We start from the raw sequence: 114394 nt of genomic DNA, 5'->3' as shown, positions 1-114394 counted from the left end.
GATGAATCCGTCGGACATCACCACCGGTTCGGTGCGGATGACCCGGTCGCGCTTCGGGGTGATGCTGGTCAGGCCCTGGCCGGTCTGCATCGACTCGCCTATCGCGGTGCGGACAGCGGCGAGATGGGGACTGCGGCGGAGGAAGGTCGTGATCGGGACAAGGTTCTTGAGTTGCCGCCCTTGCGCTACCACGGCGGGCTCGTCCCCCAGTGTCTCCACGAGCAACCAGTCGTGGGCCATGCGATCGATTTTAGTGCGCCGAGAGCCCGGCGTGGTTCTCCGGGCGCGCCGTCGTCGCGCCAGCAAAGCTGCGCGCAACACCTTGCCGATGATCCCGCGAATCGACTTCGCCGCCGCTGGGTTACTGATAAGTTTGCAAACCAGAACACAGCCTTGGTAGTTTTCTGCACCGGCCGATGGTCGCGCTTTGAGACAACACGCTGGCGTATCTTCAGTAGCGAGGAAACGCATTCGGCGGTTGTTGTACGCGAATCCGTGGAGGTCGACCGTCGAGGGGTCGGTCGCCGTCCGCAGGGTTGCTCAGCGCGATCTCTACGGCAACTCGGCAAGGACGAGTCGCAGCACCAGCACAGCTCCCGCCTTGTCCAACGGGTCGTTGCCGTTGCCGCATTTGGGGGACTGCACGCAGGACGGACAACCCATCGGGCATTCGCACGCTTCGATGGCTGCCGCCGTCGCACTCAACCAGGTCCGTGCCTGCCGAAAACCGCGTTCGGCGAACCCCGCCCCGCCCGGGTACCCGTCGTAGACGAAAACGCTGGGCTTGCCCAGCGGACCGAGCGCGGTGGACATGCCGCCGATGTCACCGCGGTCGCAGCTGGCCACCAACGGCAGCAGCCCAATGGCGGCATGTTCGGCCGCGTGCAACGAGCCGGGAATCCGCGGCGCGTCGATCCCGTTGCGTGCCAACGCCTCCGGCGTGATCGTGTACATGACCGCGGTAGTGTCGAGGACTTGTTCGGGCATGTCCAGCTCGATGAAATCGATGACCTCCCCGGAAAGGCGCCGGCGCAGGTAGCCCACGACCTGGTGGGTGACCCTGACCGGCACCACCCCCAGGGTCACCGGACCGAAAGTCGATCGCTCGCCGCTGCCGGTGACCTGGATGTCGGTGATTTCGCGCGCGAACGTCGCGTAGCCGGGATCCTCGGCGTGTACGAAGGCGATTCCGCCCTCCATATCCAGCGAATCGACGACGTAACTGTCGCCTTGATGCAGGTAAACCGCCCCCGGGTGCACCGACGCGGGGGCCTGACCGACCCCGGTACCGCCCAGCAATCGGCCCGTGTCGGTCTCGACGATGACGATCTGCCCGCCCGCCGAGCCCCGGATGTCCACCGCGCCATGCGGTTCTAAGCCGGGCGCGGGGAAATACTTGCCGTTGCGCCGGCGCAGCAGCCCGTCGTCTACCAGGCCCTCGGCCACTTGCCCGGCGCCGAACTCCCGCACTTCCGCTTCCTCGAGTGGCAATTCGGTTGCGGCACAGAGTAGTTGGGGTCCGAGAAGGTACGGGTTGGCGGGGTCGATCACCACGCGTTCGACCGGTTTACCCAGGAGTGCCGCGGGATTGTGCACCAGATACGTGTCCAGCGGATCGTCACGCGCGATCAACACCACCAGCGCGCCCTGTCCGCGGCGCCCGGAACGGCCGGCTTGCTGCCAGAACGACGCCACCGTCCCGGGAAACCCGGCGAGCACCACCGCATCCAGCCCGGCGATGTCGACACCCAACTCCAACGCGTTGGTGGTGGCCAAACCGCGCAATCGGCCCTCTGCCAGCGCGCGCTCCAGGGCGTTGCGGTCCTCGGCGAGATAACCGGCCCGGTAGGACGCCACCGTCTGGGATAGGTCCGCGGCGACGTCATCGAGGCGCGCCCGGGCGCCCAGCGCCGTCAATTCGGCCGCCCGCCGGGAGCGTACGAATGTCAGTGTCTGGGCTCCCTCGGCGATCAGGTCCGCCATCACCCGCGCCGCCTCGACGCCGGCGGAACGGCGTACCGGGGCGCCGTGCTCGCCGGTCACGTCGGTGCGCAGCGCGGGCTCCCACAACGCCACGGTGCGCGCACCCTGCGGTGAGCCGTCTTCGGTGACCTCCGCGACGGGCAGTCCGATGAGTTCGGAAGCCGTCGTGCCCGGCGAATCCGTCGTCGCGCTGGCGAAAATCACCGTGGGCGCTGCCGAGTAACGTGCGCACAGCCGCAGCAGGCGGCGCAGCACCATCGCGACGTTCGAGCCGAAAACGCCACGGTAGTAATGGCATTCGTCGACGATCACGAATCGGAGGCCGCGCAGCAAGACCGCCCAGCGCGGATGGTTTCGCAAAATGGACAAGTGGATCATGTCGGGGTTGGAAAACAGCCAGCGGGAGCGCTCACGGGCGAAGCGGCGCACCTCGCCGGGGCTGTCGCCGTCGTAGGCGGTGGGCGCGACCGCGAAATCTGGAGAGGCCAGTCTCGGCACGGCGGAGGTCAGTGCGTACGCGGTGCGCAGCTGGTCGTGACCAAGGGCCTTCGTCGGCGACAGGTATAGCACCCGGGCCAACGGGTCCGTCGCCAGCGCATTGAGCACGGGCAGTTGATAGGCCAGTGACTTGCCCGAGGCGGTGCCGGTGCTGATCACGACATGACGGCCGGCGTGGGCCAATTCGGCGGCCTGTGCCTGGTGTGACCACGGCGTGCTGATGCCGCGGTCGGCAAAGGCCGCAACGACGTCGGGTTCGGCCCATTCCGGCCAAACATGGGGCCGGCCGCTGCGGGCCGGCAGCTCCGCGACGTGGCGCAGCGGATGCTCGTCCGCAGCGGTACCGGCGAGCGCGACAGCGAGCAGGTCGCCGCCGAAACTCGCCATGTCACACCCTCCAAGAATCAGTCAGGGACACAAGTCTGTCGCCGAGGCGATGAACATGGTTGACTGTTTGCGGTCGTAGCTTCTGTGTTCGTGTCAAAACTTCGCAGGATCGACGTTGCGACCCGCGGTTCCTGCGAGGTTAACGGTCGGGTGAAGTTCCGACGACTCCGTGAGGTATGGCGGTGACAACGGGCCCGGGGCACCGAAACGCGGTGCTCCGCACCTTGAAGAAAAGGAAAGATCGAGAAATGCCACAGGGAACTGTGAAGTGGTTCAACGCGGAGAAGGGGTTCGGTTTCATCGCCCCTGAAGATGGTTCCGCGGATGTTTTTGTCCACTACACGGAGATCCAGGGTTCGGGCTTCCGCACCCTCGAAGAAAATCAGAAGGTCGAGTTTGAGATCGGCCACAGCCCTAAGGGCCCCCAGGCCACCGGAGTCCGCTCCGTCTAAATCGAGCAGATTCTGACGAAAACCCCCCGTGCAATCCGCTTAACGGGTTCCGCCGGGGGGTTTTCACTATCTATTCACGCCTCCGCAACCTCCGGCCGGAAGCGGCGGCCGCGCAACGCCGGCCGCCGCGCCGAATGCCTTAAGGCGGGGATCGAAGACCTGGCTTACTGTCGGTGTGGTGAGCCAGCTTTCCTTCTTCACAGCGGAGGCGGTGCCCCCCGCGGTCGCCGATCTGTGCGGAGTGCTGGCGGCCTCTGGCCAAATCGTGACGGTGGGCGCCTCCGACGTCTCTGGGGCCCGTGGGGCCCGGCTGTCGGTGGTCGTGGATCAGCTCTGGCGTGCCTCGGCACTGGCGGAGATGATCGCCGAGGCCGGCTTGGTCCCCGAGATCGGCCGCACCGACGAAGACACGCCGCTGGTGCGCACCGCGGTCGACCCGTCGTTGACCGCGATCGCCGCCGAGTGGACCCGCGGCGCGGTCAAGACGGTGCCACCGCGCTGGCTGCCCGGCCCGCGCGAGTTGCGAGCCTGGACCATTGCGGCCGGGACTCCCGAGGGCGACCACTATCAGCTGGGCCTGGATCCCCACGCGCCCGACACCCATTCGCCGCTGGCGTCGGCCCTGATGCGGGTCGGGATCGCGCCCACCCTGATCGGCACCCGCGGCGGGCGCCCCGCGCTACGGATCAGCGGCCGCCGCAGGCTATCGCGGCTGGTAGAGAACGTGGGGGAACATCCTGACGGCGACGAGGCGTTGGAGCTGTGGCCCCGCGTTTAGCCGGGCGGCCCGGGCGCCGGGGACAGCACCCGCCACACGGGTCTGGTCGTCGTTAGGATCTGCGTTTTTGGGGAGTCGGTTTGCGTCGGCCTACCTCCGGGTGCGAAATTGTCAGGTGCCCGAAGGGAAGGAACGCCGGCGTATCTGAATTTCAGCGGAATTTCAGACGTCTGCCTGTCATTCTTCCTGCAGGGCGGTCTCGAACCGGGACCGAGAGAAGAGATGGAGCGTAAGCGCAGGTGGCTGACCCGACAGTAGGCCGCGACAGCAGCGGCAATGGCAGCCCGAGGCGACTTGTCATCGTCGAGTCGCCGACGAAAGCGCGCAAACTCGCGGGCTACCTGGGCTCCGCCTACATCGTTGAGTCGTCGCGAGGGCACATCCGTGACCTGCCCAGAGCCGCCGCCGACGTGCCCGCCAAGTTCAAGTCGGAGCCCTGGGCCCGGCTCGGGGTCAACGTGGACGCGGACTTCGAACCGCTCTACATCATCAGCCCGGAGAAGAAGAGTACGGTCACCGAGCTCAAGGGCCTGCTCAAGGACGTCGACGAGCTCTATCTGGCCACGGATGGTGACCGCGAGGGCGAGGCCATCGCCTGGCACCTGATGGAAACGCTGAAGCCGCGCATCCCGGTCAAGCGGATGGTGTTCCACGAGATCACCGAGCCGGCCATCCTCGAGGCCGCGCAAAACCCCCGCGACCTCGACATCGACCTGGTCGACGCGCAGGAAACCCGTCGCATCCTGGACCGGCTGTACGGCTACGAGGTCAGTCCGGTGCTGTGGAAGAAGGTCGCGCCCAGGCTGTCGGCGGGCCGGGTGCAGTCCGTGGCCACCCGCATCATCGTGCAGCGCGAACGCGACCGCATGGCGTTCCGCAGCGCCTCGTACTGGGACATCGTTGCCCAGCTGGACGCCAGCGTGTCCGACCCGAACGCCCAGCCGCCCACCTTCATCGCTCGCCTGACCTCGGTAGGCGGATTGCGGGTCGCCACCGGCCGTGATTTCGACTCGCTGGGCAAGCTGCGCAAGGCCGATGAAGTGACCGTGCTCGACGAAGCGGTAGCGACGGAGCTGGCCAGCGGTTTGCGTGGCGCGCAGCTGTCCGTGGCCTCGGTCGAGGAGAAGCCCTACACCCGGCGTCCCTACGCGCCGTTCATGACGTCGACGCTGCAGCAGGAGGCCGGCCGCAAGCTGCGCTTCTCGTCGGAGCGGACGATGAGCATCGCCCAGCGGCTCTACGAAAACGGCTACATCACCTATATGCGTACCGACTCGACGACGCTGTCGCAGTCGGCGATCAACGCGGCGCGCAATCAGGCGCGTCAGCTTTACGGCGACGAGTACGTGTCCCCGTCGCCGCGGCAGTACACCCGGAAGGTGAAGAACGCTCAGGAGGCGCACGAGGCGATCCGGCCGGCGGGTGAAACGTTCGCGACACCGGACGCGGTGCGCCGTGAACTCGACGGCGACGAGTTCCGCCTCTACGAGTTGATCTGGCAGCGCACCGTGGCCTCGCAGATGGCGGACGCGCGCGGTACGACGCTGAGCCTGCGGATCAACGGCCTGTCAACGGGGTCGCAGACCCCAACAGAGGTGGTGTTCTCGGCCAGCGGTCGCACCATCACCTTCGCCGGCTTCCTGAAGGCCTACGTGGAAACCGTGGACGAATTGGCCGGCGGCGAGGCCGACGACGCCGAGCGCCGGCTGCCCCAACTCACCGAGGGACAGCGGCTGGCCGCCCTCGAGCTCACTCCCGACGGCCACGCCACCAACCCGCCGGCCCGCTTCACCGAGGCGTCGTTGATAAAAACCCTCGAGGAGCTGGGCATCGGCCGCCCGTCGACGTACACGTCGATCATCAAGACCATCCAGGACCGCGGCTACGTGCACAAGAAGGGCAGCGCGCTGGTGCCCTCGTGGGTTGCGTTCGCCGTCACCGGGCTGCTGGAGCAGCATTTCGGCCGGCTCGTCGACTACGACTTCACCGCGGCGATGGAAGACGAGCTCGACGCGATCGCATCCGGCAACGAGCAACGCACCAACTGGCTCAACAACTTCTACTTCGGCGGCGACCACGGCGTGCAGGATTCGGTGGCACGCTCCGGTGGGCTCAAGAAGCTCGTCGGCGTCAACCTCGAGGGCATTGATGCCCGAGAAGTCAACTCCATCAAGCTGTTTGACGATGAGCAGGGCCGTCCCGTCTACGTCCGGGTGGGCAAGAACGGACCGTATCTCGAGCGCCCCGTTGTCGGCGACGACGGGGAGACAAAGCCGCAACGTGCCAACCTCAACGACTCGCTGACTCCCGACGAGCTGACCCTCGAGGTCGCCGAAGAGCTTTTCGCCACCCCGCAAGAGGGTCGCTCGCTGGGTGTGGATCCCGAGTCTGGCCACGAAATCGTGGCCAAGGACGGCCGTTACGGGCCGTATGTGACCGAGGTCCTGCCCGAGCCGCCCCCGGAGGACGGTGACGCGGCCCCGGCGAAGAAGGGTAAGAAGCCCACCGGCCCCAAGCCTCGCACCGGCTCACTGCTGCGCACCATGGATCTGCAGACCGTCACGCTCGAAGACGCGTTGAGGCTGCTGTCGCTGCCCCGGGTGGTGGGTGCCGACCCTGCGTCCGGCGAGGAAATCACCGCGCAGAACGGGCGCTACGGCCCATACTTGAAGCGCGGCACGGATTCTCGTTCGCTGGCGACCGAGGAGCAGATGTTTACGATCACGCTCGACGAGGCGCTGAAGATCTACGCCGAGCCGAAACGCCGTGGCCGGCAAGCTGCTTCGGCGCCTCCATTGCGCGAGCTGGGCAATGATCCAGTGTCAGGCAAGCCAATGGTGGTGAAGGACGGCCGATTTGGGCCGTATGTCACCGACGGCGAGACCAACGCCAGCCTGCGCAAGGGCGACGACGTGCTGTCGATCACCGACGAGCGCGCCGCCGAGTTGCTGGCCGATCGGCGGGCCCGGGGTCCGGTGAAACGGCCCGCGAAGAAGGCCACGCGCAAAGCCCCGGCGAAAAAGGCCGCCAAGCGCAGTTAGCGCCGGCGGCGATCACATAATTTCGCTGGATACTTCTTGGGCAATGGGTCGCGGATTCGAAACCTCCGCGGGCGCAGCCAGATTCAACGGCCGGGCCAGCTGAGTGGGCGCGGCCCGACCGCGTAGCTCGACGACCTCGCCGACGTCCCAGCACAGGGCTTCGGCGTCCAGGGCGCCGCTGACCGCGATCGCCGACGCCAGCACGTGGCCGGCCTCGAGTTTGGCGAGCTCGGTCAGCCGCGCGGCCTCGTTGACCGGGTCGCCGATCACGGTGTACTCGAAGCGGGCCTGCGCGCCGATATGGCCGGCGATGGCCCGGCCGGACGACACCCCGATGCCGAACTCGGCCACGCCGATCACCGGGAGGAGTTCGTCGTGCAGCTCCCGGGCGGCCGCCAGCGCGCCACCGGAGGCGTCCGGATGTTCGATGGGTGCGCCGAAGATGGCCAGCGCGGCATCGCCCTGGAACTTGTTGACGAAGCCGCCGTGGCGGGCGACGGTGTCGACCACCACGCGGAAGAACTCGTTGAGCAGGTGGACCACCTCGGCGGGCGGCCGTGTGGCGGCCAGCTGGGTCGAGCCGACCAGGTCGACGAATAGCACCGCGACGTCGCGCTCCTGGCCGCCCAGCTCGGTGCCACGCTCCAGGGCCCGGCGGGCCACATCTTCGCCGACGTAGCGTCCGAACAGGTCGCGCAGCCGCTGCCGCTCGGACAGATCGCGGACCATGTCATTGAATCCCGCTTGCAACAGGCCCAGCTCGCTGGCGTCGTAGATCTGCATGTGCGCGTTGTAATTGCCGCGCTGCACCTCCGAGAGCGCCCAGCGCAGCTGGCGCAGCGGATCGGCGATCGACATGGCCACCAGCAGGGTGCTGATCAGCCCCACGCCCAGCGCCGTCAGGGCCAACAACAGGATGGGATTGAACAAACTCTCCGGCTCGGTGTGCAGCAGCGAAATCTTGTCGGCCACGACCGCGAGCACGATCGCCAACAGTGGCACCGCGGTGGACAGCATCCAGGTCAGGATCTGGCGCAGGATGACGCCCGGCGCCTTGACGTTCTCCGGCACCCCGCTGCGCAGGGCGGCGACCGCCACCGGCCGCAATACGCGCTCGGATTGCAGGTAGCCGATGATCGCGGTGGCCGCCGCCCCCAACGCGGTGGCGACCGTGACGACGGGCGCCGCGAACCTGGCCACCGACCAGCTGGCGACGACGAAGACCACCCCGCCGATGCACCAGTACACGACGGTGCTGACCGTGCGGTAGTACGGCATGCGCAGGGCCCGGCTGCGGGCCAGCTCGGTGGCGGCCGGATCGGCCTCGGCGAGCATGTTGTCGCGGCGCTGCCAGCGGAAAACCGGCAGCAGCAGTCGGAGATTGACCACGACACCGACCAGGAACAAGACGACCAACGAGCTGGCGAAGATCGCCAAGTTGAGCGTGGGCAGATCCTGCAGTTGAATACGATCCTGGGGCGGAAGGCCGTAACGCAGGAAGCCGAGCACGAACAGGGCGCCGATGATGTCGGCCTGCAGCATGCTCAGCGAGAACAGTGGCCATGGAGTGCGCACCACCCAGCGGACGAACCCGCTGATTCGCCCCGGCAGAGCACCCGGAGTTGCCACCAACCCACCGTATCGGTCAGCAGGGACTAGCCGGTAACCCTGATTTGCTTCGGCAAGTCGCCGGTTCCTGGCGAAATGGCGCAAAGATCACGGAATTGTCGCGATTCGGTTGCGGGTGGGTGGACGTCGGTTGGTCTCACTAGTGTTGCCGGTGATGTCCGGAGTGTTTACGCGGCTGGTAGGCCAAGACGCGGTGGAAGCCGAGCTGCTCGCCGCCGCCCGGGCCGCCCGTAGTGATCCCCGTCACAGCAATGTGGACCACGGGACTATGACACACGCCTGGCTTATAACGGGTCCGCCGGGTTCGGGCCGCTCGGTCGCCGCGCTGTGCTTCGCGGCGGCGCTGCAGTGCACATCTTCTCCCGAAGACGGGGGCCCCGGCTGCGGACAGTGCCGGGCCTGCACGACGACGATGGCCGGCACCCACGCCGATGTTCGGCGGGTGATTCCGGAAGGCTTGTCCATCGGCGTGGACGAGATGCGCGCCATCGTGCAGACCGCGTCGCGGCGCCCGACCACCGGGCACCGGCAGATCGTGGTGATCGAGGACGCCGATCGGTTGACCGAAGGTGCCGCCAACGCGCTGCTTAAGGTGGTCGAGGAACCGCCGCCGTCGACGGTGTTCCTGCTGTGTGCGCCGTCGGTGGATCCCGAGGACATCGCGGTCACGCTGCGCTCGCGGTGCCGGCACGTCGCGCTGGTGACCCCGTCGACCGAGTCCATCGCGCAGGTGCTGATCGACAGTGACGGCCTGACCGCCGACACCGCGAGCTGGGCGGCGTCGGTCAGCGGCGGTCATGTGGGGCGGGCGCGCCGGCTGGCGATCGATCCGGAGGCGCGGGAGCGCCGTGAGCGGGCGCTGGGACTGGTGCGCGACGCCGCGACCCCGGCGCGCGCCTACGCCGCCGCCGAAGAGTTGGTCGCCGCGGCCGAAACCGAGGCCGTCGTGCTGACCGCTGACCGGGCCGAGGCCGAGACCGAGGAGCTGCGGACCGCGCTGGGGGCCGGCGGCACCGGTAAGGGCACCGCCGGGGCCATGCGGGGCGCCACGGGCGCGATCAAGGACCTCGAGCGGCGGCAGAAGTCCCGCCAGACCAGGGCCTCGCGCGATGCGCTGGACCGGGCGCTGATCGACCTGGCGACCTACTTCCGCGACGCGCTGGTGGTCTCCGCGCAGGCGGACGGGGTGCGGGCCAACCACCCGGATATGGCCGAGCGGGTGGCGGCACTGGCCGCCCATGCCACGCCCGAGCGGCTGCTGCGCTGCATCGAAGCGGTGCTGGAGTGCCGCGAAGCGCTGGCGATCAACGTCAAGCCCAAGTTCGCCGTCGACGCGATGGTGGCGACCATCGGGCAGCAGCTGAGGGATTGAAGTTGGGCGCGCGCGGCCGCCTGCCGTAGACTCGTGCCGCCCGTCGTGCGGGTACGCCGCCTTAGCTCAGTCGGTAGAGCGATTCACTCGTAATGAATAGGTCGGGGGTTCGATTCCCCCAGGCGGCTCCATCGATTTCCCCAGTGAGTTGGGTCACCGTCCCCCCGGATTGGGCAGCCTTTTTATCGCTCGCTTGTTGTGGAGTGCATGAGCGAGGTCACTGCCAACGGGTACGCCAATTCCCACTTTCCAATCGGCGAGGCGGTCTGGATCGCGGCCGGAATCATCATCGTCCTGGCTTTCGGCGATGTGTTGCTGCTGTTGGCGCTCGTCGTGGCAATCGCGGCCACGGCCACGGCTTGGTGGACCTACCGCAGCGCGGGGCGTCGCACGCGAACACACGAAGCTGAGCTGGCGTCGGTGACTCAACTACGTCCGGCTTCGACGGTTCACCGCGACCTGAGGAAGACCTCGGCATCAGCGCGCTGGCACGGGCCCAACGCCGCTTAAAAACCAGGCAGCTATAAATTCCTCGCCAGCCAACTCCCGGCGATGGCATCGTCGATCCCATGACCGCGTCCATGTTTCGCGTGTTGGTGGCCATGTTTGCCGTTCTCGTTGGAAGTGCTTCTGCGCCAGGCAATATCGCGTGGGCCGACGCGGCGCCCGCCAAGATCGACAGCAGCTACTCTTTCCTGACGTATGAATGTGGGAATCAATCGCCCATCAGGATCGTGGGGCAGGACTCGACCATCACCCTTAATGGGTCGTGCGGCGAGGTCGACGTGAGCGGTGCGGCGAACACCGTGAACCTGCAAACCGTGGCCGTCATCAATGCCACCGGCGCCGGCAACCACATCACCTGGGAGAAAGGGCCCGCGGGCGGCGTCCCGCGGATCAACAATCCGGGGCACAACAACGACATCCATGGGCCGGGCGGCCTACAGCTCGGCTAAGACGGACGTGCTCAGGCCGGCGCCAGAAAACCCACCGGCCCCGAGGCGATGCACAGCGCCAGCGCGGTGGTGTTGGCGCGCACGGTGATCGTGTCGCCGGTCCCCGGCAGCCGGGCGTACACCCGGTTGAGGCCGGGGTGCACCGGGACCTTGACGCCGGGCCCCTCCGACAGCGATACGGTCATCGAGCCGTCGCTGTTGGCCAGATAGTTGAATTCGACGGTCCAGTCGGCGGGCAGCAGTGGCCCGTCGAGGACCATGCGTGCCGGGGTGTCCGGCTGGGCGAAATAGCCACACTGCGGCATCGGCCCGGGTTTGATGGTCCGAATCCAGGTGACCCTCGCCGGGATCAATCGCCCCGAACTGTCCAGCATGCGTAATAGCGTTGTCGCCGTGTCGAATTCCGGTCTGTCGCGCAGCAGGGCGAACATGTGGCTGGCCAGGTTCTCCGGGTAGGCCACCCGTTGCAGAATCAGCGGATCGACCTCCTGATCGAGCAGTGGCGCGGTCGAATTCGCCTGTGCCGCGGCCAAGCTGGATTGGACGTTGCGAAGGTAGGTCCGGGTGGGGTTATTGCGCCAGCTGGTCAAAAACGTCGCAGTCGAGTACAGACTGCTGGCCAGGAACAGCGCGGCCAAACCCGTTGTCACCATCGCGCGTTGCGGCGACGCGTCCAGCAGGCGAGCGCCAAACGGCCGATTCGGTGCACACAGCCCGACGGCGGCGAGCAGCGCCAGCACAACGACGAGATCCGGTAGGTAGCGCAGGGTTTGGGCGAGTTCCAGCGCGGTCAGCTTCGACGAGCGCATCAGATAGATCGGCACCTGACAGGCCACCGCGTAGCCGGCCGCGGTCAGCCACACCGGTCCGATGCGTTGTTTGCGGATCAACGACAGCGCCAGCACCGCGATCAGCGCCAGCCAGCCCAGCACCATCGCCGCCAGCGGGGGAGTGGCCCACGGGGACGCCGGCGCCCAACGGTCCCAATGCCACGGCCCGCCCGCCAGCCCCGGCACGATGCCGTGGGTGATGGACCGAGCCAGCAGCTCCCCGGTCATCGCGAGGTCGGAGCTCCAGCGCTGCTGGTTGACCACCGCCAGGTAGAGCGCCACCCACCCGACCGTCAGGATCAGCGACGCGACCCATAGCCGCAAGCCCCCACGCCAAGCCGTCAGCGGCGCGGACGGCTCACCGCGCACGTGGCAGAGCAGGGCCGCCACCGCGAACGCGACGAACGGGATCACCGCGGCTTTCTCGAAGAACAGCAACCCGCCCAGATAGACCAGCACGCCGGTCAGCGCGTAACGCCGGTTGCCGGTGCGCACCAGCAGCACCGCGTCAGCGCACACCCAGGCCAGCGCCGCCAGCATCGGCAGCGAGTTCAGCGCCGCAGCCCACCACGCGAACGCCGGCACCCCCAGCGGTGTGAAGAGCGCGAACGTCAACGGGATCAGCAGCACGCGCCGCCAGCCGAGGATCACATGCAGCGCGCGCAGCAGCGCCAGCGAGGCCAGCAGCTGCAGCACCAGCAGGCTGATCGCCGGCCCGGTCCAATCCAGCGGAGCCAGCCGGATCAGCGCGCCCGCGACCAGGAAGGCCGCCGGCATCACATGGCCGTCGTGGTCGTCGAACAGATACGACGGCGACAGCAGACCCTCGGTCCCGGCCTTCCCGATCAGAATCAGGTCGTCCCAGTAGAAGTAACCGCCGAACGCCAGCACCGCCCGTATCACCAGCGCGACCATGACCAGCGCGGTCGCCGCGAGGGCGACCCGCGGCATCCGGGTCATGACGGCGGGCATGGTTATTTCTTACCGGTCGGTATGGTGGGCCGGTGCGCGCACTGGTAACCGGGGCAGCCGGATTCATCGGGTCTACGCTGGTCGACCGCCTGCTGAGGGACGGCCATTCGGTCGTGAGCCTGGACAATTTCGCGACGGGCAAGGCAACCAACCTCGAGCACCTGGCCGAGAATTCCGCTCACGTCTTCGTCGAGGCCGACATCGTGACCGCGGACCTCGCCGCGGTTCTCGACGAGCATCGGCCTGAGGTGGTGTTCCACCTCGCGGCGCAGATCGACGTGCGCCGCTCGGTGACCGACCCGCAGTTCGACGCCTCGGTCAACGTCGTCGGCACGGTGCGACTGGCCGAGGCCGCCCGCCGCGCCGGGGTCCGCAAAGTCGTGCACACCTCGTCGGGCGGATCCATCTACGGCACACCGTCGCAAATCCCGACGCCCGAGACCGTGCCCACCGACCCCTGGTCGCCGTACGCCGCAGGCAAGGTGGCGGGCGAGATCTACCTGAACACGTTTCGGCACCTGTACGGCGTGGACTGCTCGCATATCGCGCCGGCCAACGTCTACGGCCCACGTCAGGACCCGCACGGCGAGGCGGGCGTGGTGGCGATCTTCGCCCAGGCACTGCTGTCGGGCAAACCCACCAAGGTGTTCGGGGACGGCGGCAAGACGCGCGATTACGTGTTTGTCGACGATGTGGTGGACGCCTTCGTCAAGGCCGCCGGGGAAGCCGGCAGTGCGCAGCGCTTCAACATCGGTACCGGAATAGAGACCTCAGACCGCCAACTGCACACGGCAGTGGCCAAAGCCGTTGGCGGACCTGATGATCCGGAGTTCCATCCGGATCGCCTCGGCGATCTCCAGCGGTCTTGCCTCGACACCAGTTCCGCGGCAGAGGTTTTGGGGTGGCGGCCGCAAGTCGAACTCGAAGAAGGCGTGCGTCGCACGGTCGAGTATTTCCGGACCGCCCACACCGGCTAGCTCGGTTCCGGCGCCTGCGCACCTGCCAGCGCGACGGCCCGGGCCAGGCGCGCGTAGCGCAACTCCAAGTCCTTGAACCGCATATACGTACTCAGCGTGGTGAAGCTGAACGCCATGATCAGCGCATAGAGCATCAGGTCGGTGCCGCGGCGCACCCCGAACCAGTTCGCAACCACGGTGGTGTCGTCGGGCCGCAACACGGCATAGATGCCGCCCAGCACGAACAAGACATAGCCGACCTTGACCCATGCCTTGGACCGTGAGCTCCTGCGAGACCGCAACAGATACACAAGCAGCCCCATGATCGATCCGATCAGCAGCACCTGGATCCAGTTCATCATTGAGTCCTTCTCATCTCGGAATCCGCCCGCGCAGGAACCCGTCGAAAATGATGTTGACACCGTTGAGCAGCGGCTGCCCTTTCGACTTCGAGTAGTCGGTGTAGAGCACCTCAACCGGCTGTTCGACCACCCGCCAATGGTTTTCGGCGACCAGCATGATGAATTCGTTGGCGTGGCTCATGCCGCTCATCGTGATGTTGAGCCCGTCGGCCACGGTTTTGTTGAACACTCGCAACCCGTTGTTGGTGTCAGTCAGGCCGAGCCGGCGACCGCGCGGGCTCAACCGCGCGGCGGTCTGCAGCACGATTCGTTTCAGTAATGGCGGGCGGCTGCTCTCCTGCCCGCCGAACCGCGTCCCGATGACGATGTCGACGTCTTCGGCGGCGAGCCGGTCGATCATCGCGGATACGTCTTTGACGCGATGCTGCCCGTCGGCGTCGAACGTCGCGAAGATCCGCGCCCCGGGCTGCTTGCGCGCGTACTCGACGCCGGTCTGAATGGCCGCACCCTGTCCCAGATTCACCGGGTGGCGCACCAGATGAGCCCCGGCCCGCCGCGCGATTTCACCCGTGTCGTCGGTGCTGCCGTCGTCGACACACACGATGTGGTCGAAGACCGAGCGCACATCGGCGATCACCTCACCGATGACCGTGGCTTCGTTGAAGGCGGGAATGATGATCCAGGCGCCTTGGTATTGCGTTTCAATGTCAACAAGGTTAGCCAGGATCAGCGGGTTAGGCGTCCGGCGCGCGCCAGCGCCACCAGGTGCACGCCGATTCCGACCAGCGGACCGCACAGCAGGGCGACCACGGTGCGGGTCTCCAGGGGCAGCGGCAGCCGCAGCAATAGGCCCGATGCCGCGGTGGCTCCGACCCACCCCAGCGAATACGCCCGGTGCAGGGCGGCCGCCACCACGGCGGCACCGGTCAGCGTCAGCATCCCGATCGCCACGGCGCCGGCCGTGAGCCATGCCAACAGGGCGGCGCTGGCGTCGTACTCGGTTCCGAAGGCGACCCGCAGCAGCCACGGACCGACCACGCCCGCCGTGAGCACCCCGACCGCTCCGATCCCGCCGATGACCCACGACGGCCCGATCAGCGCCCTGAGGCGGTTGGTGCGCTCGTCGACGAAATGGGCGATCAGATTGCCTTGCATGGCCATCAGGGGTACCAGCACGGGTGCGCGGGTCAACGTCACGGCGAGGATGACCACGCCACCTTGTGCCCCGAGCTCGGTCGAGGTCAGCCTGAGCAGCACCGGGAATCCCATCACCAGGATCGCGTTGGCGCCCGCCGCGGTGATCGAATGGGCGGTGCCGCGCAAGAACGTCACGGTGCTGCCGGGCGTGAGCAGACGGGCCGTCGCGCGGGCGGTGGGCGAGACCGCCAGCATGATCAGCCAGGCCACCGCTCCGGCCACACTCGCCCACAAGAACCCGGCCAGGCCCCAGCCGAGCGCGAACGTGGCCACGGCGACCGCCGCCCGGATGGCCGCGTCGGTCACCATCAGCGCGCCATATCGGGTCCACTGATCGGTACCGGCCAACATGCCCAACAGGGTGCAGTGGAGGCCGAAGCCGACAAGTCCGACACAGAGCAGCACCACCGATAACCAGCGCTCCTCCACGAACACCCAACCGCTCCATAACGGCGAGCTGGCCGCGACCACGATGGCTGCTGCTACCCCGACCATCGCGGCGACGCGGAGCGGGTGGGTGTGAGATTCGCCCGGTCCCGGCGGCACGTCGCGGTGGCGCGCTGCGCGGATCTCGCGGGTGGTCTCTTGCAGCAGCCCGTTGGCGGCTCCGGCGACCATGCCGGTCGCCCCCCAGAACACCCCGAGCACGGCGAAGCCGCTCGGAGCCAAGTCACGTGCGGCCAGGTACATCACCGCGTAGACGCACACCGCGCTGAGTGCGGTCGCCGCGCCTATCCGGGCCACACTGCCGCGCGTGATCGGCCCCGGCGCCGCCCCCGTGGCTCCGGCAGCTCCCACGGGAGATGCCGCGCCGCCGACTTCGGTCACCGGGGCGGCGCTTTCGACCCGCGGACCCGATGTTTCGCCACAATTTGAAAATAGTAAGCGCATCGGTATTGATCGCTGGCAACGGCGAGCGGCTTCGCTAATGTGGGCGGCTGTCAGGAAGGACCCATGGCCGCCGCTCGCATCTTCGGGATTTCGCTGTTAGTCACCGTGGCGGCCCTCGCCCTCGGATTCGCCCACGGTGGGCTCAACGCCTTGTTTCTTCTGGTGGCCCTCGGCGTCCTCGAGGTGTCGCTGTCCTTCGACAACGCGATCATCAACGCCGCCGTGCTGAAGCGGATGAGCAAGTTCTGGCGGCAGATGTTCCTGACGGTCGGGATCCTGATCGCCGTGTTCGGGATGCGACTTTTGTTCCCGTTGCTCATTGTGTGGGCGACCGCGGGCGTCGATCCGGTTCGCGCGCTCGAGCTGGCTCTCAACCCGCCGCCGCACGGCGCGCTGGAATTCCCGGACGGCTCGCCCAGCTACGAAAAGCTGGTCGCGTCGGCCCATCCGCAGATCGCGGCGTTCGGCGGGATATTTCTGCTGATGCTGTTCCTGGATTTCGTCGTCTATGACCGAGATATCAAGTGGCTCAAGTGGATTGAGGCCCCCTTCGCCCGCATCGGCCGCCTTGCCGAGGTTTCGGTGGTCGCCACCGCCCTGACGTTGGTCGGAGTCGGCCAATTGACCCACTCCAGCGATGAGCGTGCGACGGTGCTGACGGCCGGGCTGCTGGGCCTGGTGACGTATCTGATCGTCAACGGTTTGAGCCAGGCGTTCCGGCCGTCGGCCGTCGACGGTGCCGCATCGGCCTCCGCGCCGGTCCTGGCGACGGGCAAGGCCGGCTTGACGCTGTTCCTGTACCTCGAGGTGCTGGACGCGGCCTTCTCGTTCGACGGGGTCACCGGCGCCTTTGCGATCACGTCGGACCCGATCGTCATCGCCCTCGGCCTGGGGTTGATCGGCTCGATGTTCGTCCGGTCGATCACGATCTACCTGGTCCAGCAGCAGACGCTGGACCGCTACGTGTACCTGGAACACGGCGCGCACTGGGCGATCGGCGCGCTGTCGGTGATCATGCTGCTGTCCATCGAGCGCCGCTACCAGATCCCCGAGGTCGTCACCGCCTCGGTCGGCGTGGTCTTCATCGGAGCGGCGTTCGGGTGGAGCGTGCTGCGTAACAAGCGTGAGGCCGCGTCCACCGCCTGAAGCCGTCGGCTACGCCTCGATTTGTCCGGCGATGCGCCGTTCGATGGCGGCGCGGGCGGGAGCGGGCAGCACGATGAGGCCGTCGAGTTCCTTACCGGCCCGTGCGTAGGCATTCTGCCGCTCCTCACGGGTGGCTCCCTCGTCCTGCGCCAGGTGTAACAGGCTCTGGGCGCGGGCCAGCCGCTGCTGGTCGTGTTCGGAGAAGTCGCTGCGGCGCCGGCGAATTGCCTCAGTCTCGGCGATCTCGAACGCGCTGATGTATTCGTGGACGGCATCGCGGTAGTCCAGTCGGGCCACTCGATCGCCCACCAGCGCCGCCACGTCGTGGGGCCGTTCCGGCCGCAGCAGATCCGCGTGCCGTTTCGCCTTGTGGAAGGCGATGGTCAGCGGATCTCGCATGTTGGTCATCAGCGGGAAATCCAGCAATTTGGCGATGTCGACCTCGTACTCAAGCCATCGCGCATCCGTGCGATCGTGTGCCGCAATGAGTTTCGTGAGATCTCGCCGAGAGCTTTCCTCGTCGTCTTGCACCCGGCCGGACGCTTGAGCCACGGCGATCTTGGCCTGCTGTTTGAGCCGGTACCGTTCCAGCCGTCGCTCTGCCCGGCGCTCGTTGGCAGCGGTTACCGCCCTGATGCCAGTTCCGATCGCACCCGCGAACGGGAAGATCAGCCACCAGAAATTCGCGGCGAAATGCAGCACTGGGGTCACATCGCCAGGATGCCACCGAGAAACGGTGTGCGGGGTGGGCGCGGTTACGCCGCGAGCGTTAGTGCCCGCCCTCTTTGAACCGCGCGAAGGAGCGCTCCACCTCTGCCTCGGCTTCGGCGCGACCGACCCAGTCCGCCGCCTTGACGTACTTGCCCGGCTCCAAGGCCTTGTACTGGGAGAAGAAGTGTTTGATGACGTCCAATTCGTAGGCCGGCACGTCGCCGATGTCCTGGATGTGGTCCCAGCGGTGGTCGCCGGCCGGAACACACAACACCTTGGCGTCGCCGCCGGCCTCGTCGGTCATCTCGAACATTCCCACCGGCCGCGCCTCCACCAGCACTCCGGGGAACAGTGGCTGCGGCAGCAGCACCAGTGCGTCCAGCGGGTCGCCGTCCTCGCCGAGGGTGTCCTCGATAAACCCGTAATCGGTCGGGTAGACCATCGACGTGTACAGGTAGCGGTCCAGCTTCACCCGCCCCGTCTCGTGATCGACCTCGTACTTGTTCCGCTGGCCTTTCGGGATCTCAATGACCACGTCGAATTGCACTGTCTGAGCTCCTTTGAAGAGAAGTAAATCTGGGTGGACCGGGTAGGTCGGTTGCGTCGCGGATCACCCTAGTCGAGCGAGTTACGGCAGCTTCGGCAGAATGGGACCAAACAGTCAGGAGAGTGATGGGTCGTACTCGCTGGCGGAAATCCACCCAGGTGTTCATCGGATTGGCCGTGCTGGCGTTCGTCGGCGCCGTGGTGGCCGCGGCCACCTTCTTCACCACGGGTGGGCACGGTAGCGGCAACGCGCACGCTCCCGTACCGCCTCCGCGGGCACCGATCGTGAAGCCGGGAATGGTGCCCGTCGCCGACACCGCCGAGATGCCGTCGGCCGGTTCGCTGGCGGCCGTGCTGGGGCCGGTGGCCGCCGACCCCAATCTGGGCCGGCTCGGGGGCCGGATCACCGACGCCATCACCGGCAAAGAGCTCTGGCAGGTGGCCGACGACCTGCCGTTGGTGCCGGCGTCCACCAACAAGGTCCTGACCGCGGCCGCGGCGTTGCTGACGCTGGATCGTCAGGCCCGGATCAGCACCCGCGTCGTGGCCGGCAGTCAGAACGCGCAGGGACCGATCGTGCTGGTGGGTGCCGGTGATCCCACCCTGTCGGCGGCGCCGCCCGACGTCCCGACCTGGTACCGGGGTGCGCCACGGATCAGCGACCTGGTCGAGCAGATTCATCGCAGCGGCATGACGCCGACCACCGTGCAGGTGGATACGTCGGCGTTCAGCGGCCCGACGATGGCGCAGGGCTGGGATCCTTCCGACGTCGACAATGGCGACATCGCGCCGATCGAGTCGTTGATGATCGACGCCGGGCGCATCCAGCCCAGCACCGTGAACTCGCGGCGTTCCAAAACCCCGGCGCTGGACGCCGGGCGCGAGCTGGCCAAGGCCCTCGGCCTGGATCCGGCCGCCGTCACCATCGCGTCGGCCTCGTCCGGGGCGCGGCAGCTGGCGGTGGTGCAATCGGCGCCGTTGGTCCAGCGGCTCGGCGAGATGATGGATCACTCCGACAACGTCCTGGCCGAATGCATCGCCCGGGAGGTGGCGGCGGCGATCAACCGGCCACGCAGCTTCATGGGCGCGGTCGACGCGGTGACCAACCGACTGGGTACCGCCCATATCGATACCACCGGCGCCGCGCTGCTGGACTCCAGCGGGCTATCGGTCGACGATCGCCTGACGGCCAAGACCCTCGACGGCACGGTGCAGGCCGCCGCGGGGCCCGACCAGCCGTCGTTGCGGGCGCTGCTGGATCTGCTTCCGATCGCCGGCGGCAGCGGGACGCTGGCTGACCGCTTTATCGACCAGGCCACCAATCTGGGACCGGCCGGCTGGTTGCGCGCCAAGACCGGCTCGTTGACCGCCACCAACTCGCTGGTCGGAGTCGTCACCGACCGCAGCGGCCGCGTGCTCACGTTCGCGTTCCTCTCCAACGCCGCCGGCCCCAACGGGCGCAACGTGATGGACGCCCTGGCCACCCGGCTGTGGACCTGCGGGTGCACATGACCGGCTCACCCGACCTCACCCTGGGTACCGCCGTCGACTGGCGATTCGCGGCGACTGTCGGCACTCGGCTGGCCCGGCCCGGACCGCCGGCCAGCGACTACACCCGCCGTCAGGCGATCGACGAGCTGGCGAGTTCGTCGATGAAAGCCGAACCGCTGGTGCGTGACGTCACGGGCCTGGCCACCGACGGCGAGGTGCCGGCGGCGCGCATCATCGACCGCGCCGAGTGGGTTCGCGCGGCGGCGGACTCGATGCGGGTGATGACGAACGGCACCGAAAAGCCCCGGGGCTTTCTCACCGGCCGGCTCACCGGTGCGCAGACCGGCGCCGTGCTGGCGTTTGTGGCGTCCGGGATCCTCGGCCAGTACGACCCGTTCTTCGCCGACAAAGAGGGCTGCCTGCTGCTGGTCTACCCGAACATCATCGGGGTCGAGCGCCAGCTGCGAGTCGAGCCGGCCGATTTCCGGCTGTGGGTGTGCCTGCACGAGGTGACGCACCGGGTGCAGTTTTCAGCCAACCGCTGGTTGCCCGGTTACATGTCGGACGCGCTGGCGTTGTTGACCCGCGACGCGGGCGACGACATCGGGGAAGTGGCCGGCAGGCTCGCCCAATACGTCCGCAACCGCGGCGCGTCCGACGACGGCTCGGTGTCGGGGGTCGTCGGCCTGGTGCGCGCCGTCCAGTCCGAGCCGCAGCGCAAGGCGCTGGATCAGCTGCTGGTGCTCGGCACCTTGCTGGAGGGGCATGCCGACCACGTGATGGATGCCGTTGGACCCAAGGCGGTACCGTCGGTGGCCACCATCCGTGGTCGATTCGACGACCGCCGTCATCGCAAGCCGCCGCCGCTGCAGCGCTTGATGCGGGCCCTGCTGGGCCTGGACGCCAAGCTGAACCAGTACACCCGTGGCAAGGCGTTCGTCGACCACGTGGTGGACCGGGTCGGAATGGAGCGCTTCAACACCGTCTGGTCGGGCCCCGAAACGCTGCCGCTGCCCGCCGAGATCGAAGACCCCCAGCGATGGATCGACAGGGTCCTGTAGCGCGGCTGAGCGCGGCGCTCGAGGAGTTCGCGCGGACCCACCTCGAGGCCTGTTCGGGGGCCGGGGGCCAGTGGGCCGTGGCGCTCTCGGGCGGTCCGGACTCGCTGGCGCTCACCGCTGTTGCGGCCCGGCTGCGCCCCACCACCGCGGTGATCGTCGACCACGGCCTGCAGCCCGAATCCGCTGCCGTCGCCGAAACCGCGCGCGCCCAAGCCATCGAGTTGGGATGTGTTGAGGCACAAGTCATTTCCGTACAGGTTGGCGATGACGGCGGGCCGGAGGCAGCGGCCCGCGCGGCGCGCTACGGCGCGTTGAGCGCCTACCGCCACGAGCCGGTGCTGCTGGGCCACACCCTCGACGACCAAGCCGAGACGGTGCTGCTCGGTCTGGGCCGCGGCTCCGGGGCGCGCTCGATCGCCGGGATGCGCCCGCACGATCCGCCGTGGTGCCGGCCGTTGCTGGGTGTCCGGCGTGCCACCACCCATGCCGCGTGCCGCGAGCTGGGCCTGACGCCGTGGCAGGACCCGCACAACAGCGACCGCCGCTTCACCCGGACCCGGCTGCGCCACGAGGTGCTGCCGTTGCTCGAAGACGTGCTGGGCGGTGGCGTGGCCGAGGCGCTGGCGCGGACCGCGACGGCGCTGCGGGAGGACACCGAATTCATCGACACGCTCGCGGCCCAAGCGCTGCCCGGCGCGCAGGCCGACTCCGGGCTGCGCGCCCCAGCCCTGGCCGCCTTGCCCGACCCGCTACGACGCCGGGTGATCCGCGGCTGGTTGCTGGCCGGCGGGGCGAGGGGGCTGACCGACAAGCAGATCCGCGGGGTGGACCTGCTGGTCACCGCGTGGCGCGGACAGGGTGGGGTGGCGGTCGGATCCGACTTGCGCGGCGAGCGGCTGATCGCGGGGCGGCGCGGCGGCGTGCTCACCCTGCGCCGCGAACCGGTGTGAAAATTCGCAAAATTGTCGCCGCCGTTGGTTGTTCGGCCGCTGGCATGGCACGCTGTGGGCGTGGCCCAGACCTCCTCGGCGATAACACCCGAGCAGCCAGTGGACCTCTACCCGGGGGACATCAAGTCTGTGCTGCTCACCACCGAGCAGATCCAGGCCCGAATCAGCGAGCTTGGCGAGCAAATCGGCAATGACTACCGCGAGTCCGTGAGCGAGATCGGACAAGACCTGCTGCTGATCACCGTGCTCAAGGGTGCGGTGATGTTCGTCACCGACCTGGCTCGCGCGATTCCGGTGCCGACGCAGTTCGAATTCATGGCCGTCAGCTCCTACGGGACGTCGACGTCGTCCTCGGGGGTGGTCCGCATCCTCAAGGACCTGGACCGCGATATCAACGCCCGCGATGTGTTGATCGTCGAGGATGTCGTCGACTCCGGCCTGACCCTGTCGTGGCTGCTGCGGAACTTGAAATCCCGCCATCCCCGCTCGCTGCGGGTGTGCACGCTGCTGCGCAAACCCGATGCGGTGCGGGCCAACGCCGAGATCTCCTATGTGGGCTTCGACATTCCCAACGACTTCGTCGTCGGCTACGGCCTGGACTACGACGAGCGTTACCGCGACCTCTCGTACATCGGCATGCTGGACCCCAGGGTCTACGAGCAGTAGCCGCGCGACTCAATCCGTGGTGGCGACCCGCTGCGCCCGGCTACGCCGCGCTTGCGATCGCCACTGATCCGTGGGTGGCGACCCGCTGCGCCCGGCTACGCCGCGCTTGCGATCGCCACTGATCCGTGGGTGGCGACCCGCTGCGCCCGGCTACGCCGCGCTTGCGATCGCCACTGATCCGTGGGTGGCGACCCGCTGCGCCCGGCTACGCCGCGCTGGCGATCGCCACTGATCCGTGGGTGGCGACCCGCTGCGCCCGGCTACGCCGCGCTGGCGATCGCCACTGATCCGTGGGTGGCGACCCGCTGCGCCCGGCTACGCCGCGCTTGCGATCGCCACTAATCCAGCTCCCAGACCGCGGTCACGGAGAAGCTCACCGTCTGCTGGCCCGGCTCCAGCGGTACCGCGGTGGCCATGGCTTTCGGCGGCGCCGGCGGCGACCCGGCCGTGGGTGAGCTGCCGGTTGCCTCGGAGATGGACAGCACCTTGCCCAACCGCAGCCCGGACAGCTGGGCGTATTGGTCGGCGCGGTTCTTGGCGTCGTTGAACGCCCGCGCCCGAGCGTCCTTGACCAGCTGCGAGTCATCGGCGATGGAGTAGCTGACCGAACTGATCCGGGTGGCGTCGCCGCCGGTGCTCACGATCAGCGCGAGCATGCGCGACGCAGCATCGGTCGGATGGATCTTGACCTGGATGGCATTGGTGGCGCGGTAGCCCGTGATGGTGGCGGTGCCGCTGGGCTCGGGATTGCTGTATTGCGGCTGCAGCGTCACCTGGGTGGTGCTGATGTCCTTGCGGTCGATGCCGGCGCCGACGAGCGCAGTGATGACTGCTTGCTGGCGGTCATTGGTCTGGTTCATGGCCGCGGTGACGTCGGCGGCGCTGAATTCGATACCGACGTCGGCTGTCAATGTGTCCGGGACGCCTTGCACCTGCCCTGATCCCAGCACGGTGACCTGACGCGGATTCACCCCCGGCGCGGGAGTCGCACTGTGGGAATCACACGCCGATACCGTGGTCACGGCCAAACTGGCCGCAACCACGGCAATCGAGGCGCGCAGCAATCCCGGAGCACGTTGTTCGATCGCCATGCCTGGCACCATAGCCGTTCGGCGCGCCGCGGCTCCAGAGGTTGCTCATCGCCTGGTCATCGCGATCGTCTTCGATCAGCTCGTGAGGTCGAATCGTTTTGCGCGAAAGCCAGTTTGAGATCACTGCCATCACGAATAGCTGCACGATCACCAGTGCCAGAGGTAGATTCGCCGCGATCGTCGCCCATATCAGCGCGGGCGTTGCGATCGGTGCCAGCATCAATCCCGCGATCATGCCCAGCAATTGGATCGCGCCGCCTTGGCTTCTGTTTTCGTTCATCGGCGTTCGCACAGGCGAACGGGAAGCGCGGTCAGCCCGCGCATCAATGTGCTGTTCCGATAGTGCAGAACGACGCTGTCATCCAATGCGATCCGGTCAAAACGCGCAAGAAGCCGGCCGATCGCGATTTCGCCTTCGAGACGTGCCAGCGGTGCTCCGAGGCAGTGGTGGATGCCGTGGCCGAACGCCAGGTGCGGGTTCGGCGCGCGCGTGACATCGAGGCGATCCGGGTCGTCGAATTGCCGGCCGTCGTGATTGGCGCCGAGCAAGGCGATCAAGACCAGTTGGCCCTCCGGTATCTCGACATCACCGACCCGCACCGCCTCGGTGGTGAACCGCATGGTGGCCGTGTTGAGCGGACTTTCGAACCGCAAGAACTCCTCGACCGCCGTCGGCATCAACGACGGGTCGGCACGCACTGCGGCGAGTTGAGATGGGTTGTGCAGCAATGCAAGAACACCGTTGCCGATCAGGTTTACCGTGGTTTCGTAGCCGGCCAGGATCAGCAGGTAAGCCGTCGACAGCAGCTCGTCGTGGGACAGTGCGTCGTCGACGTCGGACGCGTGCACCAATGCGCTGAGCAGGTCGTCAGCCGGCAGTACGCGCTTCTGCGCGATCAACGCGGTCAACAGGTCGATCAACGCATTCTCGGCCACCACCAGTTCGTCGGAGTCGGTGCTGGTGAGCATTGGTTCGACGTGCAGGCGAAAGCGGTCGCGATCGTCGGGCGGCACGCCCAGCAGCCTGCCGATGACGCCCAGCGGCAGCGCCAGCGCATACGAGGGCATCAGATCCACCACGGCATCGCCTTGCGCGGCGACCGCAATCCGATCAAGCAACTCGTCGGCGATCGCGACGATGTCGCGTCGCATCTTTCGCACGCTGCCGGCGGTGAACTCCTTGGTGAGCAGTTTGCGCAGCCGGGTGTGATCGGGCGGATCCCGCAGCAACATATGGCTGTTGAGCAGCGACCTATGCTGAGCATGGTCGTCCGGTGGGAAGAACCCGGTGAGGCCGTGCCAGTTCTTACTCAGCCTTGGGTCGGCCAATAACGCCCGCGCCTCGGCGTAGCGGGTGACGATCCAGGCATCTGCCTCACCCCAGATCTCGACGTGATGCACCGCGCTCTGCGCGCTCAGCCGGCGATACAAGGGATGGGGATCCTGGATGAATGCCCGGCCAAGCCGCGGCGAGTTCTCAGTCGGCGCAGGAGCTGCGTCGATCTCAGATTCGTTCCGGCTCACCCCACGAATACTGCTGTCGCCAATGCTTTGTATCCAGGACGCATGATTCCTGGTTGCGCGACACCTAGGCTTAGGTAGCGCCCAGGCGACGCATCCCGGCCTCCGACGGCGAACCGGGTTCGGCCCAATAGGTCACCAGCACCCGGCCGGTCGCCGGCAACACCATCTGCTGATAGTTGAGATTGAGTTTCCCCACCAGCGGGTGATTGACCAGCATCACTCCGGCGGGTTCGTATTTGACTTCATGGCGCTCCCACAGGTGACGGAACCGGGGACTTTGCTCTATCAGTTCGTCGACCAGCCTGATCAGGGCGGGATCTGGGCGTTGGCCGTACAAGACGCGAATCAAGGCAACCGCCCATACGGTCAACTTCTTCCAGTTGCGGTAGAAGTTCGGCAGGTCTTGGTCGAGAAATAATTCGCGCATGGTGTTGGCCCCGACCGCGAAGCTTGGTGACAGCGCGCTGGCAAGCTCGTTCGCGACGACGACCGTCAGACCGGGGTCGACAACGTGGGCGGCCGCCAGCGGCCAGCCGTTAATCAGACCCCGAATGCCGGGATGCGGCTCCTGTAGTCGTTCGACAACGTCGGCCGACTGGTGGCGCATCAGGTTTCGCATGTATGCCACTGCATCGTCGTCCAGCCGCAGGGCGCGGCTGATGGCGTTGAGGACCTGGTCCGACGGATGCTCTTCGCGGCCCTGCTCGAGCCGGAGGTAGTAGTCGGTGCTGATGTTGGCGAGTATCGCTACTTCCTCGCGCCGCAGCCCGGCGACTCTGCGACGCCCGCCGGCTGGCAAACCCACGTCGGCGGGCTGGACGATGCTTCGGCGAGCCCGCAGAAATTGCGCGAGGGCAGATTCCTCGGTCACGGTTGTTGACCCGCGGAGGTTTCAGGCGTCGGCATCGATACCGTCCCGTCGCATTGCGAATTAGCTGCTTTGACCAGCATAGCCAGCAGTTAGCCGGCATTCAGCGGGCAGGCAAGGCCAGTAGTCGAGGTGCCTTCGCGCGCGAAAGCATAAATCTTGCCGGAGGAGTCCCGTGCAAGTTCATACAGTCCTCCAATCATATTTGTTTGCAGACTTTTTCATTCAAAAGACAAAAGTCGCAGCCTCTCAGACCAGGAATGTGAACAGTTTTCGACTCGATAATGAATTGGCCAGTCTGGGTCTGTCATTTCTCGGTGCGGCGCATCTAACGTTCCCAGGCATCTGATTCGGGAGACCGCAATCGGGTACTGAAGAGTCATCGGGTGCTGAAAGTCTTAAGACACCGAAAGTTGTTGAATCAAAACTGTTTTGAGGAGGAAACATGTCCTTCGTAAGGGCACGGCCAGAAGTGCTGGATGCGGTCGCGGGTGAACTGCACAGCGTCAATGCGGCAGTGCGGCAGGGAAGTTCGGCTGCCGCAACACCGACGACGGGTGTGGTTCCCGCCGCTGCCGATGTGGTGTCGATATTGACTGCGGCACAGTTCGCTTCGCATGCGCAACTCTTTCAGGCGATCAGTGCCGAGGCGGCGACGGTCCGAGAGCAGTTGGCGGCAACGCTCGGCCTCAGTGCCGGTTCGTATGCCGCCACGGAGATCGCCAATGCCACCGCGGCCGGTTAGGCGAGGACACCGATGCTGGATTTCGCGCAGTTACCACCGGAGATCAACTCCACGCTGATGTATTCGGGACCGGGCTCAGGCCCGCTGCTGGCCGCCGCGGCGGCCTGGGATGGGCTCGCCGCCGAGCTGTATTGCGCGGCAGCCATCTACGGGTCGCTGATCGCCGCCCTTACCGACGGCCCTTGGGAGGGGCCGTCCGCCTCGTCGATGCTGTCCGCAGCCATGCCCCAAGTGGCGTGGCTGCACAGCACGGCCGGGCAGGCGGAACAGGCCGGCAGTCAAGCCGCGGCGGCCGCGGGTGCCTTTGAGGTGGCGTTCGCCGAAACGGTGCCCCCGCCGGTGGTCGCGGCCAACCGGGCGTTGTTGATGGAGTTGCTGGCCACGAACTTCCTTGGGCAGAACACCGCGGCGATCGCGGCCACCGAAACGCAGTACGGCGAGATGTGGGCTCAAGACGCGACCGCGATGTACGGCTATGCGGGTGCGTCCTGCGCGGCGTCGACATTGTCGCCGCCCCAACCTGCAGTCCCCACGACCAACCCGGCCGGGGCGGCCGGCCAGGCCGCAGCGACGGCCCAGGCAGCCGGCAACAGCGCGGGTACCAACGCGCCGGCGCTCAACGCGGTGCCCCAGACGTTGTCATCGCTGGCCGGGTCGCTGAATGCCCAGGCGGCTCCGGGGTTTTCGCTGGGCGGGATCGGCATGAACGCCGAAGGTGATGGGCTGCAGCTGAGCGGTCCGCTGGGTGACCTTTTCGAGGGTCTGACGGGGTCTCAAGTCCTGGATGCGAGCTCGCCGTTCGACGCCTTCATCCGATTGATTTCGCCGACAAGGCTTTTCACCACCGCGTTCAAAGACGTCCAAGGTCTGGCCCAGGGTTTCGCGCCCCAGGCCGCAAAGGCCGCCACCGACGGCGCCGCCCATGCGGCCGAGGGTGCGGCGAAGGCGGTCGAGGCTGTGCCGCGTGCGCTTTCCGGCGCTCTGGGCAATGCCGCGGGCGCGGTGGGCAGGGCGGGATCCGTTGGCGGCCTGTCGGTTCCGGCCTCTTGGGCGGCTGTCACCCCGGTGGCGACCCCCAGCGTCGTGACGGTCGACGGCCTCGGTGCCGCCGCGGCGGCACAACCCGCGACCAACGCGGTCGGGGGGATGCCGCTGATGGGAACCGGGACGGGACGCGCCGCGGCGGCCCACTTTGCTCCTCCCCGATACGGTTTCAAGCCCATGGTGATCGCCCACCCGCCGGCCGGAGGGTGATTCGAAGGCTCTCCACCGGGGTGGGGCCGCCAGCGCGGTCGGATCCAGGCGGGCCTGCGTCCCGCGGCAAACCAATTTGCGGTCGGCGATTTCGAGTTTCGCGCTAGCTTGAGCCGGTGCTGGGCCTCGATGACTGTCGTTGCCCGCGGTTGTGCTTGCGGTGTGCCGATGCTGGGCGGTGGACCGGGCCCCCCTCGCGGCCCGTTCGAGAGCTTGATCACAACCGCCGATGACATGGTGCCGGGCGGGCGGATGATCGGAAACGTGCAGATTCACGAGTACTCAGGCGAGACGCTGGAACCGATAGCACGTGAGAGCTTCGTACCGGTGAACTTCCGAACAGGACCCGACTTCAGCGGGCGCATCGCGCTGCAGGAGATGGGCGGAGCCGTCACGCTCTCCCAGGCCTACTCGGGAGGCCCGCATCGGATGCTGCGCACCGAGCGGATGACCGCCAAGACGTCGGCAGATGACGTGCTGCTCTTCATCATTCATGTCGCCGGTGCAACAAGCGTCCACCAGCGTGATCGCCTCGCCGAGCTGGCGGTCGGTACAGGAGTGTTGACCGAGGCGCGCAGTCCGTGGGAGATCGTCTCTCCGACGGAGAGCAAGTGCCTGATTTTGACTTTCTCACGCGAGCTGCTGGCGCTCCGCAACGCGGAGATCTCCGAAAGCTGTGCGCGCGGCATCGATCCCGTAGCGCCCGGCATGCAGATGCTGTCGAGCTATCTGAGACAGCTGTTCGTCGCAGCCGACCGCCTTACCGCCGAGCAGCGGCTGGATGCCGGGCAAGCCGCAATTGATTTGCTCGCGATGGCGCTGCGGAATGTCGCACCTTCTTGTGTGCCGGGCGAGGACGGCTCCGCGGGTGTGTTACTCGACATGATGCTGATGCACGTGCGAGACCATCTGGCCGATCCGAAGCTTCGGGTCGAGGAGCTGGCCCGGCGGCACTACGTGTCGGTCCGGCGTGCGTACACCCTGTTCGAACGGATCGGGACGACGCCCGGCGCTTACCTGCGCCACGAGCGGTTGGTCGCAGCACGGGCGATGTTGTCCGACCCGCGGTACGCCCGACGTGGCATATCGGACGTCGCAGCTGCCGTTGGCTTCCTCGAACGCAGGACCTTCGAACTGGCGTTCCGGCGCGAGTCCGGGATGACCCCGGGCGCCTGGCGACGCGAGCACTTGCGGTCCTAACCCCCTGTCGCGACCGAGCCGCAGAAAATTTCGCCAGGTAGTGCAGGAAACGCCATGCCCAGCTGGGGGTCTGGGTTGGTCGACTGATCCGACACGGCGACTTCTCAGGCCGGGTGCCTGGTTAGTGCCGACTGGATCGGAGGATCACGTGGCGCGGACGTACCCGTTCAATGAGTCCAATCGGCTCGAGCTAGACCCGACTTATCGGGAATTGCGGAGCGGCTGTCCGGTCTCTCGGGTAGTGCTGCCCCACGGTGGGGAGGCTTGGCTCGCCGTCCGGCACGCCGATGTCCGCTCGGTGTTGCACGACCCACGTTTCAGTCGCGCTGCGGTCGTCGGGCGGGACGTCCCGCGGGTCCGGCCCGAGGTCGAGCAGAACCCCAACTCGATCATGAACATGGATCCTCCTGACCACACGCGGCTGCGCAAGTACCTGGCCAGAGCATTCACCACTCGGCGGGTAGAAGCGCTGCGCCCCCGCGCGGCGGAGCTGACCGCGGAGCTGCTCGCCGGACTACGCGCGGCCGGACCGGGTTCGGATCTCGTCGAGCACATGTCGGTGCCGTTTCCGCTCACGATCATCTGTGAGCTGCTGGGTGTGCCCATCGCGGACCGGCACATCTTCCGGTCGGCGTCGGACGCGATCATGTCGATGTCCGCGATGAGCTCCCGGGAGCGGCTCGAAGCCACAGATCAGCTCATGGCCTATATGGCCGGCATGATGAGGCAGCGCCGGATCACGCCGACCGAAGACCTGATCGGCGCGCTTGTCCGTGCCTACGACGAGGGTGATCGTCTGTCCGAGGGCGACCTGCTTGAGCTCGGAATCGCCATCCTCGTCGCCGGCCACGAGACGACGATGAGCCAGATCAGCAACATGACGTACACCCTGCTGACCCGCCGCGGGCGGTGGGCGGCGCTGGCGGCTGACCCCGAGGCGGTACCGGGGGCTGTTGAAGAGCTGCTGCGCTACACCCCGCTCCTTGCGTCCGCGGGGTTCCCGCGCATCGCGATAGAGGACGTCGAGCTCTCGGGTGTGATGGTGCGGGCGGGGGAGACGGTCGTGCTGTCGCTCAATGCCGCCAACCGTGATCCCGAACTTTTTGCCGACGCAGAGGAGCTGCTGCTGGATCGGGCTGCGAACCGCCACATCGCATTCGGGCATGGAGCCCACCATTGCCCCGGTGCGGGGCTGGCCCGAATGGAGCTGCAGGAAGTCCTCAGAGGCCTGCTGCGCGAGTTCCCGGACCTTCGTCTCGCCGTGGCGCCCGAGGATGTGCAGTGGCGCACGGGTGCTCGCATCCGGGGTCCACGGGCGCTGCCGCTGGCCTGGGGTTCTCGAGGGCGTAGTGGCCGCGATTCTTAAGAGCGACGCGAGTCGACGGCCCGGTGACGGTTCGGTCGCTCTGCTGCACACTTGCCCTGCTGGCCGCCCTGACTCTGGCATTGGTGTCGGCATGTGGTTCCGTCTGGAAGTTGACGATGGGCGGGCCTAGGGCGTAACCAGAATCTTGCAGTGCCGCTCGGGATCGGCGAGGTCGTCGAAGGCCGCGCCGACCCCGTCCAGGCCCACCTCGCCGGTGATCAACGGGCTGACGTCGATGTCGCCCTCGGCCATCGAACGCAGGGCCTCCGCGAACTCTTCGGGACCATAGGCCAAGCAGAACTGCACATTGATTTCTTTGGCAATCGCGAAGAACGGATGGAAGGTGTCGGCCTCCATGCAAACTCCGGCGATGACCAGCCGCGTGCCCGCCCGCGCTCGCAAGAGCACGTCGTCGATGATTCCGGGCACTCCGATCGCCTCGAACACCACCGCGGCTTTGACCGTGTCGAACGGCGAACCCTGCGCGGCATCCAGCGTCTGGTGGGCGCCCATCGCGGTGGCGAGTTCTCTTCGCTTCGGCGAAAAATCGGATGCCACAATGCTTTCCACGCCGCGCGCCCGAAGCGACGCGATGATCGCGATGCCGATCGGACCGCAACCCAACACCAGGGCGGTCTCACCCGGCGCGATGTCCGACTTGTTGACGGCGTGCAGCCCCACCGCCATCGGCTCGGTCAGGGCGGCGTGTTTGAAATCCAGGCCGTTCGGGACGGGCAGCAGCAGCGGTGCGGAGAGCAGCATCCGTTCGGCATAACCGCCGATGGTGCTGTTGCTGTAGACGATCGGTTCCGCCCCCTTGGCAGACAACAGCACCGGAATCGACGTGACGATGGTGCCGGCGGGGTGGGTATCGGTGTCGGGCCCGGCTTCGAGCACCTCGGCGGTGAATTCGTGGCCCATGAAGACGTCGCGCCTCAGATCGACGTCCATCCCGGTGAAGGCACCGGCACCCAATTGACCGCTGAGCGAGAGCACCTGTTCGCCATGCGCGGCGAAATGCAAGTCGGAGCCGCAGATTCCGCAGGCGCGGATTGCGACCAGCACCTGTCCGGATTCGGGTACCGGGTCAGCAACGTCGTCCCGGTAGACCATCCGGCCGCCGCGCAGCACCGCCGCGCGCATCAGTTCACGGCACCTTCCTGCTCGCCGACATGCTCGGTGATGGCTTTCACGACGGCCTCTCCGGCGCGGCCGATCAGTTGGTCGCGATGGTCCTTGGCCCAGTCGTGCGAGGATCGCGATGCCGCCAACTGTCCCTTGAAGTGGGGAATCACCTTGCGGGCCATCAGGTCATAGGAGTGATACGTCGCTTCCGGGGAGGCCCAGTCATGACCGAGCATCAGCAGCGTTCCGAAGCCGCCCGATCGTTCCAGCAGATCCTCGATGTGTGCGATCGCCTCGTCGGGTGTGCCGATGCAGCAATTCCCTTTGGCTGCATAGTCTTCGACGAACTCATAGGGCGTCTGCGTGCCCTCGACGGTGTTGGCCAGCGGGACGAATCCCGCCGCTCCGAAGTAGTTGGCGAAATCCTGGAGCCCGTAGGTACAGTCGTTGATCGCTTGGTCGCGGCTGTCGGCGACGTGCATGATGGACAGCACCCGCCAGTCGGCCCGACAGGGTTCGTCGCGTCCGACCCTGGCGGCTTGCTCGCGCACGATGTCCCAGGTGGTTTCCAGCGCGGCATAACCGCCGGGGACCGACATCGACAGCGACAGCAAGGACGTACCCAGGGTGCCCGCCAGCCGCGGCCCGGACGGCGAAATCATTGCCGCCGTGGAGATTTCCGGATAGGGCCAGGTGTACGGGCGGATGTGCAGCTGCGCGTCACGCAACGTGAACCAGTCGGTGTGGCGGTCGATTCGCTCGGTGGGCCCGGCGCGGAACAGGGCGAGAATCGCTTCGAGGGATTCCTGCATCATGGGCCGCTGATCGACTGGGTCGATGCCCATCATGTAGGCGTCCGAGGGCAGCGCTCCGGGACCGGTGCCGAACATCACCCGGCCGCGGGTCAGGTGGTCCAGCAGCACCCAGCGGTCGGCCACCATCAGCGGATGATGGTAGGGCAGCGACACCACGCCGGTGCCCAGCCGGATGTGTTTGGTGCGTTCCGCGGCGGCCGCGATGAAGACCTCCGGGCAGGCGATCAACTCGTAGCCACCGGAGTGGTGTTCGCCGAACCAGGCTTCGTCGAACCCCAGGCGGTCCAGGGCAACGACGCGTTCCATGTCGTATTCCAGTGCCACCGTTGGGGATTGGCCGATAGGGTGAAATGGTGTGATAAAGACGCCGAAACGAAGCGGTGCGTTCACCGCAGCTCCAATCCGTTGAGAAATTCCAGCAATATGGTGTTGACTTCGTCGGGTCGTTCCTGTTGCAGCCAGTGCCCGGCACCCTCGAGCATCACCTGGCGGTACGGCCCGGAGATGATCTCGGCGGCGCGGTCGGCGCGGGTGAAGGCGAGAACGGGATCGGCTGTGCCGCCGATGAACAAGCACGGCACCGAGATCTTCATGTCGGCGAGTTCGGCGGTGATCTCCCAATTGCGGTCGAAATTGCGATACCAGTTCAGGCCGCCGGTAAATCCAGTGCGGGAAAATTCGCTGATGTAGTGGTCGAGTTCGTCCTGGCTTATCCACTCCGGCAGCGCATCGGGTTCGGGGAGACGATCGATGAAGCCTTCCGGGCCCGGTGCCGCCATCCGCATCCCCGCGGCTTTGTCGGCGGATGTCCGTAGGCCGCCCAGCAACCGGCGGAGCGCCCGGGCGGGATCACCGTTGAGTTCGGCGTCGGCGATACCCGGCTCCTGGAAATACAGGATGTAGAAGAAGTTCTCACCGAAGGTCCTGCGCCAGGCCTGCGTCGGTGCCACCTGCGATCTGGGCGTGGCCGGCACGCTGAGGGCGGCGACGGCCGCGACCCGGTCGGGGTGCAGCAACGGCGCATGCCATACCACCGGGGCACCCCAGTCATGGCCGACCCAGACGGCTTTCTCGGCGCCGACGTCGTCGAGCAAGCCGACGATGTCGGTCGTCAGTTCTCGGATGTCGTAGGCGTCGATCGCGTCAGGGCGAGAAGATCCGCCATACCCGCGCTGGTCGGGCGCCAGCACGTGATAGCCGGCCTCGGCGAGCGCCGGAATCTGGTGTCGCCAGGAGTAGGCCAATTCGGGAAAGCCGTGAGCCAAGACCACCACCGGTGCACCGCGGTCGCCGTCCTCGACGACCCGTAGCCGCACCCCGTTGGTATCGACTAACCGTTCGGTTGATCTGGGCACCAACACACCAAATCACAACGCCTCTGGCCTGAGAAGTATTCACCGAGGTTGAAAATGGCCGTTCACTGCCAGGTCTGGTAGATATCGCGGATACATGGCTAGGCGAAAGCGGGTGGAGTCGGCGTGAGGCGCCTGGACCACATTGTGTTGTGGACGAAGAATCTGCCGGCATCGATGGACTTCTATACGAAGGTGATCGGGCTTGCGCCGGTGCGGTTCGACGAATACCGGGCCGGAGAAGCTCCGTTTCCGAGTGTGCGGGTGTGCGAGGACTCGATCATCGACCTGATGCCGATAGCCGGCATCGGCGCCACCGATTTGCTGACCAAAGTCACGGGCAGTGCCGGACACCCGGTCAACCACGTTTGCCTGGCGCTGTCGAAGCCGGAGTATGAGGCCTTGGATGGGCGTCTGCAGGCCGCAGGAGTGGACACCAGCGCCCGTCTCGACCGCAGTTACGGAGCCCGGGGATGGGCGCCGCACATTTTCTACTTCTCCGATCCGGACGGCAATGTGGTCGAAGCCCGCTATTACGACTAGTCGCGTAACCGTGAGCACGATCATGTCTGTGCGGTGTCATGGGGGTGGGTCCTCGCCCAATCCGAGGCGTCCCCGAACTCAATTCGCGGTGCGCTAGGTCCTATCGGGAACCGCCTGCCGTTGACTGGGTAGGACGGTGCCGATCCGCTGCGCTCCGGCATTGCCGGAGCTGGCGATCGCCACTGGAGATGACGGTGGCGACCTGTTGCGCTCCGGTTACCCGGAGCTGGCAATCGCCACAGAGGTAACCTGAACTTTTCCAGCTGCGTGTATCGGGGAAGGACCTGGCCGAAACGGCCGATGATTAATGAACCGGAAAAACGTGATTCGCACGGTCACGGCGATCGCTGTAGTAGTGCTGCTCGGCTGGTCGTTCTTCTACTTCAGCGATGACACCCGCGGTTACAAGCCCGTTGACACCTCGGTGGCGATGTCGCAGGTCAAGGACGACAACGTCAAGAGCGCGCAGATCGATGACCGGGAGCAGCAACTGCGGTTGACCCTGAAGAAGGGCAACAACGACACCGACAACTCCGACAAGGTCATCACCAAGTTCCCCAACGGTTATGCCGTTGACCTGTTCAACGCGCTCAACGCGAAGAACGCCAAGGTCGCCACCGTTGTCAACGAGGGCAGCATCCTGGGCGAGCTGCTGGTCTACGTGCTGCCGCTGCTGCTGCTGGTGGGGCTGTTCGTGATGTTCTCGCGCATGCAGGGCGGGGCCCGGATGGGCTTCGGCTTCGGCAAATCGCGCGCCAAGCAGCTCTCCAAGGACATGCCCAAAACCACGTTCGCCGACGTCGCCGGTGTCGACGAGGCGGTCGAGGAGCTCTACGAGATCAAGGACTTCCTGCAGAACCCGTCGCGGTATCAGGCGCTGGGCGCCAAGATCCCCAAGGGTGTGCTGCTCTACGGGCCGCCGGGAACCGGTAAGACATTGCTGGCCCGCGCGGTGGCCGGCGAGGCCGGGGTGCCGTTCTTCACCATCTCGGGTTCCGATTTCGTCGAGATGTTCGTCGGTGTCGGAGCCTCGCGGGTGCGCGACCTGTTCGAGCAGGCCAAGCAGAACAGCCCGTGCATCATCTTCGTCGACGAGATCGACGCGGTGGGCCGGCAGCGCGGCGCGGGGCTCGGCGGTGGCCACGACGAGCGTGAGCAGACGCTCAACCAGTTGCTGGTCGAGATGGACGGGTTCGGCGATCGCGCCGGCGTGATCCTCATCGCGGCCACCAACCGGCCCGACATCCTGGACCCGGCACTGCTGCGCCCGGGCCGCTTCGACCGGCAGATCCCGGTGTCCAACCCCGACCTGGCAGGCCGGCGTGCGGTGCTGGCCGTGCACTCGAAGGGCAAGCCGATCGCCCCGGACGCCGACCTGGAGGGGCTGGCCAAGCGGACCGTCGGCATGACCGGCGCCGACCTGGCCAACGTCATCAACGAGGCGGCGCTGCTGACCGCGCGCGAAAACGGCACCGTGATCACCGGGCCGGCGCTGGAGGAGGCCGTGGACCGGGTAATCGGCGGGCCGCGGCGCAAGAGCCGGATCATCAGCGAGCAGGAGAAGAAGATCACCGCCTACCACGAAGGTGGGCACACCCTGGCCGCCTGGGCGATGCCCGACATCGACCCGGTCTACAAGGTGACGATCCTGGCCCGGGGACGGACCGGAGGGCACGCGGTAGCGGTGCCCGAGGACGATAAGGGCCTTCGCACCCGGTCGGAGATGATTGCCCAGCTGGTGTTCGCCATGGGCGGGCGGGCCGCCGAGGAACTCGTGTTCCGCGAGCCGACCACTGGGGCGGTGTCCGACATCGAGCAGGCCACCAAGATCGCGCGGGCGATGGTCACCGAGTACGGCATGAGTTCCAAGCTGGGCGCCGTCAAATACGGCACCGAACACGGCGACCCGTTCCTCGGCCGGACCATGGGCAACCAGGCCGACTACTCCCACGAAGTTGCCCGCGACATCGACGACGAGGTCCGCAAGCTCATCGAGGCCGCGCACACCGAAGCGTGGGAGATCCTCACCGAATACCGCGATGTACTGGACACGTTGGCCGGCGAGCTGCTGGAAAAGGAAACCCTGCATCGAGCCGAGTTGCAGGCGATCTTCGGCGACGTCGACAAGCGGCCCCGGCTCACGGTGTTCGACGATTTCGGCGGCCGCATCCCTTCGGACAAGCCGCCGATCAAGACGCCCGGCGAGCTGGCGATCGAGCGCGGCGAGCCGTGGCCCCAGCCGATCCCCGAGCCGGCCTTCAAGGCAGCTATCGCGGCGGCCAGCCAGGCCGCCGCGGACGCACAAGCGGAAGCCGATAGAAAAGCCCACGGCCCCAACGGTTCTCATGGCGGTCAGGGCGGAGGCGATCGCGAGGGGGCAGGACGCCGTCCCACCCAGCCGGACTACGGAGCTCCGGCGGGCTGGCATGCGCCCGGCTGGCCGCCGCCACCTCAGCAGCAGCAACAACCGCAGGGCCACTGGTATCCGCCTCCACCGCAGCCGTATTGGCCCCAGCCGGCCCCGAGTTACCCAGGCCAGCCGAGCCGGGGCCAGGGCCAGGCGTCATATCCGCCCTATCCGCCCTATCCGCCCTACCCCCCGCCCGGCCAGCCCGGTCCGGATCCGGCAAAATCTCCTGACCAACCGGATGAGGATGTGAGCCGGTCCAACCCGCCGGCCCGCGGCTGACGAACGGAGAATTCGATGGCTTTGCCGGGTTTGGGGGCGGATACCCGCACCGCGTCCAACGGTGCACGGGCGTTCGACCAGCCCCGCGCCGAGGCGGCGGTCCGCGAGCTCTTGTACGCGATCGGCGAAGACCCGGATCGAGATGGGTTGCGGGACACCCCGGCCCGCGTTGCGCGCGCCTATCGGGAGATGTTTTCCGGGCTCTACACCGACCCCAGTGCGGTGCTCAACACCATGTTCGACGAACAGCACGACGAGTTGGTGATCGTCAAGGAGATCCCGCTGTACTCCACCTGCGAGCATCATCTGGTGTCGTTCCACGGGGTGGCTCACGTCGGCTACATCCCCGGCGAGGACGGCCGGGTGACCGGATTGTCGAAAATCGCGCGGTTGGTGGACCTTTACGCCAAGCGGCCGCAGGTGCAAGAGCGGCTTACCAGCCAGATCGCCGACGCCTTGGTGAACCGTCTCGGCCCCCGCGGCGTGATCGTCGTGGTCGAGGCCGAGCATTTGTGTATGGCGATGCGCGGTGTCCGCAAGCCCGGCGCCACGACGACCACTTCGGCGGTGCGCGGCCAGTTCAAAACCGATGCTGCCTCTCGAGCCGAAGCGCTCGACCTCATCCTGCGTTGAGTTCGTCGCCGGTGCGGGTTGTGGGGGTGGTGAACGTCACCGACGACTCATTCTCAGACGGCGGGCGCTATCTCAGCACCGACAACGCCGTCGTGCACGGCCTGGCGTTGGCGGATGAAGGCGCGGCGATCGTCGACGTCGGCGGGGAGTCGACCCGGCCCGGCGCCACCCGGATCGACCCTCGGATCGAGAGCTCCCGCGTCGTTCCTGTCATCAAAGAACTTGTGGCACAGGGCATTACCGTCAGCATCGATACCATGCACGCGGACGTTGCTCGGGTGGCGGTGGAGAACGGCGCGCGGATCGTCAACGATGTGTCCGGTGGCCGAGCGGATCCCGCGATGGCGCCGCTGGTGGCCGAGGCCGGGGTGCTGTGGGTGTTGATGCATTGGCGATCGGTGTCGTCCGACCGCCCGCACGAGGCCCCGCCCTATCGCGACGTGGTGGCCGAGGTGCGTTCGGAGTTGCTGGCCAGCGTCGATGACGCGGTGGCCGCCGGTGTCGATCCGGCGAACCTGCTCATCGACCCGGGGCTGGGATTCGCCAAGACGGGAGAACACAATTGGGCGCTGCTGCACGCCTTGCCCGAGTTGGTGGCCACCGGAGTGCCGGTGCTCCTGGGTGCCTCGCGTAAACGGTTCCTCGGTACGCTGTTGGCCGGACCGGACGGGTCACCGCGACCACCGGATGGGCGTGAGACGGCGACCGCGGTGATTTCCGCGCTGGCCGCCCTGCACGGGGCCTGGGGTGTGCGGGTGCACGACGTGCGGGCCACGGTCGACGCCCTCAAGGTCGTCGACGCCTGGACGCAGACGGAGCGGACAAAGAGCGATGGCTGACCGAATCGAGTTGCGCGGCTTGACAGTTCATGGCCGGCATGGAGTTTTCGAATTCGAGCGGAGCAACGGGCAGGAATTCGTCGTCGACATCGTGGTCTGGATCGATCTGGTCGATGCCGCTGCCAGCGACGACCTGGCCGACACCTACGACTACGTCGCCCTGGCCGAGCGGGCCGCCGGCATCGTCGCGGGCCCCGCGCGGAACCTGATCGAAACGGTGGGGGCCGAGATCGCCGACTTCGTGATGGACGACGAGCGCGCACACGCCGTCGAGGTGACGGTGCACAAGCCCCACGCGCCGATCGAGCAGCAGTTCGCCGACGTCGCGGTGGTGATCCGACGGTCGCGGCGCGGCGGGCGCGGTTCGGTGATCCCCGCGGGCGGAGCGTGATGACGCGCGTCGTACTGTCCATCGGCTCCAACCTCGGGGACCGGCTGGCGCGGCTGCAGTCGGTCGTCGACGGTCTCGGGGACGTGCTGCTCGCGGTTTCGCCGGTGTACGAGACGGCCCCCTGGGGGCGCGTGGACCAGGGGCCGTTCCTCAACGCGGTGCTGATCGCCGACGACCCGGCCCTCGATGGGCAGGGCTGGCTGCGCCGGGCGCAGGAGTTCGAACAGGCCGCGGGCCGGATTCGAGGCGAGCGCTGGGGCCCGCGCAGCCTGGACGTGGACCTGATCTCTTGCCGTGGTGAGACAGAGATCATCTCGCTGGAAAACAATCTGACCCTCCCGCACCCACTGGCCCATCTGCGGGCGTTCGTCCTGATCCCCTGGCTGGACATCGACCCGGATGCTCAGCTGACCGTCGCGGGACAAGCCCGGCCGGTCGCGGGGCTGTTGACCGAACTCGACCCCGTCGACCGGGACAGTGTGCGACTGTCCGGGCTGACGCTCGAGCCAGAATCGAAGAGCTGATGGGGCCGACCAGGAAACGTGACCTGACGGCCGCGGTGGTCGGTGCTGCGGTACTGGGTTTCCTGCTGATCAAGGTGCTGTTTCGGTGGTTTCCGCCGATCACGGTGTGGACCGGTCTGTCGCTGCTGGCCGTAGCCATCGCCGAGGCACTGTGGGCCCGGCACGTGCGGGCCAGGATCACCGCAGGCGAGATCGGTGTCGGGCCCGGCTGGTTGCATCCGCTCGCGGTGGCCCGCACCGTGATGGTCGCCAAGGCGTCGGCCTGGGTGGGCGCCCTGGTGCTGGGCTGGTGGCTGGGAATCCTGGTGTACTTCGTGCCGCGCCGATCGTGGCTGCGGGTCGCCGCGGAGGACACCACCGGAACGGTGGTGGCAGCCGTCAGCGCGCTGGCGTTGTTGGTCGCCGCGCTGTGGCTGCAGCACTGCTGCAAGTCCCCGCCGGATCCGACCGAGCAAGCCGAGGGAGCGGAAAGCTAGGCCGCCCGCCGAAGGTTGCGGACCACCATCCGGGCTGGCCATCACGACCGGACAGTTAACGGCGATTAATCAACGAATTAACCCAGGTGAGAATCGCCGGACCAGCGCGACACGCGGATTGACGTCGCACAGGTATTGTCAGGCCATGACCGTTCTGTCCCGCGGCGCCCGGGGTCGGCGCGGCGGCCGCAGGCCGGGGTGGGTGCTCTTGACGGCGTTGCTGGTCCTCGCGATGGGGGCTAGTTCCGCGCTGGTTTTCACCAATCGAGTGGAACTTCTCAAGCTCGCTGTGATCCTGGCGCTGTGGGCCGCAGTCGCCGGTGCGTTTGTGTCGGTGCTCTACCGCCGGCAAAGTGACGCCGATCAGTCGCGGGTACGTGACCTGAAGCTGGTTTACGACCTGCAGCTGGATCGGGAGATCTCGGCCCGCCGCGAGTACGAGCTGACCGTCGAGTCGCAGTTGCGGCGTGAGCTCGCCTCCGAGATACGAGCCCAGGCCGCCGATGATCTGGCCGCGCTGCGCGCGGAAGTGGCCACGTTGCGGACCAGCCTGGAGATCTTGTTCGACACCGACCTCGAGCAGCGGCCCGCATTGGAAACCCTCGAGACCGATACGCCGCCCGCGCGCGCATACAGCGACTGGGACCGCGGCGGCGAGGGCGCCGGCGCCGATTGGGTGACCAGCGACCGCGTCACGTCGGTCCGCGACGGTAGCCCCGTCGACTCTGCGGAGCCCCGCACCGACGAATCCGCAATCATCGACGTGCCCGAAGAACCGCTGCTACCGCCCCGCTCGCGGGAGCGCGCCCGCTATCACTACGAAGGCCAGCAAGAGGCTTCCTACCCGCCGCCGAACCAGGTCCAGTATCCCGAGGCGCCGCCGTACGTGCCTCCGGAGGAGGTCCCGTATCCGCCCCCGCCGATGCCCGCGGAGGCGGAGGCCGAGCACCGATTCGAGCCCGCGCAGTGGCAGTCATCTCAGCAGCCGGCGCCACCCCCCGGGCCTCCGCCACCACCGGAGCCGCAGCCCGGATCGGGGCACCCGGACTGGCAGCCGGTCATCGCCGACGGGCTCTGGTTGCCCCCGGGTGCGCCGGGTAGTAACTGGCGGGGCGCCGACCCTACCGATGGGCCCGCTGCCGCGCCGTCGGGCCGGCGCCGGCGCTCCCGGCATTCCGACCCCGAGGAGCAGTTCGACGGCCCGCCCGGGGGAAACGTGCCGCCGCACGGCGAATCCCGCCGGGCGCGCTCGCGCCATTCCGCGGAGTACCGGGACTATTCCGTGCGCAACTTCATGACCACCAACGAGCCCGGCACTGGGGCGCCGCCCCCGTCCGCCCCCGCGACCGCGCCACCACCGCCGCCGCACCTCAAGCAGGCACCTCAGGACGCGGCGTCACCGCCACCACGACTCGCTCCCGCGCCGCACCCGGAGCCGGCACCTCGCCACCTCGGCCCGGACGACGAGTTGGACGGCGCCGGGGACGGCCCGCCGACCGGTGGCCAGTCGGTTGCCGACCTGCTGGCGCGACTGCAGGTGCAGCCATCCGGGGGTGGCCGGCGGCTCAGGCGAGAGAGCCGGGAAGACTGAGCTGGGAGCTTCCTCACATTGGGACTGCGTCACCGATCGACTACAGTCTTAGTGACCGTCCGGTACCCATCACCTGGGACTGGAACGAACGAATCAACGATGTGAGGTCGTCTGCGATGGAGCAGTTCGACGGTTTGCGCCCGGCCAGGCTCAAGGTGGGGGTCATTTCGGCCGGCCGGGTGGGTTCCGCTCTCGGTGTCGCGCTGGAGCGCGCTGAGCACGTCGTGGTGGCCTGCAGCGCCATCTCCCACGCGTCGCGCCAGCGGGCGGCGCACCGGTTGCCCGACACCCCGGTGGCCGCACCGCCGGACGTGGCCGCAGCGGCCGAGCTGCTGCTGTTGGCGGTTCCCGACAGCGAACTCGCCGGCCTGGTCTCGGGGCTGGCCGCGACCTCGGCGGTGCGGCCCGGCACGATCGTCGTGCACACCTCGGGTGCCAACGGCGTCGGCATCCTCGCACCGCTGACGCAGCACGGGTGCATCCCGCTGGCCGTTCACCCGGCGATGACGTTCACCGGCTCCGACGAGGACATCAGCCGGCTGCCGGACACCTGCTTCGGCATCACCGCGGCCGACGATGTCGGCTACGCGATAGGGCAGTCGCTGGTTCTGGAGATGGGCGGCGAGCCGGTCCGCGTCCGCGAGGATGCCCGCGTCCTCTACCACGCCGCCCTGGCCCACGCCGGAAACCACCTCGTCGTGGTGCTCGCCGACGCCCTCGATGCGCTGCGATCCGCGCTGCGCGGCAGCGAACTGCTCGGCCAGCAACTCGTCGACGACCAGCCGGGCGGGCTCGCCGAACGCGTCATCGGGCCGCTGGCCCGGGCGGCACTCGAGAACACGCTGCAGCGCGGGCAGGCAGCGCTCACCGGTCCGGTTGCCCGCGGCGATGCGGCCGCGGTTGCCGACCATCTGCACGCGCTGACGCAGGTCGACCCCGAGCTGGCCCAGGCCTATCGGGTGAACGCGCTGCGGACCGCGCAGCGCGCACATGCTCCCGAGGCGGTGCTCGAGGTGCTGGCGCGATGAGCCTGACGACGGCCCGGCCGCCGGCCTTCAATCCGGGCGAACTGAATGTCTACTCGGCGCCGCACGACATGTCGGCCGTCAGCCGCGCGTTGCGCCACACCGGCCGCCGGGTGATGCTGGTGCCCACGATGGGCGCGCTGCACGACGGGCATCTGGCCCTGGTGCGCGCGGCCAAACGGGTACCCGGCTCGGTGGTCGCGGTATCGATCTTCGTGAATCCGTTGCAGTTTGGCGCCGGGGAAGACCTCGACGCCTACCCCCGCACTCTCGAAACCGACCTGGCGATGTTGCGCGGTGAGGGCGTCGAGATGGTGTTCGCCCCGACCGCCGCGGCGATGTATCCCGACGGCCTGCGCACCACGGTGCAGGCCGGTCCGTTGGCGACCGAACTCGAAGGCGGCGCACGGCCGACGCATTTCGCCGGTGTGCTGACCGTGGTGTGCAAGCTGCTCCACATCGTGAGTCCCGACCGGATCTTCTTCGGCGAGAAGGACTATCAGCAGCTGGTCCTGATACGGCAGATGACCGCCGACCTGAATATCGACGTCGAGGTGATCGGGGTGCCAACGGTCCGGGAGGGCGACGGCCTGGCGATGTCATCGCGTAACCGATACCTCGACTCCGCACAACGTGAATTGGCGACGACCCTGTCGGCGGCGCTGGTGGCCGGCGCCCACGCCGCCCCGGCCGGCGCACGGGCCACGCTCGACGCGGCCCGCGCCGTGCTCGCCGCCGTGCCCGAAATTCGGGTCGACTACCTGGAGTTGCGCGGCGCAGATCTCGGTCCGCTGCGGGCCGACCGGCCCGGACGCCTGCTCGTGGCTGCCCGGCTGGGCGGCACCAGACTATTGGACAACATCGCGATCGCCGGCACCTACGGGCCGGACGAGCTACCGCAATCACCTTGGAGGAACTGATGTTACGGACGATGCTCAAGTCGAAAATCCATCGCGCCACCGTCACACAGGCCGATCTGCACTACGTCGGCTCGGTGACGATCGACGCTGATCTGATGGAGGCGGCCGATCTGCTCGAGGGCGAGCAAGTGACGATCGTGGACATCGACAACGGTGCGCGGCTCGTCACCTATGCGATCACCGGCGAGCGTGGCACCGGTGTGATCGGAATCAACGGTGCCGCAGCACATCTCGTACACCCGGGCGATCTGGTGATCCTGATCGCCTACGGGACGATGGAGGATGCCGAGGCGCGCGCCTACCAGCCGCGCGTCGTCTTCGTCGACGCCGCCAACAAGCAGATCGATCTGGGGAGCGATCCGGCATTCGTGCCCGACGACGCGGCCGAGCTACTCAACCCCCGGATGGGCGCGCGATAGCCGTGCTGCTGGCGATCGACGTCCGTAACGCGCACACCGTCGTCGGGTTGCTGTCCGGCGCCAAAGAGCACGCAAAAGTCGTGCAGCAGTGGCGGATCCGTACCGAGTCCGAGGTCACCGCGGACGAACTGGCGTTGACCATCGACGGCCTGATCGGCGACGACTCCGAGCAGCTCACCGGAGCCGCGGCCCTGTCCACCGTGCCGTCGGTGCTGCACGAGGTGCGGGTCATGCTCGACCAGTACTGGCCGTCGGTGCCGCACGTGCTGATCGAGCCCGGGGTGCGGACGGGCATTCCGCTACTGGTCGACAATCCCAAAGAAGTCGGCGCCGATCGAATCGTCAACTGCCTAGCGGCCTTTCACAAATTCGGTAAGGCCTGCATCGTCGTCGACTTCGGATCGTCGATCTGCGTGGACGTGGTGTCGGCCAAGGGTGAATTCCTCGGCGGCGCCATCGCGCCCGGGATACAGGTCTCGTCGGATGCCGCGGCGGCCCGCTCGGCCGCGTTGCGGCGGGTCGAGCTGTCCCGGCCCCGGTCGGTGGTCGGCAAGAACACCGTCGAATGCATGCAGGCGGGCGCGGTGTTCGGCTTCGCCGGACTGGTCGACGGCCTGGTGGGACGCATCCGCGAGGACATGGACGGCTTCGCCGGCGATGACGTGGTGATCGTCGCCACGGGCCACACCGCGCCGCTGCTGCTCTCCGAGCTAAACACCGTCGCCCAATACGACCAGCATCTGACGCTGCAGGGATTGCGGCTGGTCTTCGAACGCAACCGGGACGCCCAGCGCGGCCGGCTGAAGACCGCACGCTGACTTTTCGCAGGCGCTGAACGTGCGCACGGCCCGTCGGTACGCCCCATTTCCCGCCCTGGCCACACGCGCGAAGTCACCAGCACTCATTCGACGCCCGCGCGGACGTGGTGCGAAGTCCTTTAAGCTGGCACGTCGTGAGTGCCGCCTCAGACACCGGAACAGACCTGCCCGAGCAGTTCCGGATTCGCCGGGACAAGCGCGCTCGGCTGTTGGCCGAGGGGCTTGACCCGTACCCGGTGGCCATTGCGCGCACCCACACGCTGGCGCAGGTCCGCGCCTCCCACCCCGACTTGGCGGTCGACACCGCGACCGACGACATCGTCGGTGTGGCGGGACGCGTCATATTCGCGCGCAATTCCGGCAAATTGTGTTTCGCGACGCTGCAAGACGGCGACGGGGCCACGCTGCAGGTAATGATCAGCCTGGACAAGGTCGGCCAGGATTCGCTGGACGCCTGGAAAGCCGACGTCGACCTCGGCGACATCGTCTATGTGCACGGCAACGTGATCAGCTCACGGCGCGGCGAATTGTCCGTCCTGGCCGACGCCTGGCGTATCGCCGCCAAGTCGCTGCGGCCGCTGCCCGTCGCGCATAAGGACATGAGCGAAGAATCGCGGGTGCGGCAGCGTTATGTCGACCTCATCGTCCGCCCCCAAGCGCGCACGGTGGCGCGCCGGCGAATCGCGGTTGTGCGCGCCATACGCAACGCGCTGGAACGGCGCGGGTTTCTCGAAGTCGAGACGCCGATCTTGCAGACGTTGGCCGGTGGCGCGGCGGCGCGGCCGTTCATCACGCATTCCAATGCGCTGGACATCGATCTCTACCTGAGGATCGCACCTGAACTGTTCCTCAAGCGATGCATCGTCGGTGGATTCGACAAGGTCTTCGAGCTAAATCGGGTGTTCAGAAACGAAGGTTCCGATTCGACACATTCTCCCGAATTTTCGATGTTGGAGACCTACCAGACCTACGGAACCTATGACGATTCGGCAGTCGTCACACGAGAGCTTATTCAAGAGGTCGCCGACGAGGCGATCGGTACGAGACAACTGCCGTTGCCGGATGGCAGCGTCTACGACATAGACGGAGAATGGGCGTCGATACAAATGTATCCGTCGCTGTCCGCGGCGCTCGGCGAAGAGATCACGCCGCAGACGACGGTCGATCGGCTCCGTGCGATCGCGGACCGGCTCGGCGTCGAGATACCCGAGGACCGCGGGTACGGGCACGGAAAGCTTGTCGAGGAACTGTGGGAGCACGCGGTGGGGAATACGCTGACCGCGCCCACATTCGTCAAGGATTTCCCTGTCGAGACAACACCTTTGACTCGTCAGCACCGCAGCATCCCCGGTGTGACGGAGAAGTGGGATCTCTATGTGCGCGGCGTTGAACTGGCCACCGGGTACTCGGAATTAAACGATCCGGTAGTGCAGCGCGAACGATTTGCCGAACAAGCGCGCGCCGCGGCGGCCGGCGACGACGAGGCGATGCTGCTTGATGAAGACTTTCTCGCCGCACTCGAGTATGGGATGCCGCCATGCACCGGAACGGGAATGGGTATCGACCGGTTGTTGATGACTTTGACCGGTCTGTCAATTAGAGAGACAGTTTTGTTCCCGATTGTTCGGCCGCACTCCAGCTGAAAGCCGATCACTCTGCGTTGTCAGATTGAGTATGCCGCGTTCATATGGCAGATTAGTGACCGGGGAGTGGGTCCAAACTGCCCAGCAACTGCTCAGGAAGAACGCGAGGGTAAGCTAATGGCGAAAAAAGTCACCGTCACCTTGGTTGACGATTTCGACGGTGCAGGCGCCGCCGATGAAACCGTCGAATTCGGGCTTGACGGGGTGACCTATGAGATTGATCTTTCGACGAAGAATGCCGCGAAACTCCGCGGCGATCTGAAGCAGTGGGTGGCGGCCGGCCGTCGCGTCGGGGGTCGTCGTCGGGGACGTTCCGGCACCGGCCGCGGTCGTGGGGCGATTGACCGCGAGCAGAGCGCAGCCATCCGCGAATGGGCCCGCCGAAACGGGCACAACGTGTCGACGCGCGGCCGCATCCCGGCCGACGTCATCGACGCATTCCACGCGGCCACCTAACAAGGCCTTAACCGGTGCCCGGTCGCAAGGCCTGGGCGCCGGTTCTGTTTTCGCTGGTGGCGAAATGTTCACCGGCGTTCGGGGGAAACGATTTCGTGGTTTGTCTCGTTTCTTCAGCTATGGCTCTGTCGTCACCGGGGGATTCCTCAGACGGAGCGCAGCAGGCCCGAACGGCAAGGCACCGCAAGGTTCGAACCCGGGCGGGCCGACCATTACAGTGGACACCAGGTACGCACTGTCGGCCCCTGTGCCGAGAACGATGAAGTACCGATGGTGAGGGAGAGCAGGTAACCACCGATGTTCGAGAGATTTACCGACCGTGCCCGCAGGGTGGTCGTCCTGGCCCAAGAAGAGGCCCGGATGCTCAACCACAACTACATCGGCACCGAGCACATTTTGCTGGGCCTGATTCATGAAGGCGAAGGCGTCGCAGCGAAGTCGCTGGAGTCGCTTGGGATCTCGCTGGAAGGCGTCCGCAGCCAGGTCGAGGAGATCATCGGCCAGGGCCAGCAGGCACCATCCGGGCACATCCCGTTCACCCCGCGTGCCAAGAAGGTTCTCGAGCTGAGCTTGCGCGAGGCGTTGCAGCTGGGCCACAACTACATCGGCACCGAGCACATTTTGCTGGGCCTGATCCGCGAGGGTGAGGGCGTGGCCGCGCAGGTGCTGGTCAAGTTGGGCGCCGAACTGACCCGGGTGCGCCAGCAGGTGATCCAGTTGCTGAGCGGCTACCAGGGCAAGGAGGCCGCAGAAGCCGGCACCGGAGGCCGCGGCGGCGAGTCGGGCAGCCCGTCCACGTCGTTGGTGCTCGACCAGTTCGGGCGCAACCTGACGGCCGCCGCGATGGAGGGCAAGCTGGACCCGGTCATCGGCCGCGAAAAGGAAATCGAGCGGGTGATGCAGGTGCTGAGCCGGCGCACCAAGAACAACCCGGTGCTGATCGGCGAGCCCGGCGTCGGCAAGACCGCCGTGGTCGAGGGCCTGGCGCAGGCCATCGTGCACGGCGAGGTGCCCGAGACGCTGAAGGACAAGCAGCTCTACACGCTTGACCTGGGATCGCTGGTCGCGGGCAGCCGCTATCGCGGTGACTTCGAGGAACGCCTGAAGAAGGTGCTCAAGGAGATCAACACCCGCGGCGACATCATCCTGTTCATCGACGAGCTGCACACGCTCGTCGGTGCCGGTGCGGCGGAGGGCGCGATCGACGCCGCGTCGATCCTGAAGCCGAAGCTGGCCCGCGGGGAGCTGCAGACCATCGGCGCCACCACGCTCGACGAGTACCGCAAGTACATCGAGAAGGACGCCGCTCTGGAGCGCCGGTTCCAGCCGGTGCAGGTCGGGGAGCCGACGGTGGAGCACACCATCGAGATCCTCAAGGGTCTGCGCGACCGGTACGAGGCACACCACCGGGTTTCGATCACCGATTCGGCGATGGTGGCCGCCGCCACGCTGGCCGACCGCTACATCAACGACCGGTTCCTGCCGGACAAGGCGATCGACCTGATCGACGAGGCGGGTGCCCGGATGCGGATCCGCCGCATGACCGCGCCGCCAGACCTGCGTGAGTTCGACGAGAAGATCGCCGATGCGCGCCGGGAGAAGGAATCGGCGATCGACGCTCAGGACTTCGAGAAGGCCGCTAGCCTGCGCGACCGGGAGAAGCAGCTGGTCGCCCAGCGGACTGAGCGCGAAAAGCAGTGGCGTTCAGGCGATCTCGACGTCGTCGCCGAGGTCGATGACGAGCAGATCGCCGAAGTGCTGGGCAACTGGACCGGCATCCCGGTGTTCAAGCTCACCGAGGCTGAGACGACCCGGCTGCTGCGCATGGAGGATGAGCTGCACAAGCGGATCATCGGCCAGGTGGATGCGGTCAAGGCCGTGTCGAAGGCGATCCGCCGCACCCGCGCCGGGCTGAAGGACCCCAAGCGCCCGTCGGGCTCGTTCATCTTCGCCGGGCCGTCCGGTGTCGGTAAGACCGAGCTGTCCAAGGCGCTGGCCAACTTCTTGTTCGGCGACGACGACGCGCTGATCCAGATCGACATGGGCGAATTCCACGACCGGTTCACCGCGTCGCGGCTGTTCGGCGCCCCGCCGGGATACGTCGGCTACGAAGAGGGCGGGCAGCTCACCGAAAAGGTGCGGCGCAAGCCGTTCTCCGTGGTGCTGTTCGACGAGATCGAGAAGGCACACCAGGAGATCTACAACAGTCTGTTGCAGGTACTCGAGGACGGCCGGCTCACCGACGGGCAGGGTCGCACGGTCGACTTCAAGAACACGGTGCTGATCTTCACCTCGAACCTGGGCACCTCCGACATCTCCAAGCCGGTCGGCCTGGGCTTCACCCAGGGTGGCGGGGAGAACGACTACGAGCGGATGAAGCAGAAGGTCAACGACGAGCTGAAGAAGCACTTCCGTCCGGAGTTCCTGAACCGCATCGACGACATCATCGTCTTCCACCAGCTGACTCGCGACGAGATCATCCAGATGGTGGACCTGATGATCGGCCGGGTCGGCAACCAGCTCAAGACCAAGGACATGGCGATGGAGCTGACCGACAAGGCCAAGGCGTTGCTGGCCAAGCGCGGCTTCGACCCGGTGCTGGGTGCTCGCCCGCTGCGGCGCACCATCCAGCGTGAGATCGAGGATCAGCTGTCGGAGAAGATCCTCTTCGACGAGGTCGGACCCGGACAGCTCGTCACCGTCGACGTGGACAACTGGGACGGCGAAGGAACAGGCGAGGACGCGGTGTTCACGTTCACCGGAGCACGCAAGCCGCCGGTCGAGCCGGAACTGACGAAAGCCGGAGCGCACGCCGCGCCTGAGAATCAATAGCAGTACAGCAAACGGGTGGTTAGTCTCTGACCGGACTAACCACCCGTTTCGCTGTGGGGAGGCTAAGTGGCCCACCTCTGCTGATCGTCACCACCAATGACCTTCCGGGCTGGGAATTCGACGCGTCTGCGGCGAAGTGTTCGGGCTGACCGTTCGCTCGCGTAACGCCTTCTCACAGATGGCGCGGGCTTCGAGGCGATGCTCGGCGGAGAACCGCAGGGGACGACCGCGAATCTCGCCGAAATCCGCAACGAGGCTCGCAACTAGGCGGTACCGGTCACGGCCGGCGCGAAGTGCACGGCCAGCCAGCTCGGCTACGGCGGGCGCCTGCGCAGCAATGATTATTTGTTCAATCGTGCCCCAGTCCGTTTAGACTGACGACTGTTATCGGTTTTGTCCGATGGGTAACGGAATCCTGGTGAAATTCCAGAACGGTCGCGCCACTGTAGAAAGTCAGACCCGGAACCCATCACCTAAGTGGGACGCGTCATTCCCAGAAGGAGTCAACAGTGTCCAGTTCCGAGACGACCGGCACACGCGCGATTGATTTGTCGGCGGCAGGTGCCGCGCTCTGGTTGGCGGCGACCGTCTTCCTGGCGTTGTTGGCGATTTACTTCGTCGGCGTCGATCAGGGCGCGGTGTCGCTGTTTGGCAGCGACATGCATGTGCACGAATTCGTGCACGACGCACGCCACCTCCTCGGCTTCCCCTGCCACTGACCGGCATGGAGAAGCGTCTGATCGGACGCGGGCTGCTGGCGGGCGCAGTTGGCGCGGTGCTGGCTTTCCTGTTCGCCCGTGTGTGTGCCGAACCCGTCATTGCCCGCGCGATCGCCTTTGAGGACGGTCGAACCGAGGCCGAGAGCGCCCACGGTGTGCACGAACATGGCATCGAACTGTTCACCCGCGGCGTGCAGGCCAACGCCGGCCTGGGTTTCGGGGTGCTGATCTTTGGTCTCGCGATGGGCGCACTGTTCGCCGTGTTGTTCTGTGTCGTCTATGCTCGCGCCGCTGGTCGCGCAGAAAGCCCTGCACCACAGCAGCTTTCGCTGCTTCTGGCGGTGGGGGCCTTCGTGGCGGTGTACCTGGTCCCGTTCGTGAAATATCCGCCCAATCCGCCTGCCGTCGGCCAGTCCGACACGATCAGGGCGCGCACCGGCTGGTATCTGGTGATGGTGCTGGCGTCGGTGGTGCTGGCAATCGCGGCGGTGTGGCTGGCCCGGCGGCTCGATGACCGATTCGGCGCCTGGAATTCACGGTTGCTCGGCGCCGGCGCCTACCTGGTCGCGGTAGCGGTGGTCATGGTGCTGCTGCCGACGGTGGACGAGACGCCCGCACCGTTGCGCGACGCCTCGGGTGCGATCGTCTATCCCGGCTTTCCCGCCGATGTCCTCTACGAATTCAGATTGCTGTCGGTGGGCACCCAGCTGTTGCTCTGGGTGACCATCGGCTTGGTGTTCGCGACGCTCGCCGGACGGTTGCTTTCAGAGCGCTCCGAGAGCGGACGGGTATCAAGCGTCGCGGCGTGACGGAGGTCGTCCGGCTGACCTTGGTGTCGCACGGCATGACCGATGCGATGGCGGCCGTGCGTTTTCCCGCCGACGAGCCGCTCAACGACGCCGGTCGTCGACAGGCCGAAGTCGCTGCGGGCCTTGACATTCGCGGCGCTGCGCATCTCACCGGCCCCGAGCGGCGCGCCCGCCAAACCGCGCAGCTGCTGGGCCTGGACGCCACGACCGAGCCGCGGCTGGCCGACCTCGACTGCGGGCGCTGGCGTGGGTGGACGCTCGGAGCCGTACCCGAGGCGGACCTCGGGGTGTGGCTGAGCGATCCGGCTCGGGCGCCGCATGGCGGCGAGTCCGTCGTCGACCTCACCGAGCGGGTGGCCGGGTGGCTGGCGTCAGTGGTCGAAGGCCCATCGCGAACGGTTGCGGTGACACATCCGGCGGTGATCCGGGCGGCGATCCTGCTGGCTCTCGACATTGCGCCGAAGTCGTTCTGGCGCATCGACATTGCACCGGTTGGCCTGACGACGTTGCATTACCGGAACGATTGCTGGACGCTGCGGCTGCAGTGACTACTGCGGGGCGACCAGGGCGAACGCCCGCTTGGCCACCTGCAGCATCCAGCCGGTTACCTTCGGCCCGTGATCGCGGGGCCAGTTCAGCTGAAAGCTGACGACCCACGGTTGCCGCGTCTTGTCGACGGCGTACCAGCTGAAAGTCAGATCGCCCGGCAAGCCACCGGCTTTCGCGCCGATGTACGGCCAGACGTTGCGGTCCAGCTGGATACCCGACACGGCGGACAGGATCTGCTTGACGGGTGCGGCCTCGCTGACGGCGTCGGCCTGCAGAGCCGCATGGACTCGGCAGATGTCCTCGGCGCTGCCGTACCACTCCGCTCCGTAAGCCGAGGCCGGGACGTGGGCACGAGCCGGATCAGGTTGGTAGGGGGCGGAATTCGCCTTCGCCAGCAGCTGGGCGCGGACCTGCGGGGTCGCTTGCTGCCACTGGCTGCGCAGATCCGGTTCGCCCCAGCCGATAGAGAACAGCTCGTACATCGTGGGGAAGGGGGTCATGCTGGCCGGATCGTGATGGCCCGCCGTGGCGAGCGCCTCCTCGATGGCGTGCGTGCCCATTCTTTCGATCAGCAAGTCGGTGGCCATATTGTCGCTATTGGCGATCATCTTCGCCGCTGCGGTGCGCACCGAAACATGGTCGCCGGGAGCAAGTCCCAAGCCCGAAGAGCCGACCGCCTTGCTCTTTTCGGTGACGGTCAACTGATCGTCCCAGGACACCGTGTGGTTGTGCACCGCGCCCGCCAGGGCGTGCAGTACGTACAATTTGAAGATCGATGCCAGCGGCAGAGGTTCGCTGGTGTTGGTGCCCACCACGGGATCGCAGCGGCCGTCGTCGACCTTGGCGACCTGATAGGAATACCGCGCACCGGTCTTGCTCAGCGTCGTGTCGATGTCATGCCACGACGTGATCGTCGGCGGCAGCGTCTCCAATTCGAATCGATCAACCCGCCCGAGGTCGTCGGTGTGTATCCGGATGTCTTGTCGCGCGCCGTAAGACGAGGTGAGGTGCAGCGTGGCCACGCTGGCACTGATGTCTACCCCGTCGAGGGTGAAGGGACGATCCCACCAGAGTTCTTCCATGGTGGTCTCCACCGACTCCACCTGGTCGGGCGCGGCGAGGGTACGAACTCCGGTCGGGCCGATCGGCCAGTCCGAGTTCAGCATGTCCACGGTCTGCTGGGCCCGCAGACCCGGCGGTGTCCGGGTGTCGATCGCGCGCCCCAGGTCGGCGGCATTCGCCTGCGGTGACGGCGACGGCGAGCAACCCGGTGCCAAAGTCGCGACAAGTGCGGCGGCCGCGGTCACGGCCAGCACGCGCTGGCGCGCGGGATGTCGCCTATTCAGCCGGCTTGCTCCCCGCAACGTCCAGGACGACCTCGAATTCCAGCAGCGACGCGCCAGTCGCCACCGGGTTGGCGCGCTGCCCGGCATGGGCTTCGACGGCGGGCCCACTTGCCCACGCCTGGAATGCTTCATCGGACTCCCAGTGTGTCACGACGAAATAGCGGTTCTCACCCTTTACCGGGCGCAGCAGCTGAAAGCCGAGGAAGCCGGGTTGGTTGTCCACCGCGTGTGCGCGGTGGGCGAACCGCTTCTCCAGCTCGGGACCAGCGTCGGCGGGCACTTCGATTGCATTGATCTTCACCACTGGCGGCATGTTCGCCAGGCTACCCCGACCCCTGACCGGTGATGCTCCTGGGCGGGACACGCAAGATGGTCCCATGCCCACCGATTTGTTGACCTGCCGGGGCGGGCAAGGCGAGCCGTTGATATTGGTCCACGGCCTGATGGGCCGGGGCACCACCTGGTCGCGTCAGCTGCCGTGGCTGACCCGGTTGGGCACCGTTTACACCTACGATGCGCCGTGGCATCGCGGCCGCGACGTCGAGGATCCGTACCCGATCAGCACCGAACGCTTCGTGGCTGATCTCGCCGACGCGATAGCCACGTTGGGCGCACCGGTACGGCTGGTCGGGCATTCGATGGGTGCCCTGCACTCCTGGTGTCTGGCCGCCGAGCGCCCCGAGCTGGTTTCGGCGCTGGTGCTCGAGGACATGGCGCCGGACTTCCGGGGCCGCACCACGGGGCCATGGGAGCCGTGGTTGCACGCACTTCCGGTCGAATTCGACACTGCCGAGCGGGTATTCAACGAATTCGGGCCCGTTGCCGGCCAGTATTTCCTGGATGCCTTCGACCGCACCGACTCCGGTTGGCGGTTACACGGTCACACCTCGCGGTGGATAGAGATCGCCGCCGAATGGGGCACCCGGGACTACTGGGCGCACTGGCTGGCGGTCCGGGCCCCGGCACTGCTGCTCGAGGCCGGCAACTCCGTCACTCCGCCGGGCCAGATGCAGGCGATGACGAAAACTAACTCTCCGACAACATATTTGGCGATCCCCGAAGCTGGTCACTTGATCCACGACGAAGCGCCAGAGGTATACCGTCAAGCGGTTGAGCTATTCCTCGCCGGCTAGCCCGAACCGGCCGTCGCGTGTCTGCGTCACCAGGCCGTCGGCCAGCAGCGAATACAACGCCCGGTCACGTTGCGCGGTATCCGTCAGCCACGCCACATCAAGATCGGCCCTGGTGACCGGAGAATCGTTGCCGCGCAGGACATCCAGCAACAGGCCGCGGACCTGCCGATCCGTTCCGGCGTAGGTCTGAACGCGGCGGGCCGGCCCTCGCGCCGGGGGAAAGCCGGCCTGCCGCCACGCGCACTGGTCGAGTGGGCATATTCCGCAGCGGGGTGCCCGAGCGGTGCACACCATGGCTCCCAATTCCATCAGTGCCACCGAAAATTGAGGCGCCGTGTGGTCTTTCGGTAGCAGTGCCGCGACGTCGGCGTGATCGCGGGTCGCGGACGGGTTACCGGCATCGGCGAGGCCGTGCACGGCGCGGGCCACTACGCGTCGAACATTGGTGTCGACCACCGGTACTCGCTTGCGGTAGGCGAAGCACGCCACGGCCCGGGCGGTGTAACTGCCGATACCCGGCAGCCCCAACAGGATTTCGACGTCATCGGGGACGACGTCGTTGTGATCACGCGCGATGACGATCGCGCACTCGTGCAACCGTTTTGCCCGCCTCGGGTAGCCCAGCTTGCCCCAGGCCCGGAGCACGTCGGCCGCGCTGGCCGCGGCGGTCGCCGACGGGGTGGGCCAGCGTCGCACCCATTCGGTCCAGATCGGCAGCACCCGGGCCACCGGCGTCTGTTGCAGCATGAACTCGCTGACCAGAATCTGCCATGCGTCCACACCGGGCTCCCGCCAGGGCAGATCGCGGCGCGAGCGCTCGTACCACTCCAGAAGTTCATTTGCCGGGATTTGCACTTGGCTAGGCATTGGTGCCCGCAGCACGCCAGAATATGTACCATGCCCAACACCAGTCCGATAACCGCATGGAAAGCACTCAAAGAGGGTAACGAGCGATTCGTTGCCGGCCAGCCCGCCCATCCCAGCCAGAGCGTCGCGCATCGCGCGAGCCTGGCGGCCGGCCAGAAGCCGACCGCGGTCATATTCGGCTGTGCGGACAGCCGGGTGGCGGCCGAGCTGATCTTCGATCAGGGCCTGGGTGACGTGTTCGTGGTGCGCACCGCCGGCCAAGCCATCGATACCGCGGTGCTGGGCTCCATCGAGTACGCGGTGACGGTGCTCGACGTCCCACTCATCGTGGTCCTCGGCCATAACAGCTGCGGTGCCGTCCAGGCCGCCATTGGCGCGCTCGATGATGGCGCGATACCAGCCGGTTTCGTGCGGGACGTGGTGGAACGAGTCGCATCATCGATCCTGCTGGGCCGGCGCGACGGCCTCAGTCGTGTCGACGAGTTCGAGGACCGGCATGTGAAAGAGACGTTGGCACAGCTGCTGGCGCGGTCTACTGCCATTTCGGAGCGGGTGTCCGAGGGCACGCTGGGACTTGCCGGGGTCACCTATCACCTCGCCGACGGGCGGGCGGCGTTGGTCGACCACATCGGCGACATCGGCGAATAGCACGGCCTCTAACACGGTGGTCGTCCAGCTAACATCGCGACACGCCGAGTCGGATCTAACAAATCGGCGTGACCTGGGCTTACGGTGTGATCGTGCTGGATCTGGAACCGCGTGGCCCGCTACCCACGGAGATCTATTGGCGGCGCAGGGGGCTGGCCCTGGGCATCGCGGTCGTCGTGATCGGCATAGCCGTCGCCATTGTTATCGCCTTTATGGGCAGCAGCGCGGGGGCGAAACCCGCCAACGTCAACAAGGCCGGCTCGGCTCAAAACACACCGGCAGCGCCCCCGCCACAGGCACCGCCGCCGGGGCAGGAAGGCGTCACCCCGCTGGCGCCGCCGCAACAGGGGCAAAACCCGGAATCTCCGACGCCGACCGCCGCGGTGCTGCCGCCGCCGGTGCTGAAGGAGGGCGATGACTGCCCCGACTCGACGCTGGCCGTCAAAGGCCTGACGAACGCTCCCCAGTACTTCATCGGTGACCAGCCGAAATTCACGATGGTCGTCACCAATATCGGGCTCGTGGCCTGCAAGCGCGACGTCGGGGCCGCCGTCCTGGCCGCCTACGTCTACTCACTGGACAACAAGCGGCTCTGGTCCAACCTGGACTGCGCGCCGTCCAACGAGACCCTGGTCAAGACCTTCACGCCGGGCGAACAGGTGACCACCGCGGTGACTTGGACCGGGATGGGGTCCTCGCCACACTGCCCGCTGCCGCGGCCCGCGATCGGTCCGGGCACCTACAACCTCGTCGTTCAGCTGGGCAATCTGCGCTCGCTCGCGGTTCCGTTCATCCTGAACCAGCCGCCACCGCCGCCGGGCCCGGTGCCCGGTCAGCCGGCGGTGCCGCAGCCCGAGGCGCCGCCCGGGGTCGCTCCCGGTCCTTCGCCCGCGGGTTAGCTCGTCACTTAGTTGAGCGGGTCGGCGATCGTCGATTCCGCCAGCTGTGACAGCCCTTCCCGCACATGGCGGGCCCACATCGCGCCGATGCCCTCGACCGATTGCAGGTCGTTGGCACTGGCGGCCAACACGCCCTGCAGCGTTCCGAACGTTCGAACCAGCAGATCCACGTGCGCGAACTGCAGCCTCGGAATACCGGCCATCGCTTGGTAGCCCCGCGCGCTGAGCGCCGAATCCTGTGCCTCCGTCGTCGTCGGATACCCGAAAACCTTTGCCAGCACCGTGATTTCGAGCAGTTCGGCGTCCGACAACGCGTCCAGCTCGTCGAGCGTGGCGGTCATCTGCGCATCGGATAACGGCTCGGGGCTGGCGTGGTAGTCGCGCACGATCAACTCCCGGGCGATGTCGTTGCCGCCCAGCAGCTCCTCGAGCTGCAGTCGCAGCTGGCGCCCGTCGGTGCCCAGTTCGACGACGTCATAGTCGATCACCAGCCCGATCCGACGCACCAGCTCGAGTCGCTGCACCACGGTCATCACGTCGCGCAGCGTGACGAAGTCTTCGATCTCGGCCCGGGACAATAGCCTGCTGACCTCGTCGAGCCGGGTCTTGTAGCGCTCCAGGGTCGCGATGGCCTGGTTGGCACGCGACAGGATGGTCGCGGAATCGGCCAGCACGTGGCGCTCCCCGCCGACGTAGACGGTGACGATGTTCATCGAGTGGCTGACCGAGATCACCGGGTGACCGGTCTGGATCGCGGCCCGCTCCGCCGAGCGGTGCCGGGTGCCGGACTCATCGGTGGGTATCGAGGGATCGGGCACCAGCTGCACGTTGGCCCGTACAATGCGGCTGCCGTCGGTGGACAGCACGACGGCGCCGTCCATCTTGGCCAGTTCGCGCAGGCGGGTGGGGGCGTACCGCACATCCAGGGCGAACCCGCCGTCGCAGATGGCCTCGACGTTCTCGTCGTTGCCGAGCACGATCAGTGCGCCGGTACGGCCGCGCAGAATGCGCTCCAGGCCGTCCCGGAGCCCGGTGCCCGGTGCCAGGCGGGCGACTGTCTCACGCAGCGTCGGACGCGTCACAGCCTGTCATTCTGCTATGCCAGGGCCCGCGGCGTGGCAATGTCCAGTCGTTCGATCCGCGAGGGCCCGTTGCTGCGGTGGTCGGCGATGTCGATCATGTGCTCCAGCGCGGCGCCGATGTTCGGTGCGCTCAGTGCTCGCACTCCCCGGGGGAGGGCATCGCATCCGGGCGGAATCAGTGCGATCGTGAACCCCTGCCGGGCGGCTTCGGCCAGGCGCCGGTCCATCCCGCCGACCCGGCGCAGGTCGCCCGCCAGTCCGACCTCGCCGATCATCACCGCGGTGGTCGGCAGCGGCAGATCGGCCAAGGCCGAGGCCAGCGCGATCGCGACGGCGAGGTCCGAGGACGGGTCGGTCAACCGCATGCCACCCACGGTGGACAGGTAGATGTCGTTGGCGGCAAGCGGCAGCTTGGCGTGCTTTTCCAGCACCGCGGTGATCATCGCGGCGCGGGAGTGGTCGATCCCGCTGACCGCGCGGCGCGGCGACCCGGCGTTTGGGGTGGCCAGCAACGCCTGGACTTCCCCGATCAGCGGCCGCTTGCCGTCCAGTGCGACCGTGATCGCGGTGCCGGCGACCGGGGTGGGCCGCTGATCCAAGAACAGGTTGGACGGGTCGGCGACGCCCTCAATTCCGTTGTCGTGCAACATAAAACACCCGACTTCGTCGGCGCCGCCGAATCGGTTCTTGATGCCGCGGACCATCCGCAGCGCGCCGTTGCGGTCGCCCTCGAAATGCAGCACGACGTCGACGAGGTGTTCCAGTGAGCGCGGTCCCGCGATCGCGCCGTCCTTGGTGACGTGACCGACGAGGATCAGCGCCACGCCGTTGGCCTTGGCCGCGGCGGTGAGCGCGGCCGTCACGGCGCGCACCTGGGTAACCCCGCCGGCGACGCCGTCGGACTCGGTGGTGGACATGGTTTGCACCGAGTCGACGATCACCAGCGCGGGCTTGACCGTCGCAATGTGTTCGAGCACCGTGTGCACGTCGGATTCGGCGGCCAGGTAGACCTCGTCGGAACCGCATCCGATCCGGTCGGCGCGCAGCCTGATCTGGCCCGCGGATTCCTCGCCGGAGATGTACAGGGCGCGCCGCCCGGCCGTCGCCCACAGGTGGGCGACCTTGAGGAGCAGTGTCGACTTGCCGACGCCCGGATCACCGGCCAGCAGCGTAACCGAGCCGGGCACCACCCCGCCGCCGAGCACCCGGTCGAGCTCGTCGATGCCCGTCGCGCGGTGCTGGGTGAGGTTGGGCTCGATGGAGCTGATCGGAACGGCGCGGGACGCCGTGTTCGGCGAACGCCGCCCGGCGCCCACCGCGCTGAGCACGGCCACCTCGTCGACGGTGCCCCAGGTTCCGCATTCTCCGCAGCGGCCCACCCATTTGGCGGTGACGTGGTGGCATTCCGAGCAACGGAATTGCGAGCGCGCATTTGCCACGTCATGACGGTATCCGGCAGGGGCGACAAGCCCCGGTGTGACACGGCCGTTCAGGCCTCCGGCGGGGCCATCCCGGCGGAAATCGGCACCTGGACGCTGGCCTGCCCGGCCTTCTCGAAGCTGAACGTGAAGTTGTAGGCGAGGCCGTTGGTGATGGGCTTGGCCAGGTTGACCGATGCCTTGGCCGCGTTGTTGGGGTTGAGCGGGCCCGGTGCCACCTTCTGGCCTTCCGGCGTGCCGATGAACAACATTCCGCTGGCGGGCAGGCGCGGGTCGCCGGTCACCGTCACGGTGCCGATATCACTGGTGATGCCCAGCAGCCGGTCCTCGACGTCCGGCGACTGATTAACGGCCACCAGCACCAGGTCCACACTTTTACCCGGGCGCAGGAAGTCACCGGTCTGCGCGGCCTGGATGCGGATGTCGCGCAGCGCCACGTTGTTGAACGTGACCTTGTTGCCGTTGACAGCGGGCTCCTGGGTGGCCATTTGCGAGATCTGCCCGGCTCCACAACCGGTGAGCACGGCAGCGACCAGGGCGGCCAGGCCGACGAGGGCTACTCGCGCGCGAAGGCCGACCGCGAGGCTGTTCTTGAAGCGGTTCACTCGATGCCTCCTGGGCTCGGTCCGGCTGGTCAGAGCAAGTCTGGGCACGTTGACGGCGGGTCAACCGTGCAACTATGCACAGTAGTAGGAACGACGTTCCAGCGGTAGCGCAGGTGGCAAGACCAACCGCCAGACCAGCGCGGTAGCGGTCAAAGTGGGCCCACCCACAGCCCGGACCGCGACGTTGGTAGTGTGTTCTACTGCACGTCTGCTCGGGTCTGTCAACCCCTAATCAGCGCGCGTTGTGCCCCTGACCTGCACTGTTGCTACGCGTGTGTTGGACAGCCGTGTTAGACTGAAGTGACGAAAGGGGCTCTAATCAGATGATCTTCAAGGTCGGCGACACCGTTGTTTATCCACACCACGGTGCTGCGTTAGTCGAGGCGATCGAAACCCGCACCATCAAAGGGGAGCAAAAAGAGTATCTCGTCTTGAAAGTCGCGCAGGGAGACCTGACCGTTCGAGTGCCCGCTGAAAATGCAGAGTACGTCGGCGTCCGCGACGTTGTCGGCCAGGAAGGTCTCGACAAGGTCTTCCAGGTGCTGCGCGCTCCCCACACGGAAGAGCCCACCAACTGGTCCCGCCGCTACAAGGCCAATCTCGAAAAGCTTGCCTCCGGTGACGTCAACAAGGTGGCAGAGGTAGTTCGCGATCTGTGGCGTCGCGACCAGGAACGCGGCCTGTCCGCCGGCGAAAAGCGCATGCTGGCAAAGGCGCGGCAGATTCTGGTCGGTGAGTTGGCGCTCGCTGAGAGCACCGACGACGCCAAGGCGGAGACCATCCTCGACGAGGTTCTGGCCGCCGCTTCCTGAAGGCCCTGGCTCTGGTGGTCGGGGGCACAGTTGTCGCAGTGGTCCCGGCCGCGGGGTTGGGGGAACGGCTGCGTGCCGGTATTCCGAAAGCGTTCTGCGAGCTCGACGGTCGCACGTTGCTGGAATGGGCCGTCGCGGGCCTGCTGAATTCGGGGGTCGTTGATCATGTGGTCGTGGCGGTGCCCGCCGATCGCATTGATCAAGCCAACCAAGTCCTAAACGACCAGGCCACCGTTGTGGCCGGCGGTGCCGGGCGCACCGAGTCGGTCAATCTGGCGTTGTCCGCGCTGCCCGGCGAGCCGGGGTTCGTGCTGGTGCACGACGCCGCCCGGGCGTTGACGCCGCCGGAGCTGATCGTGCGCGTGGTCGACACGTTGCGGGCCGGGTACGACGCGGTGGTGCCCGCGCTGCCGCTGCATGACACCATCAAGGCCGTGGATGGCAACGGCGTGGTGCTGGGCACGCCGGAGCGGGCCGGGCTGCGGGCGGTGCAGACGCCGCAGGGGTTCGCCACCGACCTGTTGTTGCGCGCCTACGAGCGCGCCGCCGGTGCGGCCGTCACCGACGACGCTTCGCTGGTCGAGCACGTCGGCGGCCAGGTTCAGGTGGTCGACGGCGACCCGCTGGCTTTCAAGATCACCACCCAGCTGGATCTGCTGCTGGCGCAATCGATTGTGCGCCGGTGACCGAGTCGCTGAATCTCCCACGGGTCGGTCTGGGCACCGACGTACATCCAATCGAGCCCGGACGGCCCTGCTGGTTGGTAGGCCTGCTGTTTCCCGATGCCGACGGCTGCTCCGGACACTCCGACGGCGACGTCGCCGCGCACGCGTTGTGCGACGCGGTGTTGTCGGCGGCCGGACTGGGCGACATCGGTGCCGTGTTCGGGGTCAACGATCCGCGGTGGCAAGGCGTCAGCGGCGCCGACATGCTGCGCCATGTCGTCGTGCTGACGTCGGAGCACGGCTTTTCGGTCGGAAACGCCGCCGTACAGGTGATCGGTAACCGGCCCAAGATCGGGCCGCGTCGAGCCGAGGCGCAGCAGGTGCTGTCGGGTCTCCTGCGGGCGCCAGTGTCGGTTTCGGCGACCACCACCGACGGGCTGGGATTGACCGGGCGGGGCGAGGGATTGGCCGCGATAGCGACGGCCCTGGTTGTCCCGCGCGGATAGCCCCGCGAGCTGCGGTCGGCCCAGCTGAACTAGCAGGTAAGCTGGCACGTCGTGACCGATCGCCCCCGCATGCGGCTACACGACACGGCAGCTGGTGCTGTGCGTGATTTCGTGCCGCTGCGCGAGGGGCACGTCTCCATCTACCTGTGTGGCGCCACCGTTCAGGGGCAGCCCCACATCGGGCACGTCCGCAGCGGCGTGGCCTTCGACATCCTGCGCCGCTGGCTGATGGCGCGCGGATACGACGTCGCGTTCGTCCGCAACGTCACCGACATCGACGACAAGATCCTTAACAAGGCCGCCGCCGCGTGCCGGCCGTGGTGGGAGTGGGCGGCCACCTTCGAGCGCGCGTTCACCGCGGCCTACGACGCCCTGGACGTCTTGCCGCCGTCGGCGGAACCACGAGCCACCGGGCACATCACCCAGATGGTCGAATTAATGGAACGGCTGATCGAAAATGGTCACGCGTACTCCAGCGGCGGCGACGTCTACTTCGACGTGCTCAGCTACCCGGAGTACGGTCAGCTGTCCGGCCACAAAATCGACGACGTCCATCAAGGCGAGGGCGCGGCCACCGGCAAACGCGACGAACGCGACTTCACGATGTGGAAGGGCGCCAAGCCCGGCGAGCCGTCGTGGCCGACTCCGTGGGGCCGCGGCCGCCCGGGCTGGCACCTGGAATGCTCGGCGATGGCCCGCACATATCTGGGAACGGAATTCGATATCCATTGTGGCGGAATGGATTTGGTATTCCCGCATCACGAAAACGAGATCGCGCAGAGCCGTGCGGCCGGGGATGGGTTCGCCCGCTACTGGCTACACAACGGCTGGGTGACGATGGGTGGCGAGAAGATGAGCAAGTCGCTGGGCAACGTGTTGTCCATCCCGGCGATGCTGCAGCGCGTCCGGGCGCCGGAACTGCGTTACTACCTGGGCAGTGCCCACTACCGTTCGATGCTCGAATTCTCCGAGACCGCCCTGCAGGACGCGGTGAAAGCCTATGTGGGAGTTGAGGAATTCCTGCACCGCGTGCGGGTTCGGGTCGGTCTCGTCGTCCCCGGAGAATGGACGCCGCGATTCGCCGCGGCGCTCGACGACGACCTCGCGGTCCCGATCGCGCTCTCCGAGATCCACCACGCTCGCGCCGAGGGTAACCGAGCGCTCGATGCCGGCGATCATGAAGGCGCCCTGCAGAATGCCAGCGCCATCCGCGCGATGATGGGCATCCTGGGCTGCGACCCGCTCGACGAACGCTGGGAATCGCGCGACGAAACCTCGGCCGCACTCGCGGCCGTCGATGTGCTTGTCCAGGCCGAACTGGAAAGTCGGCAGCAGGCCCGCGAGGAACGCAATTGGGCTCTGGCAGACGAGATTCGGGACCGACTCAAGCATGCCGGCATCGAGGTCACCGACACCGCCGACGGGCCGCAGTGGGAACTGCTGGCCGGTCCAGAAAAGTAGGGGACAAGTAGGTGGCCGGCAACTCGCGGCGCCAGGGGGCGATACGTAAGTCCGGCACCAAGAAGGGCTCAACCGTAGGTTCGGGCGGCCAGCGGCGTCGTGCGCTGGAAGGCCGTGGTCCCACGCCGCCGGCGCACATGCGCCCCAACCATCCCGCTGCCAAGCGCGCCACCCAGACACAGCCGCGCCGGCCGGCCAAACGCACCGACGAAACTGAAACGGTGCTCGGCCGCAACCCGGTGGTGGAATGCCTGCGCGCCGGGGTGCCCGCGACGGCGCTCTACGTCGCGCTCGGCATCGAAGCCGACGAACGGGTTACCGAATCTGTCAGCAGGGCAGCTGATTTAGGCATCGCGATCCTGGAAGTTCCGCGCCCCGACCTGGACAAGATGACCACCAATCATCTGCACCAGGGCATTGCGTTGCAGGTGCCGCCGTACAACTACGCCCACCCCGACGACGTGCTCGCGACCGCTCTGCAGTCACCGCCCGCGCTGTTGGTCGCGTTGGACAACATCTCCGATCCCCGCAACCTGGGGGCGATCGTTCGCTCGGTCGCCGCCTTCGGTGGTCACGGTGTCCTGATACCCCAGCGCCGTTCGGCCTCGGTAACGGCGGTGGCTTGGCGTACCAGCGCCGGTGCCGCGGCCCGCATACCGGTCGCGCGGGCCACCAATCTCACCAGGACACTGAAGAATTGGGCTGACCGCGGGGTGCGGGTGATCGGGTTGGACGCCGACGGTGAGACCATAGCTGATGACCTGGACGGCACAGACCCGATAGTGCTGGTCGTCGGATCCGAAGGCAAGGGGCTATCGCGGTTAGTGCGGCAGAACTGCGAAGAGGTGGTGTCGATACCGATGGCCGGCGACAGCGAATCGCTGAACGCCTCGGTGGCTGCCGGGGTGGTGCTCGCCGAAATCGCGCGTCAGCGCAGGAGTTAACCGGATTGCCCGGCCGGCTCGTTCGCCTGGGCGCCGTGCTGAGCATTGTCATGTTGCTGGTACCGCTGCCCGAGTCTGGAGCGCAAGCACCAGGATTCGATCTGCAGGCGCACCGCGGCGGTCGCGGTGAAACGACTGAGGAATCGCTGCACGCCTTCGCCAAATCGCTCGAACTCGGGGTCAGCACACTGGAACTCGACATCGTCCTCACCAAAGACTCGCAACCCCTGGTGTGGCACGATCCGGCGATCGACGCGGAAAAGTGCGTCGACACCGCACCCGCATTCACCGGCGATCCGCAATACCCTTACGTCGGCAAGCTGGTGCACGAACTCAGCCTGGCGCAGATCCACACCCTGGACTGCGGGTGCCTGCTTGCCGAGTTCCCCAGGGCCGAAGTGGTGCGGGGCAACAAGATACCGACGTTGCCGGAAGTCTTCGCGCTCGCCGACTCATATCAGGCTGGTGTGCGCTTCAACATCGAAACCAAGGTCGAGGCCGACAACCCGAGCAGCTCGGCCGAACCGCAACAGTTTGTCGACGTGATCCTGGCTGCGGTGCGGTCGGCGGGCAAACTCCTTTCCGTCGAGATTCAGAGCTTCGATTGGCGAACCCTCCCGATGGTGCACCGGGCCGAACCGTCGATTCCGTTGGTGGCCTTGTACAACGAGGAGACCTGGGTGCCCGATTCGCCGTGGCTGTCCGGCATCAACGCGGCGGACGTCGGCGATCCGGTGATCGGGGCGCTGATGGTGGAGGCGAACATGATTTCACCCAGATACCAGCTGGTCACCGGCAAGCAGTATGTCGACCACGCACATGCGTTGGGGCTCAAGGTGATTCCGTGGACGGTGAACGACGCCGACGCCATGCGCGAGCAGATCGGCTATGGTGTCGACGGCATCATCACCGACTATCCCCAGCTACTGCGCGGGGTTATGGCTGACCTCGGCATGCCGCTGCCGGCGGCCTATCACCGCGGTTAGAGCACGACGCTGCGGGCCAGGTCGCCGGCCACACTGTCGAGCTGACCGGTGCCGTGGTGGCCGCATCGAGCACGGTGCGGGCTGGCGCGGGTCCTCGATCGCTGCGTGGCCTGTCAGCCAAGTGATCGCATTTGACTCGGGCCAGCTCGGCGCGGCCCAGGTTCAATTCTGCTGGCGCTTAGCCTCCATTTGGGCGACGAGTGCATCGAGGTCGCGGCGAAAGTTGGATCCGGTGCGCCCCGAGTTGACCTCCGGAGGCAACAACCCAAAATCTATGACCGCGACCGTTAGCCCGCCGCGGTTTCGCCGAGGCCGGCGGCTAGGTCGGCGCCGGTTATACCGCGAGACCATTCTCCGAGCAGGTCGGCGTTGAGTTGGGGTTGAATCGCGGAGGTCCCCGCTAGCCCCGGTGAGGCACTCACCCAACCGCCCCCCGGCACCGCGGTGGGACCGATGGGCGTGACAGCCGGACCGATGGTGTACGGCTGCACCAAGGCGGCATCACCGCCGCCCGAGACGACTCCGTTGGCGATGACGAGTGGGTCATTGCCGGCCATTACGTATCCGGCCGCCGTGGCGTTGCCGACGGTGATCGCACTGTCGGTGATCGTGGCTCCGCCGGTCCCCCCAGCGCCGAAGCCACTGCCGTTGATGGCCGTGATGCTGCTGCCGGTGATCGTGACAGTGTTGTAGGTGACACTGAATGTGCCGCCGTTGAGCAGGGTGATGGTGCTGTTGGTCAGGGTTACGGTGGCGCCTTGAGCGAAGACATCGCTGACCAATAAGCCAGAGTCCGCGGTGAGGGTGCTGCCGGTTCCGATGGTGACGGTGCTCCCTTCCTCAATGGTCAGGACAGTCCCGGTGCCGAAGGTGGCGGTGCCGTTGATGTTGAGGGTGCTGGTGCTGTCGACGACGAAGTTGTTGAGGTCGCCGATGGTGAGGCTGCCGGCGGGGCCGATGTTCACGGTGCCGCCATCGACGGTGGTGTAGGTGCCGGGGCCGTAGGTGCCGGGGTGGTCGATGGGCTGTGGGGTGGTGCTCAGCTGCTGGACCACGGATTGGGTTCGGGCGCCTGTGTTTTGGGCGGTGGACTGGGTCAGGGCGCGAGCCTGATCGGTTTGGGCGGTGTCGCTGGTGGTTTGTGGCGGCTGCTGGGGTGGGGCCAGGGTGCTGGCAGTGGTGGCCGCGGAGGCATACCCGTACATCGCGGCGGCGTCTTGAGCCCACATCTCCGCATACTCGGCCTCGGTCGCGGCGATCGCCGGGAAGTTCTGGCCCAACACGTTGGTGGCCACTAACATCGCTAACCGGGCCCGGTTGGCCGCGATCACCGGCGGCGGGATTGTGGCCGCAAAGGCTGCCTCATACACGGCGGCCGCGGCATAGGCCTGGGTGGCGGTCTGCCCCGCGGTCACTGCGCTGGCCTGCAACCACTCGATGTAGGGGTTGGCCGCTCCGGTCATCGCTTCCGCTGAGGGCCCCCACCAGGTTCCGTCCAGCCCGGTGATGGTGCTCGAGTAGCTTGCCGCCGTGGATTCCAGCTCTGCAGCCGCCGCGTCCCAGGCCGCCGCGGCCGATAGCATCGGCCCTGAACCCGGACCCGTATACATCAAGCCCGAATTGACCTCCGGCGGCAACAATGCAAAATCCATCATCACAACCCCTTACCCGGCGAACGGACACCCGCGGCGAAATCCCCAAGCAGATCAAAGACAGACGGGACTCTAACGGCACTCATAGAACAAAGTGACGACTTTCAGAAACAAAGTGACTGCTGGCACTTAGAAAGCGCGTTGAAACTTTGTAACCGGTTGGCCGAGCCGGCTCGCCGCAAGTTACTCGACGCCGCCTTGGTGTTATTCGCCGACCGTGGGATCGGCGCGGTGAGTCTGCGTGAGATCCGGTTGGCGGCCGGTCAGAGCAATACAGCTGCGGTGCAGCACCATTTTGGTGACGAGGACGGTCTGTTGCGGGCACTGTTGGAACGCGAGATACCGGCATTGGTGGCTCGGCGTAAAGAACTGTTGGAGAGCGGGTTGCGGTGGCTACCAACAGCTTTCTACATGCCGCAGCGCTGCGGGCCGCCCGCAAGCGCCGTGGCAGGCTGGTCGATGACTCGACGTTCCGCCGCAATCTGGTGGATATGTTCTTGGGTGCAACCACCCTTGCCGTCAAGTAGTAACGCCGGTAAGCGGCCGATCTCGACCTGATCGGTGCCCACCACGTCGTTGATGACATCGGCCAGTCCGATGGCGCTGATCAACAGCGCATCCAGGTTTTGGCGCTCGGCCACGATGGTCTGGCTCATCGCCACCGAGTCACCTTCGGCCGCAACAAGATCGAGTGTGGCATCGGCTTACGCGTTGAGCACCGCCGGTGCCGCTTCCGGGTCGTGTCGCAGATTTGGCAGACTCCGATCGAGTTTGGCTAACAGATGATCCAGGTCGCTGAGGGCTTGGCCAAACTTCGCGCCCCGGCCGTCTAGCGCCGATGCGATCATGCCCAGCTTCTCGGGCTGGATCTCGGACAGCACCGAGGTCAGCTTCTAAAAAATCGTATTCCACTCAACGGTGACATGGCCCGCGGCGAGCACCTGCCCGGACCTATGCATCCGCGGTGAGGGTTGCTCGCGTACCGTTTACCGGACCCATACCAGTACCGTCGGGGTTCGCTTTTGCATTCCTGTTCTTTTCCACCGACACCCATGGCGGGCACGTCCAGATCACTCGGCTCGACTACAGCCGCGACATCACGATCGAACTCATCGAGAAAGCCACCGGGGCAACAGTATCGGCCGACACACTGTCTCTCGATGCCACGTTCGTCGACGACAGACGCCCTCGCCGATTCGAGCACGTGCTCTTCGATCTCACCACTGCCTCGGGGGAAGCCATCTGCATTGAAGCCGAAGCAGTTGGACCAGCAGTAGCCATGCACGGCCTGGGCTATGGCGGATACGAAGATGGCCTTGGGCTAGGCGTCTACCGCGGTGCCAAGCACATTGAAATCGATTCCTATGAAGTCACCCATTCCGCCGACATCGTCTTGCCCGACGACACGACGACACGACCCATCCACCGGATCCAACCCGTGCAGATCGTCATGCGAACAGCTAGCGGCACCAGTCTGGGCACCGGCAGCCTGACCTTCATTGCCGAGCTCGAACCCGATCCGGATAAGCACCTGCGCCTGACCAACAACAAACGGGCCAGCCACGACGCCACCTAACAGATGGGCAATGACCTCCAGCCGCATACGTGAGAGGGGAGTGCACATGTCTTTCGAGCGATCTTCCTGCAGCAAACCAGCGTCGGTCTCGCTACACGGGCTCGGAATGACCGCCGAAAGCGCCTGGCAGGAAGTGATTCCCCATCTGTGCGCTCATCACGAAGTATCTGCGCCCAACGCTGTGGGCCACCCTGGTGGCCCTGCGGAAAAGAGCCGACCCGTCAGGATTGGGGAGTTCGTCGACACCGTCGAGCAGCACCTCAACGACTATGGGCTTGGTCGACCACATCTCGCGGGCAACTCACTGGGCGGATACATCGCTATCGAGTTGGCTCGTCGCGGCCGCGCAGTAACCGTATGCGCGTTCTCGCCCGCGGCGTTCTGGACGGCAGACGATGGCCTACAGGCCCAGCTTCTGAAGAAATTCAAGATAGCCAGAACGATTGCCCGGATCACACGATCGCTGAGCCCGCTGGTGATGAGTTCTGCTCACTTGCACTGACTCGTGCTGCACGACACGGTTTGCCACGCCGACCGCCTGACGAGAAAACGGGCCGTCAAGATGGGTGACGATTTCCTTACTTCCCCTGCGATCATCGACCTCGTTGACGAAAGTTGCCAGATCGAGCCATTCGACCACCCTCTGCCGTGCCCGATCGCCATCGCGTGGTCGGAAAGGGATACGACTCTCCCCGTGGAGAAGTATGAGAAAAATACTCGAGAGCGCCTTCCCCAGGCCGCATTCAAGTTCTGCCCGGTGACGGCCACGTGCCGATGTTCGATGATCCGGGCCTCGTGGCGCGAACGAATCTAACCACGACGGGGGCACTACACACCCCGCCTAGAGGCCCAGCAGCCGCGCCGAGGCCCACAGTGCGACCACCGCCACCACCAGGGCCGGCGGTACGGTGCACAGCCCGAGTCGGGTGTACTCGCCGACGCCGGCCTCGACGTCGTGCTGGCGAAGCACGCGCCGCCACAGCAGGTTCGACAGTGAACCGACGTAGGTGAGGTTGGGCCCGATATTGACCCCGATCAGCACCGCCAGGATTGCGACCGGACCGCTGGGCGCGGCCAACGGCAACAGCACCAGCGTTGCGGGCAGATTGTTGACGATGTTGGCCAGCACGGCGGCCACCGCGGCGACGGCAAGCAATGCGGGCAGTCCCGACCCGTGCGGCAACACGGCGGACATCACCGCGTCCATCCCGTTCAGCGTGACCGCCTGCACCACGACGCCCAGCGCCAGCACGAACACCAGAAACGACACCTGCGCCGACCACAGGATTTCGCGCACAGTGGTGTGTCGGCGGCCCAGGCTGCGCACCGCGAGCACCGAAGCACCCGCGAGCGCTACCCACGCGGGGGCTACGCCCAGCGGCTCGGACAGTGCGAACCCGGCCAGCGTCAGCGCCACGACCACCAAGACGAACACCGGGGGCCGCTGCGCCGGCCCGAGTTGTTCCGGGTCGGGGGCAACGTGCAGATCCCGGGCGAAAAAACGGTGGAAGACCATGTACAGCGTGGCGACGGTGGCCAGCCACGGTAGCGCCATCACCAGGGTGAAGTCGATGAAAGAGAGGTTCGCGGTGTGAAACGCCAGCAGGTTGGTCAGGTTGGACACCGGCAGCAGCAGCGAAGCCCCGTTGGCGAGATGCGCCGTCGCGTAGGCGTAGGGGCGCACCGGGGTTCGCAGCCGGCGCACCGCGGCCAGCACCACCGGGGTCAGCAACACCACGGTGGCGTCCAGACTCAGGACGGCGGTGATGCTGGCGGCGATGACGAACACGTGCCGCAGCAGGCCGTGCGAACCGCGGGGTGTCCGCGCGATCGCCGCGCCCGCGGCTTCGAACAGGCCTTCGTCGTCGCATAGCTTGGCCAACACCAGCACCGCACCCAGGAACGCGACGACTCCCGACAACCCGGCGACCTGCCGGGCCGCCTGGTGGACCGAGATCGCGCCGATCGCGACCACGATCAGGGCGGCGGGAACCGCGGCCAGCGCCTCCGGCCAGCCTCGTGGGCGCACGACCGCAAACCCCAGGACCATAGCAAGCAACAGCAGCGAAACGGTCAGTGCCAACGTCTGGACCGCTTCACAGCCAAGGGTTTTCGCGCCGCCACACCGTCGGCATGTGCAGCGCGACACCGTCGCGCGTGGCCAGCTCGTCGAGAATGCGGATGGACACGTCCAAGTCGTCACCCGCATACGGCAACGCCCGCAACGGCTTCGACAACGGGCGAAAGAAATCATCCCAGTGGATGAGGATCACCCGACGTGCGCCCACCGCTTGAACTGTCTGCGCCCAGTAGTCGAGCAGGTATGACCGCGGCTGCAGGCCCAGTTGGCCGACGCTGAGGTAGACGGCGTCCGCGCGGTGGGCGGCCAGCGCTCCTTTGACGAAGCCGGCGCTGCCCTGAATCAGCAGCCGGTGATCCGACGGCAGGTGGTGGACCAGCGTCGACCACGCCTCCCCGCAGCGATACGCCGTCACCTTCACCGGTGGCACCAGTGGGGCGTCGATCGCACCCGGATACCGGTCGGGAGGACAGTGGTGTGATTTCACCAGCGTTACATCGAAGGCGCCCAACCGAATTGGTTCGCCTGAAACCGCGACCACGAGGCGCTCCTCCGGCAGGCCATAGCCGCGCCCCACGTTGGCCGCCGACTCGCCCCCCACCAGCCGCGCGCCGGTGCGGTCGGCGACCAGTGCGGAATCCATCACGTGGTCGACGTGGGTGTGCACCGGGATGACGGCCGCCAGCCGCGACACCTTGGCCCGGGCCAGACAGCCGTCCACGCGTGCCGCGGACGGCGACAGCTTGCCGGCCGCGACCTGCGCCAGGCTGGGGCGCGAGAAATAGCCGTCGGTCATCAGCGCCGACGACCCGTCGTCGATCAACAACGTCGCCACGCCCATCCAGGTCACCGAGAGTCCGTCGGCCGCGGCGGCAGGCACGTCGAACCGGTCCGAATACCGCGCGATATCGGGGCGTCCGAGCTTCAGCCGCATCAGCAGAACGCCCTGATGTCGATGCCCGCCGCCTGGATCTGATCGCGCACCGCGGTCGCGATCCGCACCGCGCCGGGCGAATCACCGTGCACGCAAACCGATTCCACGCTCACCGGAATCTCGGTGCCGTCGATCGCGGCGACCTGCCCGGAGGACACCATGGTCACCACGCGCCGCGCGATCGCCGCCGGGTCCTGCAGCACCGCCCCCTGCTCGCGACGGGACACCAGCTGGCCGTCGGGTCGGTAGGCGCGATCGGCGAACGCCTCGGCCACCGTCTGCAATCCGAGACGCGCGGCTTCGTCGAAGAACGCCGAACCCGAGATGCCCAACACGGGCAGCGCGGCGTCCACCGAACGCACCGCCTCGGCGACGGCCGCGGCCTGCTCGCGGTTGGTCACGATCGTGTTGTACAGCGCGCCATGGGGTTTGACGTAGGAGACCGTCGATCCGGACGCGTGAGCGATCGCCTGTAACGCGCCGATCTGATACACCACGTCGGCAACGAGATCCTCGGCGGCGACATCGATGAAGCGCCGGCCGAACCCGGCCAGGTCGCGATAGCTCACCTGCGCGCCGATCCGCACACCCCGCTCGGCGGCGCCACGGCACACCCGCAGCAGGTTGGCCGGATCGCCCGCATGGAAACCGCACGCGACGTTGGCACTGGTGACGATCTGCAGCATGGCGTCGTCGTCACCGAGACGCCAGACGCCAAAGCCCTCGCCCAGGTCAGCGTTCAGGTCGATACCCGCCACCTGCCTAGCTTATTGCGGGATCTTGGCAATGATCTGGTCGAGTAGGGCGTCGACCGCGGGGTCGGTGTCCTTGTTCAGCAGGCAGACGCGGCCCTCGACGATGACGGCGTCCTGGACGGCCATCGCATGCGAGCAGCCCCATCTGGGATCTTCCTCTTGGCGCATCGACAATTCGATGCGCGAGCCGCTGACGCGCAAGTCGTGAGTGGAGAAGTAGCTGTGATTGCCGTTCGAAGAGTGAAACCCGTACCGCCGCTGGGCACATCGCTGCCAATCCTGGATCGTGCGTTGCAGCAACGCCTGGGCATCGCCCGGGGCTGTGAACGACGCCGCCAGTTGGGTGACATCGGCCGCCACCGCGTTGGGAGTGCTGAACTGGTTGCCGCGTATCGCGACGTATCCGCTATTGGCGTAGGTCGTCGCGTCTCCCACCGAACCGAGCCCCAGGCAGGTGCGATCGTCGATGATTTTCGACGAGTCCGAGGTGCTGGTGGCGGTGCCGACCAAGGCCATGTTCGTCCCCCCGACCAGGGCGACGAGCTGGTTCTGACTCATCAGCAGGCCTTCGAGGACTGTGGTCGGCATCGCGCGCGGGGCGGGGCGGGCCGCCGAGCTGGCGGGGGTGTGGACCACGGGTTGGGCGGCCAATGCCGTCCCATCGACCGCCCTGGTACAGCCCGCGACCGTTGCCGTCAACGCGCAAGCGATCGGCGCGGCAAGCAAGGCGGTCGGCCATCGAAGTACCCGGTGCATCGTCTACTGCTTAGCAACCTTCGCCGCGAGCTGGGAAGCGATGTCGATTGCCGACGCCCCCACCTGGCTGTAGGCGCAGGTCACGACGTCGATGACGATGTTGTTGCGCGCGGTCAGGGCCCGCTGGCAGGTCCAGCCGTCACCGCCCTCCTGGACTTCGGAGGTGCTGAGCATGCTGTTGTCCGTGCTGATGCCGGCCACCGTCCAGACGGTGTCGGGCTGACCCTGCGTGACGTCGGAAAAACGACGCTTCGAGCACGCCGACCAACTCTGCACCGAGGAGTCGTAGAACCCGTCGGCGTCGTGCTCGGACGCGAAGGCGACGACGGCCTGGATGGCGTAGTGGTCGCGCTTCTTGGAGCCGTCCACGCTGTCGTCGATCCGCTGGCCGCGCATCGCGGTCCACCCGGAGCCGACATAGACTCTCTCCTGCGCGGGCCCGTCGATGGCCAGGCAGTTCTTGTCGCTGATGCCGGCGCTCCAGTCCCACATGCCCTTGGCGTTGACCCACACCTTCATCGATGTCGCCCCCAGCGCGCCGTTGATCTGGCCCGGGTCGAGCAACAACCCCTCCAGTGCCGATACCGCGACGGGATTTAAGCTCGGCCTGCCAGACTCGTCCGCCGGCACCGCTTTTCCGGCGACGCTGCTGGTGCAGCCGACGGCAACAGTGGCGAGCGCGGTCAGCATCAGGACAGCCATTTGCTGGCGCACCGTTGCCTCCCCTGCCGCGGCCACTGCGTGGGACAAGCTTAAGCGCTGGCCTCCCGCCGTCGTCCCAGCAGCCAGCAAAACAGGTAGATCAGAAACGAGATCGTTGCGACGAAAACCGACACCGGGACACCGGGCGCCAGCGACAGCACGATTCCCCCTACCGCGGCGACTTCGGCGAAGATCACCGAGGCCACGATGGCCACCGCGGGCGAGGCGACCACTCGTGCGGCCGCGGCCGCGGGTGTGATCAGCAACGACATCACCAGCAGTGCGCCGACGATCTGCACGGCCTGAGCGGCCACCACGCCGACCAACGCGGCGAACACGATGCCCAGCGCCCGGACCGGGACCCCCCGGGCGGCCGCGACGTCGGGATCGACGGTGGCGAACAACAGCGGTCGGTAGCACGTCGCCAGGACGCCGATCACGAGCAGGCAAACGAGCACCAGCGTCGCCAGTCCGCTGTAGCCCACCCCGACGATCTGGCCGGTGAGCAGCGCGAAACTCGTCGTCGAGCGTCCCGGGTAGAGGTAGATGAACAGCACCGCGAGGCCCAACCCGAACGCCAGCACCACCCCGGTCACCGAATCGCGTTCCCGGGCCCGCTGGCCGAGAACGCCGAACAGTGCGGCCGCCACGGCGCTGCCGATCAGCGCGCCCAAGCCCACCTGGAACCCGACCAGCAGTGCGAACGCGGCTCCGGTCAGCGACAATTCGCTGGATCCGTGCACGGCGAACGACATCTGGCGCATCACGATGAACGGGCCGATCAGCCCGGCCACCAGTCCCAGCAGCGCGGCCGCCAGCAGCGCCTGCTGGACGAAGTCGTGGTTCAGCAGACGGGCGGTGATGTCGAAGGAGAGCAGATGATCCAGCACGTCGGAGAGCTGGTTGTTCACAGCGCGCGCCCGCTGTCTTCACCGATCACCACGTAGCGGTCGTTGACCTTCACCACCTGGATTTCGGCCCGGTACAAGGTCGACAGCGTTTCGGTGTTCATCACCTGCTCGACGGTGCCGATCCGGAAACGGCCGTCGACCAGATACAGCACCCGGTCGACGTACGGCAGGATCGTGTTGATCTCGTGGGTCACCACCATGACCGTGGTGTTGGCCTCGCGGCGGCGACGGTCGATCAGTGCCGCGACCAGCTTGGCGTTGGCCGGATCCAGCGTCAGCAGCGGCTCGTCGCACAACAGCAGCATCGGATCGCTGGCCAATGCCTGAGCGATGCGCATGCGCTGCAATTCGCCACCCGACATCAGCCCGACCCGGACATCGGCGAGCGGCTCGCCGTTGACCGAGGCCAGCGCCTGGCCTACGGCCAGCCGGCGGCGGGCGCGCTCGGCCGAGCGCAGCGTCGTGCAGCCCCAGCGGTTTCCGTCGACGCCCAGCCGGACCAGGTCGCGGCCGACCAGCATCACGTCCCGGTCGATCGGGCGGTGTTGCGGCACATAGCCGATGGCTCCGCTGCCCGAGGTGACCTCTTTGCCGTCCACCAAGGCAGCGCCGGCACTCAGCAGCAGCTGTCCGAGCAATACCTTGAGTAGCGATGTCTTGCCGGTGCCATTGGGACCGAGCACCGCGATGAACTCACCCCGCGACACCGACAGGTCGAGGTCGTCCCACAGGACGCGATCGCCGAACGCCAACCGGGCACCGGTCAGCGAGACAGCCGGTGGCCGTTGGTCGGCCGTCTCGACCGCCTGTTCAACGACGGGCATCGGTGCGGCTCGATCGCAACGCGGTCTGCAACTGATCGACGGTATTGCGCTGCCAGCTCAGATAGTCCGCGCCGTCGGGCAACGTCTCGGTCACCAGCGTGACCGGGATGCCCGCGCGCCGGGCCGCATCTTGCAGGGCGCTGATCGCGGGCGTGGTCGTTTGCGGGTTGACCAGTAGCGCCGCGACCTGGTGGCGGTTGATCAGGTCGAGGACATACGCCATGTCGGCCGGCGAGGGATCGGTCCCGTTCTCGTTCGCCGACATGAACGCGGTCGGCGTGCGATTCACCAGGCCGGTGGCCTTCAGCAGGTAGTAGGCAACGGGTTCGGTCGCGACGACGGCGGTGTTGGGATAGGCGTTGGCGATGGAACGTTCGGAAGCGGCGATGGTGTCGGCGTCGCGGCCGAACCCGGCAACGTTGGCCCGATAGTCGGCGGCGTTGTCCACGTCGACGGCCGCGAGCCGGTCGGCGATGGTGGTGGCGACGGTCTTGGCGACGCTGAGGTCGTAGAAGACGTGCTCGTTGGGCCGATCCCCGTTGCCGGCATTACCGGCGAACGAGTAGGCGTCGACGGTTTTGATGTTGGGATGGTCGGTCAGCACCGCAGTGATCCACGGGTCGTAGCCACCACCGTTGTAGATCACCAGCGTGGCGTCCATGACGGCGGCCGCGTCCGAGGCGCTGGCCTGGTAGGTGTGCGGATCGATAGCGGCGCCGGACAGGATCGACTTGACGCTGATGTGCCGCCCGGCAACGGCGTGGGCCACGCTGCCCCATACATCGGTGGAGGCCACCACCGCGGCGCCCGCCTGATGCGCAGAACCGGCCACCCCGCAGCCCGTGATCGTCGTCGTGCCGATAACGCAGGCGGCCACGGCTCGCAGGAGGTTCGAACGCCGACGTCCCCCGATGACGTGTGCCATTCAATGTCCCATCAGAGCTGCACGCAGGTGTAATTTTCGGTGGCTGCCCGGCCCGTTGACGCGTAATACGAATGAAAATCGTTTCCAATAGAAACTAGCAGATCGCGGCGGCGTACGCGCGCGCGAGCATGGGCTGTAGCGTCACCGGACGTGAGCCCCACACCGCGCCGACGTGCGACTCTGGCGTCGTTGGCGGCCGAACTGAAGGTTTCGCGGACCACCATTTCGAATGCCTTCAACCGGCCGGATCAGCTCTCGCCCGACCTTCGCGAACGCGTACTCGCCACGGCCAAGCGGCTGGGCTACGCCGGCCCCGATCCCGTGGCGCGCTCGTTGCGAACCCGCAAGGTCGGTGCGGTCGGGCTGTTCATGGCCGAGCCGCTGACGTATTTTTTCAGCGACCCGGCGGCGCGCGATTTCGTTGCGGGAGTGGCGCAGTCGTGCGAAGAGCTGAGTCAGGGGCTGCAACTGATCGCCGTCGGCCCCAGCCGCAGCCCGGAGGACGGCACGGCCGCCGTGCTTGGCGCGGGCGTGGACGGCTTCGTGGTGTATTCGGTCCGCGACGACGATCCCTACCTCCAGGTGGTGCTGCAGCGCCGCGTGCCGGTGGTGGTGGTCGACCAGCCCAAGGGCCTGGCCGGAGTGTCGCGGGTGGGTATCGACGACCGGGCGGCGATGCGCGAGCTCGCCGAGTACGTGCTGGGGTTGGGCCATCGCGAGGTCGGGCTGCTGACAATGCGGTTGGGGCAGGACCGCCGCCAAGACCTGGCGGACGCCGAGCGGTTACGCTCGCAGACTTTCGACGTGCAGCGCGAACGCATCGCCGGCGTGTGGGACGCCATGCGGGCCGCCGGCGTGGACCCGGGCTCGCTGACCGTGGTGGAGAGCTACGAGCACTTGCCGACTTCAGGCGGTGAGGCGGCCAAGGTCGCGCTGGAGGCCAATCCGCGGATCACCGCATTGATGTGCACCGCGGACATATTGGCGCTGTCGGCCATGGATTACCTTCGGGCACATGGCATTTACGTGCCCGGCCAAATCAGTGTCACCGGATTCGACGGGGTGCCCGAGGCGATCAGCCGCGGCCTGACCACGGTGGCGCAGCCCAGCCTGCTGAAGGGCCACCGGGCGGGGGAACTACTGCTGAACCCACCACGGTCCGGGCTGCCGGTCATCGAGCTGCTGGACACCGAGCTGATCCGGGGCCGTACCTCCGGTCCGCCGGTTTAGCCGGACGACTCCGAGTCGCCGATCAGCAACCGAACTGCCAGGTCGAGCCGCTTGCTGACGTCGGTCGCGGAAGCGCGCCGGGTGAGCCAGGCCAGCAGATTCGACAGCCACACGTCGGAGATCACCCGGGCGATGTGGTACTGGTCCTCGGTCGGTTCGCCGTCACTCATCGCACGCGCGAACATGCTGTCGATCAGCTTTTCGACCTGGTCGACCTCGCTGGCCGCCGACGCGTCGGCGAAGACGTAGGCGCGCGTCATCGCCTCGGTGAGCAGCGGATTGCGCTGCATCGCGCGGTTGAGCTTGCCGACCATGAAATTCAATCGCTGGAACGGAGTGCCGCCCGCCATCGCGGAGCGGTCGGTCTTCGCGTCGATGCGGCCGAACTCCCGGCCCAGGGCAGACACCAGCAGGTGCACTTTCGACGGGAAATAGCGGTACAGCGTCCCGACCGCCACATCCGCGCGATCCGCCACCGCACGCATCTGAACTGCCTCGTAGCCGCCCTTCGACGCGATGGCCATGGTGGCGTCCAGGATGCGCTTGCGACGCTCCCGTTGCGCCTCCGAGCCAAGCTCTGATTCAGCCAGAACTGCCACGTTCATGACCTCGCGTGGTTGCGAGTCAGAGCCGTGGCCCGAGTTAATGTTCGCTGGCGACATCTGACGGGTTGCTCCTCTTCCGGGTGGTTCGTTCGCAAACGATAACCAAGCCGCGTGTGAATTTCCCACCTCCGTCCCGCCGGGGCAGCAAGTTGTCCTGCTGTAATGGCGTTCGACTTGACGGTCGATCGCTGGCACTATTAGAACACGTTCTAGTGGGCGACAGCGCCCCAAGTGGTCACGTTGAATCGAGCACGCGGAGGACCCCAGGTGGTAGCGACCGTCACTGACGAACAGTTCGCGGCGCGTGAGTTGGTGCGCGACTGGGCCCGCAACACGACCTCCGGGCCGGGCGGGACCGTAGCGATCCGCAAGGTCGAACAGGGTGACCCTGACGCCTGGCGGCCTGTGTTCACCCGTCTGGCGGACCTCGGCCTGTTCGGTGTCGCGATTTCCGAGGACGCCGGCGGGGCCGGCGGCAGCATCGAGGATCTGTGCGCGATGGTCGAGGAGGCGGCCAAGGCGCTGGTGCCCGGGCCGATCGCGACCACCGCGCTGGCAACGCTGGTGGTCACCGATCCCGACGTGCTGTCCGCGCTCGCTTCGGGTGAGCGCTTCGCCGGCTTGGCGCTCGAGGGTGATGTTGAGTTCGACGGTTCGCAGGCATCCGGCACCGTCGATTTCGCGCTCGGCGCGGCCGACGGCGGAGTGCTGCTGCTGCCCGCCGGTCCGAAGTTCGTCCTGGTCGACACCGGCAGCGACGGTGTACGGCTGGAGCCACTGCAGGCCGCCGACTTTTCCCGGCCGCTGGCGCGCGTGGTCCTGACATCGGCGCCGGCGACTCCGATCGCCGCGTCGCGGGAGCGCGTCGAGGAACTCGCCGCGACCGTGCTGGCGGCCGAGGCGGCCGGTATTACCCGCTGGTGTCTGGATACGGCGGTCGACTACGCCAAGGTTCGCGAGCAGTTCGGCAAGCCGATCGGGAGCTTCCAGGCCGTCAAACACCTGTGTGCCGAGATGCTGTGCCGCGCCGAGCAGGCCGAGGTGGCCGCGGCCGACGCGGCCCGGGCCGCCGCGGACTCCGATGACCGCCAGTTCTCTATCGCCGCCGCGCTGGGCGCGAGCGTCGGCATCGCCGCGGCGAAGGCCAACGCCAAGGACTGCATCCAGGTGCTCGGCGGCATCGGCTGCACGTGGGAGCACGATGCGCATTTGTACCTGCGCAGGGCCCACAGCATTGGGCGGTACCTCGGGGGCGCCGAGCGCTGGCTGCGCCGCATCACCGCGCTGACCCAGGACGGGGTGCGCCGCCGCCTGGGCATCGACCTCACCGAGGTCGAGGGTCAGCGGCCCGAAATCGCCGCGACCGTCGCCGACATCGCCGCGCTGCCGGCGGAGAAGCGGCAGGTGGCCCTGGCCGAGGCGGGGCTGCAGGCGCCGCACTGGCCCAAACCGTACGGGCGCGCCGCGTCGCCGGCCGAGCAACTGCTGATCGACCAGGAGCTGGCTGCGGCCGGGGTCGAGCGGCCCGACCTGGTGATCGGCTGGTGGGCGGCGCCGACGATCCTCGAGCACGGCACGCCGGAGCAGATCGAGCGATTTGTGCCCGCCACGACTCGTGGTGAATTCCTTTGGTGCCAGCTGTTTTCCGAGCCGGGAGCGGGTTCGGACCTCGCGTCGCTGCGCACCAAGGCGGTACGTACGGACGGCGGCTGGTCGCTGACCGGGCAGAAGGTGTGGACCTCGGCGGCGCACAAGGCGCGCTGGGGTGTGTGCCTGGCGCGTACCGATCCGGACGCCCCGAAACACAAGGGCATCACCTACTTCCTGATCGACATGAAATCGCCCGGCATCGACATCCGGCCGCTGCGCGAGATCACCGGTGACTCGCTGTTCAACGAGGTGTTCCTGGACAACGTATTCGTGCCCGACGAGATGGTGGTCGGCGCGGTCAACGACGGCTGGCGGCTGGCCCGCACCACGCTGGCCAACGAGCGGATCGCGATGGCGAACGGGACCGCGCTGGGCAACCCGATGGAAGAGCTGCTCGCACTGCTGGCCGAGCTCGACCTCGACGCCGCCCTGCAGGACCGGCTGGCGCGGCTGATCATCCTGGCCCAGACGGGCGCGCTGCTTGATCAGCGCATCGCCCAACTCGCGGTGGGCGGCCAGGACCCCGGCGCGCAATCCAGCGTGCGCAAGCTCATCGGCGTCCGCTATCGGCAGGCGCTGGCCGAATTCACGATGGACGTCTCCGAGGGCGGCGGCCTGGTCCACAATCGCGCGGTGTTTGACTTCCTGAACACGCGCTGCCTGACGATCGCGGGCGGCACGGAGCAGATCCTGCTGACCGTGGCGGCCGAGCGGCTGCTCGGCCTGCCCCGCTAGACGGCGCTGCGCGCCGAGGCTGTAGTTCTGCAGGCCCTCACTCGTACTCGCCCTGCAGATTTACAGGATCGGCGACGTGTCGGTCGCCGATGCCACGATGCGGGCATGCGGGCAGTGTTTATCGGCAGTGAAGCGATCGCAAGCGCACAGGTGACGCGCCACGAACTGCAACGTTGGTATCAGCCGATCTATCCGAAAGTGTATTTCGCAAAGGGGCAACAACTTTCGCTGCGGCACAGGACTGAAGGCGCATGGTTGTGGTCGCGGCGCGGGGCGATCGTGGCGGGCGTCGCGGCCTCGGCATTGCATGGAGCTCAGTGGGTTGACGCCGATGTCCCCATCGAGTTGGTTTGGACCAACACGCGGCCGCCGCCCGGCATAGTCGCGCGTGAGCAACTGCTCGCCGACGACGAAGTCACTCGCGTCGCGGGATTGCCGGTCACCACTGTCGTGCGGACGGCATACGACTTGAGCCGCTATCTGCCACGAGGGCAGGCGGTCGCGCGTCTCGACGCGCTGATGCGGGCGACGCCGTTCTCGACCGAGGATGTGCTGCAGCTTGCCGAGCGATACCCCGCTGCCCGCGGGATACGACGGCTACGGTCGGTATTGCACCTTGTCGACGGCGGTGGCTCCTCGCCGAAGGAGACGTGGTTGCGGCTCCTGCTGATCGATGCGGGCGTACCTGCCCCGACTACCCAAATACCGGTGGTCGATGGCTACCGCCTGCTGGCCATGCTCGATCTGGGCTGGCGGGAGTTGGGTGTGGCTGTCGAGTATGACGGCGACCACCACCGCAGCGATCGGCGTCAGTACGTCAAGGATCAGTGGCGCCTACGAAAGCTGGCAGAACTGGGCTGGATCGTCATCCGCGTGATCGCCGAGGACGACCCCGAGGATGTCGTCGAGCGCGTCAGGCGGGCACTGCTCGCTAGAGGCCGGCCATACCAGCGGACCGCCGGTGTCCCGTTGGCCGGGTAAGTGCTGGTTCGTCGAACCGGTAATTCTGCAGGTCCTCGCTCGCATTTCGTCTGCAGATTTGCGGGCTCGACGCAACTTGTCGCCTACGAGAACGTCGTCTGCGCGCAGGTGCTCGGCGAGGTGATGTTGACCCCGGAGTAGACCACCTGAATGTGGGTGCAGGTGATCACACTGACGTCGGTCTTGGGCTGGCCCGTGCCCCAATCGGTGGAGTCGATACGGCCGGTGGTCTGGTACTTGTCCGGCGGCCCTTCAGCGAAATAGACGGTGGTGATCTCGTCGGTCCCCATCGATTTCATGACCCGCTCGTATTGACCGTTCGCGTGCGCGTCCAGGTAGGCCATCCGGTTCGGCGACCGGATCTCGGTGGTTTGGCGGGCCCACAGGTCGTGCGGGAACCCGGTCACGCCGTCCGGGGTGCGCATGTCGGCCCCGGCGATGAAGTCGCAGTGGCCATCGGATTTGAAGCAGTTGAGGAACATGTGCGTTTCCAGCTGGTTGGGGCCGTCCAGCGGGAACAGGGTGGTGGCGGTATTGCTGGCCGCCCCCGCCATCGGCGCGGGCAGGAAGGTCAGCAGGAGTCCGACGGCTGCCAAGCCCGTTACCGACCGCATCATCGGCGCTTCCTTCCGTCGAACCTCGAGGGAGAACTTAACTCCGCGACTATTCGTCGTAGGTGACTTCTACCGAATCAGATTCCGGGTGAGATTGACAGGCCAGAATTAGCCCTTCATCGAGGTCCTGCTGCTCGAGCACGTCGTTGACTTCCATGTTGACTTTGCCGCTGCGCAGCGTGCAGGCACACGCCCCGCAGTGGCCTTCCCGGCAGGAGAACGGCGCATCCAGACCTTTGGCGAGTAACACGTCGAGCAGTTTGGCGCTGCGCGGCCAGGACACCGTGTGGGTTTCGCCGTCCAGCTCGACGACGGCAGTGGCCGGCGGCTGGTCACCCTCGTCGGTGTCCTCGATCGTGACCGCGGCGAACGGATCGGAATCCAGCGACTTGAACACCTCGATATGCACCTGTGCGGCAGGCACTTCCAGCGATTCGAGAGCCTGGCGCGATGCGTCCATGAACGGGCCGGGCCCGCAGATGAAGGCGTGCCGATCGGTGAACGGCGCGGCCAGCTTCGCCAGCGCCGCCGCGCTCGGCAGCCCCTGGACCGATTCCAGCCAGTGCAGCACCGTGAGCCGGTCGGGATACTTGGCGGCCAGCTCACGCAGCGCGTCGGCGAAGATCACCGACTTCTCGTCGCGATTGGCGTAGACGAGCGTGACCTGCCCACTGCCTTCGGAGAGTGCGGACTTGCAGATCGACATGATCGGAGTGATCCCGCTGCCCGCGGCCAGCAGCAGGAAGTCCTGGTCGAGTGTCTTGGCCACGAAGTTGCCCGACGGGGCGAGCACGTGGATCCGCATACCCTGCTGCGCGTTGTCGCACAGCCAGTTGGACGCGTATCCGTCCGCGGTGCGTTTCACCGTGACGGTGAGCGCATCATCGGTGAACGGCGAACTGCATAGCGAGTAGCAGCGCGCCACCGAACCGGTGCGGTCGCTGGGCACCCGCAGGGTCAGGAACTGGCCCGGTGCGTAGCGCAGCCGCTCCGGTGGGATCTCCGGGTCGCCCGACGCGTCGGGCACCGCGAACACCAGCGAGCGAGCGTCGTCGGTCTCGTCGACGACCTCGGCGATCTGCAGTTCAAGGACGTGGTCGCCGAGCGGCTCGTCCAGGTCTGCCTTCGTCAAGACCCGCCCTCCCTTTCTGACAACTAGAACATGTTACAGAAAACGCAATTCATATCGCTACCAGGCGCAGGAATACCCTGCTCGACACAAATCAGAACATGTTCTAGTCTGCTGTGTAAGTCCACTGAGTAAGTCTGGCCCAGGAGGCAAAGGTAAGTGACGTCCATTCAACAGCGCGATGCGCAGTCGGTGTTGGCTGGGATCGACGATCTGCTCCCGAAGATCCGGGAGCGCGCTCAGGCGACAGAAGACCTGCGCAGGTTGCCCGATGAGACCGTTGCCGAGCTCGACGAGGTCGGCTTCTTCACACTGCTGCAGCCCGAGCAGTGGGGTGGCCTGCAATGCGACCCCGCGCTGTTCTACGAGGCGGTGCGGCGGATCGCCAGCGCGTGCGGTTCCACCGGCTGGGTGAGCTCGATCATCGGTGTGCACAACTGGCATCTGGCGTTGTTCGACCAGCAGGCTCAGGAGGAGGTCTGGGGCGAGGACCCCAAGACCCGGGTGTCGTCGTCGTATGCCCCGATGGGCGCGGGTGTGGTGACCGACGGAGGCTACCTGGTCAACGGATCCTGGAACTGGTCGTCCGGCTGTGATCACGCCACCTGGGCCTTCCTCGGCGGACCCGTCATCAAGGACGGCCGGCCCGTCGACTTCGGCAGCTTCCTGATCCCGCGCAGCGAGTACCGCATCGACGACGTGTGGCATGTCGTCGGCCTGCGCGGCACGGGCAGCAACACCGTCGTGGTCAAGGATGTCTTCGTGCCGCGGCACCGCTTCCTGTCCTACAAGGCCATGAACGACGGCACTGCGGGCGGGTACCAGACCAACACCGCGGCGGTCTACAAGATGCCTTGGGGCACAATGCATCCCACTACCATTTCGGCTCCGATCGTCGGGATGGCCTACGGTGCGTACACCGCACACGTCGAGCACCAGGGCAAGCGGGTGCGCGCTGCGTTCGCCGGGGAGAAGGCCAAGGACGACCCGTTCGCCAAGGTTCGCATCGCCGAGGCGGCCAGCGACATCGACGCCGCGTGGCGCCAGCTGAGCGGAAACGTCGCCGACGAGTTCGCGCTGCTGTCCGCGGGCAAGGAGATCCCGTTCGACCTGCGCACCCGCGCCCGGCGCGATCAGGTACGCGCCACCGGGCGTGCCATCGCGTCCATCGACCGGCTGTTCGAGGCGTCCGGTGCCACGGCGCTGGGCAATGACCAACCGGTGCAACGGTTCTGGCGCGACGCACATGCCGGTCGGGTGCACGCGGCCAACGATCCCGAGCGGGCCTACCAGATCTTCGGGAACAACGAGTTCGGGTTGCCGCCCGGCGACACCATGGTCTAACTGGTGACGGCAACCGAGGAATTGACGTTCGAGTCCACCTCGCGCTTCGCGGACGTGGACGTGGATGGGCCGCTGAAGCTGCACTACCACGAAGCGGGCGTCGGCAACGAGCAGACGATTGTGCTGCTGCACGGGGGCGGTCCGGGTGCGGCGAGCTGGACGAACTTCTCGCGCAATATTCCGGTGCTGGCCCGGCAATTCCATGTGCTGGCTGTCGATCAGCCCGGGTACGGCCATTCCGACAAGCGCGCCGAACACGGGCAGTTCAACCACTATGCCGCGCGGGCACTGAAAGGCCTCTTCGACCAGTTGGGCCTGGGACGTGTTCCGCTGGTGGGCAATTCGCTGGGCGGCGGCACCGCGGTTCGGTTCGCGCTCGACTACCCCGACCGGGCCGGGCGCCTGGTGTTGATGGGGCCCGGCGGGGTGAGCGTGAACCTGTTCGCGCCGGACCCGACCGAGGGCGTCAAGCGGTTGGGCAAGTTCTCTGCTGAGCCCACCCGGGAGAATCTCGAGGCGTTTCTGCGGGTGATGGTGTACGACCAGAAACTGATCACCCCCGAGTTGGTCGAGCAGCGTTTTGCGTTGGCCAGCACGCCGGAATCGCTGACGGCCACCCGCGCCATGGGAATGTCTTTCGCCGGAGCGGATTTCGAGCTCGGCATGATGTGGCGCGAGGTACATCGACTGCGGCAACCGGTGCTGCTGGTGTGGGGCCGCGAGGACCGGGTCAACCCGCTGGACGGCGCGTTGGTTGCGCTGAAGACCATTCCGCGTGCGCAACTACACGTTTTTGGGCAATGTGGACACTGGGCGCAGGTGGAGAAGTTCGACGAGTTCAACAAGCTCACCATCGATTTTTTGGGAGGTGCGTGATGAGCATTCGCTCTTTGGGCTATCTACGCATCGAGGCCACCGACATGGCGGCCTGGCGTGATTACGGGCTGAAGGTCCTCGGCATGGTCGAGGGTAAGGGAAGCACCGAAGGTGCGCTGTATCTGCGGATGGACGATTTCCCGGCCCGGCTGGTGATCGTGCCCGGTGAGCAGGACCGGCTCATCGAAGCCGGCTGGGAATGCGCGAATGCCGCTGGCCTGCAAGAGATCCGGAACCGGCTCGACGTCGAGGGCACCCCGTACAAGGAGGCCACCGCCGCCGAACTGGCCGATCGTCGGGTGGACGAGATGATCAGGTTCTCCGACCCGTCCGGCAACTGCCTGGAGGTCTTCCACGGCGCCGCCCTGGAGCACCGCCGCGTGGTCAGCCCGTACGGGCACAAATTCATCACCGCCGAGCAGGGCCTGGGGCACGTGGTGTTGACGACCCGCGACGACGAAGAGACGTTGCACTTCTACCGGGACGTGTTGGACTTCAAGCTGCGCGACTCCATGCGGCTACCGCCGCAGGTGGTCGGTCGCCCCGCCGACGGGGCGCCGGCGTGGCTGCGGTTCCTGGGGTGCAACCCGCGTCACCACAGCCTTGCCTTCATGCCCGGCGAAACCCCCAGCGGCATCGTGCACCTGATGATCGAGGTCGGGGAAGCCGACGACGTCGGGCTGTGTCTGGACCGGGCGCTGCGGCGCAAGGTGCCGATGTCGGCGACGCTGGGCCGCCACGTCAACGACCTGATGCTGTCCTTCTACATGAAGACGCCCAGCGGATTTGATGTCGAATTCGGTTGTGAGGGAAGACAAGTGGATGACCACGATTGGATCGCTCGGGAGAGCACCGCAATCAGCCTGTGGGGCCACGACTTCAGCGTCGGCTTCAAGGGATAATTCGAAGGCCGACCATGACCGCCGCGCCGATTGACCCGCGCACGTTTCGCAGCGTGCTAGGTCAGTTCTGCACCGGGATCACGATCATCACCACCGTGCACGACGACGTCCCGATCGGATTCGCCTGCCAGTCGTTCGCGGCGCTGTCGCTGGACCCGCCGCTGGTGCTGTTCTGCCCGACCAAGGTGTCGCGGTCGTGGCAGGCCATCGAGGCCAGCGGCCGGTTCTGCGTGAACATGCTGACCGAGAGCCAGAAGCCCGTCTCGGCCCGGTTCGGCTCCAAAGAACCCGACAAGTTCGCCGGGATCGATTGGCACCCCTCAGAACTCGGGTCGCCGATCATCGACGGCTCGCTTGCCCACATCGACTGCACGGTGGCCTCCGTGCACGACGGCGGCGACCACTTCGTGGTGTTCGGGGCGGTCCAGTCGCTGTCCGAGGCACCGAAGATCAAGCCGCGGCCGCTGCTGTTCTATCGCGGCGAGTACACCGGGATAGAACCGGACAAGACGACGCCGGCCCAGTGGCGCGACGACCTGGAAGCGTTCTTGACCACCACGACGCAGGACACCTGGCTGTAGCCGTTTGATCGGCGAATTATCAAGCACTGCAAGGATATTCAGAGCAAGATCGGCGACCGCGCCGGCCTTAGCGATAAGTCTCGTGTCTGACGGCTTCTGCGTCGGTCGGCGCTTGGGCCGACTCGGCCGACCATGCCTCGTCGCGGTCCGACGTGGACTCTGCGTCCTGGCGCTCCTTCTTGCCGGTCTTCGGGTCGATGCGGTCGGCGTGGTCCCATCGCTCTTGGAGTTGCTCACGCGATGCCGCGGCCTCACTTTGATGCTGGGCCGCATGCTCCTGCAGCCTTGCGGCTTCGGCGGCCTTGACCTCGGCCTCGGCCTGTGCGGCACGGGCTTTGGCGGCTGTTTCCTGCGCGAGCGCTTCGCGGCGCTCGAGCTTGGCCGACTCCAACCTGGCCTGCTCACGAATCTGTTCGGCCTGCCGGTGACGGCGGCTTCGGGTTGCGCTGATCGCGACGATCACGGCGGCGATCAGCAAAAGTGCTACTACAACGGCGATCACGATCCATAGGGTGTGGTGTGTCATCAGGGGGCTCCGTTATCTGTGTCGGTGGCTTCGCTGCAGCCCGTTCCACTCGATTCCCCATATTCGACACAAATAAAACAAGGGCGGATGGTGCGCGTCGGCGCGGTAGCTGATGTTTGGCGGCATCGCGTTTGGGAAATGTGATTCGCCATGTACGCACCGGCCGCCCGGCTATTGGTGGATTCCTTGACCCCGCGGCTCGGTGATGGGTTCCCGGTGGCCCGTTGAGGGGGCGGGCCACCGGGCCGATCCGTTTCTACGGATCCCCATATTAGACATATATCAAACAAGCGTCGGACGCGCTGCTCCAGGCCGAGATTTCCGGGCTCAGTGCTGGTAGGTGATCTCCGTGTTGGCGTCCTGGAACATCTCGGAGACGATAAGCCACGATCCGTCGTGTTGGCGCTGCAGGGCACGCAACGAGAAGTTGTCGCGGTCCAGCGTTCCGCCTCCGACCAGCCCCTGACCGTTGACGCGCAGGTGCGCGGAAACGAGCACCACTTCGGGCGTCAGCACCCGGAAGCTGGTCTCCGGCGGACCGGCGAGCTCGCCCCGGTTGAAGTTCTCATCCCCGAACAGGCCGCGCAGGTACTCCACGATGTCATCGCGCCCGCGCTTGACCGTTCCGAATGCGTTGACCCAGTCGGCATCGTCGGAGTACACCTCGAGCAGGGGCTCGGCATTGCGCTCGTCGAATGCCTTCAGCAACGTCAGCAGCGTCTTGCCGATCGCTTGCTGATCCGCTGGCGGCAGGTGGGAGAAGTCGGTCACTACATGAAGTCTAGAGCCTCGACGGTCGCGATCGGCCCCTCATGCGTGGGCCGATTCGCGCCACCGATGACATACACCGTGTTGCCCACCGTGGCCACCACCTCCGCATGCCGCGGCGTCGGCATCGGGGGCAGCGTGCTCCACTTCCCCTCGGTGATGTCGTACATCTCGACGACATTGAGCACCGCCGCCGGCTCTTCGCCACCGAGGGCCAGGATCCGGCCGTCGATGTAGGTCGCGCCGTAGCTGCCGCGCGGTGTCGGCATGCCCGCCAACTTGGCCCACGTTCCCGTCGCGAGGTCGAACCGTTCAACCGCGGCGGAATTCTGGTCGGCGGAGAGCAATCTGCCGCCGAGCGTGTAGATGTAGGTGCCGTCCGATACCGCGGCAAGGTGTTCGCGAGGGGCGGGCAGGTCGGCGGCGTCCTTCCATGAAGTGCCGTCGAAGATCTCGGTCTGCGGATTGCCGAGCACACCGCGTCGGGGATCCCGGAGGCACGCAAATCAGGGATCGGGCTGGTGCTGATTCGCAGATACTGCGCGACGAGGTCTTCGCTCGTCTGGCGCTCGTAGGGGGCAGTTCCGGCGATCAGCATGTAAATCGTGGCGCCGAGCGAGTATACGTCGGAGGCCACCGTCGCCGTGTTGCCGGCCAACGACTCCGGCAGTGTGTAATCTATTGTGCCGGAAAAGAATCCGCTCGTCGTTTCATACCCGCCCTGGATACGGGCGATTCCGAAATCCGCCAATTGCGGTTCGCCGTAATCGTTGACAAGCACATTGGCTGGCTTGATATCGCGATGCAAAATGCCTGTCTTGTGGGCAGTTTCCAGTGCCCCGCTCAACTTCACGCCGATGCGCATGGCCTCCGGCCAGGGGATTTTCCCCTCGCGGCGCAGCCGCACCGCCAGCGAATCCTCGGAGCAGTAGGTCATCACAATGTAGGGCTGGCCACTCGCGGTGATGCCGACGCGCAGGATGTTGAGGATGTTCGGATGCCCCGAGAGCCCGCCCATCGCGTAGCCCTCACGCAGAAACCGTTCCTTGCCCTCGTCATCGTAGTTCGCGCCGGGAGGACCTTGATTGCGACGTTTCGTCCCAGCGCGGTCTCGTAGCAGCGGTAGACCACCCCGGCGCCGCCCTTGCCCACCTGGCGGGCGTTTTCGAATCCGGCGGCGGCCAATTCGGCAGAGAGTCCCTTTACCGCGGACGCGGGGCCTTCGGGCATGGGTGCATCAGCCACGGCGGCCAACCTCCTGCGTGAGTGCGACTCGCGGGCTCAAGAGTAACTAAACTCCGACCCTTCGCGCGCTGTAAGCGGAACGGTCGCGGGAGGCATGAAATCGATCCAAACACCTTCTGACACCTTGGGTTTCCTGTTGGTTAACCCTCAGCCAGAATGGACTCATGACACTGGATCTGACCGCGTACTTCGATCGCATCAACTATCGCGGTGCCGTCGAACCGACCCTCGATGTGCTGCAAGGTCTGATGACTGCTCATACTCAGGCCATCCCGTTCGAGAACTTGGATCCGATGATGGGTGTGCCGGTCGATGACCTGGGCCCAGACGCCCTGATCGACAAGCTGGTTCACCGGCGCCGGGGCGGCTATTGCTACGAGCACAACGGGTTGCTGGGTTATGTGCTGGCCGAAATCGGCTTTCGGGTGCGCCGGTTGTCCGGGCGGGTGATTTGGATGGTGCCGCCCGACGCGCCGGTGCCGGCACAGACCCACACGGTGTTGGCGGTGACATTCCCCGGCTCGCAGGGGTCCTACCTCGTCGACGTCGGCTTCGGCGGGCAGACCCCGACCTCTCCCATTCGCTTCGAGATCGGCAACGTCCAGCAGACGACGCTTGAGCCTTTCCGGCTGGAAGACCGCGGCGACGGCCTGGTGCTACAGGCCCAGCTCCGCGGTGAGTGGCAATCGCTGTACGAATTCACCACCCACACCCGGCCGCAGATCGATCTCAAGGTGGGGAGCTGGTACGTCTCGACAAACCCCGCTTCGCACTTCGTCACCGGCCTGATGGTGGCACTGGTGAGCGACGGCGCCAGGATCAACCTCTCGGGGCGGAACCTGGCCATCCATCGCGACGGCGGGACCGAAAAGATCGTTCTCGACGATGCGGCCGCGGTGGTCGACGCCCTGCGGGGCCGGTTCGGAATCAATGTCGACGATGTCGGCGAACGAGTCCAGCTTGAAGCGCGCATCGACAGTATTCTCAAGAATTGAGTGCTCGCGTCTCTTGGCGGTCGAAAGGCGGGTGCTCAAAATGGTGGTTTGGCAAATTTGCCGGTACCGACCCGGCAGTGTTTCAGACCGTGAGCAGTGACAAACGTGCCGATAGTGGCCCGATCGTGACCTCTGCCATAGTGAACCGGTGCGGCAAATAGCACATGCGCCGATTAATCTGTCCTACCGTGAGTCGGAATCTCTGTTTGGAGGACGTCGTGCCCACTTCGGGCGCTGGGGACCCTTTCGCTTTGCAGGCGGGCGCCATCGCTGTGCCCGAGGGTTTGACGTTGACCTCGTATTTTGACCACAACCGAGCCGAGCACGGGGACAGTCCGGCCTATCGCTTCCTCGACTACTCGCAGGAAGCAGACGGCCGGCCGGTGGTGCTCAGCTGGAACGAGCTGTGGGCCCGGGTCTGTGCGATCGGTGCCCGGCTGCAACAGGTCACCAAGCCGGGGGATCGGGTGGCGATCCTCGCGCCGCAGGGCCTCGACTACGTGGCGGCGTTCTTCGGTGCGGTCTATGCCGGCAATATCGCGGTCCCGCTGTTCGCGCCGACCATGTCGGGGCATGCCGAGCGATTGGCTGCCGTGCTGGCCGATGCCCGGCCCGCCGCGGTATTGACCACGGCCGCCGTCGCGGAGTCCGTTCGAACGTTCATCCGAACGCTGGCGCCCAACGAGCGACCGCGGATGATCGCCGTCGACGCGCTGCCCGAGACGCTCGGTGCGATGTTCACCGGCGCGACCCTGGACACCGACGACATCGCCTACCTGCAGTACACCTCGGGCTCGACACGGTCACCGGCCGGCGTCGAGATCACCCATCGGTCGGTCTACACGAACGCGATGCAGATGGTCATGACCGGTGCGCTCGACGTCGACGTCCGAACGGTGAGCTGGCTGCCCCTGTACCACGACATGGGCTTGATGATGATCATGTTCACGGCGTTCTTCGGCGCGCACGTCACGCTCATGGATCCGATGGCGTTTCTTCGCCGGCCCTACCGCTGGATCAAGCAACTGGGTATCGAGTCGACCTACGGCCGCACCTTCGCGGCGGCACCGAACTTTGCCTTCGAACTGACGGCCGAGCGAGGCCTGCCCCCGGTGGGCGAGACGCTCGACCTGAGCAACGTTGTCTGCGTCCTCAACGGGTCCGAGCCGGTCACCATGTCCGCGATCGAGAAGTTCACCAATGCGTTCGCGCCCTACGGTCTGCCCGCGAACGCGGTCAAGCCGTCCTACGGGATGGCGGAAGCGACGCTGTCGGTGGCCAGCATTTCCCAGCACGCCGCGGCCAGCGCCATTTACCTCGACCGCGAAAAGCTCGGCGCGGGCCGCGCGGTGATCGTCGCGCCCGATGATCCGGGCGCGGTCGCCCAGGTGTCGTGCGGACAGCCGATCCCAGATCAGTGGCTGGTGATCGCCGACACCGACGGTGCCGAGGTGCCCGACGGCACCGTGGGCGAAATCTGGTTACAAGGCGCCAACATCGGCCGCGGATACTTCGGCCGCGAGGACGAGACACGTCGCGTGTTCGGCAACAAGCTGCAGTCCCGGCTCGACCCGGGCAGCCACGCCGTGGGCGCCGCCGACAACGGCTGCTGGTTGGCCACCGGTGATCTCGGCGTCTACGTCGACGGCGAGCTGTACCTGACCGGCCGGATCAAGGACCTGATCATCGTCGACGGCCGCAACCACTATCCGGTCGACATCGAGACCACGGTCAGCGACGCCTCGCCCGCCATCCGTACCGGCTATGTCGCCGCCTTCTCCGTTCCCGCCGACGTGCTCGCATCTCCGGACGGCGGCTCCGGCGAACAGCTGGTGGTAATCGCCGAACGGGCGCCGGGCGCCGGCCGTACCGACCTGGGTTCGGTCGCCGACACCGTGCGGGCGGCCATTTCGCGCAACCACCAGGTGCGGGTCGCCGACGTGCGACTGGTGGCCGCCGGCACCATTCCCCGCACTACGAGCGGCAAACTCGCCCGCCGCGCCTGCCGCGCCGAATACCTTGCGGGCAAGTTCAACCGCTGACCGACAGCCACGGCCCCATTCGGCGCAGGGCTTCTTCGATGTCGCTCGTCGGCCCGGCGAACGACAGCCGGACGAATTCGTTGCCCCGCGTGGTGTCGAAGTCGATACCAGGGGCAATCGCAACACCGGTGTCGACCAACAACTTTGAACAGAACGCCAGCGAGTCGTCGGTGAAGTCCGAGACGTCGGCGTAGACGTAGAACGCGCCATCGGTGGGTGCCAGCCGGTCGATGCCGATGCCGCGCAGCCCGTCCAGCAGCAGCGAGCGGTTGACCGAGTAGTGGCTCAGGTTGGCTTCGGCTTCGGCGGTCGATTCCGGGGTGAACGCCGCCACCGCGGCGATCTGCGGCAGCACCGGCGGGCAGATGGTGAAGTTGCCGGTCAGGCAGTCCACCGCGCGGCGCAGCTCCGGCGGCACCAGCAACCAGCCCAGCCGCCAGCCGGTCATCGCGTAGTACTTGGAAAAACTGTTTAATACCAAGGCATTTCGCGATGTCTGCCAGGCGCAGCTGGTCTGCGGAGCTCCCTCGTAGACCAGCCCGTGGTAGACCTCATCGCTGATCAATCGTGCGCCGGAGGCGTCGCACCAAGACGCGATCGCCGCCAGCTCCTCGGGCGGTATGACGGTGCCGGTGGGATTGGCCGGGCTGGCGACGATGACGCCGCGCACCGGCGGGTCGAGTTCGGCGAGCATCTGCGCGGTGGGCTGGAATCGGGTCTCCGGACCGCACGGGATCTCCACCACCTCACATCCCAACGCCGACAGGATGTTCCGATAGCACGGGTAGCCCGGGCTGGCCAGCGCGACCCGATCTCCGACGTCGAAGCACGCCAGAAATGCCAGCAGGAACCCGCCCGAGGAACCCGTGGTGATTACCACCGCATCGGACTCGACCGAGATACCATGCAGGCGTTGGTAATTCGACGAGATAGCGGTGCGCAGCTCGGGAGTGCCCAAGGCCACGGTGTAGCCCAGTTGGTTGCCATGCAGCGCGGCTGCCGCGGCGGCGCGTACCGGCTCGGGAGCGCCGACGCTGGGCTGGCCGGCCGACAGGTTCACCAGGTCGCCGTGGCTGCGCTGGCGCTCCGCGGCCGCCAGCCAGACATCCATCACGTGAAATGGCGGGATGCCGGCGCGTAGTGCGACGGAGGCGTTCACGACGTCTTGAGCACCTCGGATTCCAGTTGCCGCAGCAGGTCTCGCGGCGAGCCGAGCAGCTGGGCGCTGCCGTGCGCCCGCTTGAAATACAAGTGCATGTCGTGTTCCCAGGTGATCGCGATGCCCCCGTGCAGCTGGATACCCTCGCTGGTCACAGTACACAGCGCCTCACTGGCGGCCAGCCGAGCTGTCGCCGCGTTGGTCGGAGTGGGGTCGTCGCACGCGTCGGACACCACGGCCCGGGCGGCGGCGATCGCCACGTACAGGTCGGCCATCCGGTGCTTGAGCGCCTGGAAGCTGCCAATCGGCCTGCCGAACTGCACTCGGCTCTTCGCATATTCGACCGTCAGGTCCAGACACCGCTCGGCGGCGCCGACCTGCTCGGCGGCGAGCAAGATGGCCGCGATGTCGGCCAGGCCGGGGTCCGGCCCCAATACGGCGGAGTCCTCGGGTTGGACCCGGGCCAGCCGGCGGGTGGGGTCCATCGGGGTCACGGGCTGCGCGCTGAAACGAGTCCACCTGCTCAGTTCGCCGTCAGCCACCGCGACGACGACGTCGGCGATGTCGCCGTTGATCACGTAGTCGGCATCGAGCACCAGTGCCCCGATCGAGCTGCCCGCGGCCAGGGCTTCCAGCGTTTCGGCGTCCGGCTCCCGCGCAGCCAGCAACGCGAGCTCCGCCAACGTGGTGCCCAGCAGCGGGGAGGGCACCAACCCGCGACCAAGTTCCTGTAAAACCGTTGCAGCGTCCGCTAATTCGCCGCCCGCCCCACCCAGCTCCTCGGGTATCACCAGCGCCGCGGCGCCGACCTGCTCACACAGCAGCTGCCACAGTGACTCGTCGTACCCGCGTTCGGATTCGATCGCCGTGCGGACGGCCGCGGGGTTGGCGTGTTTGGTGACCAGCGCAGCGACGGTTTCGCGCAGCAGTTCGCGTTCTTCACTCATGGCGCCACTCCTCCCCATTGCTTCGCGCTGCATCGTCGCCGCCGCGGCTCACAATGCCTCCAACACTCGGCGCCGGTGCGCCTCCGGCGTGCCCCAGGCCGATCGCAGGGCTTGCACCCGCAGCAGCCATAGTGACAGGTCGTGTTCCTGGGTGAAGCCGATTGCGCCGTGCGTCTGCAGCGCCGAGCGCGCGGCCAGCAGGCCGGCGTCGGACGCCGCCGCTTTGGCCGCGCTCACCTCACGCGCGACGGCGCTCGCGTCGTCCGCCAGCGCCAGCGCGGCGCCGTACACCAGCGGGCGAGCCAGTTCGATGGCGATGTGCACGTCGGCCAACTTGTGTTTGATCGCCTGATACGAGCCGATGACCCGGCCGAACTGAGTGCGCTGCTTTGCGTACTCGACGGTGTCGTGCAGCAGCGCCTCGGCGGTCCCGACCAGCTGCGCGGCGGTAGCCAATGCCCCGAACTCGAAGGCGCGCTGGACATCTGCCTGCCAGGTTTGGGCGGTCGCCGTCACGTCGTACAGGCGCCGGCTCGGGTCGACGGATCGCCGGCATTCGCCCGCGGTCGCCTCGCTGACGCCGTCGCCGGTGGCCAGCAGCACCAGTCCGGCGGCCTCGGCGTCAACCGCGCGCGGCGTGTGCGGCGGCAGCGCGACTGTCGCGATCAGTTCACCGGACGACAACTCGGCGCTGCGTTCGTCTTCGGCCAACAAGATCGGTGCCACAGCAATGGATTCGGCGACCGGGCCGGGCACACACCAGCGCCCGAGGCGTTCGAGCGCGACCACCAGATCCACCGGATGGGCGTCGAGGCCGTCGAACTTCTCCGGCACCGCCAGCGCGGTGACGCCCAGGTTGGCCAATTGTTCCCACACCTTGCGGCCGGGCGCGATATCGCCGTCGGACCAAGCGCGCAGCGTACCGGGCAGGTCTGCCGCGGCCAGGGCCGCGTCGATGCTGGCCGCGAAGTCGCGCTGCTGTTCGTCGAGCGCAAATTTCACTTCTTGCCTCCGGACTTTTCGCGCGGCAGGCCCAGCAACCGCTCGGAGATGATGTTGCGCTGAATTTCGTTGGTACCGGCGTAGATCGGGCCGCCGAGCGCGAACAGCAAGCCATCGGTCCAAGGCCCGGCGAGTTCGCCGTCGGCGCCCCGGATGTCGAGCGCGGTCTGATGGATCGCCACGTCGAGGTCGGACCAGAACACCTTGGTCACCGAAGATTCGGCACCCAGCTCGCCGCCGGCCGCCAGCCGGGTCACCGTGCCGAACGTCTGTAGCCGGTAGGCCTGGGCGTTGATCCAGGCGTCGGCGACTCGGTCGGCGAATTCGGTGGGGGAGCCGCTGTCTTTCCACAGCTGCACCAACCGCTGCGCGGCCGCCAGGAAGCGGGCCGGGCTACGCAGTGACATCCCGCGCTCGTTGCTCGACGTGCTCATGGCGGCACGCCAGCCGTCGTTCGGGGTGCCGATGACGTCCTCGTCGGGCACGAAGACGTCGTCGAGGAAGATTTCGCCGAAGCCGGTGTCCCCGCCCAGCTGCACGATGGGTCGGACGGTGACGCCCTTGGCTTTCAGGTCGAACATGAAGTACGTCAGCCCGTTGTGCCGCTCCGCGGAGGGGTCGGAGCGGAACAGTCCGAAGCCCATCTCGGCGAACGGTGCCCGTGAGCTCCAGATCTTCTGCCCGTTCAGCAGCCAGCCGCCGTCGGTCTTGGTCGCAGTGGACCGCAATGAAGCCAGGTCGCTGCCGGATTCCGGTTCCGACCAGGCCTGGGCCCAGATCTGTTCGCCGCTGGCCATTTTCGGCAGGATCCGGTCCAGTTGCTCGTCGGTACCGTGCGAAAACAGCGTCGGTGCCAGCATCGAGATGCCGTTGGCGCTGGCCCGGCCCGGTGCTCCGGCGCGGAAGTATTCCTCCTCGTAGACCACCCAGTGCAGCAGCGGTGCGTCACGGCCGCCGTATTTCTTCGGCCAGTTGATCACCGACAGGCCGGCATCGTATAACACCTTGTCCCAATGGCGGTGCTGGGCAAAGCCTTCCGCGTTGTCATACGACTTCGTCGGGATCGACTCGGCGTTGGCCGAGAGGAATTCCCGCACTTCGGCCGCAAACGCCAGCGTCTCGTCGTCTAGTTCCAGATCCAATTCAGGCCAACTCCCGCAGTTGTGGTTTGACCACCTTGCCGCCCGCATTGCGCGGCAACGCGTCGACGAACCGCACCGACCGTGGTGCCTTGAAGTTCGCCAGATGTTCACGTGCATAAGCGATTACCGACTTCTCGTCGAGGTTCGCGCCGGGCCTGGTTACCAGGTAGGCGCGGCCCACCTCGCCCAGGCGCTCGTCGGGGACTCCGATGACCGCGGCGTCGGCGACCCCGACCATGCGGGCCAGCACCTGTTCGATCTCGGCGGGATAGACGTTGAATCCGCCGCAGATGTACATGTCCTTGAGCCGGTCGGTGATCCGCAGGTTGCCGTTGGCGTCCAGGACGCCGATGTCGCCGGTGTGCAGCCAGCCGTCGGTGTCGATGGCCGCGGCGGTGGCCTCCGGGTCGTCGAGGTAGCCCAGCATCACGTTGGGGCCGCGCAGCAGCACCTCTCCGGACTCACCGGGTGCGGCCGCATCGATGCGCAATTCGAAGCCGGCGAACGGGCGCCCGCACGTGGTCGCGACGGTCACGGCATCGTCGTCGGCGCGGCAACTGGTGCCCATCCCGTTGGCCTCGGTCAGCCCGTAGGCGGTCAGCACGATGTCGATGTCGAGTTCGGATTGCATGCGTTCCACCAGCACGACCGGGACGGTGGCCGCGCCGGTGACGGCGAATCGCAGCGAGCTCAGGTCGTAGTCGCCGCGCGCCGGGTGATCGAGCAGCGTCTGGTAAATCGTTGGCGGCCCGGGCAATACGGTGATGCGGTGTTGCTCGATCGCCTGCAGTGCTCGCAGCGGGTCGAACGTCAGGTGCGGAATCAACGTCGCGCCGGTTTGCAGACAGGCCAGGATGCCGGCCTTGTATCCGAAGTTGTGGAAGAACGGGTTGATGCACAGGTAGCGGTCGTCGCTGGTGATCTTGCCGTTGGCGGCCCACGACGCCGAGGCCGACAGCGATTGCCGGTGCGCACACAGCACACCTTTGCTGCGGCCGGTGGTTCCGGAGGTGAACAAAATGTCGCTGACGTCGTCGGGGACGACGGCGGCGGTGCGAGCGATCACCGCGTCGATGTCGGTGCCCTGTTCGATGAACTCGTCCCAGGTTCCGGCCCCAGCCTCTGCAGCGTCGATCGGTATCCGAACGATGTGCCGCAGCGCGGGCAGTGCGGCGCGGTCGAGGTCGGCAAGGCGATCGTTGCCGAGGAACTGACCCATTCCGAACAGCACCGGCGCGCCGGTGCGCGCCAGGATGTCGCTGGCCTCCGCGGCGGTGTAGCGGGTGTTCAGCGGCACCATCGCGGCGCCGGCGTGGTGAATCGCCAGACAGGCGATCACCCAGTGCCAGGTGTTCGGCGACCACACGGCCACCCGGTCGCCATGCTCGACGCCGAGCGCGATCAGCGCCGCCGCCGCGCGGTGCACCTCGTCGCGCAGTTCGGTGGCGGTGAAGGAGCGGTCGTCGGTGATCAACGCGGCCTGGTCGGGGAACTGGTCGACGAAACGATCCAGCGCCGCGGGCACGGTGCGCGGATCGCCAGTCATCGGGATACTCCTAACAAAGCAAGTGCTTGGTAGGTTAGCCTACAGGGCATGCAGGACGTCGAGGAGTTCCGGGCGGAGGTCCGCGGTTGGCTCGCCGACAATCTGGTCGGCGAATTCGCAGCGCTCAAGGGTCTGGGCGGACCGGGGCGCGAGCATGAGGCATTCGAAGAACGCCGGGCGTGGAATCAGCATCTCGCCGCGGCTGGACTGACCTGTCTGGGGTGGCCGGTCGAGCACGGCGGGCGGGGGCTTTCGACCGCGCACCGGGTGGCTTTCTACGAGGAGTACGCGAAGGCCGACGCTCCGGACAAGGTCAACCACTTCGGCGAGGAACTGCTCGGCCCCACGCTGATCGCATTCGGGACACCCGAGCAACAGCAGCGATTCCTGCCGCGCATCCTCGACGTCACCGAGCTGTGGTGCCAAGGCTATTCGGAGCCGGGTGCCGGCAGCGACCTGGCCAACGTGTCGACCACCGCCGAACTCGACGGCGACCAGTGGGTGATCAACGGCCAGAAGGTGTGGACATCGCTGGCGCACCTGTCGCAGTGGTGCTTTGTGGTCGCGCGCACCGAGAAGGGCTCCAAGCGGCACGCCGGACTGTCGTATCTGCTGGTGCCGCTGGACCAGCCGGGCGTGGAAGTGCGACCGATCATCCAGATCACCGGCACCGCGGAGTTCAACGAGGTCTTCTTCGACGACGCCCGCACCGAGGCCGCCCTGGTGGTCGGCGAGCCGGGCGACGGCTGGCGGGTCGCGATGGGAACGCTGACCTTCGAGCGCGGCGTCTCGACATTGGGGCAGCAAATCCGCTATGCCCGTGAGCTTTCCAATCTCGCCGAGGTCGCGCAGCGCAACGGCGCCGCCGACGACCCGTTCGTCCGGGAACGGCTGACGCGGGCCTGGACCGGCCTGCGCGCCATGCGCAGTTACGCCCTGGCCACCATGGACGTCGAGCAGCCGGGCCAGGACAATGTGTCAAAGCTGTTGTGGGCCAACTGGCATCGCGATCTGGGTGAGCTGGCGATGGACGTCATCGGCAAGCCCGCCCTGACCTTGTCGGACGGCGAGTTCGACGAGTGGCAGCGACTGTTCCTGTTCACCCGCGCCGACACCATCTATGGCGGATCCAACGAGATTCAGCGCAACATCATCGCCGAGCGGGTGCTCGGACTGCCCCGGGAGGTAAAGGGATGAGTTTGGCCGAAGCGCCGAAAGAGATTGCCGGACACGGACTCCTGGCGGGCAAGGTGGTTGTCGTGACCGCGGCCGCGGGCACCGGCATCGGCTCGGCGACAGCACGCCGGGCCCTGGCCGAGGGGGCCGACGTGGTGATCTCCGACCACCACGAGCGGCGGCTGGGGGAGGCCGCCGAGGAGCTGTCCGCGCTGGGCCAGGGACGGGTCGAGCATGTCGTGTGCGACGTGACCTCGACCGCCGCGGTCGATGCCCTGATCGACTCGGCCACCGCGCGGCTGGGACGCATCGACGTGCTGGTCAACAACGCCGGCTTGGGCGGCCAGACGCCGGTGGTCGACATGACCGACGACGAGTGGGACCGCGTCTTGAACGTGACGCTGACGTCGGTGCTGCGGGCCAGCCGCGCGGCGCTGCGATACTTCCGCGACGCGCCGCACGGCGGAGTGATCGTCAACAACGCCAGCGTGCTGGGCTGGCGTGCGCAACACTCGCAGTCGCACTACGCGGCCGCCAAAGCCGGTGTGATGGCGTTAACCCGTTGCAGCGCAATCGAAGCTGCCGAATACGGCGTCCGGATCAACGCGGTGTCGCCGAGTATCGCCCGGCACAAATTCCTGGAGAAGACGTCGTCGTCCGAGCTGCTGGACCGGCTTTCGGAAGGCGAGGCGTTCGGCCGGGCCGCCGAGCCGTGGGAAGTGGCGGCCACCATTGCGTTCCTGGCCAGCGACTACAGCAGCTATCTCACCGGCGAGATCATCTCGGTGTCCAGCCAGCACCCGTGATCTCGAGTGGCCAAGCAAGCGCTTGGTTGATACCCTGACTGGGTGGACCGAGTGACCGGTCAGGCGAATAGCCGGCGAGATGAGCTACTGGGGCTCGCCGCGACCATGTTCGCCGAACGGGGTCTGCGAGCCACCACCGTGCGCGATATCGCCGACGGCGCCGGCATTCTGTCCGGCAGCCTGTACCACCATTTCTCTTCCAAGGAGGAGATGGTCGACGAGTTGTTGCGCAGCTTCCTGGACTGGCTTTTCGCCCGCTACCGCGAAATCGTGGAGAGCGAAGCGAATCCGCTGGAACGGCTCAGGGGCCTGTTCATGGTGTCGTTCGAGGCGATCGAGCACCGGCACGCGCAGGTCGTGATCTATCAGGATGAGGCGCAGCGGCTTTTGTCGCAGCCCCGGTTCGCCTACATCGAGGACATGAATCGGCAGCAACGCAAGATGTGGGTCGAGTTGCTGCATCAGGGCGTCCAGGACGGCTATTTCCGGCCCGATCTGGACGTCGACCTCGTCTACCGATTTATCCGTGACACCACCTGGGTGTCGGTGCGCTGGTATCAACCCGGCGGACCGCTCACCGCAGAGCAGGTGGGCCGGCAATATCTCGCCATCGTGCTTGGCGGAATCACCAAAGAAGGAGTCTGAAAGATGCCCCGTGTCGGTGACGATGCAGAGCGCAGCGATGAGAAGGAGCGAAACTAATGGCAGAGGCGTACGTCATTGACGCTGTACGTACCGCGGTGGGCAAGCGCAACGGCGCCCTGGCCGGGATCCATCCCGTCGACCTGGGTGCTCACGCGTGGCGCGGACTGCTCGACCGGGTCGATGTCGACCCCGCCGCGGTTGAGGATGTGATCGCCGGCTGCGTCGACGCCATCGGGGGACAGGCGGGCAACATCGCCCGGCTCTCGTGGCTGGCCGCCGGCTATCCCGAAGAGGTCCCGGGCGTGACGGTGGACCGGCAGTGCGGTTCCAGTCAGCAGGCGGTTTCCTTTGGGGCGCAGGCGATCATGGCGGGTACCGCCGATCTGATCGTGGCCGGCGGCATGCAGAACATGAGTTGGATTCCGATCTCGTCGGCAATGACGGTCGGCGAGCAGTTCGGCTTCACCTCGCCGACCAACGAGTCCAAGCAGTGGCTGCATCGGTACGGCGACCAGGAGATCTCCCAGTTCCGCGGCGCGGAGCTGATCGCGGAGAAGTGGAACATCTCGCGTGAAGAGATGGAGCAGTATTCGCTGACCAGCCACGAGCGCGCGTTCGCGGCGATTCGCGGCGGCCACTTCGACAACGAAATCATCACCGTCGAAACCGAATCCGGGCCGTTCCGGGTCGACGAGGGTCCGCGCGAGTCGTCGCCTGAGAAACTGGCCGGCTTGAAGACCCTGGTCGAGGGTGGCCGGCTGACGGCGGCGATGGCCAGCCAGATCTCCGATGGCGCGAGCGCCGTCCTGCTGGCTTCCGAGCAGGCGGTCAAGGATCACAACCTGACGCCGCGCGCCCGCATCCACCACATCAGCGCCCGCGCGGCCGACCCGGTGTTCATGCTCACCGGTCCCATTCCGGCCACCCGCTACGCGCTGGAAAAGACCGGGCTGTCGATCAGCGACATCGACACCGTCGAGATCAACGAGGCCTTCGCGCCGGTGGTGATGGCGTGGCTCAAGGAGGCCAAGGCCGATCCCGAGAAGGTCAACCCCAACGGTGGTGCGATCGCGCTCGGGCACCCGCTGGGTGCCACCGGCGCAAAACTGTTCACCACGATGCTCAACGAGCTCGAGCGTATCGGCGGCCGATATGGGTTGCAGACGATGTGCGAGGGCGGCGGCACGGCCAACGTCACGATCATCGAGCGGCTCTAGCGCCGCAGCCCCACCCCCTCCGGGCCGAGTGTGAACCAGGCGACGCCACGTCGGCGTGTCGCGTCGCCTGGTTCACACTCGAGGTTGCTGTCGGCGGGCAGTGCCAGCATTCGCCCATGGACGAACATCCGTGGCCCTTCTTGTCCTCAGAAGCGTTGGCGGCGCGAGCCTTCCCGGAGCGGGCGATGCGCGTGTTGTACGAAGCGGTCTACCCGGGCGTCTACGCTCCGGCCGGTATCGAGTTGACCGCCAGCCAACGCGCACATGCGGCGTGGCTGTGGTCGCGACGAACGGCGGTTGTCTCCGGCAATTCGGCGGCAGCGTTGCTCGGAGCGAAATGGGTAAGTCCAGCGCTCGATGCCGAGCTGGTGCATGACAATCGACGGCCTCCCAGCCGGATCAGCGTGCACACCGACACCTTGGAGCCGCAAGAGATTCTCATAATCGATGGTGTTGCGGTAACTTCCCCGGCTCGGACGGCTTTCGACATTGGCCGGCGGACTGTCTCGCGGCTACAGGCCGTTCAAAGGCTCGATGCGCTGATGAATGCGACCGATGTGAAAGTCAGTGACGTTGACGCCGTCACCGCCGAGCACCCTGGCGTGCGTGGTCTGATTCGGTTGCGACGGGTACTGCCGCTTGTTGACGGTGGAGCGGAATCTCCTCAGGAGACGCGAACTCGGCTGGCGCTCATCGACGCGGGTTTGCCGAAGCCCCGAACACAGATCAAGTTGTTCGACGAATACGGCGACTTCGTCGCCCGCATCGATATGGGTTATGAGGATTTGCGGGTCGGTATCGAATACGACGGGCCGCAGCACTGGACCGACCCCAGCCAACGTGCACGCGATATCGACCGGAACGTGGGATTGGCCGATCTCGGCTGGACGATCATCAGGGTCAGCAGCGAGCTGCTTAGATACCGGCGCGGCACGCTCGCTGCCCGGGTCGCTGCCGCAATGCGGGCGGCGGGATGGCGACCACCATCGTCGACCGTGAACCACGCGACGGTCAATCGGCTTGTCGCGTCGTGAGATTCACACTCGGCCAGAGGTTAGGCTTCGGCCAGGGTTAGTCTGCGACGAATGCGGAGGCCGCACGTAGATGCTCGATCGCATCATGCACGATCGACTCGATCAGCTCGGCGCACGACGGCAGGTCCTCGAGAATGCCGGCGACCTGCCCCGACGCCAGCACCCCGGCCTCGGTGTTGCCCTCAACGAGCCCGGCTTTCAACAGCATTGGAGTGTTGGCCGCCATCACCACCTGCGACCAGGTCATCTCCTTGCCGTGGCGCATCGCCAGGCCGTCGGTGATCATCGATCGCCAGGTCATCTGCGACATGTGCTTGAACTTTGCGGCGTTGCGCACCGCAGCCGTCAAACCCCGCACTGGCGAACCGTTTTCCAGTTTCTCGACGAGCCCGGTGCGCAGCACCCGGTGCGGCATCCCGTCGACGCGCGTGGTGACCACGGTGCCGTCCAACGCCGACTCCAGATAACGCCGCTTGACCGCTTCTGGCACAGTGGAATCCGACGTGAGCAGAAACCGGGTGCCCATCGCCACACCGGCCGCGCCGTAGGACAACGCCGCCGCCAGTCCGCGCCCGTCGAAGAATCCGCCCGCCGCGATGACCGGGATGCCGGTGCCCTTCACGGCGTCCAGCACCGACGGCAACAGCAGCGTGGTGGCGACGGGTCCGGTGTGTCCACCGCCCTCGCCGCCCTGCACGATCATCGCGTCGGCGCCCCAGCTCGCGACCTTGCGCGCATGCTTGGCCGCGCCGATCGACGGGATAACCACTGCCCCGGCATCTTTCAGCCGAGCGATCAGTTCCTGTTTCGGCGCCAGTGCGAACGACGCCACCTTCACGCCCTCGCGGATCATCAACTCGACGCGGTCACCCGCATCCGCTGCGTCCGCGCGCATGTTCACGCCGAACGGCTTGTCGGTGGCGGCCTTGACCTTGCCGATCGCCGTCGCCAACTCGTCCAGCGTCATGGTTGCCGACGCCAGGATGCCGAGCCCGCCGGCATTGGCCGTGGCCGCCACCAGCCGCGCTCCGGCCACCCAGCCCATCCCGGTTTGCACCACCGGGTGCTCCACACCTACCAGCTCGGTCAGCGGCGTGCGCAGCTTCATAGCCACCGCCGACGATGCAGTGGGGGCACCCCCGGTCGCGCTGCGGCGAGGGGGACGAAGCGATGAGGTGGGCGTACCTCCCGCTTGCGGAGGAGAGGCGGAATCATCATGACCGTATCTCTCGGTCGCGCAATGCTTTCGGATCAATCGTCTCGCGGATCAGGCGCAGTTCGTCGTCGGACGGCAGGCGGGTCTCCACCGCCTCCTCGAGGCCATGGATCTCGAAGGAGGTCGCTTCGCGGACCTCTTCCGGCGATACCCCGGGATGCAAGCTCAGCGCCCGCATCGACCGGTCCGGGCCACCGAAGTCGAACACGCCGAGATTCGATATCACCCGGTACGTATTGGCAAAGCGGAACGCCGGATTCTCGGCATCCACATTGTCCCAACCGATTCCGCAGACGATGTCGACCTTCTCGCAGAACACCCGCTTGGAGTGATTGCCGACCCAATAGCTGGTCGCGTGGTTGATGGCATTGCCGGGCGCACCGCGGACGCCGAACATCTGCCGCTTGGGCTGCTGCAGCGGCCCGAACGCCGAGATATTCTGATTGCCAAAGCGGTCAACCTGATTGGCGCCCATCACCACGTGTCGTCGCCCCCAGGCCAGCGTCTCGAACACCCGGCCGAACGGCATCCACCCCTCGACGGCGCCCGCGGCACCCAGCGCGGGCGTATCGGCCAGCAGCTGGGCTTCGCCGTCGGTCAGCAGGATGTCAGGGGAGAACGTCAGCCGGGCCAGCCGTGCGCCGACCGAGGCCATGTTCGTCATCGGGCTCACCATGATCTCGCCGACGTCCCTGAACAACTCGGCGCAGGCGACCGCGCACACTTCGGCACGGGTGCTCACGGTGCTTGTCACTTCGAGGCCTCCTCTGCGAAAGCGCGCACGGCAGCCTGATATTCGGCCTCGCCGCCGGATAAGTAGGTCGCGACGAACTTCTGCCAGCCCTCGTCGGTCGAGGCGGCCTCGGCGTAGTGTCGTTGGAACTTCTCGTCGCGGCCGTAATCGGGCGCGGCGGTGGTGAAGTGGGCACCGTTGGGTGCTTCCACGACGCCGTCGACCATCATCCGGTTCAGCAGCAAGGCCTGCGGCGGTACCGCCTTGATCAGCTCTTGGGTGGACACCAGTCGTTCCACCGAAAGGTAGCGCTTCTCGGCGGCCATCAAGAAGAGGTCGTCGAAGTAGGGGTCGATCCCGGTGTATGCCGCATTGCCCTGGCTGTCACCGAGATTGAGATGCACGAACGCCGCGTCCAGGCGCAGCGCCGGCATGGCGATCAGCGTCTCGTACCCACCGTCGGGAGCCTCGTACGGGCTGGTCACCGTCTGTAGCTCGCCCTCCCAGAAGTCCAGTACCGAGCTGCCCAGCCCGGCGCGGATCGGTAGAAACGGTAACCGTTGTGCCGCGGCCTGCAGGCCGCAGCGCAGCATGCCCTCGTCCATCTCCCGGGCTTCGATTTCCCCGGCGCTTCGGGCTTTGGCGAACCACGGGTCGTAGAACGGCGGCGAATCCAGCGAGACGAACCCGTAGTAGACACGCCTGACCTTGCCTGCGGCACAGAGCAGCCCGAGGTCGGGTCCGCCGTAGGTGACGACGGTCAGGTCTTTGACGTCGGTGCGCAGCAGGGCGCGCACGAACGCCATCGGTTTGCGCCGCGATCCCCAGCCGCCGATACCGATGGTCATGCCGCTGCGCAATTGCGCGACGGCCTCCTCGAGAGTGGTTCTCTTGTCGGCCACTATGCGCCGCTCCTCCTCATCGCTTCGTCCCCCTCGCCGCTGCGCGACTGGGGGTGTCCCCACTGCATCGTCATCGACGGTTACGCGTCCTTGCCCTTCGTCGTACCGGCGAAGGCGTCGCGGTGCTCGTCGGCTACCCCGGCGAGGTTGAGCTCGAACGTAAAGCCTTGTTCCATCCGGTAACTCGAGTTGACTCGCTGCACGTCGATCAAGTTCAGCGCTTCCTTGGCCGCGCGGATCACCCGGGTGTCCTTGGCGGCGATGTCGCGGGCCACCCGCAGGGCGGCCTCGTCGAGTTCGTCGCGGGGGACCACCTCGTGCACCGAGCCGAAGTGGTGCAGGGTCGCGGCGTCCACGGTCGCCGCGGTGAAGAACAACCGCCGCATCATGTGCTGGGGGACCAGTCGCGACAAGTGCGTGGCCGCGCCCAGCGCGCCGCGTTCCACCTCGGGCAGCCCGAACGTGGCGTCGTTGGAGGCCACGATGACGTCGGCGTTGCCGACCAGGCCGATGCCACCGCCGACGCAGAATCCGTTCACCGCCGCGATCACGGGAACGGCGCATTCGTACACCGCACGGAAGGCCGCGAAGCAGCCCCGGTTGGCGTCGATCAGTGCGGTGAAGCCCTCGGTGCGCTGCATCTCCTTGATGTCGACGCCCGCGTTGAAGCCGCGGCCTTCGGCACGCAGGATCACCGCGTGCGTCTCGGGATTCGCGCCCGCGGCAGTGATCGCGTCGGCGAGGTCGAACCAACCCTGCGACGGGATCGCGTTGACGGGCGGGTAGTCAACGGTGACCGCGACTATGCCCGGTTCTGTGCTGGTGGATGTGATCGTCAATTGGCACTTCCTCGAAAAATAGAGGCCGACTACCTAAGCAAGCACTTGCTTGGTACGCTAGCACAGTGACTCGCGCCGAAGCAGGCCCCCCTTCTGCGGAAGCCATCAATTTGGGATTGGCCGGGCGGGTTGTTCTGGTCACGGGCGGCGTTCGCGGGGTGGGTGCCGGAATCAGTGCGGTTTTCGCCGGGCAGGGCGCAACCGTGATCACCTGCGCCCGCCGCGCCGTCGACGGGCTGCCGTACGAGTTCCACGCGTGCGATATCCGCGACGAGGAAGCGGTCAAGGCGTTGATCGATACGATCGCCGAGCGCCATGGACGGCTCGACGTCGTCGTCAACAACGCCGGCGGATCGCCCTACGTGCTGACCGCGGAGTCCAGCCCCAAGTTCAACCGCAAGATCATCGAGCTCAATCTCATTGGTGCGCTGTTGGTTTCGCAGTACGCCAACGACAAGATGCAGGCCCAGTCGGCTGGCGGGTCGATCGTCAACATCTGCAGCCTGAGCGGCCGGCGGCCGTCCCCGGGCACCGGCGCGTACGGCGCGGCGAAGGCCGGACTGGAAAGCCTCACTCAGACGCTGGCGGTGGAATGGGGACCCAAGGTCCGGGTGAACGCCTGCGTGGTCGGCATGGTCGAGACCGAACAAGCCGACCTGTTCTACGGCGACGCCGAGTCGATCGCCGCGATCTCCAAGAATGTGCCACTGGGCCGGCTGGCCAAGCCCGAGGACGTCGGTTGGGCCACAGCCTTTTTGGCCTCGGATGCGGCGTCCTACGTCAGCGGCGCCTCGTTAGAGGTGCACGGGGGTGGCGAGCCGCCGCACTATCTGGCCACAACGAACGCCAGCGCGATCAAGTAGAGGAGACAGTAAATATGGGCGTGGTGGACGGCCGTGTCGTCATCGTCACCGGAGCGGGCGGCGGTATCGGTCGCGCGCATGCGCTGGCCTTCGCGGCCGAAGGCGCGCGCGTCGTCGTCAACGATATCGGTGTGGGTCTGGACGGATCACCCGCCGGCGGCGGCAGTGCCGCGCAGGGCGTGGTCGACGAGATCACCGCTGCCGGTGGTGAAGCCGTTGCCAACGGATCCAACGTCGCGGACTGGGACCAAGCGGCCGCCCTGATCCAGACCGCCGTCGACACGTTCGGCGGACTGGACGTCCTGGTGAACAATGCCGGCATCGTGCGCGATCGGATGATTGCGAACACCAGCGAGGAAGAGTTCGACGCCGTCACCGCCGTGCACCTCAAGGGCCATTTCGCCACGATTCGCCACGCGGGATCGTACTGGCGCGCATTGTCCAAAGAGGGCAAAGCCGTTGACGCGCGGATCATTAACACCAGCTCGGGTGCGGGCCTGCAGGGCAGTGTCGGGCAGGGCAATTACAGTGCGGCCAAGGCCGGCATCGCGGGATTGACGTTGGTCGCCGCGGCCGAAATGGGTCGTTACGGAGTAACGGTCAACGCCATCGCGCCGTCGGCCCGGACCCGGATGACCGAGACCGTCTTCGCGGAGATGATGTCCACTCAGGACCAGGCTTTCGATGCGATGGCACCGGAAAATATTTCACCCCTGGTGGTTTGGCTGGGCAGCCCCGAATCCCGCGAGGTCACCGGGAAGGTGTTCGAGGTCGAGGGCGGCAAGATCCGCGTCGCCGAGGGCTGGGCGCATGGACCGCAGATCGACAAGGGCGCGCGGTGGGATCCCGCCGAGTTGGGTCCCGTCGTCTCCGACCTGTTGGCCAAGTCGCGGCCGCCCGTCCCGGTCTATGGGGCGTAGTCGAATCACGGTGTGAACGGGCCACGCTAACAGCGTGTTACGCCACTTCGTGCCAATTGGCCGTCGCGTCCCGGCCGAGCGAAGTTTGCATAGTCTGTCGGCATGCTCACCGAACTGGTTCAGCTTCCAGGTGGCGCATTCCGGATGGGTTCGGAGCAGTTCTATCCCGAGGAATCGCCCGCCCACGACGTGACTGTCGCACCGTTCTCGATCGAATTACATCCGGTTACCAACGCACGGTTCGCCGACTTCGTCCGCGCTACCGGCTATGTCACCGTTGCCGAGCAGCCGCTGGATCCCGCCGCGTTTCCCGGCGTACCGCCCGACGAGTTGTCTCCCGGTGCATTGGTGTTCCGTGAAGCATCGGGTCCGGTCGATCTTCGCGATTGGCGACAGTGGTGGACGTGGGTCCCCGGGGCGTGCTGGAGGCAACCCTTTGGCCCCGGATCGTCGGTCATCGACCGGGCGGACCACCCAGTCGTTCAGGTGGCCTACCCCGACGCGGTGGCGTATGCGACCTGGGCCAGCCGGCGACTGCCCACCGAAGCGGAGTGGGAGTTCGCGGCCGGAGCCGGCGCCGACACCGTCTACGCCTGGGGCGACGACCTGCAACCCGGCGGGCGACTGATGGCCAACACGTGGCAAGGCAAGTTCCCCTATGCCAACAACGGAGCACTTGGCTGGGTCGGGACGTCGCCGGTGGGCACCTTCCCCGCCAACGCATTCGGCGTCGTCGACATGATCGGCAACGTCTGGGAATGGACGAGCAGTCCCTATTCCGCGTGGCATCGTCCCGCTCGGGAAACCTCGCAGTGCTGCCCGACCCCGACCGGTGACCCCTCGCTGAAGCAGACTCTCAAGGGCGGGTCCCATCTGTGTGCGCCCGAATACTGTCACCGCTATCGTCCGGCAGCGCGCTCGTCGCAGTCCCAAGACAGCGCGACCACACACATTGGATTTCGCTGTGTCGCCGATTGATCGAGCGCGCGCCGTGGTGGCGGAATCAGTGTCGCTACGCCGTGGTGTAGGCGCTGGCCTAGGGGTTTACCAAACGTAAGGTGGCGTAACACCGCATCTATCGCCACCATGTCCCAACGGTGGCACAGTGACAGCATGCCCCGGCGTCCGAATATCCCGCCCAAGGACTTTCCGCGTCCCGCGACGCGGGAGTACGCCGGCAGCCGGGCGGATGCCGCGCGCTGGGCCCGAGACGTGCTGCGCGGCCAGATCCTGGATGGCGTCTATGGTGGCTTGGCCGCTGCTCGCCCGGCGTTGCCCTCGGAGACCGAACTGGCCGCCGAGTTCGGCGTCAGCCGCAATGCGATTCGTGAAGCGCTGGAGCTCCTACGCGGCGAGGGAATGATCACCCGGGTCCAGGGTGCCGGGACATTCGTCACGGGCGCGAAGCTGAGTCAGCGCCTTGATCGCTTGGAAGGCCTCGCCGAATCCCTTGCGGGTCACCGGCTTCCGGTAGAAAACGAGGTGCTGTCGGTGCGCGAATCCGTCGCATCCCCATTCGTCGCGGCCAAGCTGGCACTGACCGAAAATACTCCCATTCTGTTCATCGAACGACTGCGCTCTGTCGGTGGCCTGCCGTTGTCGCTCGACACCACCTCGCTAAGGATGGGCGCTATCCCGATCGACGCGAATCTCGACCAGCAGGACGTGTTCTCGTTGATTGAAAAGGAACTCGGTGTGCGTCTGGGATGGGCCGAGATCACCGTCGAATCGGTGTCGGCGGACGCGAATACCGCAAAGTTATTGCAGATCCGCCCCGGGGCACCGTTGTTACTGTTGCACCGTTTGACGCATCTGGAGGACGGCACTCCATTCGACCTGGAGACGGTGCGCTACCGCGGCGACCGTTGCTCACTGGTGACCACTGCGGCAAGGGGACCCGATCAGCCGTCGACGTAGCCGGCGATCTGCACCATCACGTTTTCATTCGCGACGATCATCCGATATCGATTGAAAGGTAATACAACCATGCCCGAACAACCCAATATCGTGTACTTTCACGTCGACAACCTGGGGCTCGGTGAATTGGGCTGCTTCGGTGGCGGGATGTTGCGCGGCGCCGATACCGCACGCATCGACAGGTTCGCGGGTGAAGCCCTCAAGCTGTCGCACTTCGTCGTCGAACCCCAGTGCACGCCAACCCGTTCGGCGCTGATGACTGGGCGCTACCCAATCCGCTCGGGCAATCACACGATCGCGTTGGGGGGCAATGACGGTGGCATTGTCGCGTGGGAACGCACGATGGGTGACATCCTCTCCGAGGCTGGTTATGCGACGGCATGCTTCGGCAAGTGGCACATCGGCGCGGAGGACGGCCGTTGGCCCACCGACCACGGATTCGACGAATGGTATGGTCCGGCACGCACTTACGACGAATGTCTGTGGCCCGACGACCCGTGGTACGACGGTGAGCGAGACGGCTATTCGTACATGTACGACGGCACCAAGGAAGGTGGCGTTCGCACCACCGACCAACAGTTGACCGTCAAGCTCAAAGGCCAAGTCGACGGCGAATATGACCGGCGAGCAAAGGCTTTCATGAAGCGGAGCGTGGATGCGGGTAAGCCGTTCTACCTCTATCACAATCACTCGTTGATGCATTTTCCGATGGAGGTCCGCGAGGAGTTCAAGGGAAAGAGCACCAACGGTGACTGGGGTGATTCCCTGCTGATGCTGGACCACGACTTCGGGAGCATCCTGGACACACTGACCGAACTGGGTGTCGACGACAACACCATCGTGATCTTCGCCGGGGACAACGGTCCCGAAGACCACCTGCTGGGCCGTGGCACCGCGGGCTTCTTCGACGGTTCGTATTTTTCCTCCGCGGAGGGCGGAATTCGCACGCCGTGCCTGATCCGGTGGCCCGGAAATGTCCCACCCCGAGAGAGCAACGAGATGGTGCACGTTACCGATATGTTCCCGACACTGCTGAAATGGGCGGGCTGCCAACCCCCGACCGACCGCATCATCGATGGCATCGATCAGCGTGAATTCTTCGGCGGGGCAGAGGAATCCAAGCGCGAAGGCTGCATGGTGTGGCTCAACGAGGAACTGCATGCGGTCAAGTGGTCACAGTTCAAGATCAGCTTCAAACGGCAGCAGCACTTCCATGACCCCGAGATCCCACTCGGGTTCGCCCGGATCATCAATCTGCTCGAAGATCCGAAGGAGCGCGAAGCGGTCAACCAGACCTTCGTGCGTTGGTGGGTGATGCAACATGCCAGGCGCCTCATCCGCCAATTCGAGGAAAGCGTCGAAACCGAGGAGTTGATCCCGGCAGGCGCACCGATCGACTTCGTTCCGACGCGTTGCCAGTAATGAGCAATGGCGCCGCCCCCAGCGACGGGGGCGGCGCCGGCTTTCGAAAACCTCTGGTGCCGAAGCCTTTACACTCAGCTCAACGCAATCAACAGGTACAGCAAGACCAGCGTTGACAACAAGGTCACCGCAACTGCGACGCCGATGATGTCCCGTCGAGCGGGAGCGGCTGGTGGATGGGACTGCGCCGCTAACTGTCGGCGACGGCGCCACCCGAGGCCGAACGTACACAGGGCAACCACGATGGCCGTGCCGCCGATACAAAGACGAGCCGGGCTATGCAAGAGACTGGCAACGTCGCGGTCCCGCAGCACAATCACCGCGCCCGCCGTCGATCCGGCCAATGCCGTACGTGTCCACGCGAGCGCAGTCCGCTCGGGCTGCAAGCCCGGGTCTCGGGTCACCTCTTCGCGGGGCATCAGCTGTTCGCGGCGGCCACGAGCGTCAACGACACCGTCACCATCCCGATCGTGACCAAACCCCACGCCAGCCAGATCGGAGCGGTGAACCGCGGCAGGGGCCGGCCCCGGCGGATGGCCCGATCAGCCTGTGTCCACCGGCCCAGACCGGTCGCCGCCGTCAGCACTGCGAGCATGCCGACCATCACGCCCAGCGCGTGGCGCATGCCAGGGACCGGCAACTGAGGCATGAATTGCACGACAGCCACGGACGCGGCCAGCAACCCGAGCGAGGTGCGCTGCCAGGCCAGGAATGTGCGTTCGTTGGCCAGGGTGAACCGATAATCGGGCTCGCCGGGCCGCGCGTCGACCGGCGCAGAAGTCGGCGTTGTTGAGTTCGCTATCTCCACACCCACCAGCGTTTCCCCACGCGAGGACATTTCGCTACGGAGTCGCTGGTGGCGTAACGGAGTCTTCACTTCCGCCGTGCCGAAACTGCTCGCGTCAGATGGCCTGCGTGTGCTTGCTGGCGGGACGCGCTCCGTCGCCGCGTTGACCACCGCCGCTGGTGACCGCCCCATGGCGTAACTGCTCCGCAACCTCGGATGACAGCGAGGTAACAGAAGACACCGACCCTGGTCGGTATGTACGACGTCGCCATCAGTGCCCCGCAGGGAGCAACCTCGTTGTTCCGCCGGGCCGTCGGCCCGCGGCCGAAATGGCGCGTTCGGTCGATGGCGCTGCTGTTTGCCGTGGCGGTCGGCGCCACCCAACTACTCGCAGGCTGCGGGTTACTCGGCGAGCCCACTGTCGTCGTTAATGTTGGCTACCAGTCGAAGACCATCAACACCGTCAACGCCGGAACACTGCTGCGCGACCGCGGCGATTTCGAGAATGCTCTCAAGGCGCTGGGCGCAAGTAACCACAAGAAGTACCGCGTCGTCTGGCAAGACTTCGCTTCCGGCGCACCGCTTACCGCGCAGATGATCGCGACCCACGTCGACATCGGGTCGATGGGCGACTACCCGCTGCTCACCAACGGGTCCAAGACGAAGAAGTACAGCGACGCCGCCACGGAAATGATCGCCGTCACCGGCTACAACTTGCGCGGATCGTTGAATCAGGTTGTCGTCCGCTCGGATTCCACGGCGCACACGCTTGCCGACCTGGTGGGGCGCAAGGCGTCTACCAGCCTCGGATCGGCGGGTGACGGAATGTTCTCAACGGCGCTGCAGCGCAACGGGATCGTCAAGAATTCCGTGCACATCGTGAACCAGGATCCGTCGGTCGGCGCATCGGCTATCGACGGCAAGCAGGTCGACGCGCTGGCACAGTTCGTTCCCTGGCCGCAACTGGTGATCTACCGCAATCAGGGCAGACTGCTCTACGACGGCGGCGACAATGAAGTACCTACTTTCCACGGCGTCGTCGTGCGGCGGCAATTCGCCGATAGCCAGCCGGAAGTGATGGCCGCGTTCATGCGTGCGATGAAGGCCACGACCGACTACATCATCGCCAACCCGTTGAAGGCCGCTTTGCGAGTCGGTGAACTCACCGGGATCGAACCCGAGGTGGTTTATCTCTACAACGGCCCCAACGGACTAGTGACGTTCGACATGACGCTGAAAAAGCAGTTCTTAGCGGCCTTCCAGCAGATCAAGGACTTTCTGGTGGCTCGCGGTTCGGTG

The 114394-nt window shown here is 66.5% G+C and carries 115 protein-coding genes, 1 tRNA gene and 2 pseudogenes (2 of these 118 cut by a window edge); 67 read left to right on the top strand and 51 right to left on the bottom strand.

Going from position 1 to position 114394, the window contains the following annotated elements:
- Together OK015_RS28030 and OK015_RS28025 are read right to left on the bottom strand one after the other, a co-directional pair.
- Nucleotides 1–240: the 5' portion of a PAS domain-containing protein gene (locus OK015_RS28030; RefSeq protein WP_268128171.1), read on the bottom strand. It extends 798 nt beyond the left edge of the window; the window shows 240 of its 1038 coding nt (coding positions 1–240); the start codon lies at nucleotides 238–240; the stop codon falls past the left edge of the window.
- Between the two features lie 312 nt (nucleotides 241–552).
- Nucleotides 553–2868 carry a DEAD/DEAH box helicase gene (locus OK015_RS28025; protein WP_268128169.1) on the bottom strand — a complete coding sequence of 772 codons (2316 nt, stop codon included), beginning with the start codon at nucleotides 2866–2868 and terminating at the stop codon, nucleotides 553–555.
- A gap of 248 nt (nucleotides 2869–3116) precedes the next feature.
- Between OK015_RS28025 and cspA the strand changes: the two genes are divergently transcribed.
- From cspA to topA, 3 genes are all read left to right on the top strand, one after another.
- The gene (cspA, locus tag OK015_RS28020) at nucleotides 3117–3320 is read left to right on the top strand and encodes a cold shock protein CspA (RefSeq protein WP_007166602.1); all 204 of its coding nucleotides are present in this window, start codon (nucleotides 3117–3119) and stop codon (nucleotides 3318–3320) included.
- Between the two features lie 178 nt (nucleotides 3321–3498).
- Nucleotides 3499–4098 carry a hypothetical protein gene (locus tag OK015_RS28015; RefSeq protein WP_268128124.1) on the top strand — a complete coding sequence of 200 codons (600 nt, stop codon included), beginning with the start codon at nucleotides 3499–3501 and terminating at the stop codon, nucleotides 4096–4098.
- A 239-nt stretch (nucleotides 4099–4337) separates the two neighbouring features.
- Nucleotides 4338–7139, top strand: a complete 2802-nt coding sequence (gene topA, locus OK015_RS28010) for a type I DNA topoisomerase (protein ID WP_268128123.1) — start codon at nucleotides 4338–4340, stop codon at nucleotides 7137–7139.
- A gap of 12 nt (nucleotides 7140–7151) precedes the next feature.
- Here the strand turns inward: topA and OK015_RS28005 are convergent, their stop codons facing one another.
- Entirely contained in the window at nucleotides 7152–8852 is a 1701-nt protein-coding gene (locus OK015_RS28005) for an adenylate/guanylate cyclase domain-containing protein (RefSeq protein WP_268128121.1), read from the bottom strand.
- Nucleotides 8853–8922: 70 nt separating this feature from the next.
- On the opposite strand from OK015_RS28005, the gene OK015_RS28000 reads away from it, so the two are divergent.
- From OK015_RS28000 to OK015_RS27985, 4 genes are all read left to right on the top strand, one after another.
- The gene (locus OK015_RS28000) at nucleotides 8923–10140 is read left to right on the top strand and encodes a DNA polymerase III subunit delta' (protein ID WP_268128120.1); all 1218 of its coding nucleotides are present in this window, start codon (nucleotides 8923–8925) and stop codon (nucleotides 10138–10140) included.
- 55 nt (nucleotides 10141–10195) lie between these two features.
- Nucleotides 10196–10271, top strand: a tRNA-Thr gene (locus OK015_RS27995).
- Between the two features lie 76 nt (nucleotides 10272–10347).
- On the top strand, nucleotides 10348–10650 hold the full coding sequence (locus tag OK015_RS27990) for a hypothetical protein (RefSeq protein WP_268128119.1): 303 nt from the start codon (nucleotides 10348–10350) through the stop codon (nucleotides 10648–10650).
- A gap of 59 nt (nucleotides 10651–10709) precedes the next feature.
- Nucleotides 10710–11096 carry a DUF3060 domain-containing protein gene (locus tag OK015_RS27985; protein ID WP_268128118.1) on the top strand — a complete coding sequence of 129 codons (387 nt, stop codon included), beginning with the start codon at nucleotides 10710–10712 and terminating at the stop codon, nucleotides 11094–11096.
- An 11-nt stretch (nucleotides 11097–11107) separates the two neighbouring features.
- Here the strand turns inward: OK015_RS27985 and OK015_RS27980 are convergent, their stop codons facing one another.
- Entirely contained in the window at nucleotides 11108–12898 is a 1791-nt protein-coding gene (locus OK015_RS27980; RefSeq protein WP_268128117.1) for a hypothetical protein, read from the bottom strand.
- A 32-nt stretch (nucleotides 12899–12930) separates the two neighbouring features.
- Between OK015_RS27980 and OK015_RS27975 the strand changes: the two genes are divergently transcribed.
- Nucleotides 12931–13875, top strand: coding sequence for an SDR family NAD(P)-dependent oxidoreductase (locus tag OK015_RS27975; RefSeq protein ID WP_268128116.1), 945 nt, complete (start codon nucleotides 12931–12933; stop codon nucleotides 13873–13875).
- Here OK015_RS27975 and OK015_RS27970 read toward each other — a convergent pair.
- From OK015_RS27970 to OK015_RS27960, 3 genes are read right to left on the bottom strand one after another with little or no spacing between them, the layout of a single operon-like run.
- Nucleotides 13872–14213, bottom strand: coding sequence for a DUF2304 domain-containing protein (locus tag OK015_RS27970; protein WP_268133169.1), 342 nt, complete (start codon nucleotides 14211–14213; stop codon nucleotides 13872–13874). The genes OK015_RS27975 and OK015_RS27970 overlap by 4 nt on opposite strands.
- Nucleotides 14214–14226: 13 nt before the next feature.
- Nucleotides 14227–14940: a glycosyltransferase family 2 protein gene (locus tag OK015_RS27965; RefSeq protein ID WP_268133168.1), complete on the bottom strand. Its 714-nt coding sequence runs from the start codon at nucleotides 14938–14940 to the stop codon at nucleotides 14227–14229.
- Between the two features lie 2 nt (nucleotides 14941–14942).
- On the bottom strand, nucleotides 14943–16304 hold the full coding sequence (locus OK015_RS27960) for a hypothetical protein (protein WP_268128115.1): 1362 nt from the start codon (nucleotides 16302–16304) through the stop codon (nucleotides 14943–14945).
- Between the two features lie 63 nt (nucleotides 16305–16367).
- Here OK015_RS27960 and OK015_RS27955 point away from each other — a divergent pair, with 63 nt between their 5' ends.
- Nucleotides 16368–17450 (top strand): DUF475 domain-containing protein, encoded by a 1083-nt coding sequence (locus tag OK015_RS27955; protein ID WP_268128114.1) that lies wholly within the window; start codon nucleotides 16368–16370, stop codon nucleotides 17448–17450.
- A 9-nt stretch (nucleotides 17451–17459) separates the two neighbouring features.
- Here the strand turns inward: OK015_RS27955 and OK015_RS27950 are convergent, their stop codons facing one another.
- Nucleotides 17460–18161, bottom strand: coding sequence for a hypothetical protein (locus OK015_RS27950; RefSeq protein ID WP_268128113.1), 702 nt, complete (start codon nucleotides 18159–18161; stop codon nucleotides 17460–17462).
- A 58-nt stretch (nucleotides 18162–18219) separates the two neighbouring features.
- Complete coding sequence (locus tag OK015_RS27945) at nucleotides 18220–18708, bottom strand: inorganic diphosphatase (protein WP_268128112.1); 489 nt, start codon at nucleotides 18706–18708, stop codon at nucleotides 18220–18222.
- A gap of 125 nt (nucleotides 18709–18833) precedes the next feature.
- On the opposite strand from OK015_RS27945, the gene dacB reads away from it, so the two are divergent.
- From dacB to hpt, 4 genes are read left to right on the top strand one after another with little or no spacing between them, the layout of a single operon-like run.
- Nucleotides 18834–20219, top strand: a complete 1386-nt coding sequence (gene dacB, locus OK015_RS27940) for a D-alanyl-D-alanine carboxypeptidase/D-alanyl-D-alanine endopeptidase (RefSeq protein WP_268128111.1) — start codon at nucleotides 18834–18836, stop codon at nucleotides 20217–20219.
- Nucleotides 20216–21259 carry a zinc-dependent metalloprotease gene (locus tag OK015_RS27935; RefSeq protein WP_268128110.1) on the top strand — a complete coding sequence of 348 codons (1044 nt, stop codon included), beginning with the start codon at nucleotides 20216–20218 and terminating at the stop codon, nucleotides 21257–21259. The genes dacB and OK015_RS27935 overlap by 4 nt, the downstream gene beginning before the upstream one ends.
- Nucleotides 21238–22209, top strand: a complete 972-nt coding sequence (gene tilS, locus OK015_RS27930) for a tRNA lysidine(34) synthetase TilS (protein WP_268128109.1) — start codon at nucleotides 21238–21240, stop codon at nucleotides 22207–22209. Before OK015_RS27935 ends, tilS begins: the two co-directional genes overlap by 22 nt.
- Before the next feature lie 12 nt (nucleotides 22210–22221).
- Nucleotides 22222–22875, top strand: a complete 654-nt coding sequence (gene hpt / locus OK015_RS27925) for a hypoxanthine phosphoribosyltransferase (protein ID WP_268128108.1) — start codon at nucleotides 22222–22224, stop codon at nucleotides 22873–22875.
- A gap of 338 nt (nucleotides 22876–23213) precedes the next feature.
- Here hpt and OK015_RS27920 read toward each other — a convergent pair whose 3' ends face one another.
- The 4 genes from OK015_RS27920 to OK015_RS27905 form a co-directional block, all read right to left on the bottom strand.
- Nucleotides 23214–23966, bottom strand: a complete 753-nt coding sequence (locus OK015_RS27920) for an SIMPL domain-containing protein (protein ID WP_268128107.1) — start codon at nucleotides 23964–23966, stop codon at nucleotides 23214–23216.
- Entirely contained in the window at nucleotides 23875–24246 is a 372-nt protein-coding gene (locus OK015_RS27915; RefSeq protein ID WP_268128106.1) for a hypothetical protein, read from the bottom strand. Before OK015_RS27915 ends, OK015_RS27920 begins: the two co-directional genes overlap by 92 nt.
- Nucleotides 24243–25490 carry a cytochrome P450 family protein gene (locus OK015_RS27910; protein ID WP_268128105.1) on the bottom strand — a complete coding sequence of 416 codons (1248 nt, stop codon included), beginning with the start codon at nucleotides 25488–25490 and terminating at the stop codon, nucleotides 24243–24245. The genes OK015_RS27915 and OK015_RS27910 overlap by 4 nt, the downstream gene beginning before the upstream one ends.
- Nucleotides 25491–25560: 70 nt before the next feature.
- Nucleotides 25561–26361, bottom strand: a complete 801-nt coding sequence (locus OK015_RS27905; RefSeq protein WP_268128104.1) for a helix-turn-helix transcriptional regulator — start codon at nucleotides 26359–26361, stop codon at nucleotides 25561–25563.
- A gap of 442 nt (nucleotides 26362–26803) precedes the next feature.
- Between OK015_RS27905 and OK015_RS27900 the strand changes: the two genes are divergently transcribed.
- The 4 genes from OK015_RS27900 to OK015_RS27885 all read left to right on the top strand — a co-directional run bounded on the left by OK015_RS27900 (nucleotide 26804) and on the right by OK015_RS27885 (nucleotide 30923).
- Nucleotides 26804–27103, top strand: a complete 300-nt coding sequence (locus OK015_RS27900; protein WP_268128103.1) for a PE family protein — start codon at nucleotides 26804–26806, stop codon at nucleotides 27101–27103.
- Nucleotides 27104–27115: 12 nt separating this feature from the next.
- Entirely contained in the window at nucleotides 27116–28357 is a 1242-nt protein-coding gene (locus OK015_RS27895) for a PPE family protein (protein WP_268128102.1), read from the top strand.
- Nucleotides 28358–28570: 213 nt separating this feature from the next.
- Nucleotides 28571–29557: a helix-turn-helix domain-containing protein gene (locus OK015_RS27890; RefSeq protein WP_268128101.1), complete on the top strand. Its 987-nt coding sequence runs from the start codon at nucleotides 28571–28573 to the stop codon at nucleotides 29555–29557.
- A gap of 241 nt (nucleotides 29558–29798) precedes the next feature.
- The gene (locus tag OK015_RS27885; protein WP_268128100.1) at nucleotides 29799–30923 is read left to right on the top strand and encodes a cytochrome P450; all 1125 of its coding nucleotides are present in this window, start codon (nucleotides 29799–29801) and stop codon (nucleotides 30921–30923) included.
- Between the two features lie 126 nt (nucleotides 30924–31049).
- Here the strand turns inward: OK015_RS27885 and OK015_RS27880 are convergent, their stop codons facing one another.
- Genes OK015_RS27880 through OK015_RS27870 form a run of 3 tightly spaced genes read right to left on the bottom strand, consistent with a single transcriptional unit; the run spans nucleotide 31050 to nucleotide 34218 of the window.
- Nucleotides 31050–32066, bottom strand: coding sequence for a zinc-binding dehydrogenase (locus tag OK015_RS27880; protein ID WP_268128099.1), 1017 nt, complete (start codon nucleotides 32064–32066; stop codon nucleotides 31050–31052).
- Entirely contained in the window at nucleotides 32066–33253 is a 1188-nt protein-coding gene (locus tag OK015_RS27875; RefSeq protein ID WP_268128098.1) for an LLM class flavin-dependent oxidoreductase, read from the bottom strand. Before OK015_RS27875 ends, OK015_RS27880 begins: the two co-directional genes overlap by 1 nt.
- A complete protein-coding gene (locus OK015_RS27870) occupies nucleotides 33250–34218 on the bottom strand; it encodes an alpha/beta fold hydrolase (RefSeq protein WP_268128097.1) in 969 nt (322 codons plus the stop codon). The genes OK015_RS27875 and OK015_RS27870 overlap by 4 nt, the downstream gene beginning before the upstream one ends.
- A 174-nt stretch (nucleotides 34219–34392) precedes the next feature.
- On the opposite strand from OK015_RS27870, the gene OK015_RS27865 reads away from it, so the two are divergent.
- From OK015_RS27865 to OK015_RS27780, 18 genes are all read left to right on the top strand, one after another.
- Complete coding sequence (locus tag OK015_RS27865; protein ID WP_268133167.1) at nucleotides 34393–34758, top strand: VOC family protein; 366 nt, start codon at nucleotides 34393–34395, stop codon at nucleotides 34756–34758.
- Nucleotides 34759–35065: 307 nt separating this feature from the next.
- Complete coding sequence (gene ftsH / locus OK015_RS27860; RefSeq protein WP_268128096.1) at nucleotides 35066–37447, top strand: ATP-dependent zinc metalloprotease FtsH; 2382 nt, start codon at nucleotides 35066–35068, stop codon at nucleotides 37445–37447.
- 15 nt (nucleotides 37448–37462) lie between these two features.
- Nucleotides 37463–38080: a GTP cyclohydrolase I FolE gene (folE, locus tag OK015_RS27855; protein WP_268128095.1), complete on the top strand. Its 618-nt coding sequence runs from the start codon at nucleotides 37463–37465 to the stop codon at nucleotides 38078–38080.
- Nucleotides 38077–38919 carry a dihydropteroate synthase gene (gene folP / locus OK015_RS27850; RefSeq protein WP_268128094.1) on the top strand — a complete coding sequence of 281 codons (843 nt, stop codon included), beginning with the start codon at nucleotides 38077–38079 and terminating at the stop codon, nucleotides 38917–38919. The genes folE and folP overlap by 4 nt, the downstream gene beginning before the upstream one ends.
- A complete protein-coding gene (gene folB / locus OK015_RS27845; protein WP_268128093.1) occupies nucleotides 38912–39310 on the top strand; it encodes a dihydroneopterin aldolase in 399 nt (132 codons plus the stop codon). Before folP ends, folB begins: the two co-directional genes overlap by 8 nt.
- A complete protein-coding gene (gene folK / locus OK015_RS27840) occupies nucleotides 39310–39834 on the top strand; it encodes a 2-amino-4-hydroxy-6-hydroxymethyldihydropteridine diphosphokinase (RefSeq protein WP_268128092.1) in 525 nt (174 codons plus the stop codon). The genes folB and folK overlap by 1 nt, the downstream gene beginning before the upstream one ends.
- Entirely contained in the window at nucleotides 39834–40310 is a 477-nt protein-coding gene (locus OK015_RS27835) for a DUF3180 domain-containing protein (RefSeq protein ID WP_268128091.1), read from the top strand. The genes folK and OK015_RS27835 overlap by 1 nt, the downstream gene beginning before the upstream one ends.
- Before the next feature lie 145 nt (nucleotides 40311–40455).
- A complete protein-coding gene (locus OK015_RS27830) occupies nucleotides 40456–41901 on the top strand; it encodes a DUF6779 domain-containing protein (protein WP_268128089.1) in 1446 nt (481 codons plus the stop codon).
- Nucleotides 41902–42017: 116 nt separating this feature from the next.
- The gene (locus tag OK015_RS27825) at nucleotides 42018–42929 is read left to right on the top strand and encodes a Rossmann-like and DUF2520 domain-containing protein (protein ID WP_268128088.1); all 912 of its coding nucleotides are present in this window, start codon (nucleotides 42018–42020) and stop codon (nucleotides 42927–42929) included.
- Nucleotides 42926–43846, top strand: a complete 921-nt coding sequence (gene panC / locus OK015_RS27820; protein WP_268128086.1) for a pantoate--beta-alanine ligase — start codon at nucleotides 42926–42928, stop codon at nucleotides 43844–43846. Before OK015_RS27825 ends, panC begins: the two co-directional genes overlap by 4 nt.
- Nucleotides 43846–44265: an aspartate 1-decarboxylase gene (panD, locus tag OK015_RS27815; protein WP_268128084.1), complete on the top strand. Its 420-nt coding sequence runs from the start codon at nucleotides 43846–43848 to the stop codon at nucleotides 44263–44265. Before panC ends, panD begins: the two co-directional genes overlap by 1 nt.
- Before the next feature lie 2 nt (nucleotides 44266–44267).
- On the top strand, nucleotides 44268–45083 hold the full coding sequence (locus OK015_RS27810; protein WP_268128082.1) for a type III pantothenate kinase: 816 nt from the start codon (nucleotides 44268–44270) through the stop codon (nucleotides 45081–45083).
- 134 nt (nucleotides 45084–45217) lie between these two features.
- Nucleotides 45218–46726 carry a lysine--tRNA ligase gene (lysS, locus tag OK015_RS27805; protein ID WP_268128080.1) on the top strand — a complete coding sequence of 503 codons (1509 nt, stop codon included), beginning with the start codon at nucleotides 45218–45220 and terminating at the stop codon, nucleotides 46724–46726.
- A gap of 117 nt (nucleotides 46727–46843) precedes the next feature.
- Nucleotides 46844–47182, top strand: coding sequence for a histone-like nucleoid-structuring protein Lsr2 (gene lsr2, locus OK015_RS27800; protein WP_085223269.1), 339 nt, complete (start codon nucleotides 46844–46846; stop codon nucleotides 47180–47182).
- Nucleotides 47183–47479: 297 nt separating this feature from the next.
- A complete protein-coding gene (gene clpC1 / locus OK015_RS27795; protein WP_268128071.1) occupies nucleotides 47480–50014 on the top strand; it encodes an ATP-dependent protease ATP-binding subunit ClpC in 2535 nt (844 codons plus the stop codon).
- A gap of 509 nt (nucleotides 50015–50523) precedes the next feature.
- Entirely contained in the window at nucleotides 50524–50733 is a 210-nt protein-coding gene (locus OK015_RS27790) for a CbtB domain-containing protein (protein WP_268128069.1), read from the top strand.
- A 5-nt stretch (nucleotides 50734–50738) separates the two neighbouring features.
- Complete coding sequence (locus OK015_RS27785; protein ID WP_268128067.1) at nucleotides 50739–51542, top strand: CbtA family protein; 804 nt, start codon at nucleotides 50739–50741, stop codon at nucleotides 51540–51542.
- Nucleotides 51539–52090 carry a histidine phosphatase family protein gene (locus OK015_RS27780; RefSeq protein ID WP_268128065.1) on the top strand — a complete coding sequence of 184 codons (552 nt, stop codon included), beginning with the start codon at nucleotides 51539–51541 and terminating at the stop codon, nucleotides 52088–52090. Before OK015_RS27785 ends, OK015_RS27780 begins: the two co-directional genes overlap by 4 nt.
- On the opposite strand, the gene OK015_RS27775 is transcribed toward OK015_RS27780, so the two are convergent.
- Together OK015_RS27775 and mhuD are read right to left on the bottom strand one after the other, a co-directional pair.
- Complete coding sequence (locus OK015_RS27775; protein WP_268128063.1) at nucleotides 52091–53455, bottom strand: class A beta-lactamase-related serine hydrolase; 1365 nt, start codon at nucleotides 53453–53455, stop codon at nucleotides 52091–52093.
- On the bottom strand, nucleotides 53430–53750 hold the full coding sequence (gene mhuD / locus OK015_RS27770) for a mycobilin-forming heme oxygenase MhuD (protein WP_268128061.1): 321 nt from the start codon (nucleotides 53748–53750) through the stop codon (nucleotides 53430–53432). Before mhuD ends, OK015_RS27775 begins: the two co-directional genes overlap by 26 nt.
- 64 nt (nucleotides 53751–53814) lie before the next feature.
- On the opposite strand from mhuD, the gene OK015_RS27765 reads away from it, so the two are divergent.
- Entirely contained in the window at nucleotides 53815–54570 is a 756-nt protein-coding gene (locus OK015_RS27765; RefSeq protein WP_268128059.1) for an alpha/beta fold hydrolase, read from the top strand.
- Here OK015_RS27765 and OK015_RS27760 read toward each other — a convergent pair.
- On the bottom strand, nucleotides 54553–55437 hold the full coding sequence (locus OK015_RS27760; protein WP_442791177.1) for an A/G-specific adenine glycosylase: 885 nt from the start codon (nucleotides 55435–55437) through the stop codon (nucleotides 54553–54555). The genes OK015_RS27765 and OK015_RS27760 overlap by 18 nt on opposite strands.
- A gap of 30 nt (nucleotides 55438–55467) precedes the next feature.
- Here OK015_RS27760 and OK015_RS27755 point away from each other — a divergent pair, with 30 nt between their 5' ends.
- Together OK015_RS27755 and OK015_RS27750 are read left to right on the top strand one after the other, a co-directional pair.
- Entirely contained in the window at nucleotides 55468–56085 is a 618-nt protein-coding gene (locus OK015_RS27755) for a carbonic anhydrase (RefSeq protein WP_268128055.1), read from the top strand.
- Nucleotides 56086–56177: 92 nt separating this feature from the next.
- Nucleotides 56178–56984: a hypothetical protein gene (locus OK015_RS27750; RefSeq protein ID WP_268133166.1), complete on the top strand. Its 807-nt coding sequence runs from the start codon at nucleotides 56178–56180 to the stop codon at nucleotides 56982–56984.
- A gap of 8 nt (nucleotides 56985–56992) precedes the next feature.
- Here OK015_RS27750 and disA read toward each other — a convergent pair whose 3' ends face one another.
- From disA to OK015_RS27735, 3 genes are read right to left on the bottom strand one after another with little or no spacing between them, the layout of a single operon-like run.
- Nucleotides 56993–58066 (bottom strand): DNA integrity scanning diadenylate cyclase DisA, encoded by a 1074-nt coding sequence (disA, locus tag OK015_RS27745; protein ID WP_268128054.1) that lies wholly within the window; start codon nucleotides 58064–58066, stop codon nucleotides 56993–56995.
- 14 nt (nucleotides 58067–58080) lie between these two features.
- On the bottom strand, nucleotides 58081–59505 hold the full coding sequence (radA, locus tag OK015_RS27740) for a DNA repair protein RadA (protein ID WP_268128053.1): 1425 nt from the start codon (nucleotides 59503–59505) through the stop codon (nucleotides 58081–58083).
- A gap of 50 nt (nucleotides 59506–59555) precedes the next feature.
- The gene (locus OK015_RS27735; protein WP_442791176.1) at nucleotides 59556–60110 is read right to left on the bottom strand and encodes a hypothetical protein; all 555 of its coding nucleotides are present in this window, start codon (nucleotides 60108–60110) and stop codon (nucleotides 59556–59558) included.
- Between the two features lie 323 nt (nucleotides 60111–60433).
- Here OK015_RS27735 and carD point away from each other — a divergent pair, with 323 nt between their 5' ends.
- Genes carD through OK015_RS27705 form a run of 6 tightly spaced genes read left to right on the top strand, consistent with a single transcriptional unit; the run spans nucleotide 60434 to nucleotide 65484 of the window.
- The gene (gene carD, locus OK015_RS27730) at nucleotides 60434–60922 is read left to right on the top strand and encodes an RNA polymerase-binding transcription factor CarD (protein WP_003419482.1); all 489 of its coding nucleotides are present in this window, start codon (nucleotides 60434–60436) and stop codon (nucleotides 60920–60922) included.
- Between the two features lie 14 nt (nucleotides 60923–60936).
- Complete coding sequence (gene ispD, locus OK015_RS27725; RefSeq protein WP_268128052.1) at nucleotides 60937–61608, top strand: 2-C-methyl-D-erythritol 4-phosphate cytidylyltransferase; 672 nt, start codon at nucleotides 60937–60939, stop codon at nucleotides 61606–61608.
- A gap of 8 nt (nucleotides 61609–61616) precedes the next feature.
- Nucleotides 61617–62093, top strand: coding sequence for a 2-C-methyl-D-erythritol 2,4-cyclodiphosphate synthase (gene ispF / locus OK015_RS27720; protein WP_268133164.1), 477 nt, complete (start codon nucleotides 61617–61619; stop codon nucleotides 62091–62093).
- A 51-nt stretch (nucleotides 62094–62144) separates the two neighbouring features.
- Nucleotides 62145–63554 carry a cysteine--tRNA ligase gene (gene cysS / locus OK015_RS27715; RefSeq protein WP_268128051.1) on the top strand — a complete coding sequence of 470 codons (1410 nt, stop codon included), beginning with the start codon at nucleotides 62145–62147 and terminating at the stop codon, nucleotides 63552–63554.
- Nucleotides 63555–63565: 11 nt separating this feature from the next.
- Nucleotides 63566–64498 (top strand): 23S rRNA (guanosine(2251)-2'-O)-methyltransferase RlmB, encoded by a 933-nt coding sequence (gene rlmB, locus OK015_RS27710; RefSeq protein WP_268128049.1) that lies wholly within the window; start codon nucleotides 63566–63568, stop codon nucleotides 64496–64498.
- Between the two features lie 50 nt (nucleotides 64499–64548).
- A complete protein-coding gene (locus OK015_RS27705; RefSeq protein WP_268133162.1) occupies nucleotides 64549–65484 on the top strand; it encodes a glycerophosphodiester phosphodiesterase in 936 nt (311 codons plus the stop codon).
- A gap of 287 nt (nucleotides 65485–65771) precedes the next feature.
- Here OK015_RS27705 and OK015_RS27700 read toward each other — a convergent pair whose 3' ends face one another.
- Nucleotides 65772–67139, bottom strand: coding sequence for a PPE family protein (locus OK015_RS27700; RefSeq protein ID WP_442791175.1), 1368 nt, complete (start codon nucleotides 67137–67139; stop codon nucleotides 65772–65774).
- A 198-nt stretch (nucleotides 67140–67337) separates the two neighbouring features.
- On the opposite strand from OK015_RS27700, the pseudogene OK015_RS29140 reads away from it, so the two are divergent.
- Nucleotides 67338–67403: pseudogene (locus OK015_RS29140) on the top strand (hypothetical protein); the annotation flags it as partial.
- A 140-nt stretch (nucleotides 67404–67543) separates the two neighbouring features.
- Here OK015_RS29140 and OK015_RS27695 read toward each other — a convergent pair.
- Nucleotides 67544–67792: a hypothetical protein gene (locus tag OK015_RS27695; RefSeq protein WP_268133183.1), complete on the bottom strand. Its 249-nt coding sequence runs from the start codon at nucleotides 67790–67792 to the stop codon at nucleotides 67544–67546.
- Nucleotides 67793–67840: 48 nt separating this feature from the next.
- On the bottom strand, nucleotides 67841–68017 hold the full coding sequence (locus tag OK015_RS27690) for an MCE family protein (protein WP_268128048.1): 177 nt from the start codon (nucleotides 68015–68017) through the stop codon (nucleotides 67841–67843).
- Nucleotides 68018–68100: 83 nt separating this feature from the next.
- Between OK015_RS27690 and OK015_RS27685 the strand changes: the two genes are divergently transcribed.
- Both OK015_RS27685 and OK015_RS27680 read left to right on the top strand, forming a co-directional pair.
- The gene (locus OK015_RS27685; RefSeq protein WP_268128046.1) at nucleotides 68101–68712 is read left to right on the top strand and encodes a hypothetical protein; all 612 of its coding nucleotides are present in this window, start codon (nucleotides 68101–68103) and stop codon (nucleotides 68710–68712) included.
- A gap of 106 nt (nucleotides 68713–68818) precedes the next feature.
- The gene (locus OK015_RS27680) at nucleotides 68819–69214 is read left to right on the top strand and encodes an alpha/beta fold hydrolase (protein WP_268128045.1); all 396 of its coding nucleotides are present in this window, start codon (nucleotides 68819–68821) and stop codon (nucleotides 69212–69214) included.
- A 339-nt stretch (nucleotides 69215–69553) separates the two neighbouring features.
- Here OK015_RS27680 and OK015_RS27675 read toward each other — a convergent pair whose 3' ends face one another.
- Genes OK015_RS27675 through OK015_RS27640 form a run of 8 tightly spaced genes read right to left on the bottom strand, consistent with a single transcriptional unit; the run spans nucleotide 69554 to nucleotide 76599 of the window.
- Nucleotides 69554–70795 carry an SLC13 family permease gene (locus tag OK015_RS27675; protein WP_268128044.1) on the bottom strand — a complete coding sequence of 414 codons (1242 nt, stop codon included), beginning with the start codon at nucleotides 70793–70795 and terminating at the stop codon, nucleotides 69554–69556.
- Between the two features lie 13 nt (nucleotides 70796–70808).
- Nucleotides 70809–71726 (bottom strand): MBL fold metallo-hydrolase, encoded by a 918-nt coding sequence (locus tag OK015_RS27670; protein WP_268128042.1) that lies wholly within the window; start codon nucleotides 71724–71726, stop codon nucleotides 70809–70811.
- On the bottom strand, nucleotides 71726–72484 hold the full coding sequence (locus OK015_RS27665; RefSeq protein WP_268128040.1) for a LamB/YcsF family protein: 759 nt from the start codon (nucleotides 72482–72484) through the stop codon (nucleotides 71726–71728). The genes OK015_RS27670 and OK015_RS27665 overlap by 1 nt, the downstream gene beginning before the upstream one ends.
- A 9-nt stretch (nucleotides 72485–72493) precedes the next feature.
- Complete coding sequence (locus tag OK015_RS27660; protein WP_268128038.1) at nucleotides 72494–73237, bottom strand: sensor domain-containing protein; 744 nt, start codon at nucleotides 73235–73237, stop codon at nucleotides 72494–72496.
- A 3-nt stretch (nucleotides 73238–73240) separates the two neighbouring features.
- Nucleotides 73241–73939, bottom strand: coding sequence for a sensor domain-containing protein (locus OK015_RS27655; RefSeq protein ID WP_268133158.1), 699 nt, complete (start codon nucleotides 73937–73939; stop codon nucleotides 73241–73243).
- A gap of 50 nt (nucleotides 73940–73989) precedes the next feature.
- Complete coding sequence (locus OK015_RS27650; RefSeq protein WP_268128036.1) at nucleotides 73990–74850, bottom strand: metal ABC transporter permease; 861 nt, start codon at nucleotides 74848–74850, stop codon at nucleotides 73990–73992.
- Nucleotides 74847–75674, bottom strand: coding sequence for a metal ABC transporter ATP-binding protein (locus OK015_RS27645; protein WP_268128034.1), 828 nt, complete (start codon nucleotides 75672–75674; stop codon nucleotides 74847–74849). The genes OK015_RS27650 and OK015_RS27645 overlap by 4 nt, the downstream gene beginning before the upstream one ends.
- Nucleotides 75661–76599 (bottom strand): metal ABC transporter solute-binding protein, Zn/Mn family, encoded by a 939-nt coding sequence (locus tag OK015_RS27640; RefSeq protein WP_268128032.1) that lies wholly within the window; start codon nucleotides 76597–76599, stop codon nucleotides 75661–75663. The genes OK015_RS27645 and OK015_RS27640 overlap by 14 nt, the downstream gene beginning before the upstream one ends.
- A gap of 150 nt (nucleotides 76600–76749) precedes the next feature.
- Here OK015_RS27640 and OK015_RS27635 point away from each other — a divergent pair, with 150 nt between their 5' ends.
- A complete protein-coding gene (locus OK015_RS27635) occupies nucleotides 76750–77829 on the top strand; it encodes a LacI family DNA-binding transcriptional regulator (RefSeq protein WP_268128031.1) in 1080 nt (359 codons plus the stop codon).
- Here OK015_RS27635 and kstR read toward each other — a convergent pair.
- The gene (kstR, locus tag OK015_RS27630; protein WP_175364543.1) at nucleotides 77826–78428 is read right to left on the bottom strand and encodes a cholesterol catabolism transcriptional regulator KstR; all 603 of its coding nucleotides are present in this window, start codon (nucleotides 78426–78428) and stop codon (nucleotides 77826–77828) included. The two genes, OK015_RS27635 and kstR, sit on opposite strands and share 4 nt — an antisense overlap.
- A gap of 273 nt (nucleotides 78429–78701) precedes the next feature.
- On the opposite strand from kstR, the gene OK015_RS27625 reads away from it, so the two are divergent.
- Together OK015_RS27625 and OK015_RS27620 are read left to right on the top strand one after the other, a co-directional pair.
- A complete protein-coding gene (locus OK015_RS27625) occupies nucleotides 78702–80819 on the top strand; it encodes an acyl-CoA dehydrogenase (protein ID WP_268128027.1) in 2118 nt (705 codons plus the stop codon).
- Nucleotides 80820–80924: 105 nt separating this feature from the next.
- Entirely contained in the window at nucleotides 80925–81800 is an 876-nt protein-coding gene (locus OK015_RS27620) for an endonuclease domain-containing protein (RefSeq protein ID WP_268128025.1), read from the top strand.
- Nucleotides 81801–81883: 83 nt separating this feature from the next.
- On the opposite strand, the gene OK015_RS27615 is transcribed toward OK015_RS27620, so the two are convergent.
- Nucleotides 81884–82417, bottom strand: a complete 534-nt coding sequence (locus OK015_RS27615; RefSeq protein ID WP_268128024.1) for a hypothetical protein — start codon at nucleotides 82415–82417, stop codon at nucleotides 81884–81886.
- A gap of 46 nt (nucleotides 82418–82463) precedes the next feature.
- On the bottom strand, nucleotides 82464–83546 hold the full coding sequence (locus tag OK015_RS27610; protein WP_268128023.1) for a ferredoxin--NADP reductase: 1083 nt from the start codon (nucleotides 83544–83546) through the stop codon (nucleotides 82464–82466).
- Between the two features lie 156 nt (nucleotides 83547–83702).
- Between OK015_RS27610 and hsaA the strand changes: the two genes are divergently transcribed.
- Genes hsaA through hsaB form a run of 4 tightly spaced genes read left to right on the top strand, consistent with a single transcriptional unit; the run spans nucleotide 83703 to nucleotide 87246 of the window.
- Nucleotides 83703–84887 (top strand): 3-hydroxy-9,10-secoandrosta-1,3,5(10)-triene-9,17-dione monooxygenase oxygenase subunit, encoded by a 1185-nt coding sequence (gene hsaA, locus OK015_RS27605; RefSeq protein WP_268128022.1) that lies wholly within the window; start codon nucleotides 83703–83705, stop codon nucleotides 84885–84887.
- A gap of 3 nt (nucleotides 84888–84890) precedes the next feature.
- Entirely contained in the window at nucleotides 84891–85763 is an 873-nt protein-coding gene (gene hsaD, locus OK015_RS27600) for a 4,5:9,10-diseco-3-hydroxy-5,9,17-trioxoandrosta-1(10),2-diene-4-oate hydrolase (protein WP_268128020.1), read from the top strand.
- Nucleotides 85763–86665 (top strand): iron-dependent extradiol dioxygenase HsaC, encoded by a 903-nt coding sequence (gene hsaC, locus OK015_RS27595; protein WP_268128018.1) that lies wholly within the window; start codon nucleotides 85763–85765, stop codon nucleotides 86663–86665. The genes hsaD and hsaC overlap by 1 nt, the downstream gene beginning before the upstream one ends.
- Before the next feature lie 14 nt (nucleotides 86666–86679).
- Nucleotides 86680–87246 carry a 3-hydroxy-9,10-secoandrosta-1,3,5(10)-triene-9,17-dione monooxygenase reductase subunit gene (hsaB, locus tag OK015_RS27590; RefSeq protein ID WP_268128016.1) on the top strand — a complete coding sequence of 189 codons (567 nt, stop codon included), beginning with the start codon at nucleotides 86680–86682 and terminating at the stop codon, nucleotides 87244–87246.
- A gap of 67 nt (nucleotides 87247–87313) precedes the next feature.
- Here hsaB and OK015_RS27585 read toward each other — a convergent pair whose 3' ends face one another.
- The 4 genes and pseudogenes from OK015_RS27585 to OK015_RS27570 all read right to left on the bottom strand — a co-directional run.
- Nucleotides 87314–87772 (bottom strand): hypothetical protein, encoded by a 459-nt coding sequence (locus tag OK015_RS27585; protein ID WP_268128014.1) that lies wholly within the window; start codon nucleotides 87770–87772, stop codon nucleotides 87314–87316.
- A 327-nt stretch (nucleotides 87773–88099) separates the two neighbouring features.
- Entirely contained in the window at nucleotides 88100–88543 is a 444-nt protein-coding gene (locus OK015_RS27580; protein ID WP_268128012.1) for a YybH family protein, read from the bottom strand.
- Complete coding sequence (locus OK015_RS29390; RefSeq protein WP_268128010.1) at nucleotides 88543–89016, bottom strand: Kelch repeat-containing protein; 474 nt, start codon at nucleotides 89014–89016, stop codon at nucleotides 88543–88545. The genes OK015_RS27580 and OK015_RS29390 overlap by 1 nt, the downstream gene beginning before the upstream one ends.
- Nucleotides 88989–89770 (bottom strand): annotated as a pseudogene (locus tag OK015_RS27570) (serine/threonine-protein kinase); the annotation flags it as partial. The pseudogene OK015_RS27570 and the gene OK015_RS29390, both read right to left, overlap by 28 nt.
- 179 nt (nucleotides 89771–89949) lie before the next feature.
- Between OK015_RS27570 and OK015_RS27565 the strand changes: the two are divergent.
- Together OK015_RS27565 and OK015_RS27560 are read left to right on the top strand one after the other, a co-directional pair.
- The gene (locus tag OK015_RS27565; protein WP_268128008.1) at nucleotides 89950–90780 is read left to right on the top strand and encodes an arylamine N-acetyltransferase family protein; all 831 of its coding nucleotides are present in this window, start codon (nucleotides 89950–89952) and stop codon (nucleotides 90778–90780) included.
- A 164-nt stretch (nucleotides 90781–90944) separates the two neighbouring features.
- A complete protein-coding gene (locus OK015_RS27560; protein ID WP_442791174.1) occupies nucleotides 90945–92822 on the top strand; it encodes a fatty acyl-AMP ligase in 1878 nt (625 codons plus the stop codon).
- On the opposite strand, the gene OK015_RS27555 is transcribed toward OK015_RS27560, so the two are convergent.
- From OK015_RS27555 to fadD3, 5 genes are read right to left on the bottom strand one after another with little or no spacing between them, the layout of a single operon-like run.
- Nucleotides 92812–93933: a pyridoxal phosphate-dependent aminotransferase gene (locus OK015_RS27555; RefSeq protein ID WP_442791334.1), complete on the bottom strand. Its 1122-nt coding sequence runs from the start codon at nucleotides 93931–93933 to the stop codon at nucleotides 92812–92814. The genes OK015_RS27560 and OK015_RS27555 overlap by 11 nt on opposite strands.
- A gap of 44 nt (nucleotides 93934–93977) precedes the next feature.
- Entirely contained in the window at nucleotides 93978–94928 is a 951-nt protein-coding gene (gene ipdE2 / locus OK015_RS27550) for an acyl-CoA dehydrogenase IpdE2 (RefSeq protein ID WP_268128005.1), read from the bottom strand.
- A 48-nt stretch (nucleotides 94929–94976) separates the two neighbouring features.
- Nucleotides 94977–95930, bottom strand: coding sequence for an acyl-CoA dehydrogenase family protein (locus tag OK015_RS27545; protein ID WP_268128004.1), 954 nt, complete (start codon nucleotides 95928–95930; stop codon nucleotides 94977–94979).
- Nucleotides 95927–97072 carry an acyl-CoA dehydrogenase family protein gene (locus OK015_RS27540; protein WP_268128002.1) on the bottom strand — a complete coding sequence of 382 codons (1146 nt, stop codon included), beginning with the start codon at nucleotides 97070–97072 and terminating at the stop codon, nucleotides 95927–95929. The genes OK015_RS27545 and OK015_RS27540 overlap by 4 nt, the downstream gene beginning before the upstream one ends.
- 1 nt (nucleotide 97073) lies before the next feature.
- Complete coding sequence (gene fadD3, locus OK015_RS27535) at nucleotides 97074–98618, bottom strand: 3-((3aS,4S,7aS)-7a-methyl-1,5-dioxo-octahydro-1H-inden-4-yl)propanoate--CoA ligase FadD3 (protein ID WP_268128000.1); 1545 nt, start codon at nucleotides 98616–98618, stop codon at nucleotides 97074–97076.
- 48 nt (nucleotides 98619–98666) lie between these two features.
- Between fadD3 and ipdE1 the strand changes: the two genes are divergently transcribed.
- The 5 genes from ipdE1 (at nucleotide 98667) to OK015_RS27510 (ending at nucleotide 103496) form a co-directional block, all read left to right on the top strand.
- Nucleotides 98667–99815 carry an acyl-CoA dehydrogenase IpdE1 gene (gene ipdE1, locus OK015_RS27530; RefSeq protein ID WP_268127999.1) on the top strand — a complete coding sequence of 383 codons (1149 nt, stop codon included), beginning with the start codon at nucleotides 98667–98669 and terminating at the stop codon, nucleotides 99813–99815.
- Nucleotides 99812–100600: a (5R,7aS)-5-hydroxy-7a-methyl-1-oxo-2,3,5,6,7,7a-hexahydro-1H-indene-carboxyl-CoA reductase gene (ipdF, locus tag OK015_RS27525; protein ID WP_268127997.1), complete on the top strand. Its 789-nt coding sequence runs from the start codon at nucleotides 99812–99814 to the stop codon at nucleotides 100598–100600. The genes ipdE1 and ipdF overlap by 4 nt, the downstream gene beginning before the upstream one ends.
- A 42-nt stretch (nucleotides 100601–100642) precedes the next feature.
- Entirely contained in the window at nucleotides 100643–101245 is a 603-nt protein-coding gene (gene kstR2, locus OK015_RS27520) for a TetR family transcriptional regulator KstR2 (protein ID WP_268127995.1), read from the top strand.
- A gap of 56 nt (nucleotides 101246–101301) precedes the next feature.
- Complete coding sequence (fadA6, locus tag OK015_RS27515; protein ID WP_268127993.1) at nucleotides 101302–102462, top strand: steroid 3-ketoacyl-CoA thiolase FadA6; 1161 nt, start codon at nucleotides 101302–101304, stop codon at nucleotides 102460–102462.
- Between the two features lie 116 nt (nucleotides 102463–102578).
- Nucleotides 102579–103496 (top strand): endonuclease domain-containing protein, encoded by a 918-nt coding sequence (locus OK015_RS27510; protein ID WP_268127991.1) that lies wholly within the window; start codon nucleotides 102579–102581, stop codon nucleotides 103494–103496.
- Nucleotides 103497–103533: 37 nt separating this feature from the next.
- Here OK015_RS27510 and ipdC read toward each other — a convergent pair whose 3' ends face one another.
- The 4 genes from ipdC to echA20 form a co-directional block, all read right to left on the bottom strand.
- Nucleotides 103534–104604, bottom strand: coding sequence for a (3aS,4S,5R,7aS)-5-hydroxy-7a-methyl-1-oxo-octahydro-1H-indene-4-carboxyl-CoA dehydrogenase (gene ipdC / locus OK015_RS27505; protein ID WP_268127989.1), 1071 nt, complete (start codon nucleotides 104602–104604; stop codon nucleotides 103534–103536).
- Between the two features lie 106 nt (nucleotides 104605–104710).
- Nucleotides 104711–105454, bottom strand: a complete 744-nt coding sequence (ipdB, locus tag OK015_RS27500) for a cholesterol ring-cleaving hydrolase subunit IpdB (RefSeq protein WP_268133154.1) — start codon at nucleotides 105452–105454, stop codon at nucleotides 104711–104713.
- A gap of 8 nt (nucleotides 105455–105462) precedes the next feature.
- The gene (gene ipdA, locus OK015_RS27495) at nucleotides 105463–106347 is read right to left on the bottom strand and encodes a cholesterol ring-cleaving hydrolase subunit IpdA (RefSeq protein ID WP_268127987.1); all 885 of its coding nucleotides are present in this window, start codon (nucleotides 106345–106347) and stop codon (nucleotides 105463–105465) included.
- Nucleotides 106348–106427: 80 nt separating this feature from the next.
- Entirely contained in the window at nucleotides 106428–107186 is a 759-nt protein-coding gene (gene echA20, locus OK015_RS27490; RefSeq protein WP_268127985.1) for a (7aS)-7a-methyl-1,5-dioxo-2,3,5,6,7,7a-hexahydro-1H-indene-carboxyl-CoA hydrolase, read from the bottom strand.
- 65 nt (nucleotides 107187–107251) lie between these two features.
- Between echA20 and OK015_RS27485 the strand changes: the two genes are divergently transcribed.
- The 5 genes from OK015_RS27485 to OK015_RS27465 all read left to right on the top strand — a co-directional run bounded on the left by OK015_RS27485 (nucleotide 107252) and on the right by OK015_RS27465 (nucleotide 112308).
- Nucleotides 107252–108049, top strand: a complete 798-nt coding sequence (locus OK015_RS27485) for an SDR family oxidoreductase (RefSeq protein WP_268127983.1) — start codon at nucleotides 107252–107254, stop codon at nucleotides 108047–108049.
- 14 nt (nucleotides 108050–108063) lie between these two features.
- Complete coding sequence (locus OK015_RS27480) at nucleotides 108064–108969, top strand: SDR family oxidoreductase (protein ID WP_268127981.1); 906 nt, start codon at nucleotides 108064–108066, stop codon at nucleotides 108967–108969.
- A 102-nt stretch (nucleotides 108970–109071) separates the two neighbouring features.
- Nucleotides 109072–109947, top strand: a complete 876-nt coding sequence (locus OK015_RS27475) for a formylglycine-generating enzyme family protein (protein WP_268127979.1) — start codon at nucleotides 109072–109074, stop codon at nucleotides 109945–109947.
- A gap of 234 nt (nucleotides 109948–110181) precedes the next feature.
- On the top strand, nucleotides 110182–110886 hold the full coding sequence (locus OK015_RS27470) for a GntR family transcriptional regulator (protein WP_268133152.1): 705 nt from the start codon (nucleotides 110182–110184) through the stop codon (nucleotides 110884–110886).
- A gap of 69 nt (nucleotides 110887–110955) precedes the next feature.
- Nucleotides 110956–112308, top strand: coding sequence for an arylsulfatase (locus OK015_RS27465; protein ID WP_268127978.1), 1353 nt, complete (start codon nucleotides 110956–110958; stop codon nucleotides 112306–112308).
- Nucleotides 112309–112382: 74 nt separating this feature from the next.
- On the opposite strand, the gene OK015_RS29385 is transcribed toward OK015_RS27465, so the two are convergent.
- Both OK015_RS29385 and OK015_RS27460 read right to left on the bottom strand, forming a co-directional pair.
- Nucleotides 112383–112727, bottom strand: a complete 345-nt coding sequence (locus OK015_RS29385) for a DUF202 domain-containing protein (RefSeq protein ID WP_442791173.1) — start codon at nucleotides 112725–112727, stop codon at nucleotides 112383–112385.
- Nucleotides 112727–113110 carry a YidH family protein gene (locus tag OK015_RS27460; RefSeq protein WP_442791333.1) on the bottom strand — a complete coding sequence of 128 codons (384 nt, stop codon included), beginning with the start codon at nucleotides 113108–113110 and terminating at the stop codon, nucleotides 112727–112729. The genes OK015_RS29385 and OK015_RS27460 overlap by 1 nt, the downstream gene beginning before the upstream one ends.
- Before the next feature lie 240 nt (nucleotides 113111–113350).
- On the opposite strand from OK015_RS27460, the gene OK015_RS27455 reads away from it, so the two are divergent.
- Nucleotides 113351–114394, top strand: partial view of an ABC transporter substrate-binding protein gene (locus OK015_RS27455; RefSeq protein ID WP_268127975.1) — the 5' portion only. It continues 456 nt past the right edge of the window; the window shows 1044 of its 1500 coding nt (coding positions 1–1044); it begins with the start codon at nucleotides 113351–113353; its stop codon lies off the right edge, out of view.

The organism is Mycobacterium sp. Aquia_216, from assembly GCF_026723865.1.
GTDB lineage: Bacteria > Actinomycetota > Actinomycetes > Mycobacteriales > Mycobacteriaceae > Mycobacterium.
Note: the sequence above shows the minus strand (reverse complement) of the source record. Positions and strands in the feature narration are given on the sequence as shown.

Coding starts and splice junctions, on each gene's coding strand:
- OK015_RS27935 (WP_268128110.1), top strand. CDS start 20,216: ATGACCGGCTCACCCGACCTCACCCTGGGTACCGCCGTCGACTGGCGA.
- folB (WP_268128093.1), top strand. CDS start 38,912: ATGGCTGACCGAATCGAGTTGCGCGGCTTGACAGTTCATGGCCGGCAT.
- ftsH (WP_268128096.1), top strand. CDS start 35,066: ATGAACCGGAAAAACGTGATTCGCACGGTCACGGCGATCGCTGTAGTA.
- folK (WP_268128092.1), top strand. CDS start 39,310: ATGACGCGCGTCGTACTGTCCATCGGCTCCAACCTCGGGGACCGGCTG.
- OK015_RS27825 (WP_268128088.1), top strand. CDS start 42,018: ATGGAGCAGTTCGACGGTTTGCGCCCGGCCAGGCTCAAGGTGGGGGTC.
- ipdE2 (WP_268128005.1), bottom strand. CDS start 94,928: ATGAGTGAAGAACGCGAACTGCTGCGCGAAACCGTCGCTGCGCTGGTC.
- hsaC (WP_268128018.1), top strand. CDS start 85,763: ATGAGCATTCGCTCTTTGGGCTATCTACGCATCGAGGCCACCGACATG.
- OK015_RS27640 (WP_268128032.1), bottom strand. CDS start 76,599: ATGGCACACGTCATCGGGGGACGTCGGCGTTCGAACCTCCTGCGAGCC.
- fadD3 (WP_268128000.1), bottom strand. CDS start 98,618: ATGACTGGCGATCCGCGCACCGTGCCCGCGGCGCTGGATCGTTTCGTC.
- cspA (WP_007166602.1), top strand. CDS start 3,117: ATGCCACAGGGAACTGTGAAGTGGTTCAACGCGGAGAAGGGGTTCGGT.
- panD (WP_268128084.1), top strand. CDS start 43,846: ATGTTACGGACGATGCTCAAGTCGAAAATCCATCGCGCCACCGTCACA.
- carD (WP_003419482.1), top strand. CDS start 60,434: ATGATCTTCAAGGTCGGCGACACCGTTGTTTATCCACACCACGGTGCT.
- panC (WP_268128086.1), top strand. CDS start 42,926: ATGAGCCTGACGACGGCCCGGCCGCCGGCCTTCAATCCGGGCGAACTG.
- OK015_RS28000 (WP_268128120.1), top strand. CDS start 8,923: ATGTCCGGAGTGTTTACGCGGCTGGTAGGCCAAGACGCGGTGGAAGCC.
- lsr2 (WP_085223269.1), top strand. CDS start 46,844: ATGGCGAAAAAAGTCACCGTCACCTTGGTTGACGATTTCGACGGTGCA.
- OK015_RS27585 (WP_268128014.1), bottom strand. CDS start 87,772: ATGACACACCACACCCTATGGATCGTGATCGCCGTTGTAGTAGCACTT.
- OK015_RS27980 (WP_268128117.1), bottom strand. CDS start 12,898: ATGCCCGCCGTCATGACCCGGATGCCGCGGGTCGCCCTCGCGGCGACC.
- OK015_RS27475 (WP_268127979.1), top strand. CDS start 109,072: ATGCTCACCGAACTGGTTCAGCTTCCAGGTGGCGCATTCCGGATGGGT.
- OK015_RS27900 (WP_268128103.1), top strand. CDS start 26,804: ATGTCCTTCGTAAGGGCACGGCCAGAAGTGCTGGATGCGGTCGCGGGT.
- OK015_RS27695 (WP_268133183.1), bottom strand. CDS start 67,792: ATGAGCCAGACCATCGTGGCCGAGCGCCAAAACCTGGATGCGCTGTTG.
- OK015_RS27615 (WP_268128024.1), bottom strand. CDS start 82,417: ATGATGCGGTCGGTAACGGGCTTGGCAGCCGTCGGACTCCTGCTGACC.
- OK015_RS27680 (WP_268128045.1), top strand. CDS start 68,819: ATGACCGCCGAAAGCGCCTGGCAGGAAGTGATTCCCCATCTGTGCGCT.
- tilS (WP_268128109.1), top strand. CDS start 21,238: ATGGATCGACAGGGTCCTGTAGCGCGGCTGAGCGCGGCGCTCGAGGAG.
- OK015_RS27645 (WP_268128034.1), bottom strand. CDS start 75,674: ATGCCCGTCGTTGAACAGGCGGTCGAGACGGCCGACCAACGGCCACCG.
- OK015_RS27765 (WP_268128059.1), top strand. CDS start 53,815: ATGCCCACCGATTTGTTGACCTGCCGGGGCGGGCAAGGCGAGCCGTTG.
- folE (WP_268128095.1), top strand. CDS start 37,463: ATGGCTTTGCCGGGTTTGGGGGCGGATACCCGCACCGCGTCCAACGGT.
- OK015_RS27510 (WP_268127991.1), top strand. CDS start 102,579: ATGGACGAACATCCGTGGCCCTTCTTGTCCTCAGAAGCGTTGGCGGCG.
- OK015_RS27480 (WP_268127981.1), top strand. CDS start 108,064: ATGGGCGTGGTGGACGGCCGTGTCGTCATCGTCACCGGAGCGGGCGGC.
- fadA6 (WP_268127993.1), top strand. CDS start 101,302: ATGGCAGAGGCGTACGTCATTGACGCTGTACGTACCGCGGTGGGCAAG.
- OK015_RS27785 (WP_268128067.1), top strand. CDS start 50,739: ATGGAGAAGCGTCTGATCGGACGCGGGCTGCTGGCGGGCGCAGTTGGC.
- clpC1 (WP_268128071.1), top strand. CDS start 47,480: ATGTTCGAGAGATTTACCGACCGTGCCCGCAGGGTGGTCGTCCTGGCC.
- OK015_RS27835 (WP_268128091.1), top strand. CDS start 39,834: ATGGGGCCGACCAGGAAACGTGACCTGACGGCCGCGGTGGTCGGTGCT.
- OK015_RS27705 (WP_268133162.1), top strand. CDS start 64,549: ATGTTGCTGGTACCGCTGCCCGAGTCTGGAGCGCAAGCACCAGGATTC.
- OK015_RS27620 (WP_268128025.1), top strand. CDS start 80,925: ATGCGGGCAGTGTTTATCGGCAGTGAAGCGATCGCAAGCGCACAGGTG.
- OK015_RS27565 (WP_268128008.1), top strand. CDS start 89,950: ATGACACTGGATCTGACCGCGTACTTCGATCGCATCAACTATCGCGGT.
- OK015_RS27655 (WP_268133158.1), bottom strand. CDS start 73,939: ATGGCTGTCCTGATGCTGACCGCGCTCGCCACTGTTGCCGTCGGCTGC.
- OK015_RS27895 (WP_268128102.1), top strand. CDS start 27,116: ATGCTGGATTTCGCGCAGTTACCACCGGAGATCAACTCCACGCTGATG.
- OK015_RS27465 (WP_268127978.1), top strand. CDS start 110,956: ATGCCCGAACAACCCAATATCGTGTACTTTCACGTCGACAACCTGGGG.
- OK015_RS27700 (WP_442791175.1), bottom strand. CDS start 67,139: ATGATGGATTTTGCATTGTTGCCGCCGGAGGTCAATTCGGGCTTGATG.
- dacB (WP_268128111.1), top strand. CDS start 18,834: ATGGGTCGTACTCGCTGGCGGAAATCCACCCAGGTGTTCATCGGATTG.
- OK015_RS27760 (WP_442791177.1), bottom strand. CDS start 55,437: ATGCCTAGCCAAGTGCAAATCCCGGCAAATGAACTTCTGGAGTGGTAC.
- ipdC (WP_268127989.1), bottom strand. CDS start 104,604: ATGAAGCTGCGCACGCCGCTGACCGAGCTGGTAGGTGTGGAGCACCCG.
- OK015_RS27560 (WP_442791174.1), top strand. CDS start 90,945: ATGCGCCGATTAATCTGTCCTACCGTGAGTCGGAATCTCTGTTTGGAG.
- OK015_RS27880 (WP_268128099.1), bottom strand. CDS start 32,066: ATGCGCGCGGCGGTGCTGCGCGGCGGCCGGATGGTCTACCGGGACGAC.
- OK015_RS29385 (WP_442791173.1), bottom strand. CDS start 112,727: ATGCCCCGCGAAGAGGTGACCCGAGACCCGGGCTTGCAGCCCGAGCGG.
- OK015_RS27830 (WP_268128089.1), top strand. CDS start 40,456: ATGACCGTTCTGTCCCGCGGCGCCCGGGGTCGGCGCGGCGGCCGCAGG.
- OK015_RS27985 (WP_268128118.1), top strand. CDS start 10,710: ATGACCGCGTCCATGTTTCGCGTGTTGGTGGCCATGTTTGCCGTTCTC.
- OK015_RS27920 (WP_268128107.1), bottom strand. CDS start 23,966: ATGGCGATCGAACAACGTGCTCCGGGATTGCTGCGCGCCTCGATTGCC.
- ipdE1 (WP_268127999.1), top strand. CDS start 98,667: ATGCAGGACGTCGAGGAGTTCCGGGCGGAGGTCCGCGGTTGGCTCGCC.
- ipdF (WP_268127997.1), top strand. CDS start 99,812: ATGAGTTTGGCCGAAGCGCCGAAAGAGATTGCCGGACACGGACTCCTG.
- OK015_RS27670 (WP_268128042.1), bottom strand. CDS start 71,726: ATGCGGCTGAAGCTCGGACGCCCCGATATCGCGCGGTATTCGGACCGG.
- OK015_RS27990 (WP_268128119.1), top strand. CDS start 10,348: ATGAGCGAGGTCACTGCCAACGGGTACGCCAATTCCCACTTTCCAATC.
- OK015_RS27660 (WP_268128038.1), bottom strand. CDS start 73,237: ATGCACCGGGTACTTCGATGGCCGACCGCCTTGCTTGCCGCGCCGATC.
- OK015_RS28025 (WP_268128169.1), bottom strand. CDS start 2,868: ATGGCGAGTTTCGGCGGCGACCTGCTCGCTGTCGCGCTCGCCGGTACC.
- OK015_RS27955 (WP_268128114.1), top strand. CDS start 16,368: ATGGCCGCCGCTCGCATCTTCGGGATTTCGCTGTTAGTCACCGTGGCG.
- OK015_RS27915 (WP_268128106.1), bottom strand. CDS start 24,246: ATGAACGAAAACAGAAGCCAAGGCGGCGCGATCCAATTGCTGGGCATG.
- OK015_RS27960 (WP_268128115.1), bottom strand. CDS start 16,304: ATGCGCTTACTATTTTCAAATTGTGGCGAAACATCGGGTCCGCGGGTC.
- OK015_RS27865 (WP_268133167.1), top strand. CDS start 34,393: ATGGACTTCTATACGAAGGTGATCGGGCTTGCGCCGGTGCGGTTCGAC.
- hsaB (WP_268128016.1), top strand. CDS start 86,680: ATGACCGCCGCGCCGATTGACCCGCGCACGTTTCGCAGCGTGCTAGGT.
- OK015_RS27970 (WP_268133169.1), bottom strand. CDS start 14,213: ATGAACTGGATCCAGGTGCTGCTGATCGGATCGATCATGGGGCTGCTT.
- OK015_RS27555 (WP_442791334.1), bottom strand. CDS start 93,933: ATGGATGTCTGGCTGGCGGCCGCGGAGCGCCAGCGCAGCCACGGCGAC.
- mhuD (WP_268128061.1), bottom strand. CDS start 53,750: ATGCCGCCAGTGGTGAAGATCAATGCAATCGAAGTGCCCGCCGACGCT.
- OK015_RS27755 (WP_268128055.1), top strand. CDS start 55,468: ATGCCCAACACCAGTCCGATAACCGCATGGAAAGCACTCAAAGAGGGT.